We start from the raw sequence: 115,343 nt of genomic DNA, 5'->3' as shown, positions 1-115,343 counted from the left end.
AAGCCGAGGCTGTCGTGATGCATCAGCGTGCCGTCGAACAGGTAGGTGACGGTCGCGAGGCCGATGTGCGGATGCGGCAGCACGTCGATGCCGCTGCCGGCCGGCAGCACGGCCGGCCCCATCTCGTCGAAGAAGATGAACGGGCCGACGAGGCGCGCGGCGCGCGCGGGCAGCACGCGGCGCACGACGAGGTTGCCGATGTCGCTCTCGCGCGGCGTGAGCAGGGTCTTGATCGATGCGGACATGGTGGGTCTCTCGTATCCGGTGGGTCAGGCGATGGCCGTATCGATCGCGATCGGGTGCGTGAGGATCTTGTGCACCGGGCACGCATTCGCGATCTGCAGCAGGCGCTCGCGCTGCTCGTCGGTCAGGTCGCCGTCGAGCGTGATGCGGCGCACGATCGTGCTGCCCGCGCTGCCCGATTCGTGCGCGAGCTTCACGTGCACTTCGGCGAGCGGCCAGCCCTTGCGTTGCGCGTACATCTTCAGCGTGATCGCGGTGCACGCGCCGAGGCTCGACAGCAGCAGCGCGACCGGCGTCGGTGCGGTATCGCCGCCGCCGAGCGACGCCGGTTCGTCGGCGCGCCACTGATGGACGCCGTCGGTGAAATGGACCAGGTAATCGACCGAGCCGATGCTCGCTTCGACGGACAGTTCGCTCATTGCAATTCCATGTGGGGAAGGGGAGACGGGCCGGCCGGGGAGGGCCGGGCAGGCCGGACGTTACGGTTCGAGCAGGCGCTGCAGCCGCAGTTCCTCGAAATCCAGCTCGGATTCTATGCGGTGCAGCACCGCGTCGTCGACCCGGCCGTCGCGATGCAGCTCGAGCAGCGCATCGCGCGACACGCCGACCAGCTCGAGCTCGACGCGCAGCATCCGCGCGCGCACGTCCGCCGGTTCCGCGCCGTCGCGGTGCGCGCGTTCGTTGAACGCGACACGGCTGCGGTATTCGGTCAGCAGCCGGTCGAGCGATGCGCGTTCGAGGTGCGTGCCGCGCTGCTCGCGTGCATCGAGTTCGGCGAGCGCCGCGCCGAACGTGTGGGCGCGCACGGCATGCTCGGACATCGTGTGCCGCGCGGCCGGGCGCAGCTTCAGCACGCGGATCAGCGGCGCGAGCGTGCCGCCTTGCACGACCAGCGTCGCGATGATCAGCAGGAACGTGCTGAACAGGATCAGGTCGCGCCCGGGGAAGTTGCCCGGCAGCGCGATCGCGGCCGCGAGGCTCACGACGCCGCGCATGCCGGACCAGCCGAGCACGACGGCCTCGCGCCACGACCACCGCGCATGGCCCGCGCGCGGCGCGCGCAGGCGGCCCGGCAGCCACATCGCGACGAACACCCACACGACGCGCGCGGCGATCGCGGCGGCGGTGGCCGGCAGCGCGACGCGCAGGCCGGCCATCAGCACCGCGCCTTCGTGGTTCACGCCGGCGAGGATCGCGTGCAGCGCGAGGCCGATCAGGATGAACACGAGCGCGTCGAGCACGAACACGATCGCTTCCCAGGTCGCCTTCGCCTTGATCCGCATGTCGGCGCCGAACACGCGATGCTGGCGCACGCCGAGCACGAGGCCGCAGGTCACGACCGACAGCACGCCCGAACCGTGCACGGCTTCCGCGATGCCGTAGCTGCCCCACGCCATCGCGAAGGTCACGACGATCCCGAGCATCGGCTCGCGCAGGCGCTGCAGCACCCAGCACATCGCATGGCCGCACGCGAGGCCGACCGCGATGCCGATCAGCGTGAGCGAGAAGAACAGGCCGGTGGCGCTCGCGGTCGTGATCGTGACGGCGAGCGCGGCCGAGACGGCCATCTGGTACAGCAGCAGGCCCGATGCATCGTTGACGAGGCTTTCGCCTTCGAGCACCGCGACGAGCCGCGCGGGCAGCGGATGGCGCTGCAGGATCGCCTTCGCGGCGACCGCGTCGGGCGGCGACACGATCGCGCCGAGCGTGAAGCACGCGGCCCACGGCAGCGCCGGATTGGCCGCATGCACGGCGAGCGCGACCGCAACCGTCGTGAACACCACCGCGCCGAGCGCGAGCGACGCGATCGACGCGAGCTCGTGGCGGAATTCCTTCCACGCCGTATAGAAGCCGCTCGACATCAGCAGCGGCGGCAGCACGGCCACGAGCAGCAGCGCCGGATCCATGTCGGGCGTGCGCTTGCCGGCGATGGCCACCACGCAGCCGCCGAGCAGCAGCACGACGGCCGGCGGGATCGACACGCGCTCCGCGAGCCAGGTGAGCGCGCCCGCGCCGCAGATCAACAGCAGCAGGTAGTGGAACAGCTCGACGTTGGTCATGAGTCTTGCATCACGACGGCTTGCGATCGTTCGCGGCGGCGCCCGGCAGCGCGCCGAACATGTGCTGGCTGCATTGTGCATCGCGCCACGCGGTATTCAGCCGATAGCCGGCCAGCATCCGGCGCGCGAGCGGCAGGATCTGTTCGCCGGCCAGCATGCCGAGCAGGCCGACGAGCGCGATGATCGGCGGTGCCGGCGAATTCACGCCGAGCGCACCGTAGATGACGCCGGCGAGGATGCCTGCGAACAGCGACAGAAAATACGGCTTCATGATGAAAACCTCTCGTGATAGGCTGATCGGGGGCGAAGGGCTCGCCTTCAACGTGCTGGAAGCGTATCGGGTTTACGTGTGGAACAAAAGGGCGGACAGCCGTTGGAGAGCCCCCTCTTTCGGAATTCGATCGATTCCATTTCTTGGATGTTCGAGCCGCGGCTTTTCCGATTAAATGGCTGCAACCGGAAGACGCAGATCCGGGGTAACGCACAGTCGGCTCCTCTCGGTTTCCGATCGAGGCAAGCCTTAAACGTTTCCTGTCCAAAGGATGATACGCGCCATGAGCAACCCGAAGCTTGAAGTCCTCACCCCCCAGAACAGCCAGCTGATCTTCATCGACCAGCAGCCGCAGATGGCATTCGGCGTGCAGTCGATCGATCGCCAGACGTTGAAGAACAACGTCGTCGGGCTTGCCAAGGCCGCGAAAGCATTCAACATCCCGACCACGATCACCACGGTCGAAAGCGACAGCTTCTCGGGTTACACCTATCCCGAACTGCTCGACGTGTTCCCGAACCAGAAGACGCTCGAGCGCACGTCGATGAACTCGTGGGACGACCAGAAGGTGCGCGACGCGCTTGCCGCGAACGGCCGCAAGAAGGTGGTCGTCTCCGGCCTGTGGACCGAAGTCTGCAACACGACGTTCGCGCTCTGCGCGATGCTCGAGGGCGACTACGAGATCTACATGGTCGCCGACGCGTCGGGCGGCACGTCGAAGGATGGGCACGATTTCGCGATGCAGCGGATGATCCAGGCCGGCGTCGTGCCCGTCACCTGGCAGCAGGTCGCGCTCGAGTGGCAGCGCGACTGGGCGCGCCGCGATACCTACGACGCCGTGATGGCGATCGCGAAGGAGCATTCGGGCGCGTACGGAATGGGCGTCGACTACGCGTACACGATGGTCCACAAGGCGGCGCAGCGCACCGCGACGCCGCACGAGTCGATCCCGGCCGTGCCGGCGAAGTAACGGGTCGCGGGCCGCCCGCTCAGACGGGCGGCAGTGCCCACGGCGCGTGCGACAGATGTTCGACGAGGAACGCGAGCAGCGCCGTCACGCGCGCGGCACGCAGCATGCCGGGCGGTGTGACGAGGTTGACGTTGAGGTCCGGGATTTTCCAGTCGTGCATCACTTCCTCGAGCGCACCGCTTTGCAGTTCATTCCATACCAGGAACGCCGGCTGCAGTGCGATACCGTGGCCGGCGATCAGCGCGGGACAGAGGACGTCGGCGTTGTTCGCACGGATGCGCCCGCGCACCGGCACGCCGAATTCGTCGCCCGACGTCGTATGGCGAAAGCGCCAGTATTCGGGCGTCGGGATGTTCGTGTAGGTCAGGCACACGTGCTGGTCGAGTTCGCTCGGATGGGTCGGCCGGCCGTGCCGGTCCAGATACGCGGGCGACGCGACGAGCGGCCGGCGTACCGCGCACAGGCGGCGTGCGCGCAGCGACGAATCGCTCAGTTCGGCGATCCGGATCGCGACGTCGAAGCCGCCGGACACGATGTCGACGAAGTTGTCGGTGAGCACGAGGTCGACGTCGACGCGCGGATAGCGTTCGAGAAACGCGGGCAGCAGCGGCGCGAGATTGCACAGGCCGTAGGACATCGGTGCGTTCACGCGCACGAGGCCGTGCGGTTCGAGCGCGTGTGCGGATGCCTCGTCCTCGATCAGTTCGGCGTCGGCGAGCAGCCGGATCGCACGATCGCGCAGCAGTTCGCCGGTTGGTGTGAGCGACAGCTTGCGCGACGTACGGTACAGCAGCATCGCGCCGAGGCGCTTTTCGAGTCGCGCGATCGCCTTCGACACGGTCGGTTGCGTGATGCCGAGCAGGTCGGCGGCCTTGGCGAACGAACCGGTCTCCGCGACCCGCGCGAAGATGGCCCAGGCTTCGAGGTCGGGCAGATGTTGCATGGCTGGAAAGCGTGGCGGCGAAGTGAAGCGGACGGGACGGCAGCGGATCGGGCCGCAGGCGCACGGCGCCCGGCGCCCGGGCGGTAATGCGGCACATTCTAATTCAGTCGGGAGGGACGTATGGAATCGTATCTGGTTTCATTGGGCGCCGGCGTGCTGGTCGGCGTCGTGTACAGCGTGATCAAGGTGCGCTCGCCCGCACCGCCGCTGATTGCGCTGGTCGGGCTGGCCGGCATGCTGATCGGCGTGGCGGCCGTTGCACCGGTCCGTCACTGGCTCGGTTTCTGATTGCATCGAGGACATATTGATGAGCGTACCCGACACTCAACCGGATCTGATCCTCCACAACGGACGATTCACGACCCTCGACCGCGCGAACCCCGTCGCGACCTCCGTCGCGATCAAGGACGGCCGCTTCGTCGTGTTCCAGGTCACGCCGACGCCGAGCCAGACGATGTCGCAGCTCGTGCTGACGCCGGTCGGCACGATCTCGGTGTTCGGCTTCAAGACGCCGATCCCGTATCCGTTCTGCGCGGAGCGCACCGGCTATCTCGTCACCGACATGGACGTCGCGATGAAATCGGCGCGTGCGCACGGCGCGGACGTGGTCGTCGATACGTTCCCCGATCCGATCGGCCGCGACGCGATCATCCGCTGGCCGGGCGGCGTGAACATGCAGCTGTACTGGCACACCCAGGCGCCGCACTACGACCCGCTGCAGACGGTGCCGGAGAACCGCGTGTACGTGTCGCCGGAAAGCGCGAGCAAGCTGGTGCACGACTTCGTCGCGTTCTCGCGCGGCAAGGTCGTGTCCGACGTGCGCAAGGCGCCGGGCATCGAGATCGGCCGGCCGGACGACACGTATCGCCGCATCCGCATCGAGTCGGGCTTCGGCAAGATGACGGTGCTGGCGACCGACGGCCGTTTGCCGTATCCGTTCGGGCGCGAAATGACCGGCTACGAAGTGCCGGACCTCGCCGCCACGCTGGAGAAGGCCAAGGCCGCCGGCGTGACCGTGCTGGTGCCGCCCTTCACGTCGGACGGGCGCGATGCGGCGCTCGTGCAGTTCCCGGGCGGCTACGTCGCCGAGATCCACGCGCGGTCGAAATAATGGCGCATCGGGCGATGAGGCGAGCGTGGCGGGGCGTGCTGCCGGCCGCCGTGCTGGCGGGCGGCGTCGCGACGTACGCCGGGACGGCGGCCGCCGCCGAGGACACCGCGGCGCCGGTGCCGGCGCCGGCCTCGGCCGCCGGCACGACGTGCACCGCGAAGCGGCCCGCGGTGCTGTTCAACCGCTGGCAGGAAGACTGGTCGGTGCTCGCGAATCCGTGCGTGCCGCGCAAGCCGCTCGACGGGCTGAAGTACATCCCGCTCGGCGGCGACCCGTCGACCTACCTGTCGCTCGGCGCGAACCTGCGCGAGCGTTTCGAGCTGAACAACGCGCCGCTGTTCGGGCTCGGCGCCGCGCACGACGACAACTACGTGATCCAGCGCGCGACGGTGCACGCGGACCTGCGCTATGCCGGGCATTTCCAGGCGTTCGTCCAGTTCGTCGATGCGCGGCCGTTCGGCAAGGACACGGTCGGTACGGTGGACAAGGATCAGCTCGACATCGAGCAGGCGTTCGTCGCGTATGTCGACCAATTGGGCGGCGGCACGTTCAAGGCGCGTGTCGGCCGGCAGGAGATGGCGTTCGACCTGCAGCGGTTCGTGTCGGTGCGGGACGGCCCGAACGTGCGCCAGGCATTCGACGCGCTGTGGGCGGATTACGAAATCGGCAAGTGGCGGCTGATCGGCTATGTGACGCGCCCGGTGCAATATCGCAACGACGCGGTGTTCGACGACGTGTCGAACCGTCACCTGAGATTCGACGGCGTGCGCGTCGAGCACAGCGGCGTGGGACCCGGCGAACTGTCGGCCTACTGGTCACGCTATACGCGCGACAACGCGCGCTATCTCGCCGGCGCCGGCACCGAGCGGCGCGATGTGTTCGACATGCGCTACGCGGGCAAGTCTTCCGGGTTCGACTGGGACGCCGAAGCGATGCTGCAGACCGGCCACATCGGCCAGGACACGATCGGCGCATGGGCCTTTGGCGCGCTCGGCGGCTACACGTTCGCGACAGCGCCGGGCACGCCGCGCATCGGCATCCAGGTCGACGGCGCGTCGGGCGACAAGCATCCCGGCGACGGGCGCATGGGCACGTTCAATCCGCTGTTCCCGAACGGCTATTACTTCACGCTCGCCGGCTACACCGGCTACAGCAACCTGATTCACGTGAAGCCGTCGCTGACGTTCAAGCCGGCCGGCAACGTGACCGTGCTGACCGCGGTCGGTTTCCAGTGGCGCCAGACGACCGCCGACGCGATCTACGGGCAGGGGATGCAGGCGGTGCCCGGCACGGCCGGCAAGGGCGGCGCGCGCACGGGCATGTATGCGCAGGCGCGCGTCGACTGGCTCCTCAATGCGAACGTGGCGCTGGCGGTCGAGGCCGTGCATTTCCAGGTCGCCGATTCGATTCGCGCGCTCGGCGCGCGCAATGCCGACTACGTCGGCATGGAGGCGAAGTTCGGCTGGTAACGCGGCAAGCCGCACCGCGTCGCGCGGCTCACGGCTGCGCGCGTGCGAGCGCCTCGACGAAATCGATGAACGCGGTGACGCGCTTCGAGCCGCGCTGATTCGGCAGGTACAGCGCGGTCACGACCGAGCGCGCCGCATCGGGCGTGACGTCGTACGCTTCGAACAGCCTGCGCAGGCGGCCCGACTGGACATCGGCATCGACGAGCCAGTCGGGCAGCAGCGCGATGCCGGCGCCGTCGAGCACGGCCTCGCGCAACACTTCACTGTGATTCGATTTCAGGCGCCCGGCGACCAGCACCCGCGTCGTGCCGTGCGCATCGGCGAACGACCACGCCTGCTGGTCGCCGCCGAAGTGAAAGCGCACGCACGCGTGATCGACCAGTTCGCCCGGCGTTGCCGGCGTGCCGTGCGCGTCGAGATAGTCGTGGCTCGCGACGACATAGCGCTGGAACGTCGCGAGCTGCCGTGCGACGACCTCCGCGGAAGGCGCCGCTTCGCCGAGCCGGATCGCGACGTCGATCCGGCCGGCGACGAGATCGACGCGTTCGTCGGTGAGCTGCAGGTCGAGATCGAGTTTCGGATGGCGCGCGAGGAAGGCCGCGACATGCGGCGCGATGCGTCGCACGCCGTACGCGACCGGCACCGACACGCGTAGCGGCCCGGACGGCTCGTCGCCGCGATCGGAGACGAGCGCGTCCGCTTCCGCGAGTTCCTCGAGCAGCCGCTTCGCGCGCGCGTAGTACATGGAGCCGGCATCGGACAGCGTTACCTGGCGCGTCGTGCGGTTCAGCAGCGCGGTGCCGAGCGATGCCTCGAGCGCATCCACCGCGCGCACGACCGACGAGGCCGCGAGATCGAGACGGCGTCCCGCGCTCGAGAAGCCGCCGGCTTCCGCCACTTCCACGAACGCGCGCAGCGCGGAGAATTTGTCCATGTCGTCGCCTTTGTGCATGCCGCAACGATCCGTTGCGCGCCGTTCGCATTCTATCGCCGGCCGGCAAGCGCTATCGTTGAAACTGCAATCAACAGGAGAGCGCAATGAATTCCGTCGAAGTCACGGTCACCTACGACCTCATCTGCCCGTGGTGCTGGATCGCCGAGCGCAGGCTCGCGGAGGCGATCGACGCAGCGGGGCTGACCGGTGACGTGAAGGTCAGGTTCGTGCCGTTCGAACTGAACCCGGCGATGCCGGCCGCAGGCATCGATCGCAAGGCATACCGCAGCGCGAAATTCGGCAGCTGGGCGCGCTCGCAGGCACTCGACGCGCAGGTGGCCGAGGCCGGCCGCGCGGCGGGCCTGGTGTTCGATCACGCGCGGATCGCGCGTACGCCGAACACCCGGCTCGCGCACCGGCTCGTCTGGTTCGCGCAGCAGCGCGGCAGTGCGGCGGCGCTCGTCGATGCATTGTTCGCCGCATACTTCCGCGACGGCCGCGACATCGGCGATGCGGACGTGCTCGTGGAGATCGCGGCCGGCGCCGGCTTGCCGGGCGATACGGTGCGGGCGTTCCTCGCATCCGGCGAGGGGCTTGACGCGGTGATCGCGCTCGAGACCGATGCGGTGCGCGCAGGCATTGCGTCGGTGCCGTCGACGCGCATCGGATCCACCGTCATCAGCGGCGCGCAACCGGCCGCCGTGTTTCTCGAGGCGTTGCTCGCCGCGCATCACGCGGCCGCCTGACCTGCGGCCGCCGCCGCCGGGGCCGTCGCGCCCCGGTCTTCAGAACGTTTCATGTCCGGCTCAGGATTATTGCGCGGGCGGCCGGTACGCTCGACGTCGTGCGGATGTCGCTTGCCGGACCGGCAGGCGCCGCGCGACGTCGATACGCAACCGGGGAAATCGGACATGAACAGGCTCAACCGGCGCATGCATGCGCTGCGCGCGGGCGCCATGCTGCTCGTCGCATGGTGCGTCGGCCTTCTCGCATCGGCCGCGTTCGCCGCCGAGTCGGGCGGCGGCACTCAGCCGCCGGGCTTCTACCGGCAGAAGCTCGGCGACCTGACGATCGTCGCGCTGTCCGACGGCACGCATCCGTTTCCGGTCGATACGGTTTTTCGCGATGTGTCGAAGGACGAGATCCGGCGCGATCTCGACCGCGCCTTTCTCGAGCCGCCGGTACAAGGGTCGATCAATGCGTTCCTGGTCGACACGGGATCGCGGCGGATTCTGGTCGATACGGGCGCCGGCGTGCTGTACGGCGACTGCTGCGGCAAGCTGCTCGACAACCTGCGCGCGGCAGGCTACGCGCCGGAGCAGATCGACGAGGTGCTGCTCACGCACCTGCACAAGGATCATGTCGGCGGCATCGTGACGGACGGGCGGATGACCTTTCCGAACGCGGTCGTCCGGGTGAACGAGATCGAGGCGGATTACTGGCTCGACCCGGACCACAAGGCGCGGGCGCCGGCGTTCCTCGCGTCGTTTTTCGATGCGGCGGCCGCGTCGGTCGCGCCGTATGTCGCGGCCGGCCGTTTCAGGACGTTTCGTGGCGAAGCGACGCTCGCGCCCGGCGTCCGCGCGGTGCCGATGCCCGGCCATACGCCGGGCCATACGGCCTATCTGATCGAGAGCGGCGATGCGGGACTGCTCGCATGGGGCGACATCGTGCACGTCGCGGCGATCCAGCTGCAGGATCCGGATGCGACCGTCCAGTACGACAGCGATGCCGATGCGGCGCGCCGCACGCGGCACGACGTGCTCGGGCGCGTGGCCGGCCGGCGCTATCTGGTCGGCGCCGCGCACATCGCGTTTCCCGGGCTCGGGCACTTGCGCAGGGACGGGGAGCGGTACGACTGGGTGCCGGTCAACTACGACGCGACGCCGCTGCGCTGACCGGATGACGTGCGCGACGGTGTCAGCGCGTCATGCCGCGCCGCCATGCGCCGGGCGGATGGCCGACGATGCGCGCGAAGATGCGGTTCAGGTGGCTCTGGTCGGCGAAACCGCAGACGGCCGCGATTTCCGCGAGCGTCATGTCGGTCGTCTCGATCAGCTGGCGGGCGCGGATCACGCGCTGCTCGAGCAGCCACTGATGCGGCGTGCGCCCCGTCGTGCGCGAGAACGCGCGGATGAAATAGCCGCGCGACAGATCGCATTCGCTCGCGACTTCCTCGATCGATACGCCGAGGTTCGCCTTTTCCATCAGCAGTTCCTTCGCGAGTGCCGTCTTGGCCGGCGACAGCAGGCCCTTGCGCTGCAGGTCGCGCGCCTGCGCATTGCCGTAGCGGCTGGCGAGATGCGCGCCGATCGCGACTCCCATCTGCTCGACGAACAGCGTGTTCAGCGCGCCCGGCACGTCGAGGCTGTCGGCGACCGCGTGTGCGAGATGGCCGAGCACCGGGTCCTGCACGTCGGGCGCGCAGGTCAGGCCGCCGATCGCCGTGCCGTCGTGTTCGCGGCCGAGGCGGTCGAGATAGCTGTGCGACAGCTCGATCAGCACGAAATCGAACTTGCCGTACAGGTCGGCGCGGAAATTCCGGGAAAAGTCGCGAATGTAGATCGAGTCGTGCTGGAACCGCCGCTCGGATTTGCCGGCGCCGCCATAGATCGTGCGCCGGTGGCCGCCGTTCAGCGACACGCCGATCAGGAAGCCGCGATCGCTGGCGGCCATCTCGATGCGCTCGAAGTGCTCGTCGCGCATGCATTTGCGGTGGAGCGTCAGGCCGCCGACCGACCGGTCGATATCCTTGGACAACAGGCTCGACACGCATCCGAGCGTATCTTTCGGCACCGCCGCGGGCACTGCGGCGAAAGGATCTGACATGACGGAACGTCCTTCAATGGGGTACGGCATACGAGCAGTTTTACGTGCAAGTTTATACGGCACACACATCCGGCTCAGCATAACTTGAATAAATGTCCGCTTGCTGACGAAAAAATCGCCGTCCGGCCGAGCGCCGGCGCCGACGCTCGACCTGCTGGCGGAAGCGACACGTCGAACGATATCGCCCCATTTATATCCGCGCGGCCCGCGTATCCGCCGCGGGCCGAGGCGGCGGGCGCCAGTGCATTTTCGTTCAAGATTTTTATTGATATGGCGTTTAGACTCGGGCCACTTTTTGAGACTTTGCGCCCGCCTGCCGTGCAGCCGGGCGCGGACTCCCGCCCCGGTGAACCGCGTGTTCACATGGCGGTCATCGTGGGGAACCTGGAGGCGGCCATGATCCAGATCGGGAATTTGTCGGTGGATTTCGAGCAGCGCGACATACGCGACCACGGTGCGTCGTTGCGTATTGGCGCGCGTGCGCTCGACATACTGGAAGTATTGCATCGCGCGAACGGCTCCCTCGTATCGAAGGACGACATCATGGACGCGGTGTGGCCGGGCCTGATCGTCGAGGAGAACCGGCTGCAGGTGCACGTCGCGACGTTGCGCAAGGCGCTGGGCCCGAACCGCGACCTGATCAAGACGGTGCCGGGCCGAGGCTACCTGCTGATCGCGCATCCGCCGGTCGCGCACGCGGTGGCACCGCGCGCATCCGAGGTTGCGCCTGAGGTTGGGCCCGAGCCGGCCGCGGCACCCCATCCGGCGCCGCTCGTCGGGCGTCAGACCGAGATCGGGCAGATCGTCGACATGCTCGAGCGGGCATCGGTCGTCACGCTGGTGGGCGCGGGCGGCATCGGCAAGACGAGCCTGGCCGAGCGCGTCGCGCATGAACTGCGCGGCCGCGCCGGCGAGCGCGTGCTGTTCGTGGAACTGGCGCGCGCGGCGACGCGCGACGACGTGCTGCGCGCGATCGGCGCGGAACTCGGGCTCGACGCGGATGGCGTGCCGGCCGTCGAACGGATCGGCGAGGCCTTCGCCGCGTCGCGCGGCCTGCTCGTGCTCGACAATGCCGAGCACGTCGTCGACCTGGCGGCCGACCTCGTCGAAACGCTGACGTCGCACGCCGCGCCGCTGCGCGTGCTCGTGACGAGCCGCGAGCCGCTGCATATCTCGGTCGAGGCCGTGTTTCGCGTGAGTCCGCTGGCGGTGCCGGACGCCGATGCGGGCGTCGACGAGATCGCGCGCCATTCGGCCGTCGAGCTGTTCCTCGCGCGGGTTCGCGCGGCCACGCCCGATTGCGCGGTCGATGCGGCCGGCATGCGGCTGATCGGCGACATCTGCCGGCGCCTCGACGGGCTGCCGCTCGCGATCGAGCTGGCCGCCGCGCGGGTCGCGACGCTCGGGCTCGAGGTCGTCGCGGCGCGTCTCGACGACCGGCTGAACCTGCTGACGGGCGGGCGGCGCTCGGCGTTGCCGCGCCACCAGACGCTGCGCGCCACGTTCGACTGGAGCTACGTGCTGCTGGATGCGGCCGCGCGGTCGCTGTTTCGCCGGATGGCCTGCTTCGTCGGCCCGTTTACGTTCGATGCCGCGCGTGATGTCGCGATGGACCCGGGCATGCCGTCCGCCGAAATGATCGCGCTGCTCGGCGAGCTGGTCGCGAAGTCGCTGGTGACCGTCGAGTTCAACGGCGCGCAGGCGCGCTACCGGCTGACCGAATCGACCCGCGCGTACGCGCTCGAAAAACTGCACAACGAAGGCGAGTTCGACACGGTCGCCGCACGTCATGCGCGCTACGAACGCGAGCAGGCGGATGCCGCGATGGCGGCCCAGGCCCAGGCCGCACATGCGGCCAGCCTGGGTGCCGGCGCGGGCATCGCGCCGCTGCGCGAACTCGCGGTGGCCGGGCCGCCGGCCGCGGAAATCGACGCGCTGGCGCATGCGTTGCTCGAGCCGGCGCGCATGCGCGAAAGTTCGATCCCGGCGAGGCGCGCGCTCGACACGCTCGATGCCGGCGCCCACGGCGCCGTCGACGCGGCACGCGAGATGCGCCTGCGCGCGGCCTACGCGGCGGCGCTGCTGCATACCGACGGCGATACGCACACGGCCGCCGCGACGTGGGACAGGACGCTCGGTCTCGCCGGCCGGATCGGCGACGAGGCGTTCGACGCGCGCGCGCTGGTCGGGCTGTGGAACACGATGCTGACGCGCTCCGACATTCATGAATCGCTGCGCTACGCGACGCGCTTCGAGCGGGCCGCGGAGCGGCGCGGCGACCGGCCGCAGCGGCTGCTGGCGGACGCGATGGTCGCGACCTCGCTGCATTACTTCGGCGAGCATGCGCAGGCGCGCGAGCGGCTGGAGGCGGCGACGGCCGAGCTGGCCGTCGCCGGCGAGCCGCCCTGTGCTCAGGCGGCGCTGGGCATCGACGTCGCGACGCTCGGCCGGACGATGCTGACGCGGCTCGTCTGGCTGCAGGGCGATGCGGAATATGCGATGCGGCTGGCCGCGCAGGCGGTCGAATCCGCGCGCCGCAGCGGCTCGGCGCCGGCATTGTGCGTCGTGCTCGGCGCCGCGGCCGTGCCGATGGCGTTGTCCTACGGCGATCATGACGCGATTTCCGATTATCTGGAGACGCTGCGCTCGACCGCCGATGCGCACGGGTTCGACATCTGGCGCAGCCATGCCGAATGTCTCGCCGGGCAGTTCGACATGCAGGCCGGCCATCCCGGCGCCGGGCTCGCGCGGCTCGAGCCCGCGCTGCGGCGCATCGAAGCGAGCGGCTTCCGGCGCCTGCTCGCGCCGCTGGTCGTCGCCTACGCGGAAGGGTTGACGCGCACGGGCCGCGCGGCCGACGCGTGCACGAAGCTCGACGCGACGCTCGCGCGCTGCCGCGCGCACGGCGAGCATCTGTTCGTGCCGGAACTGCTGCGCGCGAGGGGGCTGGCGATGCTCGAACAGGCCCGCACCGCCGACCCGGATCTCGCGATCGCGTGCGAAGCCGACGGGCACCGTCACCTGCTGATGGCGATTCATGCGGCGAACGGCCAGGGTGCCGCGATGTGGGCGCTGCGCGCGACGCTGGACCTGGCCGATCACCTGATCGAGCGCGGGCGCACCGCGCAGGCGTCGTCGCTGGTGGCCGACCTGTCCGGGCATGTCGACGCGCAATCGCGGGCGTTCGACGTGCGCCGCCTGGCGCGCCTGCAGAACTTCGTTCGCCCGGAGACGGCTGCGTCGACGGGCCTGACGCGCAGGCGACGCGAGGCGGCGGATGCGATGCAGTCGGCGGCGTAACGGCGTGCCGGGCCCGCGCCGGGCGCCGTCGCGTCCGCGCGCCGCGGCGCGGCGGCCTGATCGTGCAATGTTCAAGGGGGAAGGGATGGTCGGTGTATCGTCAAACCGGGTGCATGCCGCGTGCGGCCGCATGCCGGCGTTCGGCGCGAGCAGGGGGGGCTGACGGTGCTCGACACGACGGCATTCGCCGAAGCGGCGGACCTCATCGTCTACAACGGCAAGATCGCGACGCAGGACGCGCGGCAATCGTTCGTGACCGCGCTCGCGGTGAAGGACGGCCGGATCCTCGCGAGCGGCAGCGGCCGCGACGTGCTGCGCCATGCGCGCGACGGCACGCCGCGCATCGACCTGAACGGCCGCACCGTGATCCCGGGCCTGAACGATTCGCACCTGCACATGATCCGCGGCGGCCTGAACTTCAACCTGGAGCTGCGCTGGGACGGCGTGCCGACGTTGGCCGACGCGCTCGGCATGCTGCGCCGCCAGGTGCTGCGCACGCCCGCGCCGCACTGGGTGCGCGTGGTCGGCGGCTGGACCGAATTCCAGTTCGCGGAAAAGCGCGGGCCGACGGTGGCCGAGCTCAACGCGATCGCGCCCGACACGCCGGTCTTCATCCTGCACTTGGGCGACAGCGCGCTGCTGAACGCGGCCGCGCTGCGCGCGATCGGCTACGGCCGCGACACGTCCGATCCGCCCGGCGGCGAGATCCAGCGCGATCGCCTCGGCCGGCCGACCGGCATGCTGATCGCGCGCCCGGACATGGGGATCCTGCATGCGGTGCTCGAGCGCGCCCCGAAGCTCGGCCACGACGACCAGATCAATTCGACGCGGCATTTCATGCGCGAACTGAACCGTTTCGGCGTGACGAGCACGATCGACGCGGGTGGCGATTTCCAGGCCTATCCGGACGACTACGCGGCGGTCATGGCGCTCGCGAAGCGCGGCGAACTGACGGTGCGCATCGCGTACAGCCTGTTCGTGCAGCAGGCGGGGCGCGAGCTCGACGACTACGCGCGGTGGGTGACGCTGGCCAAGCCCGGCGACGGCGACGCGTTCCTGCGGATGAACGGCGCCGGCGAACTGCTGGTGTATTCCGCGGCCGATTTCGGCAATTTTCTCGAACCACGCCCCGACCTGCCCGACGCGCTCGAGGCGGAACTGGCCGCCGTGGTCCGGCTGCTGGTGCGGCACCGCTGGCCGTTCCGGCTGCACGCGACCTACGACGAATCGATCGGCCGCTTCCTGAACGTGCTGGAAGCCGTGAACCGCGAGCTGCCGTTCGACGGGCTGCGCTGGTTCTTCGATCATTGCGAGACGATCTCGGATGCGAACATCGCGCGCATCGCCGCGCTCGGCGGCGGCGTGACGGTCCAGCACCGGATGGCGTTCCAGGGCGAGTACTTCATCGCGCGTTACGGCGCGGAAGCGGCCGCGCGCACGCCGCCGATCCGCGCGATGCTGGCGGCCGGGCTGCCGGTCGGCGCAGGTACCGATGCGACGCGCATCGCGAGCTACAACCCGTTCCTGTCGCTGTACTGGATGGTGTCCGGGCGCACCGTCGGCGGCACGGCGCTTTACCCCGAATGGAACCGGCTCGGCCGGATGGAAGCGCTGCGCCGCTATACGGTCGGCAGCGCGTGGTTTTCGAACGAAGACGATCGCAAGGGCGCGCTGGTGCCCGGCCAGTATGCGGATTTCGCCGTGCTGACGGACGACTACTTCACGATCGACGAGGCGCAGATCAAGACGCTCTCCTCGGTGCTGACGGTCGTCGGCGGCAAGGTCGTGCATGCGGACGACGAGTTCGCGCCGCTGGCGCCGCCGCCGTTGCCGGTCAGCCCCGCGTGGTCGCCGGTGGTCGAATTCGGCGGTTTCGGCCGGCGTCGTCCCGCGGCGGGCGGCGGCGGCGCGGATGCCGGTGCCGTGCGCGGCCCAGCGGCGCGTTTCGCGCGGCGCCTGCAGGTGGCTGCGCGGGAAGTCGTCGAGCAGTGCGAAGCATTCGGTTATCCCGGCGTCGCCTCGTAGGCGGCAGGTCGGCGGGCCGGCGCGTGCGGCCCGATGAACAGACAATTTTCCGCCCCGGCGCGGGGCAGAAGGAGACGAGATGAGTGGAGCGCCGACGTGCGCACCCGCCGATGACGAAGTCGCCGGCGTTCGCATTCCGCGGACGCCGATGGCGATCGAAGCGGCCGAAGCGGCGTGTGCATCGTTGCCGCCGGTGCTGACCGGTCACGCATGCCGGGTGTTCGTCCTGGCGTCGCTTGCCGCGCGCCGTGCCGGCGAGACGCTCGATGCCGATGCGCTGTACGTGGCCGCGATGTACGCGAACATGGGACTGAGCCCCGCCTATTGCCGCTCGAGCGCGCGCTACGAGGTCGACAGCGCCGATGCCGCGCACGCGTTCCTGCTGCGGCATCACACGTCGCAGCGTCAGTGCGACGACGTGTGGCGCGCGATCGCGCTGCATACGACGCCCGGTGTGGCCGCGCGCGTCTCGCCGCTGGCTTGCGCGCTGGCCGAGGCTGTGGCGGCGGACCTGATGGCGAGCGGCTTCAACGCGTATTCGGCGGACGAGCGTCGGGCGCTGCTCGCCGCGTACCCGCGCGACGAAGGGTTCGGCGACGCGTTCCTCGATGCGGTCGCACGTGGCGTCGCGCACCGGCCGGCGTCGACGTTCGGCACGTGGAGCGCCGATGTGCTCGAGCGTGCCGACCCGGATTTTCAGCGGCCGAATTTCTGCGGGCGCGTGCTGGGTGCGCGCTGGAAGGACGTTTGACGGCGTCGTTTCGGGGCCGGTGGCGCGAGCTTGCCGCGGCGGCAGTTTGGCCGCCGCTGCGGTGCTCGGGCGTTCAAACGTTCACGCCCGCCGCGTCATGACGCGCATAGTCGACATAACCCGCGCGGTCGCCGCCATACCAGCCGACCGTCTTCGGTGCGGCGAGCGGCGCCTTCGCCGCGATGCGCTCGACGAGATCGGGGTTCGCGATGTAGGCGCGCGCGAACGCGACGAGATCGGCGTCGCCCGCGTCGATCAGCGCATTCGCGGCCTCCGGCGCGATGCCGCCGTTGACGATCAGCGTGCCGCGATACGCGTTGCGCGTGTTCGCGACGATGCGCGGCAGGTCGGGTTCGCCGCTCCAGCCGTTGGTGTCCGCCGCGTGTACATAGGCGACGCCGGCTTCGTCGAGCATGCGCCCGACGTAGGCGTACGTCGCATCCGGATCCGCGTCGCGCACGTTGTTGTACTTCGCGTACGGCGAGATGCGCACGCCCACGCGATCGAGCGGCAGCACGCCGCCCACCGCGTCGACGATTTCCTCGAGAAAGCGCGCGCGGTTCGCGACCGAGCCGCCGTAGCGGTCGTCGCGGCGGTTCAGCGTCGACGACAGGAACTGGTGCGGCAGGTAGCCGTTGGCCGCGTGAATCTCGACGCCGTCGAAGCCGGCCGCCTTCGCGCGCAGCGTCGCCTGGCGGAATTCCTCGACCGTCGCGGCGACCTCGTCGGTCGTCATCGCGCGCGACGGCGTCGCGTGAATCTTCGTGTAGTAGCCGTTCTGCAACTGCGCCCACACCTGCAGCTGTTCGAGATCGTCGTTGACGCCGGACGGCGACAGCGGCGCTTCGCCGCCGAGCAGCGTCAGCGAGCTGACCCGGCCGCCGTGCCAGAGCTGCGCGAAGATGCGCCCGCCGTTCGCATGAACTGCGTCGGTGACCTGTTTCCAGCCGGCCGCCTGCTCGTCGGTGACGAGCCCGGGCGTCAGTTCGAACGCCGCGGAGGCCGGGCTGACGTTGGTCGCTTCGGTGACGATCAGGCCGGCGGATGCGCGCTGGGCGTAGTACTCGGCCATGAGCGCGGTCGGCTGGCCGCGCGAAGGCGCGCGAGAACGCGTCATCGGCCCCATCACGATACGGTTGGGAAGCGGCAGGCCGCGCAGATCGTAGTTACCGAGCAGGGTAGACATGATGAATTCCTTTTGCGTGGAGCAGGGCGGCGCCGCGGATCGTGCGGCCGTGGCCGGTGTCGCGGCGGGCCCTGCGGAAAGTCGGAGGTGACGTGCCGGCAGCGTTCCAATGGCGCGAGCGACCCGAGCGGCGTTCGCGCGTGAACCGGTGCCGGCGCCGGTTCAAGCCTGGGCGTGGCGTTGCGCGTGCGGCCGCCCGATCACGAGGTAGTGGGCGAGCGCGACGATCGGGAACGCGCCGGCGACGGCCGCGACGAGCGGCCAGCCGCCATGCTCGTACAGCGGGCTCGCGAGCGCGGAGCCGACGGCGCCGCCGACGAAGATGCTGGTCATGTACAGCGCGTTCAGGCGGTTGCGGCTCGCCGCATGCAGCGCGTAGATCTCGCGCTGGCCGAGCACCATGTTCATCTGCACCGCGAAGTCGAGCACGATGCCGGTGACGACGAGGCCGTACAGCCCGGCACCGTGGACCAGTGCGACCGCATACGACAGTGCGCCGGCGACCAGCGCGATCAGCGTCGCCCGCACCGTGTGCCCGGCATCCGCGAGACGGCCGGCGACGGGCGCCGACGTCGCGCCGATCGCGCCGACCAGCGCGAACAGGCCGATGGCCGATTGCGACAGGCCGTAGTGACGCGTGAGCTCGACCGGCACGGCGGTCCAGAACAGGCTGAACGACGCGAACATCAGGCCCTGGTAGAACGCGCGATGGCGCAGCACCGGCATCGTGCGGACCAGATGCAGCAGCGAGCCGATCAGTTCGAAATAGGTCGCGCGGTGATCGGGCTGGCGCGACGGGATCGTCAGCGCGAGCACGGCCGTCACGAGCGTCATCAGCACGGCGGCGGCGGCGAACACGAAGCGCCAGCCGAACGCGTCGGCCACCACGCTCGACAGCGGGCGCGCGAGCAGGATGCCGAGCAGCAGCCCGCTCATGATCGTGCCGACCACGCGGCCGCGGGAATGATCGGGCGCGAGGTGCGCGGCAAGCGGCACCAGGATCTGCACGGCGACCGAGCTGAAGCCGATCAGCAGCGAGATCGCGAGGAACGGCCCGGGCGTATGCACCATCGCCGCCGCCGCAAGGCTCGCGATCGACACGACGGCGGTCGTGATCATCAGCTTGCGGTTTTCGAGCAGGTCGCCGAGCGGCACGATGAAGAATAGGCCGAGCGCGTAGCCGATCTGCGTCAGCGACACGATGAGGCTCGCGGTTTCGCCCGACATGTGCAGGCTGGGTGCGATGAGTTCGGTGATCGGCTGCGCGTAGTACAGGTTCGCGACGATCGCGCCGCAACTGAACGCGAACAGCAGGATGAGGCCCTGCGTGAGCTTGGCCGCGTGCCCCTGGGGCGCGAGCGGGGTGGATTCTGCTGACATGGTCGACTCCTTGAAGAGAGCGGTCGGGCCCGTTTGTCCGTCGGGCGTTTCGGGATGCGTCGCGGCGAACAGGAAGCCGCCGCATTGCCGTCAAGATTATTGATCGATCGATAACAAGGGAATACGCCCGCTGCGCAATCGAGCATTGCGCGGCGCGCAAAGGGGCCGGAGCACGTGCGGGTTCATGCGCGGGCACCGAGGCCGAATTCGGCCGCGCGCCGCATGCCGGCGTCGGCGAGGCCGGCCAGCGCGACGCGGCGCGTGGCCGCCCACGATGCGGTCCGCGCCGAGACGTCGTGCGCGTCGGGCGGCAGCGTCTGCGCGAGCGTGACGGCGTCGGCGAGCGCCTGCGACATGCCGGATGCCGAGTGGGGCCGCAGCGTGCACGCCGCGTCGCCGACCAGCGCGATGCGGCCGCCGGCGAACGCGGGGCTCAGCACGTCGAACACCGCCTGGACGGTCGGTGCGGCGGTCGCGTCGACCAGTTGCGACAGCACCGCCGGCAGTCGCTCGCGTGCCAGCACGCCGAGCGCGGTGTGCGAGCGCGTCGACAACCGCCCCGGTTCGGCCGAGGTGCCGGGCGGGCGCTCGCCGATCCCGGCCAGATGGCCGCGCAACTGTTCGAGATCCGCTTCGCTGCGATACCAGATCCAGTTGAAGCGTCGCGTGCGCGCGCCCGGCCTGCCGTCGGCTGCGGGAATCTGGAATGCCATGAACAGTTCGCCGGGCTGGCGATGGAGCGTCAGGTTCTCGACGAGCAGTTCGATGCCCGGCGCATCGAACGAGGCTTCGTCGACGACGCCGCGCCATGCGAAATAGCCGGCATAGCGCGGCGCGTAGTCGGGAAACAGCGCGGTGCGCACGCGCGAGCCCGTGCCTTCCGCCGCGACCAGCAGGTCCACCCGTTCGCGCGCGTCGCCGATCCGCAAGTCGACGCCGTCCGGGTCGCGGCTTTCCACGGTGACCGGGCTGTCGTGGCGGATCATGTCTTCCGGCAGCATCGCGCACAGTGCCCGGTACACGATGTCCCACGACGAGAACGGCAGCCACTGGCAGGCGTCGTCGACGATCCGGCCGGCACGGTCGATCCAGCGCCGGCGGCGCGTCGGCACCGTCGCGATCGCGAGCCGGTAGCCGCCGCCGTGTGCGTCGAGAAAGGCGGTCATGCGGCGCAGTACCGCGACGCCGCCGCCGTGATCGGGAAACGGCCGGTCGCGTCGCTCGTAGACGCGGACTTCGTGGCCGATGCAATTCAGCGTGACGGCGGCAGCCAGGCCCGCGATGGAGCCGCCGGCGATCGCGATCTTCATGATGGCCTCTCGTCGCGGGCCTCCGGCGCGGATATCGCGGATCGCGAAGCCCATGAAACCAGTCTGGATCGCGCGGGCTGAATTGTCCTAAAACGCCGCCTTAAATCACTTGATTCATGCGCTGCGCGATGCGGGCGGCCTTCAGCCTCGCTGGCCCTGCAGCGTCGGGATCTGCGCGAACAGGCCGGCGAGCCAGTCGACGAAGACCTTGAGCTTGACGGGCGTGTGCCGGTTGGGCGGATACAGGATCGAGATCGGCCGCGGCGGCGTGTTGAAATCGGTCAGCACCTCGCGCAGGCGTCCCGATTTCAGGTACGGCTCGACCAGGTACAGCGAGGTCTTGATCAGGCCGATCCCCGCAACGCCGCATGCGATGTAGGTGTCGGCGTCGTTGACCGCGACCGTGCCGCACATCTGGATGATGCGCGTTTCGCCGTCGACGACGTAGTCCCACGGCCGCGGCCGGCCCGTATCGGCCGACATGTGGCTGACCGCGATGTGCTGCGCGAGGTCGTCCACCGTGTCGGGTGCGCCGCAGCGCTCGAGATACGCGGGGGCCGCGCAGGTGCAGGTGGTGAGGCTGCCGATCCGTTTCGCGACCAGCCCCGAGTCGTCGAGCGCGCCGATGCGCACGACGCAATCGACCCCCTCGCCGACGAGGTCGATCTGCCGGTCCGTCACGCCGAGTTCGACCGAGATGCCCGGGTGGGCGGCGAGGAATTCGGGCAGCGCGGGCACCATGATCTGTTTCGCCATCGCCGGCGGCAGGTTCACCTTCAGGCGGCCGCGCGGCACGTTGCGCGCCTGCGAGACGGCCGCTTCCATGTCGTCGATCTCGCGCAGCACGCCGACGCAGCGTTCGTAATAGGCCTGCCCGTCCTCGGTCAGCGAGATGCGGCGCGTCGTGCGGTTCAGCAGCCGGCAGCCGAGATGCTGTTCGAGCGTGCTCAGCAGCGCGGACACGCGCGGCGTCGTGAGCCCGGTGGTGTCCGACGCGCGCGTGAAACTGCCCGTCTCGACGATGCGCGTGAACACGCGCATCGAAAGCAAGGTATCCATCGTTCAGAAATCTCCAGCCTGTCGGGTTGCCGGCGCCGGTCCGTGCCGGCGCGGTCGGTTGTGAGGTGCGGCTATGCGTCGATCCGTTTCCTGAGCGAATCGCCGGCGAACGGCATTTCGCGCATGCGCTGGCCGGTCGCGTCGAAGATCGCGTTGGCCAGCGCGCCCGCGGTCGGCCCCATCGACGCCTCGGCCGCGCCGAGGAACGGCGCACCGGGGCGATTGATCAGATGCACCTTGATGCTTTGCGGGGCCGAGCCGAACCGCAGGATCGGATAGCTGCTCCAGTCGAAACTGCGAATGCGCTGCGTATCGTATTTCAGCGCCTCGTACAGTGTCCAGCTGGCGGCCTGCACGATGCCGCCCTCGATCTGGTTGCGGATGCCGTCCGGCGACACGACCTGGCCGGCGTCAACCGCGACTTCCGCGCGATCGAGCGTCACGTGGCCCGTCTCCGGCTCGACCGTGATCTCGATCGCGATCGCGACGTAGGCCATCAGGTTCTTGTACTTGCCGAACGCGAAGCCGACGCCGCGATTGCGCGCGCGCGGCGGCCGCGGCCAGCCGAACCGGGCCGCGGCGAGCTGGATCACCTGCCGCGCGCGAGGGTCCTGCATGTGGCGCAGGCGGAATTCGACCGGATCGACGCCGGCCGCGTGCGCGAGCTCGTCCATGAAGCTCTCGATGGCCCACACGTTGGTGTGCGCGCCGAGCGAGCGCATCGCGGAAGTCTGCAGCGGCATCGTCGGCGAGAAGTTGTTGACGATGTGCATGTTGGGCAGCGCGTACAGCGGGATCGCGTTGCGATCGCCGCCGCCCTCGGGCTGCAGCATCGGCGTCGATGGCGCGGACACGAACGGCGGCTCGAGCATCCGCGCGGGCAGCAGCCGGCCGGCGTTGACGATGCGCTCGTTGTGCGAACTGCTCCACAGCGCATAGTTCCAGTCGACGATGCGGCCGCCCGCGTCGAGCGACGCGCTGAGCTCGGTGACCATCGCCGGCGTGAAGTGGTCCCACGTATGTTCCTGCTCGCGCATCCATTGCACGCGGATCGGCTTGCCGGGCATCGCCGCCGCGATCAGCGCCGCATGCGCGGCCGCGTCGTCCGCGCCGTTGTGCCCGTAGCAGCCGGAGCCCTCGGTGTGGATGCAGCGCACGCTCGCCTTCGGCAGCGACAGCATCTCGGCGAGGGCGTCGCGCAGCGGGTAGACGCCCTGCGAGTGGGTCCACACCGTCAGCGTGCCGTTCTCGAGATGCGCGACCGAACACGACGGCCCGATCGAGCCGTGCAGCAGGTAGTTCTTCAGGAACGTGGCGGACAGCGTCTTCGTCGCAGGCGCGGTGGGCGCATGCGTGTTGGCGATTTCGATGCGCTGGGTCGCGATTCGCTTCAGCTCCGTGTGGACCGTCGCGCGATCGGGCAGCGTGCGGCCGCCGGACCAGCGGCAGCTTGCGGCCAGCGCGCGCTGCGCGACGACCGCCTGCCATTCGCCGTGCGCGACGACCGCGAGCATGCTGCCGTTGCGCACGATCCGCACGACGCCCGGCATCTTCAGGATCGCGGCTTCGTCGAACGACTGCAGTGCCGCGTCGTACACCGGCGGCATCACGACGCGCGCGTGCAGCATGCCCGGCAGTTCCATGTCCTGCACGTAGCTGACGCCGCCCGTGACCTTGTTCGGGATGTCGACGCGCGGCAGCGACGTGCCGATCACGGTGAACGTGGCTGGGGGCTTCAGCGGCGAGGTCGGCGTCGCGTTGCGGTGCAGGTCGACGGTGCGCACCGCGTCGCCGTAGCGCATCGTGCGGCCGTCCGGCGCCTTGATGACGGCATCGGCGACGGTGAGCGTGCGCGGATCGACGCCGAACTGCTTCGCCGCGCCGTCGACCAGCAGCCCGCGCACCTGCGCGGCGGCGTTCAGCAGCGCGGAGCCGCTGTCCGCCATCGTGTGGCTGCCGGCCGTCAGGCCCTCGTCCGGCGACGCGCCGGTGTCGGCGGTCAGGAACGTGATCAGCGAGGGCTTCATGTTCAGCTCCTCGGCGGCTACCTGCAGCAACGCGGTGCGCACGCCGGTGCCGAGCTCGACCTTGCCGGTAAACACGGTGACCTTGCCGTCGGGCGCGATCTTGATCCATGCGTCGAGCAGCGGGTTGGTCTTGAGGCTGCCGGCCAGCGTTTCGGTGGCCTTGGCGACGTGGACGGCGGCGCCTTCGTCCGCGATCACGACTTCGGCGGCCGCGCGCGCGGCCGGCGCGAGGCTGAACGCGACGAAGAGCGCGCCGGAGACCATGAAGTGCCGGCGGCCTTCGTCGATGTCGTCGGGTGCGTTCATCAGATTCCCTTGCTGATCATGACCGGCGCGGCGGACGGTTCCGGCTCCGGCAGGCCCGCGACCTGGCGCACGGCGGCCAGGATCCGCATGTGGGTGCCGCAACGGCACAGGTTCGGTTCCATGTGGGTGCGCAGCTCGCGTTCGGTCGGTTTCGGGTTGCGTTCGAGCAGCGCCTGCGCACGCATGATCATGCCCGCGATGCAGTAGCCGCACTGCGCCGCCTGATGGTCGATGAACGCCTGTTGAAGCTTGCCCGGATGGTCGGCCGTGCCGAGGCTTTCGACGGTTCTGACGCGGCGCTCGCCGAGCGCGGCGACCGGAATCAGGCACGAGAACATCGGCTTGTCGTCGACGATCACGGTACATGCGCCGCATTGCCCGAGGCCGCAGCCGAATTTCGCGCCGTGCAGGTGCAGGTCGTTGCGCAGCGCGTACAGCAGCGGCGTCGACGGATCGATGTCGAGCGTGTGCCGCACGCCATTCACGGTGAGGGCGATCATGGTGCGCGGTCCTCCTTTCTGAGCTTCGCGGCTAGGGTGTCGATGCCGCTCCATGCGGGGCGATCGGAATACGTCTCGCGCAGGTAGGCGGCGAGATCCGCGATCTGCGCGTCGTCGTACTGGTCGAGGTAGGACGGCATGTAGTTCAGCGTGTCCTCGCCGTGCCAGCCGATGCCGTTGAACATCATCTGGATCGCGTTGCGCGGCGTGTCGGCATGGATGGCCGTGCTGAACGCGAGCGTCGGCCGCTCGCCGATCGACTGCATCGGCGAGACCGGCCCGTGACACTGCGCGCACGACGCCTGGAACAGTACGGCGCCGCGCTGCGCGGCCGGCGTCGTCGGGCCGTGTTCCGCGGCGGCCGTCGTTGCGGGACGCGCGGCGGCCGGCTTCTGGATGGACAGGATGTACGCGGCGATCGCCTCGACGTCTTCCGCCGGCACCGTCGCGAGATCGCGCGTGACCGGCAGCATCGGTCCGGCAGCCGCGCCGTGCTCGCTCGCGCGGCCGGTGCGCAGGTACGTGACCAGTTGCGCTTGCGTCCACGGCCGGGCCGCGTTGCCGAGCGTGTTGAGCGGCGGCGCGTCCCAGCCGTCGACGATGCCGCCGTCGAACGCCTTGCCGGCCTGTTCGCCGCCGATCGCGTTCAGCGGCGAATGGCAGGACGCGCAGTGCCCGAGGCCGTCGACGAGCATCTTGCCGCGATTCCATTGCGCGGATTGCGACGGATCGGGCTGGTACGCGCCCTCGCGCAGGAACAGCACGTTCCAGAACGCGACCAGCGGCCGGAAGTTGAGCGGGAAGATCAGGTCGTTCGCCGGCGTCTTCGTCTGCACCGGTTCGCGCGTCATCAGGTACGCGTATGCGGCCTCGATGTCCTGGTCGGACATCCGCGTGAAATGGATGTACGGAAACGCCGGGTAGAGCGGATGGCCGTCGCGGGCGATGCCGCTGCGCAGCGCCCGCGCGAACGCGGCCTGCGACCAGCGGCCGATGCCCGTGTCGGCATCCGGCGTGATGTTGGTCGCGTAGATCGTGCCGAACGGTGTCGCGAGCGGCAGGCCACCGGCGAACGGCTTGCCGTCCTTCGCGGTGTGGCACACGACGCAGTCGCCGAGCGCGACGACGCGTGCGCCCGCGCGCACGAGTTGCGGATCGAAAGACGTGCGCGCGGGCGGATCAACCGGCGCGATCGACGGCCGGACCATGATGCCGATCGCGACCGCGAGACCGACGACCGCGACAACCGCCGCGCCGAACCAGAGTCGTTTGTGCTTCATGCGCGCTCCACGCGAACCGGTTCGTCCGGCGTCATGCAATTGGCGTGGCACGGGAACGGACGCCGGCCAGGCCGGTTGCCCGCTGCGGCGCGCACCGGTGTGGCGCGGCGCGCGGGCCGATGTGCGCGGCCTGGACAGCGCGTGCCGGCGGCGGATGTCGCAGCCGGGGCCGCCGGATGGCGATGCGGCATGGCCGATCGATCCGGCCATGCGAGGCCTGTCCGGCCGCAGCGATTCGCGGCGGAAATCATGTCGTCACTCCTGGGGTGGGGGCGCGCGGGCCAGAGGCCGCGCGGCGATTGATGGAGGCAGTCTACGCTGGCGTCGGCGGCAATTCCTGAAGCCGCGCTGAATCGTTCTGAACGGTGACGGGCGGCGCACGCGCACACGCACACGCACACGCCGGCCGTGACTTGCGCGCGAGCGGCGCCGGCACCGGCGCGAGCAGCACGAACGTGAAGTTGCACACGTTCGTCCACCGGTTGGCGGCGATCACTTTCTTGCGGCCGTGCGCGGGTCGAATGATTCGCGTGGCAAAACAGGTCGGCGCAGGAATGGCCGCGCCGTGCGGAGTCGACCGGGCGGGTTCCGTCGAAGAACGTGCCCGCCGATGCGATAAGGTAAGGATAACGAAGCAGAGGGCGAGCGCAGAACATCATGCAATGGCCTCAGCGCGGCGAGCCGAGGCCGAACGATGCGGCGAGTTGCGGCCCTTTCTCGAGCAACGCGGTCACGTCCTCGCGCCGCCGCGCCGACCATTGCGCGAGGCGCGCGACGACATCGGCCGCGTCTGCCGGCAGCGCTTGCGCGAGCGACACGGCATCGGCCGCCGCCTTCGATGTGCCGGACGCCGTATGCGGGCGCACGGTGCAGGCCGCATCGCCGACCAGTGCGACGCGACCGTCGGCGAAGTTGGGGCTCAGCACGTCGAAGATCGCCTGGTTGAACGGCGCGCGTGTCGCGAGCACCAGCTGCGACAGCGATGCCGGCAAGCGTTCTTGCGCCAGTTGCCGCAGCGACGCAACGGTCTCGTCGGCAAGCATGCCGGGGTGCACGGACGCATGATGGACGTTGCCGTTCCGGTCGGTCAGGTGGCGGCGCAGCGCGGCGCGATTGGCTTCGTTGCGATACCAGAGCCAGTTGAAGCGGCGCGTGCCCGGCGCGAGCGAGCCGTCGAGCGCCGGAATCAGGAACGCCATGAACAGTTCGCCCGGCGCCTTGTGTAGCGTCATGTTCTCGACCAGAGGCGCGATCGCGGCGGGCTCGAAGCCGGCTTCGTCGACGATGCCGCGCCACGCGAGGTAGCCGGCGAACGACGGCGCATGGTCGGGAAACAGGCGCGTGCGCAGGCTCGAGCCCGCGCCGTCGGCGGCGATCAGCACGTCCGCGCGGATGCGCTCGTCGCCCAGGTGCACGTCGACCCCGTCGGCATCCTGCTCGAAGCCGCTGACCGCGCGGCCATAACGGATGCGTCCGTGCGGCAGCGTCTCGCACAGCGAGCGGTAGACGGCGTCCCACGACGAGAACGGCAGCATTTCGGGTTCGTCGCGCGTGACGATGCCGGCGCGGTCGATCCAGCGTCGCCGACGGGTCGGCACGCTGAGCGCCTGCCGGCAATGACGGCCATGCTGTTCGAGAAACGCCATCATCCGGCGCAGCACGGCCACGCCGCCGCCCTGGCCACGCAGCGGCGACGGCGAGCGCTCGTAGACCGTCACGTCGTGCCCGATGCAATCGAGCGTCAACGCGGTTGCGAGACCGGCGATCGACCCGCCGGCAATGGCTATCTTCATCCTGCGTGGTTCCTTGTTGGAAAAGCGGCATGGCGGCCCGGCTGCGCGGCGACATGTGCCGGGCCGACGGCTCGCCGGATGATGGCATGTCGGCCGGCGGGCTGCGCCGATCGTGCAAGCGTCGTCGCGCGAGCGCGACATGGCGGCCCGATCGCGCTAGATCCGCAGCAGCTTCCCCGCATTGCCGCCGAGTATCTGCGCGCGCTGGGCCGCGCTCAGGTCGAGCCGGTCGAGAAAGCGGACCGGTTGTTCGTAACCCATGTCGAAGCAGTAGTCGCTGCCGAGCACGAGCCGGTCGATGCCGACGTTCGCGATCAGGAAGTCCAGCACCGGCCCGGAGTGGGACACCGTGTCGTAGCTGAAGCGCCGCAGATAGCTGCTGGGCTTCTGCGCGAGCCGGCGCGTTTCGGGGCGCACGGTCCAGCCCGCGTCGAGGCGCCCCGCGACGATCGGCAACGCGCCGCCGGCATGCGGCAGCGTGAAGTGCAGGTCCGGATGGCGGTCGAGCACGCCACCGAGGATCAGGTGCGCGGCCGCGATCGCCGTGTCGAACGGATTGCCGAGCAGGTTGCTCAGGTAGAAATCGCCGAGCCGTGCGCCGCCGACCGTTTGCTGCGGATGCAGGAACACGGGCAGGTTCAGTTGCTCGATGCGCGCGAAGACCGGTGCGAACGACGGGTCGTCGAGATCGCGATTGTCGATGTTGGTGCCCATGTACACGCCGCGCACGCCCGGCAGCTGCGCGGCGCGCTCGAGTTCGTCGATCGCGTCGGTCGCGTTCAGCATCGGCAGCGTCGCGAGTACGACGAAGCGCGTCGGATGCCGCTCGTAGACGCGCGACGCGGCCGAGTTCCAGTCGCGCGCGAGCTTCGCATTGAACGGCCGGTCGGCCCAGTACGCCATCGGCACGCTGAGCGACAGCGCCTGGACGTCGACACCGGACGCATCCATGTCCCGCAGCCGCGCGTCGACGTCGATGAACTTCATCGGCAGCGGCCCGAGGCCGCCGGCGGGCGTGCGGAACGTGAACGACGCGTCGTCGCACGTGAACGACCCGCCGAAGCGCTTGCCTTCGCCGCCGACCAGATTGCAAAAGCTTTCCGGGTAGTAGTGCGCGTGGATGTCGATCGCGCGCGGCCGCTGCAGCGGCGCGGTGGCCGATGCGGCCGGCGTGCTCGCGGTTGCGGCAGCCGGTGCCGAACGGCCGGCCAAGGCCGTGCCGGCGAGCGCGGCGAACGTGCCGAGCAGGCGTCGCCGGGCCGGCGACGGGCAGCAGGTGCAGGTCAACGTGGGATGTCTCATGAGGATGTCGGCTCTTCGAATCGTGCGGCTCAGCCGCGTTGTGTGGTGCCCGTTGTGGTGCCCATTTCGCACGCGACGAGCTGGGTGTCGAACTGCGCACGCTCGTGTCGCGCGCGGGCCGAGCGATCGGTGACGGAGAACAGGACGACGCCGGCGAACGCCGCCGCCATCGAGAACAGTGCCGGGTATTCGTACGGATAGACCGCATGCGCATGACCGAGCACCGTCACCCACACCGTCGGGCTCAGCACCGTGAGCGTGACGGCGGTGGCGAGCCCGAGCAGGCCGCCGAGCACCGCGCCGCGCGTCGTGAGCCCGCGCCAGTAGATCGAGAGCAGCAGCACCGGAAAGTTCGAGCTCGCCGCGATCGAGAACGTGAGGCTGACGATGAACGCGATGTTCTGCTTCTCGAACGCGATGCCGAGCAGGATCGCGAGCACGCCGAGCACCACGGTCGTCGCGCGCGCCACGCGCATTTCCTCCTGGTCGGATGCGCGTCCGCGGCGCAGCACGTTCGCGTAGAGATCGTGCGAGATCGCCGACGAGCCCGCGAGCGTGAGTCCGGCGACCACGGCGAGGATGGTCGAGAACGCGACCGCGCAGATGAAGCCGAGGAACACGTTGCCGCCGACCGCGTGCGCGAGGTGGATCGCCACCATGTTCGCGCCGCCCGTCACGGCGCCGGACGCGTCGTGGTATTGCGGGTCCGGCGCGACGAGCGCGATGGTGCCGAAGCCGATGATCACGATCAGCACGTAGCCGACGCCGACGATGCCGGTCGCATGGAGGATGCTCTTGCGGGCAGCCTTGACGTCGCCGACCGTGAAGAAGCGCATCAGGATGTGCGGAAGGCCCGCCGTGCCGAAGATCAGCGCGAGGCCGAGCGACACGGCGGAGACCGGATCGGAGACCAGGCCGCCCGGACGCAGGATCGCCGCATGCTTCGGATGCACGCTGACTGCCTGCGCGAACAGTGCGTCGAGGCTGAATCCGAAACGGCCGAGCACCATGAACGCCATGAACGCCGCGCCGGCGAGCAGCAGCACGGCCTTGATGATCTGGATCCAGGTGGTCGCGAGCATCCCGCCGAAGAATACGTAGACGACCATCAGCACGCCGACGACGAGCACCGCGACCGTGTAGTCGAGACCGAACAGCAGTTCGACGAGCTTGCCCGCGCCGACCATCTGCGACACGAGATACAGCAGCACGATGACGATCGAGCTCGACGCCGCGAACGCGCGGATCGGCCGTTGCCGCAGGCGATAGGACACGACGTCGGCGAGCGTGTACTTGCCGAGGTTGCGCAGCGGCTCGGCGATCAGGAACAGGATGATCGGCCAGCTCGCGAGAAAGCCGACCGAATAGATCAGGCCGTCGTAGCCGCTCGTGAACACCAGCGCGGAAATGCCGAGCAGCGATGCCGCGGACATGTAGTCGCCGGCGATCGCCCAGCCGTTCTGGAACGCGGTGATCCGGCCGCCGGCCGCATAGTGGTCGGCCACGCTGTGATTCTTGCGCGCGGCCCAGCGCGTGATGACGAGCGTCGACGCGACGAACAGCAGGAACATGCCGATCGCGACCGGGTTGTGCCCGTGTGCGATCGCCGCGGGGCCGGCCGCGAACGCCGGTGCCGTCCCAGCGGCGGCGATCGCGGCGAGGAGCAGGCGTTTCATGGCGTGTCTCCGTGACGAAGGGACGCGACGAGCGCGTCGTGGACCGAATTGGCCTGGAATACGTACAGCGCGACGAGCGCGAACGTGACGACGAACATGCCGAAGCCGACCGGGATGCCCCATGGCGTCGGCCGGCCCGGCACGATCGGCTGGCCGAGCAGCGCCGGCGAAAACGCGAGCGTCAGGATGAACGCGAAATAGAGGGTGAGCATGACGAGCGTCAGCGACCAGGCGAGCAGCCTTCTGCGCCTGACGAGCGTGCGAAAACGGGCGTCGCGCAGCAGCGGATGCATGGCCTGCGGCGGCGAATCCAGGTCGGGCGCGGTGCCGGCGGTGGCCGGAAGCGGGTGGTTCACGGTGTCTCCTCGATGGATCGAATGTCACGGCCGGGCGTCGGGCGTCGCGCGTCTCGTGCGCGGCGCCCGCCCGTGCCCGGCTCGGAAATGCGGCTCAGAAATGCGGCGGCACCGCGGTTTCCCGCATCACGACTTCCGGCGTGCGATAGCGCTCGGCCATTTCGCGCTCGGTGTCGTTTTTCAGTTGTGCCTGCATGTACGCGCCGAGATGGCGCGCGTGCTGCACGATCGCGACGCCGAAGGCGGTGCGCGTCTCGCTGTATTCGCACAGCGCGTCGAGCGTGTCGGCGCGCGTGGCGAGCGACGCGACGAGCGCGAGCGCATCGCCGGCCGCCTTCGTGACGCCCATTCCGCAATGCGGCCGCGCGACGAATGCGGCGTCGCCGAGCAGCGCGATCCGGCCGAACGCCATGCGCGGCACTTCGAGGTCGTAGATCGGCTGGAACAGCGGCTGCGTCGCGCGTGCGACGACTTCCGCGAACTGCGGCGCGAGCAGCGCGTGGGCCGCGTCCTCGAGATCGGCGAGGACGTCGCGCCGGATCAGCGTCGGCGGAATGCCGCCGGCCCACAGCTTGCCGGTCTCGTCGGTCAGCAGGTTCGGCAGGTCGGTGTCTTCGCGCGTCGCGCGATACCAGACGAAGTTGTAGCGGCGCTCGCCGGGTTGCGTGCTGTTGCCCTGGCCGGCGACCGGGTAGCCGAGGATCTGTTCGTGCGGCGGCAAGCCGAACGCGAACTTGTCGAACAGGCTCGCGTGGGTCGCTTCCGACAGCGCGGCTTCGTCGACCAGCCCGCGCCATGCGACATAGCCCGCGTATTGCAACTGCGCGTCCGGCAGCAGCCGCTCGCGAATCGCGGAACGGAACCCGTCGGCGGCAATGACGAGATCGGCATGCACGACCGAGCCGTCGGACAGCGTGATAGACGCGTGCTCCGGCCCGTCCGCGACGTCGGTCACGACGGCGCCCGCGTGATAGTGCTGATCGGGCAGCGCCGCACGCAGCACGTGGTACATCTTGCTCCACGCGGTGAGCGTCTGCGGCAAGCGCCGTTCCGATTCCACGGCGCCGTCCTGCGACAGCGTGATGCGCGACTCGACCTTGACGCCGATCGACGCGTCGATGCGCACGCCCGCGGCGAGCATCACGTCGAACAGTTCCGGATGCGTGACGATGCCGGCACCACGGCCCGACAGCGCCTCGGGCACCCGCTCGTAGACGTCCACGTCCCAGCCGTTGCGCAGCAGGAGGTTGGCGGCGAACAGGCCGCCCAGCGAGCCGCCGACGATCGCGGCCTTGCGTTTGCTTGCAGTGATGTTGTTCATGTCAGTCTCCGGTGGATGCGCCGGCCGATGCGGCCGCGTCGGGAAGCGCGAGGCCCTCGACCTCGGCGGCAGGGAAGTTGAGTTCGATCGTCACGCCGGACGGATCCTCGATGAAGATCTGATGCAGCCCGAGGCTCGGCACCGTGCGGTCGCGCCACGGCACGTTCTCGGCGCGCAGCGTGCCCCACATGGCTTCGACGCCGGTCGCGAGGAACGCGATGTGGTCGACGGTGCCCGTGCCGGTGGCCGGCAGCGCCTTGTCGCCGAGATAGGCGGCAAGGCCGTCCGGATTGGACGGATCGACGCCGATGATGTGCACGGTGCCGTAATCGGCTTCGTCGCCGCCCTTGTAGAGCCATGCGCCCGGAAAGTCGAACGGCGGACGATAGCCGCGTTTGAAGCCGAGCACGCGTTCATAGAACCGGCACGATTTCTCGAGATCGAGCGTGCGGATCGAGTAGTGCGCAAGTCTGGATACAGGCATGGGACACCTCGTGTTTATCAGTCGATAAGTTATCGTTCGATAAATTCTAGTGGAAAAGATCGGCAGGACAAAGCCGCGATCGAGCGGTGTTTACCCGCAGTGGAAATGGGTGCCGGATGCCGGCGCGCGATGCGCTACGACGCGATTTCGCCGGCCATGACTTCGTCCGCGTAGCACCATACCCAGCGCTCGCCCGGCTCGATCGAACGGGCGAGCGGATGGCCGGTTTCGTGGAAATGCCGGCTCGCGTGGCGATTCGGCGACGAGTCGCAACAACCGACTTGCCCGCAGCTCAGGCACAGGCGCAGATGCACCCACCGGCTGCCGGACTTCACGCACTCCTCGCAGTAGTCCTTGTCGGTATCCAGGACGCGCGCTTCGCCGAGGTGACTGCAGGTGGTAGTCATCTTTCGCTCCGATGCCGGCGCCGCAGGTGCTCGCAGCGCGGCCGGCACGACGCTGCAAGCGGAGGTGAACGGGCTTCATTGTGGACGGCACACGGCGCGCGCCGACCTTAATTCTTGTTAACCGCGGCAGCGCGAAGGCGACGAGGACGTACAGTCGCCAGTGCGGCCGACACGAAACGCGGCAGTGCGCTTACCGGGAGGGATTCATGACGCAGTCTCAGCATGTCAAGGTCATCGGCTTGCCGAACAGCAAGGAAGCCTATGCAATTCGCGATTTCCTGAAGCGCGGCGTGGTCGAGTACGCGTGGTGCGAACTGAGGTCCGACACCGACTGCATGCGCGAACTGGGCATCGCGCCGCTCGCCGACCTCCGGCTGCCGGCCGTGGTCTTCCCGGACGGCACGTGCCTCTACCAGCCGACGCTGCCGGAGATCGCCGCGAAGCTCGGCTGGGTCGCCCGGCCGCGCTTCGTCGAGTACGACGTGTCGATCTACGGCGCCGGTCCGGCCGGCCTGTCGGCGGCCGTCTATGCGGCGTCGGAAGGGCTGCGCGCCGTCGTGATCGAGCGCGACGCGATCGGCGGGCAGGCGGGAACGAGTTCGATGATCGAGAACTACATGGGGTTTCCGGACGGCATTCCGGGGGCCGAGCTGGCCGAGCGGGCGCGCCAGCAGGCCGTGAAATTCGGCGTCGAGCTGCTGATGATGCGCGAGGGCGTGCACGCGACGTTCGTCGACGGCAAGATTCGCGTCGACCTGGCCGACGGATCGATCCTGACCGCGCGCACGAACATCTGCGCGACCGGGATCGAATATCGCAGCCTCGGCCTGCCCGACGAACAGCGGTTTCTCAACGCCGGCCTGTTCTACGGCGCGGGTTCGAGCGAGGCGCCGATGTGCGAAGGCAAGCACGTGTTCATCGTCGGCGGCGGCAACTCGGCGGGCCAGGCCGTGATGAATTTCGCGCGGCACGCACGCGAAGTCACGATGATCGTGCGCGGCGCATCGCTGGCGGCAACGCTGTCGCATTACCTGGTCGACCGGATCGAGCGCACGCCGAACGTGACGGTCCGGTACCGCTCGAATGTCGACGCGCTCCACGGCGACGGCCGCCTCGAAGCGATCGTGCTGCGCTCGGACGACGGCGCGCGCGAGGTGCTGCCGGCCACGCACCTGTTCGTCTGCATCGGCGGTGCGCCGAACACCGAATGGGCGAGGGACACGGACATCATCCGCAACGCGGGCGGCTACCTGGTCACCGGCAGCGACCTGTACGACTGTCCCGGGTTCGAGCGCGTGTGGCCGCTCGAGCGCCGGCCCTACCATCTGGAAACGAGCGTGCCCGGTTCGTTCGCGGCGGGCGACGTCCGGTCGGGGTCGGTCAAGCGGGTGGCGTCGGCGGTCGGCGAAGGCGCGATGGCCGTGACCTTCGTGCACCGGTTCCTCGGCGAGGACGCGCACCGGCCGCGCGCAACCTGAGCCGTGCGATGCCGGCGCAGCCGCTGCCGCTGCCGCAGCCGCAGCCGCTGCCACGCATCGGCCGGTATCAACGGGGCGCCGAAACCGGCAGCCGGAACGTCATCACGGTACCGTGCCCGTCGCGCGGCGCCGCTTCGAGCGTGCCGCCATGCGCCTCGATGATCGAACGGCAGATCGCGAGGCCCATCCCCATGCCGTGCGACTTCGTCGTGAAGAACGGATCGAAGATGCGATTCGCGATGTCCGCATCGATGCCGGCGCCGCGGTCGGCGATGCGGACGACCGCATGGCCGTCCTCGACCTGCGAGGCGATCTCGAGCTCGCGCGGCGCGACGAGTCCGTCCATCGCGTCGAGTGCATTGGTGACGAGGTTGAGGATCACCTGCTGGATCTGGGTGCGGTCGGCCATCGCGCGCACGCCGTCGCAGTGCAGGTCGACGCGCAGCACCACCTGCTTCGCGTCGATTTCCGTTTCGGTGAGACGCAGCATGTCGCGAATCAGGTCGTCGATCGCGACCGGCGCCAGCGCGGGCGGCGTTTGGCGCGCGAGCGATCGCAACGCGCGGACGATGTCGGCCGCGCGCACGCCGGATGCACGGATGTCGTCCAGGCTCGCGAGCGCCTCGCCGAGATCGGGTTGCGGGCCGCGCAACCAGCGCATGCCCGCGCCGGCGCTCGACACGATGCTCGTCAGCGGCTGATTGATCTCGTGCGCGATCGACGCGGCGAGTTCACCCATCACCGTCATGTGCGCGGTGCGCGCGAGCTCGGTGCGCGCGTGCCGCAGCGCGGCCTCGGTCTCGACCCGGCGCGCGTTCTCGTCGATCAGCTCCGCGTAAAGCCGCGCGGATTCGAGCGCGTTGGCCGCCTGCGGCGCGAGCACTTCCAGCATCGCGATGCGCCGCGGCGAGAACACGCCGTTGCTCAGCGCATTCTCGAGATACAGCACGCCGACCAGCGCGCCCTGTTTCAACAGCGGCAGGCAGAACAGCGAGCGCGTCGGGTGCGCGCGCAGGCTGTCGACGTGATCGGGAACGCCGTCGCGCTGCGCATTCTCGAGCACGATCGGCTTGCGCGTGCGCGCGACGGTGTTCAGGATCGACAGCGGCACATCCTGTTCGGTGGGTTCGCTGCGCGCGATGTCGACGATCACGTCGCTGCCCGCGATGCGCGCCACCGCTTCGATGGTCAGCCGGTCGCGCCGGTTGAGCAGCAGCAGGCCATAGCGGGCGCCGGCGTACACGAGCATGTTGCGCATCAGCGTCTGGATCAGGCGCTCGAGCACGATTTCTTCGGACAACGAATGGGCGGCACGCATCGCGAGCGCGAAATCGAGATCCTCGCGCGCGGGCGCGGCCGGGCCGCCCGGCGACGGATCCATCACGAGGAACGGATGCTGCGCTTCCATCGCCCGCGTCTTGCCGGTCGCGCCCCAGCGCCGGTAGCACGCATGGGCGAGCCGCAACTGATGACGGGCCTGGCCGGCGAGCCCGAGCGACGCGGCATGCTGCGCGGCCCGCTCGTGCGCGAGCGCCTGTTCGTGCACAAAGCCGTGTTCCGCCGCGAGGCTGGCCGACGTTTCGTACTGCTGCATCGCGACCACGTGCTCGCCGCGCACGCGCGCGAACTCGGCATCGATCAGCGCGAGCTTGTTGAGAAACGTTCCGGGATTTCGCTCGCTCCACACCGCGAAGCGGGCGCGCTGGGGCGCGAAGCGTTCGAGCATGCGTTCGGGCGGCGTTGCGCCGTCGTCGCACGCGATCCCGGCCAGCACGCTGAACAGGTGGAAATCGGCAAGCATGATGTGCGCGGGCGTCGACCATGCGCTCGACGCGGCCGCATCGAGCGATGCGCGCGCCGTCGCCGCGTCGCCGAAGATGAAGGCCGCCCGGCCGGCGAGCACGTCGGTCCAGAACGCCAGGACCGACATCGGGGTCCGGGTCGAGGCACGCGCACGCCACGTGCCGATCATCCGGTCCTGGCCGAACTGCAGCGCGTCGATGAATTCCGACTGGGTGGAGACGAGATCGACGATGTCGTCGTAGCGTGCGCCGCGCGCGATCTCCAGCAGTGGGTCGATTTCGTCGCGAATCGCGGGCAGCGCCTCGCCCATCGACAACAGATCGCTGACGATGTGGTTGCAGCTGTAGCACATCCAGCGCAGCTCGGCGCTCGCATTGCCCGCCGCTTTCGCCTCGCGCGCGCGTTCGAGTGCATAGGTGAGCGGCTGGGTCCAGACGCTCACCTGGTCGAGCGCGATCAGCGTGGCGGAGCGATAGCGTTCGAAGCCGTGGCGATCGACCAGCGCGAGCGCGACCTTCGCGAATTCGAAGCCGTCTTCATACGCGTCGTGGTGCTCGGCGATGCTGACGCCGTACCACGCGAGCCCCTGTACCGACGCGGCAGTGACACCGTGGCGCAGCGTCAGCCGCACCATCGTCGCGAAATGGAGCAGCATCAGCCCACCGCTCGGATAGAACATCGCGGCCTCGAGCGCGGTCAGCAGCGCCATCGTGGCTTCGACGCGCGTGTCGGTCATCACGGGCAGGTCGACCAGGTCGGCGATGGCGCGGCCATCGAGCGCCGCGCGCACCGCATCGCAGGCCGCCTCGAGATCGGCTTCGGACGGCTCGGCCGGCAGTTCGACGCCGAGCAGCGCCAGCCCGGCCAGCGCGACGTCGATGGCTTGCCGGTAGTGCGCCTCCACCGTGAGCTGCGCGGCCTTCAGCCGATGCGCCTCGGCGCGGTCGGCGGGCGTGCGCGTACGCGCCATGAGCGTGTCGATTGCGTCGGACGCCTGTGCGGTTTCGCCGGTCGCGAGCAGCAGGCCGCTGCGCAGGATGCCGATCCGGCTGGCGAGGCCGTAGTGTTGCGACCACGCATGCGGGCCGAGCAGCGATTGTGCCGACGCAAGAAACGACAACGCACGATCGCGCGCGGCGGCCGTGGCCGCGGCCTCCGCGGCGTCGGCGAGCGCACCCGCGTATGCGAGCGCGAGCGTGTCGTCGAGCGGCACGCCTTGCGCCAGTTCGATCTGGGCGGCGAGCGCCAGCAAGGATTCGGGTGACGGCGGGTTCACGCGCGCGAGCATCGCGGCGGCGATCCGGGCGTGGCGCAGCGCGCGCTCCGGGCGCCCCGTGAGTGCGTAGACGGCCTCGAGGATGCGGTCGTGAGCGAAGCGCCAGCGGTCGCCGGAGAGCGACACGAGACCCATCCGGCGCGCCGGGTCCAGCCAGAAGCGGAGTTCGGCCAGCGTTTTGTCGGCGGCCGCGCGCAACAGCGCTTCGTCGATGTCGATGCCGATACAGGCCATCAGCGCCAGCAGCGTTCGCGTTTCGTGCGGCAAGCGCTGCATCCGGACCGCGAGCAGGCTCACGACGTTCTCGGTCTCGTGGCGCGCCTCGATGTCGTCCGCATTCCATTGCCACGCTTGCCGCACCGGATCGTAGCCGAGCAGCTGCTCGTCGATCAGCGTGCGCAGCAGCTGCTGGATGTAGAACGGATTGCCGCCCGTCCTGCGATGAACGATGTCGCCGAGCCCGGACAAGCGGGCCGGCGCCTCGCCGAGCATGCCGGCGAGCATGCGCGTGACGTCGGGCGTGTCGAGCGGTGCCAGCGTCAGCGACGCGACGCGGGCGCGATCGAGCTGCTCGCGCAGGCGCCGGAACGCCGGCGCGTCGTCATGCGGCGGCCCGCTCCGATAGCTGGCGACGATGCAGACATGGGCCGGCGGATCGAGCGCGATCGATGCGAGGAACGCGAGCGTCGCGTCGTCGGCCCACTGGATGTCGTCCAGAGTCATGACGAGCGGCTCGCCCGGCGCCGCGAACGCGCGGAATGCATTCACGACGATCTGGCACAGATGGAATTCGGGAATCGCATCGGTCGGGTCGAACGCGACGGGCTCGACGTCGAGCAGCCACCCGGTTTCCGGGAAGATCGCCGCAAGAAGACTGGCCTGCCGGCCCACGCAGTCGCGCAGCCGCGCGGCGATCGCCGCGATTTCGTCGTCGCGCCTCGCCAGCGCGCTGCCGAACAGCGTGCGCAGCGCCTGCAGCACGGCCGCATACGGCCGCGCGGGCTGGAACCGGTCGACCGTGGCCGACGCGAACCAGGCGGTGCGCGACGCGGCGCGCGCATGACGCACGAAGTGTTCGGCGAGCGCGGTCTTGCCGACGCCTGCCGGTCCGCCGACCAGCACGACGGCCGACTCGCCGGTGCGCGTGACGGTCTCCAGGATCCCCTCGAGCAGATGAATTTCCGCGTCGCGGCCGACCGGCAGGTCGAGCGTGTGCAGACCGGCGAACGGATCGCGGCCGCCGAGCGCGAAGGGCTCGACGCGCCCCGCGGCGAGCCAGTCGTGCAGGATCCGTTCGAGATCGTGCTGCACCGCTTCACAGGACGGGTAGCGATCGGCGGGTTCCTTGGCGATCAGCTTCAGGATCAGATCGTTCAGGATGGCGGGCACGTCGCCGCGAAACGCCGCGGGCGGCGACGGTTTGATCGCGACGTGCGCGTGGACCCAGTCGGACGTCGACGCGGCCTTGTAAGGCATCGCGCCCGTCAGCAGGCGGAACAGCGTGATGCCGAACGCGTACAGGTCGGCGCGCTCGTCGACACACGTGCCTGCCGAGACTTCCGGCGCGGCGTACGCGGCGAAATCCGTGCGCATCGTGCGGTCCGCCGCCTGTTTCGTCGCGCGCTCCCGGGCATGGGCGAACGAGCGGAGCATGACGGTGCCGTCCGGTGCGATGACGAAACTGGCCGGCTGGAGATCGCCATGCAGCCAGCCGCGCCGATGCAGTTCTCCGAGCGTGCGGGCGGCGCCGATCGCCGTTTCGAGAAAGGCGTCAAGCGGCAGCCGGCCGTCGGTCAGCGTGTCGAACGCACGCACGTCCACGCGCGGATGAACGAGCACCGGGCCGTCGGCCGCGCGGATCAGCGCCACCGGCAAGAGCGCCCAGGCCGGGTCCAGGATCCCGTTCAACGCATGTTCCTGCTCGAACTGCCGGCAGCGCTGGTCGAATTCCCAGCCGGTCTGGCACGCCGGCCACACGCGCCCCGTCGCGCGGTCGGTCAGGTCGAATGTCAGGACGTCGCCCGAACGCACCACGTTCGACAGGCGGGCACGCGCGAGCCATTCGGCATCCATTCGGTTCGTGTCGTCCGGGTTACGCAAGGGCTGATTCACGGTGGGGCGGCGGGCTGGGTGGAGGAGGGTGGAAGCGGCTCGCGATGCGGGATCGGCCGGGCTCGGTCGCGCGCGTTCGGGCCGCGACCCGTGCATTGTCCGACAGCCCGCGGGATTTTGCAGTACCTCTGCGCCCTCGCGCCCCGGCGGAAGTCGGGGCCGGACTTAAACCTATGGATAATATTCGCGGCGCCGGTTGAGACCTACGATACGGTCACGCCTCCCGGCATGCATCGGCATGGCCGGACGGGCAACCCAGGAGCGCGTCGCCTCGCGAGGCGGCGCGAGGTGGCAGGCAGCATAAGCGAGTGCGGATCATGTACACGTTCGGACGGGTGACGGTTTCCCTTGAATGCCGCGAAGTCTGTGTCGACGGGCAGCCCCGGTATATCGGCGCCCGGGCGTTCGAGATCCTCGAACTGCTGGTGAAGGCGGCCGGCCGGCTCGTGTCGAAGGACGAGATCATGCAGGCCGTGTGGCCGAACACGATCGTGGTCGAGAACAACATCCAGGTCCACGTCTCGACGCTGCGCAAGCTGTTCGGCGGCAAGCACGGATGGATCCGGACCGAATCGGGCCGCGGCTACCGGCTCGCGCCGCCGGCCGACCATGCGCACGGCGATCGCCCGCCGCTCGCGTTCGACTCGGCAGGCAGTGTCCGCGCGAGTGCTACGCCGCGCAAATGTCCGATGATTGGCCGGGAGCCGGAAGCGGCCGAGCTGCACGGGCTGCTCGATCGCGAGGCGCTCGTCACGCTGGTCGGCCCCGGCGGCGTCGGCAAGACGCATCTGGCGCTGGAGGTCGCGACGGCCTGGTCGGCGGCGCACGGGATCGAGATGGTCCGGGTCGACCTGGCCGGCCTGCGGGCCGACGCGACCCTGGCGTGCGCGGTGCTGGACGCGTTCGACCTGCCGGGCGGCCCGGGCGCGGGGCCCGCCGACGTCGTCCGGGCGATCGGCGAGCAGCGCGTCGTGCTCGTGTTCGACAACGCCGAGCAGTACGTCGACGAACTGGCCGACCTGAGCGAAGCGATCGCGGACGCGAACCCGGGCGCGATACTCGTCGTGACGAGCCGGGAGCCGTTGCGGGTGGCGGGCGAGCGGGTCTATCGCGTCGGGCCGCTGTCGTTGCCGCCGGCCGGCGCGAACGCCGACGACATCGTCGCGAGCGGCGCGGTCCGGATGTTCCTGGCGCGCGCGCGCGCGATGGGTACGGATCTTCCGGCGGACGCGAAGACGCTCGACGCGATCGCAACCCTCTGCCGCCGCCTGAGCGGCCTGCCGCTCGCGCTCGAGCTCGGCGCGGCCCGTGTCGCGTCGCTCGGCATCCAGGGGCTGGCGGCGGATCTCGACAAGTCGGTGCTGTCGCTGTCCGGCGGCCTGCGCACGGCGCACCCGCGCCAGCAGACGCTCAGGGCCACCATCGAGTGGAGCTATCGGCTGCTCGACGAGATGGAGCGCACCGTGCTGTGCCGTCTCGCGGTGTTTCCGGATGCGTTCCGGCTCGACGCGGCCTGCGCGCTGGCCGCCTGCACCGAACTGGGTGCGGACGAGGTGCTGGACTGTCTCGTCAGCCTGGCGTCGAAATCGCTGCTGGTCGTTCATTCGGTCGGACTGTCGAAGCGCTACTCGCTGCTCGAGGTCGTGCGCGCGTATGCGCTCGAGAAGCTGGCGGAATCGGGCGAAGCCGGGCGTCTCCACGCGCGCCGCGCGTCGTTTGCGGCCGACCCGCACGCGGACGCGCTGCAGCCGGGGCCGGCCGCGCCGGTCGCCGGATCGTGGGCGTGACTGCCGGGCTGCGCGGACCTGGCGCGCAGCGGCGGCGCCTGTCGATGCGGCATGAACCGCACGGCGCTCACCTCGATTGACACCATTTAGGTTTTTATTTCATGGCCCTTGTTTGCATCATCGATGACGATGCGTCGGTCCGAAAGAGTCTTGCCAGCCTGCTGAAATCGGCGGGCCATACCGCATTGCCGTTTGAGTCGGGCGAGGAATTTCTCGCGACCGGCCCGCTGGACGACGCGGCGTGCGTGCTGCTCGACCTGAAGATGAAAGGGATGGGCGGTCTCGACGTCCAGCGCCTGCTGGTGCAGCGCAACGCGGCGCTGCCGGTCATCCTGATGTCGGCGCACGGCGACGACGAGTCGGTCCGCCGGGCGCTCGCGCAAGGCGCGGTCGCGTTCCTGCGCAAGCCGTTTCCATCGGACGACCTGCTCGACCTGATCGATCAGGTCGCATCCGGCACACCGCCCGCGTGAGCGGCGCGTCCGCCGTCATGCCGCGCGCGCCGGCGTGTCCGCCCGGACTTTTCTCGGTTTATCATTCGATAATGAAGCGGATGCCTACACGGGGAATGCGATGGCGAGCACGCCGGATATGACTTCGAACCGTCACCAGGGCGCGGGCGATCCCGCGCCGATCGTCTATGTGGTCGACGACGACGAAACGCTGCGGCGCGCGCTGAGCGCACTGTTGCGTTCGGCCGGGTTTCGCGTCGAGACGTTCGCGTCGTCGCGCGCGTTCCTCGCATTCGAGCGGCCCGACGTGCCGAGCTGCCTGATCCTCGACGTGCGCCTGGCCGACGAGAGCGGACTTGCCGTCCAGGAGGAAGCGGTGCGCGCGGGCCTGAACGTGCCGATCCTGTTCATGACGGGTTACGGCGACGTGGCCACCACCGTCAAGGCCATGAAGGGCGGCGCGCTCGATTTCCTGACCAAGCCGTTCGACGACGACACGATGCTCGATGCCGTCGGCCGCGCGCTGGCCCGCGACGGCGAACGCCTCGCGCGCGAGCGTGCGCTGGATGCGGTGCGGCAGGCCTATGCGTCGTTGACGCCGCGCGAACGCGAAGTGATGAGCCAGGTGATCGCGGGCCTGATGAACAAGCAGATCGCGTCGAATCTCGGGCTGCAGGAAATCACGGTGAAGGTGCATCGTGCGCAGGTGATGAAGAAGATGCAGGTCCGCACGCTGCCGGATCTCGTGCGCCAGGCCGAAGCGCTCGGCGTGCGCCCGGCGGGGGCGGGTGGCAGAGCGGGTGACTGAGCAGGTGACCGTGCAACAACGCAAAAACGTTAGGTAAGCTTAAGAGCGGCATGAAAACGTCTGACGCCGTTCCAGCGAACGCGCGGCGCGCGTTCGTGCAGCGTCACAAGCGTCCGGCGCGACGTGCGTCGCCGGACGACGCCGACACCGGCGCCGACGCCGGCGGCGTCCATCCGCCGCCCAGCGCGCGCACCAGGCCGATCGTCGCGATGGCGAGCGACTGGCGGCTGTGAATCAGCTGGCGTTGCGCGCTCAGTGCATCGCGGTCCGCGTCGATCACCTCGAGATAGCTGACGTAGCCGTGCGCATAACGGCTCAGCGACAACCGCGCGGCTGCCTCGGTCGCGTGCGCCGCGCTGTCGTAGCGCGCGATCCGCTCCTTCTGCGCGGCGATGTCGTTGAGCGCGTCCTGAACCTCGCGCAGCGCGCCGAGCGCGGTCGCGCGATAGTTCGCGTCGGCGAGGTCCGCGCCGGCCGTCGCGGCGGCCACCGCGGCGTCGCGCTTGCCGCCGTCGAACAGCGTTTCGGCGACGCTCGCGCCGAGCCCCCACAGCGAACTGTTGCGATCGAGAAACGTGCCGAGATCGCGGCTCGCGAAACCGCCCTGTGCGGTCAGCGTCAACGTCGGCAGCCACGCGGTGCGGGCGACGCCGATCTCGAGCGACGCCGCGTCGGCACGGCGCGCGGCCGCGTAGACGTCGGGCCGTTGCGCGAGCAGCGCGGACGGCAGCCCGGGCGGCACGTCCGGCACGCGCACGAGCGATGCGGTGGGCGCGACGGCGAATGCGCTCGGCGACACGCCGGTCAGCACGGCGAGCGCGTCGACGAGGTTCTCGCGCAGCCGGCGGCTGTCCGCGAGATCGGCGCGTGCCGTATCGAGATCGGCCGACGCGCGCAGCGCGTCGAGATCGCTCGCCGCGCCGGCCCGCACGCGCGCGGCGATCACGTCGAGCGCGGTGCGGCGCAGCTCGATCGCGCGCGCGAGCGTCGCGAGATCCTGTTCGACGAAATGGAGCGTCAGGTAGTCGGCCGCGACGTCGGTCGCCACGCGCAGGCGCACCGCCGCGCGATCCGCGTCCGCCTGCAGCACGTTCTGCCGGCCAATCTCGGCGTCGCCGCGCAGGCGGCCCCACAGATCGACTTCGTAGCTCGCGGTGAACGGCACCGACCAGTTGTGCATCGTGCGTTTCGGCAATGCGTTGTCGACCGTGCCCGACACGCGCGAGCGGCTGAACGACGGCGCGACACCGACGGTGGGCGCCAGCGCGGCTTCGCGCACGCCGAGCAGCGCCTGCGCCTGGTCGACGCGCGCCGCGGCGGCGCGAAGGTCGGGATTGCCGGCGAGCGCGGCCTCGACGAGCGTGACGAGCGGCGGCGCGCCGAACCATGCGGGCCACTCGGCGAGCGGCGCGGCGGGTGGGTTCGCAGCGTCCGCATGGCGGAACGGGTCCGGTCCGACCGGTACGGGCGCAAGCGGCCGCGGCGCGATCGTGCATGCGCTCAGCAGGCAGGCCGCGAACAGGGCGGCGAACGGGGCGGCGATGCGGATCATGGCTGCGCGCGCTCGGGTTGCAGCGTGACGACGACCGACAGGCCGGGCCGGATGCGCGGCTCGGTCACCGCTTGCCCGTCGAGCAGGATCTTCACGGGCACCCGCTGCGTGACCTTCGTGAAGTTGCCGGTCGCGTTGTCGGGCGGCAGCAGCGAAAACTGCCCGCCGGTCGCGGGCGACAGGCTGTCGACGTGGCCGCTGAAGGTCCGCTCCGGCAGCGCGTCGAAGCGCAATTGCACGGCGTCGCCGGTGCGCACGTGCCGCAGCTGGGTTTCGCGGAAGTTCGCGACCACCCACGGATGCGGCTCGACGAGCGTGAGCAGCGCCTGGCCGGGCGCGACGTGCTCGCCGGTCTCGACGGTCTTCTTGCCGACATAACCGTCGGACGGCGCGACGACGGTCGTGTATTGCAACTGGAGTTCCGCGTCGCGCAATTCGGCGTCGTTCTGGTTCGACACGGCCGCCGCCGCCTGCCACGCGGCCTGCGCGCTGCGCCATTGCGCGTCGGCCGCGTCGATGCGCGCGCCGGCGGACTTGCGGGCCGCGTTGGCCGCATCGAATTCCTGCTGCGACAGCCCGCGCGGCGTTTCGCGGGTCAGCTCGCGGGCCCGCGCGTAATCGAGCTCGGCCTTCTCGGCATCCGCATGCGCCGACACGCGCGTCGCGTCGGCCTGCTCGACCAGCGCCTTCGCGCGGCTCGCATCGGCGTGGGCCTGCGCGACGCGCGCCCGCTGCAGCGCGACGCGCACGTCGAAATCGCGCGGGTCGAGCCGCACGAGGGGCTCGCCCGCATGCACGAACCGGTTGTCGTCCACCAGCACGCGCTCGACCGTGCCGGCCACGCGCGGCGAGATCACGTGCAGATGGCCGGTCACGTACGCGTCGTCGGTGCCGCGCTCGTGCGCATCGTATTCGTAGACCAGCAGCGCGACGAGCAGCAGCGCGCCGGCGGCGATCAGCACGACCGGCCACTTGCGCGAACGCGCGGCGGGAACGGACGGCGAGTCCGGCGGGTTCGGGGTCATGGTCGGGATACTCCATCGTACGGACGACTTTCTTCGTATCGCGCTATGCTTGCGCGAGCCTCATATGCGGGAGCCGCTCGACGATGAACACCACGTTCGCCCCCGGTGGCGCGACACCGGGGCCGGCCGCCGCGCCGGCCGCCGACATACCGACGTTTCGCTCGATCGCCGCGATCGCGTCCGTGCTGCTCGGCGCGATCATCGCGACGCTGACGTCGCGCATCACGTCGCTCGGGCTCGCCGACGTGCGCGGCGCGCTCGGCGTCGGGTTCGACGAAGGCGCGTGGATCAACACGGCGTTCACCGCGTCGCAGATGTTCGTCGGCCCGCTCGCGATCGCGGCGGCCTTCGTGTTCGGCACGCGCCGCGTGCTGCTGGCGGGCGCCTCGGTGTTTCTCGTCGTCGAAACCGTGCTGCCGCTGTGCACGAACTTCGGCACCTTCATCGCGTTCCAGAGCCTCGCCGGCTTCGCGTCCGGCGTGTTCGTGCCGCTGACCGTCGGGTTCGTCGTGCGTACGCTGCCGCCGCGGCTGATCCCGTTCGGCATCGCCGCGTATGCGATGAACCTCGAGATGTCGCTGAACCTGTCCGCGACGCTCGAAGGCTGGTACAGCGAACACCTGAGCTGGCGCTGGCTGTTCTGGCAGAACGCGCTGCTGACGGTGCCGTTCATCGTCTGCCTGTTGCTGTCGCTGTCGAACGAGCCGGTCAAGCGTTTCGTGTCCGGCATCGATACGCGCGGCATGCTGCTCGGCGCCGGCGGGTTCGCGTGCCTGTGCATCGCGCTCGACCAGGGCGAACGGCTGTTCTGGTTCCAGTCGCCGCTGATCGTCGCGCTGCTGTGCATCGGCATCCTGATGATTGCCGCGTTCCTGATCCACGAACTCACGTCCCGGCAGGCCGGGCTCGATCTCGGCTACCTCGCGCTGCCCAACGTCGCGCTGCTGATCCTGCTCGTCGGTCTCGTGCGCTTTACCGTGCTCAACACGAGCTTCATTCCGTCGGTGTTTCTCGCGAGCACTTACGGGCTTCGCCCGCTGCAGATCGGCGATACGCTGCGCTGGATCGCGATTCCGCAATTGCTGTTCGCGCCGTGCGTCGCGTGGCTGCTGCAGCGCGTCGATCCGCGCCGGCTGATCGTGGCCGGTTTCCTGATGGTGGCGGTCGCGTTCGCGCTCGGCGCGCGTCTCACGCCCGCGTGGGCCGAGCCCGACTTCATCCCGTCGCAACTGCTCCAGGCGCTGGGCCAGACGATGGCGCTCACGTCGGTCATCTTCTTCTTCGGCAAGCATGTGACGGCCGAGCACGCGCTGACGTTCGGCGCCGTCGTGCAGACGACGCGCCTGCTGAGCGGGCAGCTCGGCACGACGTCGATCGCGGTGATCCAGCGCATCATGGAGGCTACCCATTCGAATCTCGTCGGTCTGCATGTCACGCTGTCTGATCCGCAAACGCTCGCGCGGCTGCGGGCTGGCGCGGCGTCGCTCGTGTCGCACGGCGCCACCTTCGCCACGGGCGACCAGGCGACCTATGCGCTGCTCGACCGGGCGGTCCGGGTCCAGGCGACCACGCTCGCGCTCGCGGACAATTTCCGGGTCGCGATGGCGTTCGCCGTCGCGGGAGTGTTGATCGGCATCCTGCTCAGGCCGGCGCGCGCGCCGTCGCCATGAGCCCCCGGCATCGCGCAGCGACGATCTTAGCGATCGCGCTCGCCGCGACGGAATGGCGCCGGCCTGAAAATTCCTGAATCTTCCTGAACGGCGCGCCGGCGCCAGGGCCGCGCGCGCCGTGCCGCAGCGCTTACGCCTTCAGGAACGCGAGCAGTTCGGCATTGATCAGGTCGGCGTTGACGACGCACATCCCGTGCGCGCCGCCGGGGATCACCTTCAGCTGCGCATGCTTCACGATCTTCGCGGACAGGCGCGCCGAATCGTCGATCGGCACGATCTGGTCGTCGTCGCCGTGCAGGATCAGCGTCGGCACGTCGATCTTCTTCAGGTCCTCTGTGTAGTCGACCTCGGAGAATTCCCTGACGCACTGATACTGGCCGTACACGCCGCCCATCATGCCCTGCGCCCAGAACGCGTCGATCGTGCCCTGCGACACCTTGACGTTCGGCCGGTTGAAGCCGAAGAACGGCACCGCGAGATCCTTGTAGAACTGCGAACGGTTCTCGGCGACGTTCTTGCGGATGCCGTCGAACACGTCCATCGGCAGGCCGCCCGGATTCGACGCCGATTTCACCATCTGCGGCGGCACCGCGCCGATCAGCACGGCCTTCGCCACGCGCTTCGTGCCGTGCCGGCCGATGTAGTGCGCGACTTCGCCGCCGCCGGTGGAATGGCCGATGAGCGTGGCCTCGCGCAGGTCGAGCGCATTCATCAGCGCCGCCAGGTCGTCGGCGTACGTGTCCATGTCGTTGCCTTGCGACGGCTGGCTCGAGCGGCCGTGACCGCGCCGGTCGTGCGCGATCACGCGGTAGCCGTGCTGCACGAGGAACAGCATCTGCGCGTCCCACGCATCGGCGCACAGCGGCCAGCCGTGCGAGAACACGACCGGACGGCCGCTGCCCCAGTCCTTGAAGTAAATCTGCGTACCGTCTTTGGTGGTGATCGTGTTCATCGCATGGGCTCCTTGATGGGCGGAAGCGGCGTGTTTGGGGGCGGCGGCGGCAGCGGCCGGCAGCGCGGCGGCGGCAACGGCGGTCGCGCCGGCCAGCAGCATGTCTCGGCGGCGCGCCGAGGGAATGGCGTCGTGATCTGCGGGACGCATGAGGACTCCTTGAACGTGCGGTGCAATGGTGCCGCGTTGGATTTGAAGGGTTTCGGATCCGCCCGCGAGCGGCGCTCGCGCGGGCGGCCGGCGTGTTCGCGTTCGCGCGCCGGCAGGCACGCAAGGGCACGAACGAACGCCGACAGGAGGCTATCCCGCGACCGCGCGGCGCGTACTGAAATCGTGCTGAATTGTCGTGAACGCGGCCGCGGCGCGCCGCGCGAGCGCGCCCGCCAGAAAAATTAAGCCCGCCGTAAAGACTCTTCAGCGGCGGCCCGCTATCGTCGGCATCAGGTCATCCCGTCGCGGATCTTGCCGGTTCGCGGCGGCGGATGACGCATCGCGATGCGTGCGGGTGCGAGACATCCGGCCCGTCGCCACTTGCCCGGATACGCCGCCATGGACGCCTTCAATCGCTGGGAACACGTGATGACGCTGCTCGACCCGTCGGCCGCGGCGCGTCACCACGCGCCGCCGCCACTTCGCGACCCGGACGCCGCGTGCCGTCGCCACCGCGACGAAGTGCCGGCCGCGTCGAGCGACGGCATGCGCCGCCGGTGCGCGATCGTCGCGGCCGAGCGGCAGACCGATTCGTCGGTCCTGATATCGTGGAGCGATCCCACGCGCTTTCGCTACGACGAGCAGCGCTGGATCAGCGCCAAGTCGCGCGGTCTCGGGCGCTGCGCGCTGACCGGCATCACGATCCGTGCCGGCGATGCGATCTACAAGCCGCAATGGCGCGGCGCGAAGCGCCCGGCGAACTATCGGGACGTGATCCTCACGTCCGAGCTGAACCGCTTCATCGCCAGGCTGTCGCGGTCATGACGCGGCACCCCGCGCGCCGTCCGTCGGCACCGGCCGGCGGCCGCCTGATCACCACCGAGGAATCCGCATGAGCACGTTCACGACACGCGACGGCGTTTCGATTCACTACAAGGACTGGGGCGCCGGCCGCCCGGTCGTGTTCATCCACGGCTGGCCGCTGAATGCGGACATGTGGGACGTCCAGATGCATCATCTCGCGTCGCACGGCATGCGCTGCATCGCCTACGACCGGCGCGGCTTCGGCCGCTCCGGCCAGCCGTGGACGGGTTACGACTACGACACGCTGGCCGACGATCTCGCGACGCTGATCGAGACGCTCGGGCTGCGCGACGTGACGCTCGTCGGCTTTTCGATGGGCGGCGGCGAGGTGGCGCGCTACATCGGCCGGCACGGTACGCGGCACATCGCGAAAGCCGTGCTGATCGGCGCGGTGACGCCGCTGGTCGCACGCCGCGACGATCATCCCGACGGTGTCGACGTTGCCGTGTTCGACGGCATTCGCTCGGGCATCGTCGCGGATCGCGCGGCGTTCTTCGAGAACTTCTGGCCGCTGTTCACCGGTTCGAACCGGCCCGCGTCGACGATCTCGCGCGCGGCGCTCGACTGGACCACGTTCATGGCGTTGCAGGCCGGGTTGAAGGGCACGCTCGATTGCGTCGGGGCGTTTTCCGAAACCGATTTCAGGGCGGATCTCGACCGGTTCGACGTGCCGACGCTCGTGATTCACGGCGACGACGACCAGACGGCGCCGCTCGCGCTGACGGGCGCCGCGACCGCGAAGCGCGTGCCGCGAGCGACGCTGAGCGTCTACGAGGGCGGGCCGCACGCGCTGTATCTGACGCACGCGCAACGCCTGAACGACGAACTGCTGGCGTTCGTCCGCGCGTGATGCGGCGGCGGAGCGACGCGGCGCGGCGAACACGGCCGGCCGCTCGCGCTCACTCCGCCCATTTCGACCCGAGCACCAGGCCGCAGAAATTCGTCCGACGATAGTCCGGGTCGCAGCGCTCGAGCACGTCGGCGACGACGTTGCCGAACGCGGTTTCGGGGCGATGCGCGGTGCCCGCGGCGAGCGCCTCGAGGAACAGCTCCTTGAAGCACGGGCCGCGCGGCCACGCGTGCACGATCTCGTCGCGTTCGGCGCGATTGACTTCGTCGAAATGCAGCGCGAAGAGATCCGTCTCGATGCCCGCGCCGAGCAACGCGGTCAGGGGCGTCATGCAAGGATGGACGCCGAAGCTCGTGTGCAGCGCGATCGCGCGCCAAACCTCGGCCGCGTCTTCCGCGGCGACGCCGTATCCGCCGAGGAACGCGTGCGCGACGTTCGCGCCGTCGACTTCGTAGCGCCGGCGCGAGTGCCGGTGGCGTTCCGTCAGTCCGATGTCGTGGAACAGCGCGGCGACGTACAGGAGTTCGGCCTCGAAGGCGATGCCGCGACGCGTGCCGATGACCGATGCAAACGCGAACACGCGCATCGCATGCCGGAACAGGAGTTCAGGCCCGCTGGCGCGCACGGTCGCGGCCGCTGCCCGTGCGAGCGCGCTGTCGGGAATCGGGATGCCGGCGATACGGTGCCCCATGGTCGTCCTCCTCGCGGCGTGACGGCGCTCGCCCGGTGCCCACATCGTCTCGCGCCGCGCGGCTGAATGTCTTGAGCGTGGCCTGAATCGTTCTGAACGGAAAAATCGACCGTTCGGCACATCTGGAATCGGTTCTGCCGAAATGTCGCGAGTCATTTTTCCCGAAGTGGAAATGCAATTCATTCAAATCGCCACGGCAAATGATCGGGTTGCAGAAACGAATCCGGAATGGCGAAGTTCTGTCACATGAAACGGGTTCATCGGTGAATCACTATTTCGCGCATCGACGGTGTGCCTCGGCCGCTCGTGGTTTTCATCGATTCAAAAAATTTGTCCATTGGGTTCTGATAATTTGAATCATCGATCGGAGCGAATGCCGTAGCATTGGCAACGCGGCGGTGTCATTCCTGACAGGGCATCAACGAATGGAAACGATTAGAAATTCACATGATCCGGATTGGAACGCTTCACGTCTTTCTCGACAGACGTGAAATTCGCTCGAACGGCAAACTGCTGAGAATCGGCAGTCGCGCATTCGAAATTCTCGAACTCCTGATTCGGGCGAACGGCGCATTGGTATCGAAAGACGAGATCATGCAGCGCGTGTGGCCGCACACGGTCGTGGAGGAAAACAACCTGCAGGTGCACGTCGCCGCATTGCGCAAGGCACTCGCGGACGACCGGAACCTGATCGTCACGGTGCCGGGGCGCGGCTACCGGCTGGTTGGCGGACAAGCCGAGCGCGCGGCGCCCGTGCGTCGCGCGACGTCGCGGCTGGCGCTTGCCCCGACGGAACTCATCGGCCGGGAACAGACGGTCGCCGAGGTCCTGGCCGCGCTCGACACCGCACGCGTCGTGACGCTGGTCGGTGCCGGCGGCATCGGCAAGACGCGGGTTGCGCTCGAAGCGGCGATGCGCGCCGAAGCGAGCTTTCCGGATGGCGCCGCGTTCGTATCGCTCGCCACGGTGGCGTGTCCGCAATTCGTGCCCGACGCGCTGGCCGGCGCCTTTGAACTCGTGCAGCCGGCGGGATCGCTGACGCTCGAAGCGGTGCTCGCCAGCGTCGCGCATCGGCGCATGCTGCTGGTGCTCGACAATTGCGAGCATCTGCTCGACGCTGCGGCGCGGATCGCGACCGCGCTGACCGAGGCGGATGCCGGCCTGTGCGTCCTCGCGACGAGCCGCGAGGCGCTGCGCATCCAGGGCGAACGACTGTGTCCGGTCCCGCCGCTCGAGGTGCCCGGCGAGGGCGCGGACGAACGCGAGACCGCGGGCGCGAGCGCGGTGCAGCTGTTCTCGGCGCGTGCCCGCGCCGCCGACCCGCGCTTTCCGCTCGACGAACGCAGCCTGTCACTGATGGCGTCGGTCTGCCGGCGTCTCGACGGCCTGCCGCTCGCGATCGAACTGGCCGCGGCGCGCGCGGCCGTGCTCGGCATCGACGTGCTCGCCGCGCATCTCGACGACCATTTCCGGTTGCTGACCGGTGGTTTTCGCACGGCGTTGCCGCGTCATCAGACGCTGCAGGCGATGTACGACTGGAGCTACCGCCTGCTCGGCGACACGGAACGTTTGCTGTTGCGCTGGCTCGGCGTGTTCCGGGACGGCTTCTCGATCGACGCGGTGCGGGAGATCGTCGGCACGAAGGGACTGACCGACGCGGATCTGCTCGACACGATCGCCGGCCTCGTGTCGAAATCGCTGCTGAGCCTGGAGAGCACGCACGGCGCGCCGCGCTACCGGCTGCTGACCACGACGCGCGCCTATGCGCTGCAGCAACTCGAGAACAACGGCGAATGCGCGGCCGCCGCGCGCGCGCATGCGAACTACTTCCACACGCTGTTCAGGCTGGCGCCCGGCGACACCGGCGGGCGGCTCGTCGAATCGCGGCTCGACGTGATCCGGCGCGAACTCGGCAACCTGCGCGCGGCGCTAGACTGGGCGTTTTCGCCGAACGGCGACGCGCAGGTCGGCATCGCGCTGGCGGCGGTCGCGGTGCCGTGCCTGTTCGACCTGTCGCTCGTGGACGAGTGTCGCGAACGGGCGCGCGCGGCGCTCGACGCGATGCGCGATCTCGACGATACGCCTGAGCGTGCGGATGCACGCGTGCGGCTGCTGGCCGCGTATGCGGCCGCGCTCGCGCATACGTCGGGGCCGACGCAGATCGCGCACGACGCCTGGTCGGAAGTGCATGCGCTCGGGTTCGAGGCGGGCGAGGCCGAACTGCCGCCGCGCGACGCGTAGCGCGGCGCGCCGACCGCGCATTCAGAACGTTTCAGGCCGAACACAGGACCCGGTTGGCCGGCGCGTCTACATTGCATGCGCGGGGACTGTCCGCTCATCGCTGTCGCGACGCCATCGACTGCCGGCGCAGGGTCCCCCCCGTCGCGAAGCACGCTCTCAGCCCATTCCAGCATGCCGAACCTGTCCGTCACGGTCGCTTACGGCGCGCCGATCGTTCTTGCCGACCTGATCGCCTGGCGGCTGCTCGGGCGCGGCCGTTCGACGACGAAAGCCGTGTGGCGCTGCGCATCGTTCGCAGCGTTGACCTACGTGCTGTTCTCGACCGGCGTGAGCCCGCTCGCGGTGCCGGCATCGCCCGACAGGTTCGACCGGCTCGCGATCCAGGTGATCGGCGTCGCATGGTGGCTGCAGTGCGCGCTGGTGTTCAGCCTGATGCTCGATCATCTGCTGCTGCCGCGCGCATGGCGCAACCAGCGGCTGTTCCACGATATCGCCGCGGGCGCCGTGTTCGGTGCGGCCGCCGTCGCCGCACTGGGCTACGTGCTGGGGCTGCCGCTCAGCGGCGTGGTCGCGACGTCGGGGGCGGTCGCCGTCATCCTCGGGCTCGCGGTCCAGAACACGCTGAACGACGTGTTCTCGGGCCTGGTGCTGAATACCACGCAGCCGTTTCGTCTCGGCGACACGGTGGCGATCGGCGCGCTGGAAGGGCGCGTCGTCGAAAGCAACTGGCGCGCGACCAAGCTGATCGACAGCCTCGGCAACCTGGTCGTCGTGCCGAACAGCGTCGCGGCCAAGGCGGCGATCGTCAACCTGAGCGAACCGGCGAACGTGTACGGCGTGACGCTGACGATCGAGCTCGACCCGCAAGCGCGGCCCGCCGTCGTCGTCGATGCGCTCGCGCATGCCGCGGCCAGTTCGCTGGACGTGCTCGCCAGTCCGGCGCCGATCCCGGTCGTCAAGGCGTTCAGGACCAACTCGATCGAATACGAACTCGTCTGTTACGTCGACTCGCTGCAGAAAAAGATCGACGTCCGCAACCGGCTCTACGATCTGGCCCACCGGCATCTGGCTGCCGCGGACGTCGCGCTGCGCCCGCTGACGGGCGCGCCGGCGGCACCCGGTCCGGCGTCGCGCGGGCAACGCCTGCTGCGCGCGGTCGAGCTGTTCAGGCAGCTCGACGACGCGGACCTGGCGATACTGGCCGATGCGCTCGCGTCACGCGTGTTCAACAAGGGCGAGGTGATCTACGCGTCGAACTCCGACGCGCGCCTGCTGACGATCGTCGCGGCCGGCGTCGCGGCGGTGTTCGTGCCCGGCGCGACGGGCGACACGGAAGTCAGGCGGATGGCGCCCGGCGACGCGATCGGCCAGTCCGTCGTGCTCGCCGGTACGCAGCTGCATGCGAGCGTCTACGCGGTGACGGCCGTGACGGCCTATCAGCTGAGCAGTCGCGACCTGTCGCCGCTGATCGCGAGGAAGCCCGAACTGGGGCGGCTGATGTGCGAATCGCTCACCGAGCACATCGCGACCGAGGAGAAGATGCGGATGCCGCCGGCCGCGAGCGCGCATGCGTCGTTCAACCTGATCGAGTGGCTCGAGAAGGAGATGAAGCGCCTGCACGATTCGTTCGGCTGACGCGGCAGGCGGCGGGCAATGGCGGTCGCGGCCGCGAAGAGAGCGCGGTCAGGCGAGCGCGGTGAACCGGTCGACGAGATCCGGGCGGTCGAGTTGTTCGACCCACCAGTGCAGCGCGCGTCCGGCCTCGTCGCCACGCCACGCGAGGTAGCACTGGGTCGTGTCGCGCATGCCGGTCACCTGGCGTGCGACCAGCTTGCCTTGCGCGATCGCGCGTGCCGCGATGCACTCGGGGAGCGTGCCCACCGCGAGTCCTTCGCACTGAGCGGCCAGTTTGGCGGCGAGGGTAGGGACGGCGAGATACGGCTGCCCCGCGTCGACGGCGATCGAACGCGGCGGCAGCTCGCGGGACGTATCGGAGATCGCCGCGCCGCGATGGGCGACGACCGATGCCAGCGACAGCGGTTCCGGCAGCGCCGCGAGCGGGTGGGTGGGGGCGACGGCGAACACGTGCCTGAGCGTGCCGATCGGCCGTGCCACGATGTCCGGCAGCTCGGGCGGCTCGCCCGTGGCGCCGACGACGAGATCCGCGCGGCGCGAAATCAGCGCATCCCAGGTGCCGCCGAGCACTTCGGTGGACAGTCGCAGCCGTGTGTCCATCTCGAGACCGTAGAACGTGTGCACGTACGGCCACATCGCCTCGAACGGCAGGATCTCGTCGACACAGATCCGGACCTCGGTTTCCCAGCCCTGCTGCGCACGCTGCGCCTTGCGTTCGAGCTGTTCGGCGGCATGCAGCAGCCGGCGGCCCTCTTCGACGACCACGCGCCCCGCGTGCGTGAGTTTTGCGCGGCGTCCGCTACGGTCGAACAGCGCGACGTCGAGGTCGCTTTCGAGCTTTTGTACGAGGTAAGTCAGCGCGGACGGCACGCGGTGCAGCAGTTCGGCGGCTTCGGCGAACGTGCCGGTGCGGTCGATCGCGTCCAGTGCTTCGAGCGCTTCGAATGACAGCTTCATGGCGAATTCCACGGAGAGGCGTCGGGCTGCCATGTTAACGTCAAGCGCCGCTCGATCCAATACCGTTCAGGACGATCCATCGCGCGGCCGGGCGACGGGACTCAACGGCATGGCGCGGGCCAGGCCGCGTGGCACCACCGTGATCGAAGGAACACGACGGCGTGGCGATGCCCGCGGACGGGCATGGCTGCATCCGGTCAACGGGCGTGCGTCACGTCGGCGTCACGTCGGCGTCGAATCGCGGCGCGTCGCGGCGGTGTCGGGTGCGTGGGCACCGGGCAGCGCACCGAACATGTGCTGGCTGCACTTCGCATCGCGCCACGCGGTGCCGAGCCGGATACCGCTGAACATCCGCCGCGCGACCGGCAGGATCTGTTCGCCGGCCAGGATGCCCAGCAGGCCGACGAGCGCGACGATCGGCGGCGCCGGCGACGGCACGCCGATCAGCGCATAGACGATACCGGCGAGGAGGCCGGCGAACAGCGAGGCGGTGTACGGTTTCATGGGATCCGGGTGAAATGGCGGCCGTGTAAAAAATACGGATAACTACCGATCCGGCGTCGCTTCGGCAGTCCGCGACCAGCCTATCAGGTCTTCGCGTTCACCATGGTTCGGTTCAACGAAATTCAGATCTTTTAAGCCTGAGCGTCGCGGCCCGCGCGAATCAGAATGATTAATTGGCGTGATCGGGAATTTGCGTATTGAATGATGCCGGCTGGCTGTCGAATCTCCCGGCACAGCGTATTGGCTGCCTCCCGCATGGGTCGGCGAGGCAGGCCGCATTTTTCTCCGCGTCAAAGGACATCACCGCCATGAGCAACCCGAAGCTTGAAGTACTCACTCCGCACAACAGCCAGCTGATCTTCATCGACCAGCAGCCGCAGATGGCGTTCGGCGTGCAGTCGATCGATCGCCAGACGCTGAAGAACAACGTCGTCGGCCTCGCGAAGGCCGCGAAGGTATTCAACATCCCGACCACGATCACGACCGTCGAAAGCGACAGCTTCTCGGGCCACACGTATCCCGAGCTGCTCGACGTGTTCCCGAACCAGAAGACGCTCGAGCGCACGTCGATGAACTCGTGGGACGACCAGAAGGTGCGCGACGCGCTCGCCGCGAACGGCCGCAAGAAGGTGGTCGTCTCCGGCCTGTGGACCGAAGTCTGCAACACGACGTTCGCGCTGTGCGCGATGCTCGAAGGCGACTACGAGATCTACATGGTCGCCGACGCATCGGGCGGCACGACGCAGGCCGCGCATGATTTCGCGATGCAGCGCATGGTGCAGGCCGGCGTGGTGCCCGTCACGTGGCAGCAGGTCCTGCTCGAATGGCAGCGCGACTGGGCGCACCGCGAGACGTACGACGCCGTGATGGCGATCGCAAAGGAGCATTCGGGCGCGTACGGCATGGGCGTCGACTACGCGTACACGATGGTCCACAAGGCACCGCAGCGCACCGCGACGCCGCACGAGTCGATCCCGGCCGTTCCGGCGAAGTAAGCGCGGACGGTCTGCGACCGTCGATGCCGGTGCGGCGGGTTCGATGCGAACGCGCCGCACCGGCGCCGTTGCCGCGGGCGGCGGACCGTGAACGAATCACGGATGCCGTCCGCGGCATGTTGGCCGGGACGTCAGGACCTGCTCTCCAACCAGTCCGAGAAATTGATCGTATGGAACCCTATCTGGTTTCCCTTGGTGCGGGCTTGCTGATCGGTGTCATTTACAGCGCCATCAAGGTGCGCTCCCCGGCACCGCCACTGATTGCCCTTGTCGGGTTGCTCGGCATGGTGATCGGCGTGCAGGCCATCCCCACCCTCAAACAGCTCTTTGGCTTCTGATCGAAGCGAGGTGATGCATATGACCGCAACCGGGACTCAACCGGATCTGATCCTCCACAACGGACGATTCACGACCCTCGACCGCGCGAACCCCGTCGCGACCTCCGTCGCGATCAAGGACGGCCGCTTCGTCGCGGTCGGCAGCGACGCGGAAGTCATGCCGCTCGCGGGCCGCGCGACGAAGATCGTCGATCTCGGCGGCCGCAGCGCGCTGCCCGGCCTGATCGACAACCACTGCCACGTGATTCGTGGTGGCCTGAACTACAACATGGAGCTGCGCTGGGACGGCGTGCCGTCGCTCGCGGTTGCAATGGACATGCTGAAGCGGCAGGTGGCGATCACGCCCGCGCCGCAATGGGTGCGCGTGGTCGGTGGCTTTACCGAACACCAGTTCGCCGAGAAGCGCCTGCCGACGATCGAGGAACTCAACGCGGCCGCGCCCGATACGCCGGTGTTCATCCTGCATCTTTACGATCGCGCGCTGCTGAACGCGGCCGCGCTGCGCGTGGTCGGCTACACGAAGGACACACCGGAGCCGCCGGGCGGCACGATCCTGCGCGATGCCGCGGGCAACCCGACCGGCCTGCTGCTCGCGAACCCGAACGCGACGATTCTCTACGCGACGCTCGCGAAGGGACCGAAGCTGCCGTTCGAATACCAGTACAACTCGACGCGCCACTTCATGCGCGAACTGAACCGTCTCGGCGTGACGGGTGTGATCGATGCAGGCGGCGGTTCGCAGAACTATCCCGACGATTACGAAGTGATCCGCAAGCTGCACGATGCCGGCGAGATGACGATCCGGATCGCGTACAACCTGTTCACGCAGAAGCCGAATGCCGAGAAGGAAGACTTCGTGAACTGGACGAAGAGCACGAAGTATCACGACGGCACCGACTATTTCCGCAACAACGGCGCGGGCGAGATGCTGGTGTTCTCGGCGGCCGATTTCGAGGATTTCCGCGTCGCGCGCCCGGACCTGCCGGCGCAGATGGAAGACGATCTCGAGGGCGTCGTGCGCGTGCTCGCGCAGAACCGCTGGCCGTGGCGCATGCACGCGACCTACGACGAAACGATCAGCCGCGCACTCGACGTGTTCGAGAAGGTGAACAAGGACATCCCGCTCGATGGGCTGAACTGGTTCTTCGATCACGCGGAAACCATTACCGAAAAATCGATGGACCGCATCGCCGCGCTGGGTGGTGGTATCGCGGTGCAGCACCGGATGGCGTACCAGGGCGAATACTTCGTCGAGCGCTACGGTGCGCAGGCGGCCGAAGCGACGCCGCCCGTCGCGAAGATGCTGTCGAAGGGCCTCAAGGTGTCGGCCGGCACCGACGCGACACGCGTGGCGTCGTACAACCCGTGGGTGTCGTTGTCCTGGCTCGTGACAGGCAAGACGATCGGCGGCCTGCGCATGTACCCGCAGCGCAACCTGCTCGATCGCGAGACCGCGCTGCGCATGTGGACCGAGTACGTGACGTGGTTCTCGAACGAGGTGGGCAGGAAAGGGCGCATCGCGGTCGGGCAACTCGCCGACGTGGTCGTCCCGGATCGCGATTTCTTCGCGTGCGCCGAGGACGACATCGCGGGCACGACCGCACTGCTGACCGTGGTGGGCGGCAAGATCGTGTGGGGCGCGGGCCCGTTCGCGTCGCACGACGCGCCGATTCCGCCCGCGATGCCGGACTGGTCGCCAGTGCGTGAGTATGGCGGCTACGGCGGCTGGGGTGCGACGCAGCGCAGCGGCGCACCGCTGCAACGCGCGGCGGCCGCCGCGATGTGCGGCTGCGCGAATGCATGCAACGTGCACCAGCATGCGCACGCGAGTGCGTGGGGCAGCACGCTGCCGACCTCGGACGCGAAGGGCTTCTGGGGCGCGTTCGGCTGTTCGTGCTGGGCAGTCTGACATGACGACGCGTACCATCTACGGCAGCCCGGCGTGGATCCGCGCGCTGCTGTCGCAGCCGTGGGTCCTGCCGCTCGCGCGTCTCGCGCTGGTGTCCGCCTATCTGCTCGGCGGCGTCGCGAAGGCGCTCGACTTCGACGGCGCGGTCGCGGAGCAGGCGCATTTCGGCCTGCACCCGCCCGCGCTATGGGCTGCGCTGGCGGTTGTCGTCGAGATCGGCGGCTCGCTGTGCGTGGTGTTCCGCCGCTTCACGTGGCTCGGCGCCGGCAGCCTCGGCATGCTGACGCTCGTCGCGATGGTCGTGGCGAACGATTTCTGGAACCGCACGGGCGCCGAACATTTCATGGCGCTCAACAGCTTTTTCGAGCATCTTGGGCTGATCGCGGCACTCGTGCTCGCGACCGTGCTCGACGATGCGCGGCAACCGGCCGGCGACGGAAGCAGTTGACCGGGATTCCCCCGACCGGTGCATCATTTGAAGAAACAACAAGGACATCCGTTATGAAAACCCTTCGTTCCGCGTTGCTGGCGCTTGCGATTGCCAGTGGTCTCGTCGCCGCGCCTGCCGCGTTCGCGAAACCGCCGGTGCCGCCCGCGGTCGCGCCGACGGTGGCGGTCGGTCCGCAGTACGACACCACGCACGTGTGCGTCGCGCCGGAAGACTTCGACCGCTTCACCGACAGTTTCGTCGCGACGTTCGGCGGCAAGAAATCGAAGCAGGGCGTGTTCCAGGTCACGCCGACGCCGAGCCAGACGATGTCGCAGCTCGTGCTGACGCCGGTCGGCACGATCTCGGTGTTCGGCTTCAAGACGCCGGTCCCGTATCCGTTCTGCGCGGAGCGCACCGGCTATCTCGTCACCGACATGGACGTCGCGGTGAAGTCGGCGCGCGAGCACGGCGCCGACGTGATCGTCGACACGTTCCCCGATCCGATCGGCCGCGATGCGGTCGTTGCGTGGACGGGCGGCGTGAACATGCAACTCTACTGGCACACCCAGGCGCCGAACTACGACGCGTTGCAGACCATCCCCGAGAACCGGGTCTACGTGTCGCCGCAAAGCGTGCGCAAGTTCGTGCACGATTTCGTCAAGTTCTCGAAAGGCAAGGTGGTGTCCGACAACCTGAAGGCGCCGGGCATCGAGATCGGCCGGCCGAACGACACGTATCGCCGGATTCGCATCGAATCGGGCTTCGGCAAGATGACCGTGCTCGTGACGGACGGCCATCTGCCTTACCCGTACGGGCGCGAGATGACGGGCTACGACGTGCCGGACCTGGCCGCCACGCTGGAGAAGGCCAAGGCGGCGGGTGTGACCGTGCTCGTGCCGCCGTACACCGCGGACGGCCGCGACGCGGCACTCGTGCAGTTCCCGGGCGGCTACGTCGCCGAAATCCACGCGAGCGCAGCGCGATGAAGCACGAAGACACGATCCTTGCCGCGGTGGCCGGCTTCGTCGATACGCTGAGCTTCGTCGCGCTGTTCGGGCTGTTCACCGCACACGTGACGGGCAACTTCGTGCTGATCGGCGCGGGCATCGCGGGCTTCGGCCAGGGTGTCGTGCTGAAGCTCAGCGTGTTTCCCGCGTTCGTGTGCGGCGTGATCGCGGCGAGCTTGATCGCGCGGTCGATGTCCGGGCGGCCCGCCTGGCAGGGCACGCGCGCGCTGCATGCGGTGCAGGCCGTGCTGCTGCTCGGCTTCTGCGCGGCCGGCGTGTGGGCGACGCCCGTCACGCAGCCCGACAGCTTGCCGGCGCTCGTGGCCGGCATCGTCGGCACGTTCGCGATGGGCGTGCAGAACGCGCATCCGCGCGTGATTTCGCGCGCGGGCGGCGTGCCGAACACGGTGATGACGGGCAACGTGACGCAGGCGATCCTCGACGTCGTCGACCTGCTGTCGGCCGGCACGGCCGACGCCGCGCGCGCAGCGGCGCGGGCGCGCTTCGGCAAGATGCTGCCGGCGATCGTCGCGTTCGCGCTCGGCGCGGCGTGCGGTGCGCTGGGGTTCCGCTACGTCGGATTCCTGGCGCTGCTCGCGCCGGTCGGCGCGCTCGCGACGCTTGCACTGTGTGCGGCGCAAGCGGCCGCACCCGCCGCGCAGGAGCGCGCATGACCGCGCGGGGGCAGCGCAGACGCGACGCCCGCGGCTTCGAACGGGCCGCGCGCCTGTCGGTCGTCGCGGCGCTGTTGTGCGCGGGCGCCGACGCGGCGGTCGCGGAAACGGCGGCTGAAACGACTTCGACTTCGACTTCGACTTCAACTTCGACTTCGACTTCGACACCGACACCGACACCGACACCGACACCGACACCGACACCGACATCGACGCTAGGACCGGCGCAGCCTTCGGCTGCGTCATCGGTTTCGACCTCGACGCCGGCAGCGACCCAGACGGCCACCGCCGCATCGACGTGCACGGCCAAGCGCCCGACGGTGCTGTTCAATCGCTGGCAGGAGGACTGGTCGGTGCTCGCGAATCCGTGCGTGCCGCGTGCGCCGCTCGACGGACTGAAATACATTCCGCTCGGCAACGATCCGGCGTCCTATCTATCGCTCGGCGTGAACCTGCGCGAGCGGCTGGAGACCAACGACGCGCCGCTGTTCGGGATCGGCTCCGCGCAATCGGACACGTACCTGATCCAGCGCGTCGAAGTGCATGCCGATGCGCATCTCGGCCAGCACTGGCAGTTCTTCGCGCAGTTGCAGGATGCGCGCGCGTTCGGCAAGAACACGGTGTCGCCCGTCGACAAGAACCCGCTCGATCTCGAACAGGCGTTCGCGACCTACACGGGCGCGCTCGGCGGCGGCACGTTCAAGTTCCGCGTCGGCCGGCAGGAGATGGCGTTCGACCTGCAGCGCTTCATCGCCACGCGCGACGGCCCGAACGTGCGGCAGGCGTTCGATGCGGTCTGGGCCGATTACGAATACGGGAAATGGCGCTTCATCGGCTACGCGACGCAACCGGTGCAGAACCGCAACGCGTCCGATTTCGACGACGTGTCCAATCGCGGTCTCACCTTCAGCGGCGTGCGCGTCGAGCGGCAGTCGGTCGGGCCGGGCGACCTGTCCGGCTACTGGTCGCGCTACAACCGCCGCAACGCGCGTTTCCTCGATGCGAGCGGCGCCGAGCATCGCGACGTGTGGGACGTTCGCTACACGGGCACGCAGGGCCGTTTCGACTGGGATCTCGAGACGATGCTGCAGACCGGGACGGTCGGCAACGACACGATCGGTGCGTGGGCAGTCGGCTCGATCGCGGGCTACAAGCTCGATGCGCCGTGGTCGCCGCGCGTCGCGTTGCAGATCGATGCGGCCTCGGGCGACCGGCATCCGCACGACGGCCGCGTCGGCACCTTCAATCCGCTGTTTCCGAACGGCTATTACTTCACGCTGGCCGGCTACACGAGCTATGCGAACCTGATCCACGTGAAGCCGTCCGTGACGCTGAAGCCGTCGGCGAACCTGTCGCTGCTCGGCGCGCTGGGTTTCCAGTGGCGCGAGACGACCGGCGACGCCGTCTATCAGCAGCCGAACATTCCGGTGCCGGGCACGGCGGGCAAGGGCGGCCTGTGGACAGGGATGTACGTGCAGCTGCGCGCGGACTGGACGATTGCCGCGAACCTGATCGGCGCGGTCGAGGCCGTGCACTTCCAGGTCGGCGACGCGATCCGGCAGGCGGGCGGGCACAACGCGGACTACGTCGGCGTCGAGCTGAAGTACGGCTGGTGACGCGGCCGCGCGGCACCGCGCGCGCATGAAAAACACCCCAAAGGCGGGATTCGCATCCGGCTTTGGGGTGCAGGTCGCAGCGGGTCGCCCTTCGTTCGTCCGGGCCGGCCGCGCGGCCGGCCCGTTCGCGGGTGATGCCGTTACAGGTTCGGCGACAGCGTGAGCGCGTTCGTCAGGTCGCCCATCGGCTGCGCGCCGTTCGCCTTCAGCGCGTCGTCGCGCTGCTGCAGGCCCGGCAGGCGCGGCAGCGAGAAGCGGCGCGTGATGAGACGCAGGATCGAACCCGTGTCGTACTGCGTGTGGTCCACGAAACCCTTCTTCGCGTACGGCGACACGATCAGCGCCGGAATCCGCGTGCCCGGACCCCAGCGATCGGCGGTCGGCGGCGCGGCGTGATCCCAGAAGCCGCCGTTCTCGTCGTACGTGACGACGACGACCATGTTCTTCCACTGCGGGCTTGCCTGCAGGTGCGCGATCACGTCGGCGATGTGCTGGTCGCCGGAGGTGACGTCCGTGTAGCCCGGGTGCTCGTTCAGGTTGCCTTGCGGCTTGTAGAACGTGACCTGCGGCAGCGTGCCCGCGTCGATCGCCTTGATGAACTCGGCGCCGTTCGCGCCGCCGTCGAGCAGGTGCTGCGCGCGGCTCGCGGTGCCCGGTGCCTGGTTCGCGAAGTAGTTGAACGGCTGGTGGTGCGGCTGGAAGTTCGGCGTCGACAGGTCGGCGCCGTAGATCACGTTCGACGTGCCGTTCTGGCTCGCCTGCAGCGCCTGGCCCCACGCGCCGCCGTACCATGCCCACGACACGCCCGCGTTGGTCATCAGGTCGCCGATGTTGGTCGCCGTCTGCGGCGGCATCGTCGACGGATTGGCCGGATCGGCGAGCAGCGGATCGCCGCCCGTGGCTGCCTTGTTGCCGCTCGGCTGATACGGCGGCTGCATCGTGTTGACCGCGAAGAAGTCGGGCGTGATCGCGCCGTCGTTGACGAACTTCGGCGGGCCGCTGAGCGCGGACGCGGGCGAGTTCGTCGCAACCTTCAGCGACTTGCCGTCCGCGTTCAACACGGCGATCTTGCCGGCCGCGGGGCTCGTGTTCGCGTTCGCGTAGAACGGCGCGCACGCGCAGATCAGGTACTGGTGGTTCAGGAACGAGCCGCCGAACGCGCCCATGAAGAAGTTGTCGGCGAGCACGTACTGCTGCGCGATCTTCCACAGCGGCAGCTTCGACGGGTCCGGCGTGTAGTGGCCCATCGTCAGGCCGCCCGCATCGGTCCATGCGGCGTACATGTCGTTCTTGCCGCCGTTGATCTGCATCTGGTCCTGGTAGAAGCGGTGCACGATGTCGCGCGTCGCGATGCTCATCGACTGGTTGAAGCCCTTCGGATCGTCGATCGCGAACGGCGCGTTCGGCAGGTTCGCCGTCATTGCTTCGGTGACCGCCGGCGTGATGCCGGTCGCGGTCAGGCCGCCCCAGATCTTCGGCAGCGTCGCCATCGTCGAGCCGTCGCGATCCTTCTGCACCGAGTTCGCCGCCGTCGCGTTCTGCAGGCCGTTCGCGCCGGGGAAGTTGCCGTACAGGTTGTCGAAGCTGCGGTTTTCCGCGTAGATCACGACGACGTTCTTGACGGCCGACAGGCCTTGCTGCGTGACATCGTCGCCGCCGCAGGCGGTCAGGCTGAGCGCGGCCGCGAGGGCGATCGGCGTGTAACGAATCCAGGCGTGCTTCTTCATGCGATGTTCTCTCTTTCGTCGTGTGTCGCGTGTGGGAATCGCGGTGGTGTCGGGCCGGCGCGGGAACCTTCGGACACCTGCCGGCTGCGCGCATTATCTGGAACCGATTTGACAGCCGGGTGTAGGGGCGCTTTCAAATGACTGTCGGTCGAACGTCATGCGGCGGTCACGGAACTGACATAAGCTCCGGCCGATTGCCCACCGCTACAAGAAGAACGACGATGCACAGCCTTCTGAAATCCTTCGCGTCCGCGCGATCGCTGATCCCTGCCGCGGCGGCGCTGGCGCTGGTCGGCGGGCTCGCGGCGCTCGCCGGTTGCGATGCGCGCCCCGGTGCCGATGCATCGGCCGCCGCCATCGTGCCGGCGGCACAGGCCGCACCGGCCGCTCCGGCGGTCGCGCCGGCCAGCCAGCCGCAGACGCGCGCACAGGTATTCGAGGGCGTGAAGCAGATGACGGCGCTCGGCAAGCAGTTGTTCTTCGATCCGTCGCTGTCGGGGTCCGGCAAGCTCGCGTGCGCGTCGTGCCATAGCGCCGAGCATGCGTTCGGGCCGCCGAACGCGCTGTCGGCACAACTCGGCGGCGACGACATGCACAGCACGGGCTTTCGTGCGGTGCCGTCGCTGAAGTACCTGCGCGGCATTCCGCCGTTCAGCGAGCACTTCCACGATTCGCCGGACGAAGGTGACGAAAGCATCGATGCGGGCCCGACCGGCGGGCTGACCTGGGATGGCCGCGTCGATACGCGCGATGCGCAGGCGCGCATTCCGCTCACGTCGCCCTTCGAGATGAGCAGTTCGCCGGCGCGGGTTGCGAAGGCGGTGCGCGCCGCGCCGTATGCCGACGCGTTCCGCAAGGCGTTCGGCGACCAGGTTCTCGGCGACGACCAGGCGACGTTCGGTGCGGTGCTGCGCGCGCTCGACGCATTCCAGCAGCAGCCGGCGCTGTTCGATCCGTACACGAGCAAGTACGACGCCTATCTGGCCGGCCACGCGCAGCTCACGCCCGCGGAGCTGCGCGGGCTGCAGCTGTTCAACGACGAGAAGAAGGGCAACTGCGCGAGCTGCCACGTGAGCCAGCGCACGCTCGAAGGCGGGCCGCCGCAGTTCAGCGATTTCGGCCTGATCGCGATCGCGGTGCCGCGCAACCGCGCGCTGCCGGTCAATCGCGATCCGCGCTTTTACGACCTCGGCGCGTGCGGCCCCGAGCGCACCGACCTGAAGGGCCGCGACGAATTCTGCGGGCTGTTCCGCACGCCGTCGCTGCGCAACGTCGCGCTGCGCAAGACGTTCTTCCACAACGGCGTGTACCACTCGCTCGAGGACGTGATGCGCTTCTACGTCGAGCGTGACATCCATCCGGAGAAGTTCTATCCGGTCGTGCACGGCAAGGTGCAGGTCTACGACGACCTGCCGAAGCGCTACTGGCCGAACATCAACCGCGAGCCGCCGTTCGACCGCAAGCGCGGCGACGCGCCCGCGCTGAACGCGGCCGAGATCAAGGACGTGATCGCGTTCCTGAACACGCTGACCGACGGATATCAACCGGCAGCCGCGTCGGCGGCCCGCTAGACGACGTTCCTGGCGGCACGCATGCTATGCTCGCTGGCTGACGGGCATGGCGCGTGCCGGTTCGCCGGCCGCCGGAGTGCCGGCCGCGCGCCATGCCGTTCGATCGAACATCCAAGGAGAACAACACATGTCGATGCGTGCATCCCTTTCCGTCGTCACGCGCGTGCTGGCCGGCGCCGCGTGCGCAGCCGCGATGCTGCCTGCCTACGCACAGAGCAACCTGGGCTTCCTGAACGACACGCCGCTCGCCTACTTCAGCAAGACCGACCGTGCGTCGCTGGCCAAGGCCGTGGCGCAGGTGCGCGACGAAGGCAAGGACGGCGAGACCACGACCTGGCAGAGCAGCGGCCGCGGCACGCAGATCGATGCGAAGCTCACGCCGTCGACGTCCGAGAACGACGGCAAGACCTGCCGCGAGATCGCCACCGACATTTCCGCGAAGGGACAGACGCTGACGCTCAAGCCCGTCTATTGCAAGACCGCCACGGGCAAGTGGCAGCTGCAGAAGCGCTGAGCGCGCGTGCAATGAAGCGCAGCGGTGCGTCGCGCACGGTGTCGTGCGGCGTCGTGATTCTCGACGGGGCCGGCCGCGTATTCCTCGCGCACGCGACGGACACCACGCACTGGGACATCCCGAAGGGGCAGGGCGAGCCCGGCGAATCGCCGGTCGACGCGGCGCTGCGGGAGCTGCGCGAGGAAACCGGCATCGAGTTCGCGCCGGCGCGGCTGCTCGATCTCGGCCGCTTCGCCTACCGTCACGACAAGGACCTGCACCTGTTCGCGGTGCAGGTCGCGGACGACGAGATCGATCCCGCGCGCTGCACGTGCACGTCGCTGTTCCCGAGCCGTCGCGACGGCTCGCTGATTCCCGAGATGGACGCGTATCGCTGGACCGCGCCCGGCGACGTCGACGCGTATGCAAGCCGCAGCCTCGCGCGGCTGTTTCGCACGACGCTGTCGCTCGCGGATCTGCATCGGCGGTTGGCGAGCGCGTAAGCGCGGCGGCCGGCGCAGCCGCGCTTGCGCGCACGCAATAAAAAACGGCCCGAAGGCCGTTTTTTTTCATCCTGCGGCGGGCGGTTCGAGGCCGCCGCGCCGCGCGCGGAGCAGGCCGTCAGGCCGGCTTGCCCCAGCTGTCGCGCAGCCCGACGATCCGGTTGAACACCGGCTTGCCCGGCTTCGAATCGACGCGGTCGGCGACGAAATAGCCGTGACGCTCGAACTGCAGGCGCGTTTCCGGCGCGACGTCGCCGGCGCCCGGCTCGACGTAGGCCTGCGTGACCTTCTTCGAGTCCGGGTTCAGTGCCTCGAGGAAGTTCGCGCCGCCCGCGTCCGGGTGCGGCGCCTTGAACAGCCGGTCGTAGATCCGCACTTCGGCCGCCTGCGCGTGCTTCGCGCTGACCCAGTGGATGTTGCCCTTGACCTTGTAGTTGTTCGCGCCTTCGGTGCCCGACTTGCTGTCCGGGAAGTAGTTGCAGTGCACGGCCGTCACGTTGCCGTCGGCGTCCTTGTCGAAGCCCGTGCATTCGATCACGTAGCCGTAGCGCAGGCGCACCTTGTTGCCCGGGAACAGGCGGAAATAGCCCTTCGGCGGATTCTCGACGAAGTCCTCGCGCTCGATCCACAGCTCGCGCGAGATCGGGAAGGTGCGCACGCCGCGGTCGGGATGGTGCGGGTGCACGGGCGCCGTGCACGCTTCTTCCTGGCCTTCCGGATAGTTGTCGATCACGAGCTTCAGCGGATCGAGCACGGCGACCGAGCGCGGCGCCTTGTCGTCGAGGTCGTCGCGCAGCGCGCCTTCGAACACGCTCATGTCGATCCACGAATCGACCTTCGTCACGCCGATCCGCTCGCAGAACAGGTGAATGCTCTCCGGCGTGAAGCCGCGGCGGCGGATGCCGACGATCGTCGGCATGCGCGGGTCGTCCCAGCCTTCGACATGACCTTCGGTGACGAGCTGCAGCAGCTTGCGCTTGCTGGTGATCGCGTACGTGAGGTTCAGGCGCGAGAATTCGATCTGTTGCGGCAGCGGGCGCGTGAATACGCCGGCTTCCGCGAGTTCGTTCAGCACCCAGTCGTACAGCGGGCGGTGATCCTCGAATTCGAGCGTGCACAGCGAATGCGTGATGCCTTCGAGCGCATCCGAGATGCAGTGCGTGTAGTCGTACATCGGATACACGCACCATGCGTCGCCGGTACGGTAGTGGTGCGCGTAGCGGATCCGGTAGATCACCGGGTCGCGCATGTTCATGTTCGGCGACGCCATGTCGATCTTCGCGCGCAGCACGTGCTCGCCTTCCTTGAACTCGCCGGCCTTCATCCGGCGGAACAGGTCGAGGTTTTCCTCGGGCGAGCGGTCGCGGAACGGCGACGGCTTGCCGCCTTCGGTCAGCGAGCCGCGGTTCGCGCGCATTTCCTCGGCGCTCTGGCTGTCGACGTACGCCTTGCCGCGCTGGATCAGCAGCTCGGCGAATTCGTACAGCTTGTCGTAGTAGTCGCTCGCGAAATACTGGTGATCGACCGCGTCCTTGCGCCAGTCGAAGCCGAGCCAGCGCACGGCGTCGACGATCGAGTCGACGTATTCGACGCTTTCCTTTTCCGGGTTCGTGTCGTCGAAGCGCAGGTGGCACACGCCGCCGTAGTCGCGCGCGACGCTGAAGTTCAGGCAGATGCTCTTGGCATGGCCGATGTGCAGATAGCCGTTCGGCTCGGGCGGAAAGCGCGTCTCGACGCGGCCGCTCCATTTGCCGGTGCGGTTGTCGTCGTCGATGATGTTGCGGATGAAATTGGAAGCCGCGGGGGCGTCGTTGCGTTCGGTGCTCATGCGGTTGGCGTCAGGTTGTGTCGGCGCGTCGCGCCGGTTTAATCCCGTAATTCTACCTGACCGGGGTCCGTCCCGCGCGGGTTGCGGCGTCGGCAGGGCGGTTCGCGCTGCCGATCGCAATATCTCGATAGTGTGTCGGCTGTAACACGACGTAAATCGGATTGCCCCCCGCATTCGGCTTTTCCTATGATGGCTTCACCGAATCAATGCCGCCATTCGCAGTTTTTGCGGGGCGGGAGGAAGCCAACAATCATGATGAAGAAGACCACTTTTCTCGTTCGTACCGCGGTAATCGTCGCGGCCCTGTCGCAACTCGGCGCATGCGCGATGACGCATACGCAGCGTAACGCCGGGATCGGCGCGGCAGCGGGCGGCGCGCTCGGCTACCTGATCACGGGCGGCCCGGTCGGCACGGTCGCCGGCGCCGCGGCAGGCGGCCTCGTCGGCGCCGGCGTGCGCTGACCGAAGCCGGCGCGCGTGAGCGCCGGCCGGTCGCGTACGCAGCGCGACCGATTCATGCACCGCACATCCATTCCGCGATTCGACAGGCAACATCAGGGAGGAGCGGGTGTGCGACACTTCGTCGACGTTACATAACGACTTCATGCGTCGACGAACCTTCCATGAGCGATTCTCTCGTTTTCGTGCTGCCGGGCTACGGCAACTCCGGCCCGTTCCACTGGCAAAGCCGCTGGGAGCGCGCCGACGCGCGTTTCGTGCGCATCGCGATGCCCGACTGGGACCGTGCGTTCCGCAACGGCTGGTGTCTCGCGCTCGATCGTGCGGTCGAAGCCGCGCCGGGCCCCGTGACGATCGCCGCGCACAGCCTCGGCACGCTGACCACCGCGTGGTGGGCGACCCGTTACGCGCGGCCGGCCGCGCTCGAGAAAGTGCGCGGCGCGCTGCTCGTCGCATTGCCCGATCCGGCCGGGCCGGCGTTTCCGGCCGACGCGCACGGTTTCGGGCCGGTGCCGCACGAGCGGCTGCCGTTTCCGACCTGCGTGGTTGCGAGCAGCGACGATCCGTACGGCTCGCTCGCGTTCGCGCGCAGCTGCGCGCACGCGTGGGGCAGCGCGTTTCATGACCTCGGCCCGCGCGGCCACATCAACGCGGACAGCGGGCTCGGCGACTGGCCGCAGGGGCGCGGCTGGCTCGACGCGCTGGCGGTCGCAGGTTGACCGTGTCGCGCAGGGCGGATCGCAGGACCTTCAGATCGTTTGCTTCGCCTTCAACGCCGCGATCCGTTCGTTGTCGTGGCCGAGCAACGGCGGAGCCACGCGCGTCGACAGTCCCCCGTAGCGTGTCGCGCCATCCGGGCTCATCGTGGTAGGTGTGCGCGGCAGCGGACTCCTGCCGTTGGACAGCGCTCCGAATTTCTGACGTGTCCCATATCGCTTGAAGTCGGTAGTGGGTAGTCTGGCGGGCCATTCGACCAGACGGAAAGCCTCCATGCCAGTCCAGCCCGCACGATCCGACCGAACCAAAGAAAACAACGGCGCCGCGACGAAACGGATTCAGGTTGATCTGTCACGGCAATGCGTGGAAGCATACGAGGGGCGCGTTTGCGTGTTCCGCTTCGACTGCGTGACAGGCGACCGCGAGCACCCGACCGATCGGGGCACGTTCAGAATCCTCCGCAAGCACCACCCCTATCGCAGTCGCATGTATAACGCGCAGATGGATCATGCAATGTTCTTCACCGCGGATGGCAAGGCGTTTCATCAATACCACGGACCGATGCCGCTCGGCGTCGTGCGGCTGGCTCGCAATTCACTGAGTGACCGGTTCGGCTCGCGCGGATGTGTGCGGCTGAACGAGGCCGATGCGCGGCAGTTGTACGAATGGACACCGGTCGGAACCATGGTGCAGGTGTCATGACGCCCGCGGCAACAGGCCGGCTCGCTCGCGCGGCCGGCGCGGTGTTCGTCGCCGTGCTCGTCGTATTGGCTTGGCGAAGCATGGTCGGGGGCGCCGGCAGTCCCGTGCCGATCGCGCCGGGTACCGAACTACTCAGTGTGCAGCCGGATGAGGTGATGTCGTTCGTCTACTCCGCCGGTACGCTGAACGTGAACGCGCATCGCGTGCAGTCGGCGGCGCCGTTCTCCGTGCGCGTCACGTTCGACGGCCGTGTTTCCCGGCAGTGTGTCGCGCCCCCTGGGCTGGCCGACCGGCTCGCGCCGCTCACCACGCTGATCGTGCGCGGCAGTGTGCCCGTCGCCGAGCTTGCGACGGCGTTCCCGACGCCGCTCGGCACGTTGGAAATGCGCGATCGCATCGCCTCCGAACCGCTTCCGACATTGGTATTCCGGGGGGCGGCCGACACGGACCCGGTGGCAGTCACCGGCCTCCCGGGCGCGGGCGGTCGTGCGATCGTCGTCGATCCGGCCGCGCGTGCCGCGCTCGCACTGCTCGCTGGCGGGTGCGATACGCTTGCGCAGCGCTGACCCCCGATATACCCGGCCGACACTGCTTGCGTGGGCGGTCGGCCGGGTATCACACGCGCTCAAATCGCCTGCTTCGCCTTCAACGCGGCGATCCGCACATCGTCGTAGCCGAGCATGTCGCGCAGCACGTCTTCCGTCTGCGCGCCCAGCAGCGGCGGGGCGGTGCGCGCATCGGGCGGCGTCGCGCTCATCCGGATCGGATTGCGCACGAGCTTCACGTCCGCGCCGCACGGGTGCGGCAGCGACACCTGCATTCCGCGCGCGACCACCTGTTCGTTGTCGAACACCTCGTCGAGTTCGTTGATCGGCCCGCACGGCACGCCGGCCGCTTCGAGCACGGCGATCCAGTCGGCCTTGCCGCGCGCCTTCACCATCTCCGCGAGGATCGGCACCAGCGTTTCGCGGTGGCGCACGCGCGACGGATTCGTCGCGAACCGTTCGTCGTCGGCCAGCTCGGGCCGCCCGCCGGCCTCGACGAACTTGCGGAACTGCCCGTCGTTGCCGACCGCGACGATGATCCAGCCGTCGCTCGTCTGGAACGTCTGGTAAGGCACGATGTTCGGGTGCGCGTTGCCCCAGCGCACCGGCGGCTTGCCGCTCGCGAGGAAGTTGGTGTTCATGTTCGCGAGCAGCGCGACCTGCACGTCGAGCAGCGCCATGTCGATGTACTGGCCTTCGCCCGTGCGATCGCGGTGCGCGAGCGCGGCGAGCACCGCGATCGTCGAATAGAGGCCCGTCGCGAGATCGGCGATCGCCACGCCGGCTTTCTGCGGCCCGCCGCCCGGCTCGCTGTCGCGCTCGCCGGTGATGCTCATGAAGCCGCCGATCCCCTGGACGATGAAGTCGTAGCCCGCGCGGTGCGCGTACGGGCCCGTCTGGCCGAATCCGGTGACCGAGCAGTAGACGAGATCGGGCTTCACCGCACGCAGCGATTCGTAATCGAGCCCGTATTTCTTCAGCTGGCCGACCTTGTAGTTCTCGAGCACGACGTCGCTCTGCGCGGCGAGCTCGCGCACGATCTGCTGGCCTTCCGGCGTCGCGATGTCGACCGTCACCGAGCGCTTGTTGCGGTTCGCCGCGAGGTAGTACGCGGCCTCGGCCGTATCGGCGCCGGTCGCGTCCTTCAGGTACGGCGGCCCCCAGTGGCGCGTGTCGTCGCCGGCGCCGGGGCGCTCGACCTTGATCACGTCCGCGCCGAAGTCGGCAAGCGTCTGCGCGCACCACGGGCCCGCGAGCACGCGGGTGAGGTCCAGCACGCGGATATGGCTCAGGGCACCCATCGTCGAATCGTCTCCTTTCATGGCTCGCCCGGCCCGAGGCAAGGCGGATTGGCATGCCGAGCATCTTAAGGCGAATCGGCCGCGCCGGTGGCCCAGGCCGCTCGTCCGGCGCGGCGGGCCGCTGGCGTGGGAGCCGCCGATCTGTATCGTATAATCGCTCGTTTACGATATCTGCCCGCCGTGCGTCCGCGAGGACGGCCGGCGTTTGAAGCCGTCTCAGCCAGACATTCCCCGCACGCCATGAAAGCTGCCGAAATCCGCGAGAAATTCCTCAAATTCTTCGAATCGAAGGGCCACACGATCGTCCGCTCGTCGAGCCTCGTGCCCGGTAACGACCCCACGCTGATGTTCACGAACTCGGGCATGGTCCAGTTCAAGGACGTGTTCCTCGGCACGGATCCGCGTCCGTACACGCGCGCCACGACCGCGCAGCGCAGCGTGCGCGCGGGCGGCAAGCACAACGACCTCGAGAACGTCGGCTACACGGCGCGCCACCACACGTTCTTCGAGATGCTCGGCAATTTCTCGTTCGGCGACTACTTCAAGCACGACGCGATCCGCTTCGCGTGGGAACTGCTGACCACGGTCTACCAGCTGCCGAAGGAAAAGCTGTGGGTTACCGTCTACCAGGAAGACGACGAAGCGTACGACATCTGGGCGAAGGAAGTCGGCGTGCCGACCGAGCGGATCATCCGCATCGGCGACAACAAGGGCGCGCGCTACGCGTCGGACAACTTCTGGACGATGGGCGACACCGGCCCGTGCGGCCCGTGTACCGAAATCTTCTACGACCACGGCCCGGACGTGTGGGGCGGCCCGCCGGGATCGCCTGAAGAAGACGGCGACCGCTACATCGAGATCTGGAACCTCGTGTTCATGCAGTTCAACCGCGACGCGCAGGGCAACATGACGCGCCTGCCGAAGCAGTCGGTCGACACCGGCATGGGCCTCGAGCGCCTCGCCGCGGTGCTGCAGCACGTGCACAGCAACTACGAGATCGACCTGTTCCAGAACCTGATCAAGGCCGCCGCGCGCGTGACCGAGATCAGCGACCTCACGAACAACTCGCTGAAGGTGATCGCCGATCACATCCGCGCGTGCTCGTTCCTGATCGTCGACGGCGTGATCCCCGGCAACGAAGGCCGCGGCTACGTGCTGCGCCGCATCGTGCGCCGCGCGATCCGCCACGGCTACAAGCTCGGCCGCAAGGGCTCGTTCTTCCACAAGCTGGTGGCCGACCTCGTCGCCGAGATGGGCGCAGCCTATCCGGAACTGAAGGAAGCCGAACAGCGCGTGACCGACGTGCTGCGCCAGGAAGAAGAGCGCTTCTTCGAGACGATCGAGCACGGGATGTCGATCCTCGAAGCGGCGCTGGCGGATGTCGACGCGAAGGGCGGCAAGGTGCTCGACGGCGAACTCGCGTTCAAGCTGCACGACACGTACGGCTTCCCGCTCGACCTCACGGCCGACGTGTGCCGCGAGCGCGGGATGACGGTCGACGAGCCGGCGTTCGACGACGCGATGGCGCGTCAGCGCGAGCAGGCGCGCGCGGCCGGCAAGTTCAAGGCCACGCAGGGCCTCGAATACTCGGGCGCGAAGACCACGTTCCACGGTTATGAAGAGATCGCGTTCGACGACGCGAAGGTCGTCGCGCTGTACGTCGACGGTTCGGCCGTCAACGAAGTGAAGCATGGCCAGGATGCGGTCGTCGTGCTCGACCACACGCCGTTCTACGCGGAATCGGGCGGCCAGGTCGGCGACCAGGGCGTGCTCGCGAATGCAGCGACGCGCTTCGCCGTGGCCGACACGCTGAAGGTGCAGGCCGACGTGATCGGCCACCACGGCACGCTCGAACAGGGCACGCTGAAGGTCGGCGACGTGCTGCGCGCGGAAATCGACGCGCATCGTCGCGCCCGCACGCAGCGCAACCACTCGGCGACCCACCTGATGCACAAGGCGCTGCGTGAAGTGCTCGGCGCACACGTGCAGCAGAAGGGCTCGCTCGTCGACGCGGAGAAAACCCGCTTCGACTTCGCGCACAACGCGCCGCTGACCGACGACGAAATCCGTCGCGTCGAGCAGATCGTCAACAACGAGATTCTGGCCAACGCGCCGGGCATCGTGCGCGTGATGCCGTACGACGAAGCGGTGAAGGGCGGCGCGATGGCGCTGTTCGGCGAGAAGTACGGCGACGAAGTGCGCGTGCTCGATCTCGGCTTCTCGCGCGAACTGTGCGGCGGCACGCACGTGCACCGCACCGGCGACATCGGCTTCTTCAAGATCGTCGTCGAAGGCGGCGTCGCGGCCGGCATCCGCCGGGTCGAGGCGATCACCGGCGACAACGCGGTGCGCTACGTGCAGGAGCTCGATGCGCGCGTGAACGAAGCGGCCGCCGCGCTGAAGGCGCAGCCGTCGGAACTCACGCAACGCATCGCGCAGGTGCAGGACCAGGTGAAGTCGCTCGAGAAGGAACTGGGCGCGCTGAAGTCGAAGCTCGCGTCGAGCCAGGGCGACGAGCTCGCGCAGCAGGCGATCGAAGTCGGCGGCGTGTTCGTGCTGGCCGCGACGCTCGACGGCGCGGACGCGAAGACGCTGCGCGAGACGGTCGACAAGCTGAAGGACAAGCTGAAGAGCGCGGCGATCGTGCTGGCGGCCGTCGAAGGCGGCAAGGTCAGCCTGATCGCGGGCGTCACGCCGGACGCAAGCAAGAAGGTCAAGGCCGGCGAGCTCGTGAACTTCGTCGCGCAGCAGGTCGGCGGCAAGGGCGGCGGCCGTCCGGACATGGCGCAGGCAGGCGGCACGGAACCGGCGAACCTGCCGGGCGCGCTGGCAGGCGTCAAGGGCTGGGTCGAAGAGCGTCTTTGATCGGCATGGCTGGTGACGCGGTGTGGTCGGGCTGACCGCGTCGCGTCACATCGCTTCGCATCAAAAAAACGACCCGATCGGCACGTGTGCCGGTCGGGTCGTTTTGTTTTTGTCGGTGTGAAGAATTAGCGCGCTCGCCGGCGCTCGCCTGCGTTCCCGGCTCGGGCAGACGCCGACGCGGCCACCACCGCCCTGGCCGCATCGCCCGTGTCGGAATGAAGATCGAGCACGCGCACCAGCGGCTGCCGGCGATCCCGACTCAGGCCGACACCGATGCGGCCACCGCCGCCTTGGTCGCATCACCCGGCTCCCGCGCAGCCTCGCCCAGCGCATCACGCAACGCGGCGAGCGCCGCCGATGCGTAACCATGCCGCCACGCGAGCAGCGTGTCGATCCCTTCGAGTTCGGGGATCGTGTGGGCGGCGACGTTGCCGGTCTCGGGCTGCAACTCGAGCACCGAGCGCGGCGCGACCGCGATGCCGGCGCCGGCCGCGACGCACGCGACGATCGCGTGATACGAACCGAGTTCGAGCACGCGCGCGGGCTTCATCCCGTGCGCCGCATACCATTGCTCGACATATTTCCGGTACGTGCAGCCGCGCTCGAACGCGACCAGCGTCGGCAGGATCACGTCGCGCGGCGTGCGCACCGGCGGATGGCCGCGCGGCGTCAGCAGCACGAGATCCTCGCGGAAGATCGGCACCGTCTCGAACGTGTCGGGCAGCGTGTCCGGCTCGGGCGGCCGCGCAAACAGCGCCGCGTCGATCTCGAAATCACGCACCTTGTCGATCAGCCAGCCGGTCGTGCCGGTCACGAGCTCCAGCGACACGTCGGGCCACGCATGGTGATAACGCGCGAGCACGGTCGGCAGCCGGCTCGCGGCCGTGCTTTCCATCGTGCCGAGCCGCAGCCGCCCGCGCGGCGTGTCCTCGCGCACCGCGTCGCGCGCCTCGTCGGCAAGCGCGAGCAGCCGCTCCGCGTACGGCAGCAGCGTGTGCCCGGCCGGCGTCAGCACGAGCCGGCGGCCGTCGCGCACGAACAGCGCCGCGCCGAGTTCCTCCTCGAGCTGCTTGATGCGCGTCGTCACGTTCGATTGCACGCGATTGAGCTTCGCCGCTGCGCGCGTCACACCGTTCTCGCGCACGACAGCCCGGAAAATCGCCAGCGCCGCCAGGTCCATGATTCTCTCCTGGAGATATGTGGATTCTTGATTATTCATTTATCGAGAACGTTCGGTCAAGCTACGATACAAGCGTTCCGATTTCCGTTCCGGCCGGCGCGCGCCGCGCGCGGCCCATGCCGCCATGTCCCGTTCCGATGCCCCGAGCGCCGTCGCCGGCGTACACCTGCCCGATGACGCCGACCGCCGCGCCCGCGCGGCCGCGCTCGCCTGCATGATCGGGCTGGCGGTCGCGCTCGGCGTCGGCCGCTTCGCGTTCACGCCGCTGCTGCCGCTGATGCTCGCCGACGGCTCGATCGGCCTGAAGGCCGGCAGCTGGCTCGCGTCGGCGAACTACGCGGGTTATTTCGTCGGCGCGGTCAGTTGCGCGGCCGTGCGGGTCGCGCCCGCGCGGATGGTGCGCTTCGGGCTGGCCGCCACCGTGCTGTTGACTGCGGCGATGGGCGTCGGCCATCTGCTCTCCGTGTGGCTCGTGGTGCGCTTCGTCGCGGGCGTCGTCAGCGCATGGACGTTCGTGTTCGTGTCGCAATGGGGGCTGCGGCGGCTCACCGAACTGCATGCGCCCGAGTGGAGCGGGGTGATCTACGCGGGGCCGGGCGTCGGGATCGTGCTGACCGGGCTGATTGGCAGCGCGCTCGCCGGCCATCGCGCGGCGCCCGGCTGGCTCGGCTTCGCGGCGTTGTCGGCGCTGCTGTCGGTCGCGATCTGGCGCACGTTCGGCAGCGCGCCGGGGCCGGCCACCTCGACAACCGCCGCGCGGGGCGCCGCGGCGCCGGCCGTGCGCGAGCGACCGGCCGCGCCGGCCGCGGCACCGCACGACGCACGGCGCCATCGCGCCGACGCCGCGTGGCTCGTCGTGCTGTACGGGATGCCGGGCTTCGGCTACATCATCACCGCGACGTTCCTGCCGGTGATCGCGCGTGCCGCGCTGCCGGCAGGGTCGCCGTGGCCCGACCTGTTCTGGCCGATGTTCGGCGCGGCGCTGATCGTCGGCGTGATCGCCGCGTCGCGATTGCCCGGCCACTGGGACAACCGGCTGCTGCTCGCCGCCGGCTGCGCGACGCAGGCGCTCGGGATCGCGGCGGGGATCGTCTGGCCGAACGCAGGCGGCTTCTCGGCCGGCAGCGCGCTGCTTGGCCTGCCGTTCACCGCGATCACGCTGTTCGCGATGCGCGAGGCGCGGCGGCTGCATGGCGAGCGAGCGGCCGGGCTGATGGGCTATGCGACCGCGTCGTACGGGGTCGGGCAGATTCTCGGCCCGCTCGTCGCCGCGCCGCTGACCGCGCGCTTCGGGTCGTTCTCGCCGGCGCTGTGGGTCGCGGCTGGCGCGTTGCTCGCCGGTGCCGCCGGCTTCGCGGCAACCGCCGCACGCGGGCGCGCGCAACCCCGCATGCAACCCTGACTTCATCGGGGCCGGATCGTCTGCGGCGCGGGCAAACTCGCTAGAATGAGGCCTTTCCCGCGCCGAGCGGGCGCGCGACGCGGCCCGCAGGCCGCCGCCGGGCGTTCGCCAGATCCCCATCGATGACCACCGCCGACTACCGTTTTTGCCCGCGCTGCGCGCGTCCGCTGACCGAGCGCGCCGATCCCGACCACGAAGGCGGCCGCATCCGCCGGGCCTGCCCGGACGACACGTGCGGCTACGTGCACTGGAACAACCCGCTGCCGGTGGTGGCGGCGATCGTCGAGCTCGACGGCAAGATCCTGCTCGCGCGCAACGCGGCCTGGCCGGAAGGGATGTTCGCGCTGATCACCGGCTTCCTCGAGAACGGCGAGACGCCCGAGGACGGCATCGCGCGCGAGGTGTTCGAGGAAACCGCGCTGAAGGCCGAGCAGGTCACGCTGGTCGGCGTCTATGAATTCATCCGCAAGAACGAGCTGATCATCGCGTACCACGTGCGCGCGTCGGGCACCGTCGCGCTGTCGCCGGAACTGCTCGAATACCGGCTCGTCGATCCGCCGCTGCTGCGCCCGTGGCGCGCCGGCACCGGCTACGCGCTCGCCGACTGGATGCGCGCGCGCGGCCTCGATTTCGAATTCGTCGACCGAGCGGGGCAGTGACGGGCCGCGCCGCCGCCATGTCGTCCGTCGCGCCGGGCACGATCGCGGCGCGGCATCTCGCCATTCGCCGGCGGGCCGTTCCGCACGGCCGCCGCGCGACGTGCGCTTCATCTTCCTCGTCCTGACCGCCCACCGCCATCGCCACCGCCATGTCCGACAAGCCGCAGCCGCGTCCGCGCGACGCCTACCGCCACTTCCTGCCGATCACGACCCGCTGGATGGACAACGACGTCTACGGGCACGTGAACAACGTCGTCTACTACAGCTACTTCGACACCGTCGTGAACGAATACCTGATCCGCGCGGGCGTACTCGACGTCGAGCACGGGCAGACGATCGGGCTCGTGGTCGAGACGCAGTGCAACTACTTCGCGCCGCTCGTCTTTCCGCAGTCGGTTGACGCGGGGCTGCGCGTCGCGAAGCTCGGCACGTCGAGCGTGCGCTACGAGATCGGGCTGTTCGCGGCGGGCGAAGCCGCGCCGGCCGCGCAGGGACACTTCGTGCACGTGTACGTCGATCGCGGCACGCGCCGCCCGGTGCCGCTGCCGGACGCGCTGCGCGCGGCGCTCGAACCGCTCGCCGGCTGACGGGCGCGCGGCGGTGCACGCGTTCGCGCTCCAGGCGTTCAACGGCCTCAGCTACGGGTTGCTGCTGTTCATGCTGTCGGCCGGCCTCACGCTGATCTTCAGCGTGCAGGGCGTGCTCAACTTCGCGCATGCGAGCTTCTACATGCTGGGCGCGTACGTCGGTTACAGCATCGCGGCCCGCGCGGGTTTCTGGCCCGCGCTCGGGCTCGCGCCGCTCGCGGTCGGGCTGCTCGGCGCCGGCTGCGAGCGCGCCCTGCTGCGCCGCGTGCAGGCGCACGGGCACACGAGCGAACTGCTGCTGACCTTCGGGCTCGCGTACCTGATCGGCGAGGGCGCGAAACTGCTGTGGGGCCTCGCACCGCTGCCGGCCCCGGTGCCGCCGCTGTTCGACGGCGCGCCCGTGACCGTGTTCGGCCTCGCGCTGCCGCGCTACCGGCTCTTCATGATGGCGATGTCCGCGGCGATGCTGGCCGCGCTCGGCGCGCTGCTGCGCGCGTCGCGCCTCGGCCTCGTCGTGCGCGCCGCGCTCACGCACCGCGCGGCCGTCGAGGCGCTCGGCTACGACGTGCCGCGCGTGATGACGGGACTGTTCGGCGCGGGCACCGCGCTCGCGGCGCTGGCCGGCGTGATCGGCGCGCCGCTCGCGGTGATCGAGCCGGCGCTGGCCGAGACCGTCGGGTCGGTGGTGTTCGCGATCGTCGTGATCGGCGGTCTCGGCTCGCTCGGCGGCGCGTTCGCCGCGTCGCTCGCGGTCGGCTTCGCGCAGACCTTCGCGGCGTCCAGCGACACGTCGCTGCGCGACCTCGCGCGATGGGCGGGCCTCGCGCTGCCCGACGGCGTCGCGGCCGTGTCGATCGCGCAGCTCGCCCCGCTGGTCCCGTACCTGCTGCTCGTCGCGGTGCTGGTCGCCCGGCCGCGCGGGCTGTTCGGCGAGCGTGTCGATGGCTAGCCGCGCGCGGGCCGGCGCGCTGCGCTGGGTGCTGTTCGCCGCGTGCGTGGCCGTGCCCGCGTGGCTGTGGCCGCATGGCGCGATGCTCGGCTATCTCGCGCAGACGGCCGCGCTCGTCGTGCTCGCGCTGTCGTACAACCTGCAGCTCGGCACGACCGGGCTGCTGTCGTTCGGCCATGCCGCCGTCGCGGGGCTCGGCGCGTTCGCCGCCGCGCATTGGTTCAATCATGTCGGCGCGCCGCTGCCGCTGTTGCCGCTCGTCGGCGGCGCGGCCGGCGCGGGCTTCGGGTTCCTGGCCGGCCTGCTCGCGACACGCCGCGCGGGCACCGTGTTCGCGATGATCACGCTCGGCCTCGGCGAATGCGTCGCGGCGGCCGCGTGGAGCGTGCCTGCGTGGTTCGGCGGCGTCGGCGGCGTGCCGATCGACCGCGCGAGCGGCGCGCCCTGGGGCGGCTGGCATTTCGGTGCGCAAACGCACGCCTACGCGGTGATCGCCGCATGGTGCATCGTGTCGGCGCTGGCGATGCACGCGCTGACGCGCACGCCGCTCGCCCGGCTCGCGAACGCGGTGCGCGACAACCCCGCGCGCGTCGCCGCACTCGGCACCGAGCCGCGCCGCGTACGGCTCGCGATGGTCACCTGCGCGTCGTTCTTCGCGGGCATCGCGGGCACGCTGACGCTGATCGACGTCGAGATCGCGACGCCCGACAGCGTGTCGATGGCGCGTTCGGCGACCGTGCTGATCGCCGCGGTGATCGGCGGCACCGGCACGTTCTTCGGGCCGGCGGCCGGCGCGGTGGTGCTGACCGCGCTGAGCGTCGTCGTCGCGGGCGTGTCGCGCGCATGGGCGCTGTATCTCGGCGTGCTGTTCGTCGCGGTCGTCGTCGCCGCGCCGCGCGGGATCGCGGGCATCGCGCAAGCGTTCGCGCATGCATTGCGGCGCGGCGCGCCGGCGGCCGAGCGGTGGCGCCTGTTGTGCGGCGTCGGCGCGTGCGTGTTCTGGGGCGTCGCGATCGTCTGCGCGGCCGAGCTCGGCTATGCGTGGCGTTTCGCGCAGGACGACGGCACCGGCATCGCGTTCGGCGCGTGGGGCATCGATGCCGATTCGCCGGCGGGCTGGGCCGTCGCGGCCTCGGCGGCCGGCATCGGCACGCTGCTGTGGGGCTGGCGCGCGCGGTTGCTGAACCACCGGCACGGCACGCGGGAGGACGGACTATGAACGGCAACGCGATCGCGCTCCACGGGATCGTGCAGCGTTTCGGTGCGCAGACCGTGCTCGACGGCATCGAATTGAGCATCGCGGCCGGCGAGCGTCATGCGCTGATCGGGCCGAACGGCGCGGGCAAGTCGACGCTGTTCGGCGTGATCGCCGGCGCGACGCGGCCGACGCGCGGGCGCGTCGTGCTGCACGGTGTCGAGTTGCGCGGGCGCGGGCCGGTCGTCGCGAGCCGGCTCGGCATCGGCCGCAGTTTCCAGCAGACGAGCGCGTTCGCGCGGCTGAGCGTGTTCGACAACCTGCGCTGCGCGGCGCTGCATGCGCCGGCCGAGCGGCGGCGCTGGTGGAACCGGCTGCGCGAATCGGCCTCGGTCGATCGCGCGGCCGCGCGCGTGCTGCACGACATCGGCCTCGATGCGCGGCGCGACGCGCCGGCCGGCGCGCTCGGCTATGCGGAACAGCGCGCGCTCGATCTGGGCATCGCGCTCGCGAGCGGCGCGCGCACGCTGCTGCTCGACGAGCCGACCGCCGGCATGAACCGCGACCAGGCGGCGCGGATGATCGCGCTGATCCGCGCGACGACGCAGGGCCGCACGGTGCTGATGATCGAGCACGACATGGATGCGGTGTTCGGCTTCGCCGAGCGCATCACGGTGCTCGTGCGCGGCACGGTGGTCGCGACCGGTGCGCCCGACGCGATCCGCGCGGACCCGGCCGTGCGCGCCGCCTATCTCGGCGAGGGTGCATGAGCGCGCTGCTCGACATCCGCGGCCTGCGTGCATGGTACGGAAGCCAGCCCGTGCTCGACGGCGTCGATCTCGCGCTCGCGCCGGGCGAGACGCTCGCGCTGCTCGGCCGCAACGGCGCGGGCCGCTCGACGCTCGCGAAGGCCGTGATGGGGCTCGTGCGCACCGCGGGCTCGGTGCGCATCGCCGGCGCCGAATGCGCGGGCGCGCGCACGTTCGAGATCGCGCGGCGCGGCGTCGCGTACGTCGCCGAAAGCCGCGACGTATTTCCGCTGCTGAGCGTGCGCGACAACTTGCGGCTCGGGCTGCGCGGCCTGAGCGGCGCGGCCGAACGTGCCGCGCTCGACCGGCTGCTCGCGCGCTTTGCGCTGCTGGGCGCGCGGGCCGACGTGAAGGCCGGGCGGCTCTCGGGCGGCGAGCAGCAGGTGCTCGCGCTGGTGCGCGCGCTCGCGGGCCGCCCGCGCGTGCTGATCGTCGACGAACCGGCCGAAGGGCTCGCGCCGCTCGCGGTCGACGCAGTCGGCGCCTGCCTTGCCGCGCTGCAGGACGACGGCGTCGCGATCCTGCTGATCGAGCAGCGGCTGCAGCTCGCGCCGCGGCTCGCGCAGCGCGTCGCGATAATGGGGCGCGGGCGGATCGTCTACGACGGCGCGCTCGACGGGCTCGCCGGCGACGTCGTCGGCACGTGGCTGAGCGCCGGCTGACCGTCCGTCGACCGATTGTTCGGCAAACCTCGCCAGTCAATTCGTGTCGAGCCGCTTTATCGCGGCCGCCGGAACCGCGAAGATTGCCAGCAAGGCCGGTGCGCCGCGACAGGCGCGACCGGTACCCATCCATCGAAGTCTTCCGACTGGGGAATGAAATCATGAGCAAGCTGGCAGGCAAGGTCGCGATCGTCACGGGCGCTTCCAAGGGGATCGGCGCCGCAATCGCGAAGGCGCTGGGCGCCGAAGGCGCGTCGGTCGTCGTCAACTACGCGAGCAGCAAGGCCGGTGCCGACGCGGTCGTGAGCGCGATCGTCGAAGCGGGCGGCCGCGCGGTCGCGGTCGGCGGCGACGTGTCGAAGGCCGCGGACGCGCAGCGCATCGTCGATACGGCGATCGACACGTACGGCCGTCTCGACGTGCTGGTCAACAATTCCGGCGTGTACGAATTCGCGCCGATCGAGGCGATCACCGAAGAGCACTACCGCCGGCAGTTCGACACGAACGTGCTCGGCGTGCTGCTGACGACGCAGGCCGCCGTCAAGCATCTGGGCGAAGGCGCGAGCATCATCAACATCAGTTCCGTGGTGACGAGCATCACGCCGCCCGCAAGCGCCGTGTACAGCGGCACCAAGGGCGCCGTCGACGCGATCACCGGCGTGCTCGCGCTCGAACTCGGCCCGCGCAAGATTCGCGTGAACGCGATCAACCCGGGCATGATCGTGACCGAAGGCACGCACAGCGCGGGCATCATCGGTTCGGACCTCGACCGGCAGGTGCAAAGCCAGACGCCGCTCGGCCGCCTCGGCGAGCCGGACGACATCGCGTCGGTCGCGGTGTTCCTCGCATCGGACGATGCGCGCTGGCTGACCGGCGAGCGCCTCGTCGCGAGCGGCGGGCTGCACTGATCGCGCGAGCCGGCGCGCGCCCGCTACGCGATCATCGCGAGCGCGTTCGCGCCGACATGCCAGCGCAGGCTCTCGACGACGAGCGCATGATCGCGTTCGTCGTCGAGCCCGGCGATCGCCATCGCGCCGACGATGCCGCCGTCGGCCAGCCGCAGCGGCACGCCGCCGCCGTCGAGCGCATAGTCGGCATCCGACAATCCCTGCGACTGCAACGACCAGCCGGCGCGGCGAAAGCGCGCGCCGACCTCGAGCGAACTGGCGCCGAAGCGCAACACCGTGTTCTGCCGGCGGCGGATCGCGTCGCTGTCGCGGGCGCGGCTGCCGTCGAGCGCGCAATAGAACAGCGGTGCGGCTTCGCCGACGATGCCGACCGCGATCGGCAGCCCGCGGCGCGACGCGAGATTGACCGCGATGTCGCCGAGCCGGCGCGCGACGTCGGCATCGAAGTGCGCCAGCATCGGCGTTGAGGCCGTGTCGCCGAAGGGCGTGGGCGCGCAGCGCGGGAAAGGGATCGGCATGGCAGCTCCGTGTCGTCGCAAGTCCGGCTCGTGCGCGCGTCCTGCATCGCGCGCCGGCCGTCGATCGTTCAGCGCGTCAATGCTTCAGCGCCCGGGCGCCGCGTCGAGCATCCACTCGTGCGCGGGGTCGTTCTTGAACGCCCACGCGCGGCTCGGCCCGGCCATCACGTTCAGGTAGTACAGGTTGTAGCCGTGCGGCGCGACCACCGGGTGATAGCCGCGCGGCACCATCACGACGTCGTGGTTCTCGACCGCGCATGCCTCGTCGAGGCTGCGGTCGTCCGTGTACACGCGCTGGAACGCGAAACCCTGCGGCGGATCGATCCGGTGGTAATAGGTTTCCTCGAGCGACGTTTCGTCGGGCGCCGCGTCGCGATCGTGCTTGTGCGGCGGATAGCTGCTCGAGTGGCTCGCGGGCGTGATCACTTCGACGACCAGCAGCCGGTCCGCGGCCGGGTTGTCGCCCATCAGGATGTCGCATACGTAGCGCGTGTTGGTGCCTTGCCCGCGCACCGCACGCCGCATCCGTTCGCCGTCGAGGCGCTGCACGCGCTTGTCGCCGCTCGCGTAAGGCGCGGTGCACAGCGCGACTTCCGCGTCGCGCGTCGCCACCAGCGTGACGGTCTTGCCGCCCGGCACGTACAGTGCGTCCGGCGACACTTCCTCGAACACGCTGTCGCGCTTGCCAAGCGCGTCGTAGGTCTCGCCGTCGACTTGCGCGCGCAGCGTGCCCGTGAGCACGACGACGCACAGTTCGCGCGTGCCCGTGTCGAGCGTTTCGGTGTCGCCGGCCTTCAGGCGCAGCGCGCGAAAGCCGACGTGTTTCCAGCCGGCCGACTCGGGCGTCACGTTGCAGATTTCGCGGTCGGCGGATGCCTTGACCAGCAGGGGAGAAATCGTCATGGCGTGAGGTTCCTCGATGAGATGACGGGGCTTACGCGCTCAACCGGTCGACGATCGCGCGCAGCGATTCGTAGCCCTTCTTCGCATACTGATAGCTCGGCGCGACGGCCGGGTCCTGCTCGGCCTCGACCACGAGCCAGCCTTCGTAGCCGGCGTCCTTCAGCGTGCGCAGCGTCGCTTCGTAATCGAGCGCGCCGTCGCCCGGCACCGTGAAGGTGCCGTTGATCACGCCGTTCAGGAAGCTCCAGCCGCCGTTGCGCGCCTGCGTGACGACCTGCGGCCGCACGTCCTTGCAGTGCACGTGCACGACGCGCGCCACGTGCTTCCTCAGCAGCGCGACCGGATCGGCCGCGCCGCCGAAATACGCGTGGCCCGTGTCGAACAGCAGGAACACCTTCGCCGGATCGGTCAGCGCCATCAGCCGGTCGACGTCGTCCGGCGATTCGACGTACGCGCCCATGTGGTGATGGTAGGCGAGCTTGATCCCGTAGGTCTCGAGCAGGTGCGCGCCGAATGCGTCGAGGCGCGCCGCATAGCGCCGCCAGGTTTCATCGTTGACGAAACGCGGGCGCTTGGCGACCGGCGTGTCGATGCTGCCCTGGATCGTGCCCGCGCATTCGCCGTACACCACGACCTTCACGTCGTTGAACTGCAGCTTCGTCATGTGTGCGCGGCAGCGCTCGATTTCGGCCTCGACGGCATCGGCGTCGCTCATGCCCGGCGCGACTTCCGCCAGAAATCCCGAATACCAGCCCGACACGCACACGAGCCCGAACTCGGCGAGCTTCGCCTTCAGCTCGGGGCCCGTCTTCGGAAACTTGTTGCCGAGCTCGAAGCCCGCGTAGCCGATTTCGGCGCCTTCCTTCAGTGCCGTCTCGAGCGGCGTCTCGCCGCCGAGCGACGGCAGGTCGTCGTTCATCCACGACAGGGGATTGATACCGATGCGAACGTTCCAGCTCATGACGTGCTTCCTTGGTTCGAATGTTGTTTTCGCGGAGCGGCGGATTGAATGGGGAAACGGATCAGCGCCGCTGCCGGGTTTTCTCGTCGAGATACGTCCGGTGCGCGCGTTCGACACCGGCGCGCGCGGATACCTGCGGCACCGCGACTTCCCACCACGCGCCGCCGTCCGCGGTCGTGCGCTCGTGCGTCGTGTCGATCACGATGACCTGGCTCGTCTTCGCCGCGCGCGCACGCTTCATTTCGCTGCGCAGCTCGCCGACGTCGCGCACGTGCACGGCTTCGGCGCCCATCGAGCGCGCATGCATCGCGAAGTCGATCGTCGAGCGTTCGCCGCCTTCCGGCACGCAGTCGTCGAGCATGTTGTTGAAGCTCGCGCCGCCGCAATTGATCTGCAGCCGCTCGATGCAGCCGTAGCCGCGGTTGTCGAGGATCACGACGATGAGCTTGCGGCCGAGCATCACGGACGTCGCGAGTTCGGCGTTGAGCATCATGTACGAGCCGTCGCCGACGATCACGATCACTTCGCGCTCGGGCCGCGCGAGCTTCGCGCCGAGGCCGCCTGCGACCTCGTAGCCCATGCACGAGTACGCGTAGTCCATGTGGTAGTTGCCCGGCACGCCGCTGCGCCACAGCTTGTGCAGTTCGGCCGGCAGCGTGCCGGCCGCGCACACGACGAGATCGTCGCGCGCGCTGTCGCGTCCCGCGTCGGCCGCCGAGTCGCGCACCGCGCCGATCACTTCCGCGTCGTACGGCAGGGTGTCCTTCGGCACGCGCGTGGTCAGCTCGGTCACGCGCGCGTTCCACGCGGCGGCCTGATCCTGGTTCGCGGCCGTCCACGCCGCATCCGCGCGCCAGCCGGCGAGCGCGGCCGACAGCTGGCCGAGGCCCGTGCGCGCATCGGCGATCAATTGCCGGCCGCGTTTCTTGCCCGCGTCGAACGGCTGCACGTTCAGGCTCAGCAGCGTCGCATTGCCGAACAGCGCGTGCGAGCCGGTCGTGAAGTCCTGCAGGCGCGTGCCGACCGCGAACACCACGTCGGCCTGCGCGGCCGCGCGGTTCGCGGCGGGTGAGCCCGTCACGCCGATCGAGCCGAGGTTCAGCGGGTCGTCCCACGCGAGGCTGCCCTTGCCGGCCTGCGATTCGGCGACCGGCACGCCGTGCGTGTCGGCGAACGTGCGCAGCGCGTCCCATGCCTGGCTGTACAGCACGCCGCCGCCGGCGACGATCAGCGGTTTCTTCGCCGCTTTCAACACGTCGAGCGCATCCGCGAGTTCGAGCGTGTCGGCAGGCGGGCGGCGCATCCGGATCACCGGCGGCGCGAAGAAATCCTCCGGCCAGTCGTACGCGAAGGTCTGCACGTCCTGCGGCAGCGCGAGGCACACGGGGCCGCATTGCGCGGGGTCGGTCATCACCTGGATCGCGCGCGGCAGTGCGACCAGCAGCTGCTCGGGCGACGTGATCCGGTCGAAGTAGCGCGTCACCGGCCGGAAGCAGTCGTTCGCGCTGACGTCGCCCTGTTCGAAGTCCTCGACCTGCTGCAGCACCGGGTCGGGCAGCCGCGACACGAACACGTCGCCGGGCAGCAGCAACAGCGGCAGCCGGCCGACGTGCGCGAGCGCCGCGGAGGTCAGCATGTTGGTCGCGCCGGGGCCGATGCTCGACGTCGCGGCCATCATTCGCTGGCGGAAGTTCGCTTTCGCGAACGCGACGGCCGCATTCGCCATTCCTTGCTCGTTGTGCGCGCGGAACGTCGGCAGCCGTTCTTTTTCGGCATGCAGCGCTTCGCCGAGCCCGGCCACGTTGCCGTGGCCGAAGATCGCGAACACGCCGCCGCAATACGGCAGGATCTCGGTGCGGCCGTCCGGCTGGACGACTTCGGCGCGCAGGGCGGCCAGGTAGCGCACGAGCGCCTGGCTGACGGTCAGTCTCACGGTGGTGGTCATCGTCTGTCGATCAGGAGGAATCGGGGGGTCATCACGGACATCTGCATCAGGCGGCTGCGGCGGCGCGCGCGGCGGCACGGCGACCGAGCCACGCGTCGACCAGCTGCGCGAAATTGCCGGCCACTTCGTCGATCAGCGCCTGGTCGTCGATCCGGCCGGCGAGCCAGTGCAGCGACGCGTCGGCCCAAAGCGTGCGCCCGACCATGAAGCCCTTGACGATCGGGTTGGTCGCCGAGCGGAAGCTGTCGACCAGATATTGCAGCGGCTGGTTCAGCCCGAGGATCACCGCGCCGCGGCAGTGCGGGTCGCGCTCGGCCACCAGCGTCTCGAGCCGCGCCCAGCCGTCGGCGCTCATCGGTGCGAGCTTCCACCACTCCGGCATCACGCCGAGGTTGTAGAAGCGCGCGACCGTGCGCAGCACCGCGTCGTCCTCGGTGCCGGGCGGCGTGACCGCGCGCGGCGGAATGATTTCCAGCAGCAGCTCGTTGCCGCTCGCGCGCGTGGCTTCCCACAGCTCCAGCACGCGCTGCTCCTGCGCGACGCGCAGGTCGACGTCGTCGTCGGGGTGGTAGTGGACCAGGCACTTCACGACCTGTTCGGTCGGCCAGTGCGTGAGCGACGAGCCGACCGAGCGCGTGTCGTCGAAGCACAGCGGCCGCGAGCCGGGCAGCTCGACCGGGCGACCGACCCACCAGCCGCGGCCGGTGGCCGACGCGAGCGCGTCGCGGCCGTACGCGCCGCCGTCGATCAGCACGCCGACGTGGCCTTCGATCCGGCGATCGCGCTCGACCTGTTCGGCCGCGCGCACGAGCAGGCGCTTGAGCGTCTTGATCCGCGCCTCGTCCGCGCCGGCCTGCACCGCGAGTTCGTAGAACTGGCTGCGATGGTCGAACGCCATCACGCACAGGTCGTCCCATGCGCGGCGCGGCACCGTCACGCGATGGAGGTGCGCGAGCGAGCGATCGGCGTCCACCTGCGGATTGCGGCTGCCGCCGAACCAGTGCGCGAGCTCGGCCGGCGTCGGCATCGCGGCCGAGCATGCGTGGCGCGACACGACGATCGCACCGCACGCATTCGCGATGCGCGTCGCTTGCGCCCAGCCGTGCCCGCGCAGCAGCCCGGACAGCAGGCCCGACAGGAACGCGTCGCCCGCGCCCAGCACGTTCAGGACTTCGACGCGTTCGCCGTGGAAGGTCGGCGCATCGTCGATGCGCGCGGGGATGTCGCCCTCGATCACGCAGCAGCCGAGCGCGCCGCGCTTGACCACCAGCACCGCGCCGCTCGCGCGGCGCACGGCCTGCAGCGACGCGATCAGGTCGTGCGGCACGCCGCCCGCGATCAGGAATTCCTCCTCGGTGCCGACCAGCAGGTCGAACTCGCCGAGCACCTGCTGCAGCTGCCGCGTGACCTGCGCGTCGGGCACGTAGCGGTTCTCGCCCGCGCCGCGCGCGGTCAGCCCCCACAGCACCGGCCGGTAGTCGATGTCGAGGATCCGCACGACGCCGTGGCGGCGCGCGTAGCCGAGCGCGGTCAGCGACGCCTCGCGGGTGCCCGGCGTCGAAAGATGGGTGCCGGTGATCGCGAGCGCGCGGCAGCCGGCGATGAAGTCCTCGCGGATCTCGTCGGCGCGCACGGCCATGTCCGCGCAGTTCTCGCGCACGAACAGCAGCGGGAACGTGTCGCGATCCTTCAGCCCGAGCAGCACGAGCGCGGTCAGGCGTTCCGGATCGGTCTGCAGCTGGCTCGTGTCGCAGCCTTCGCGCTCGAGCGTCTCGCGCACGAAGCGGCCCATCTGCTCGTCGCCGACGCGCGAGATCATCGCGGTCTTCAGCCCGAGCCGGGCGACGCCGAACGCGACGTTGCCCGACGAGCCGCCGAGATACATCTGGAAGCTGCGCGCATCCTCCAGGCGGCTGCCGTACTGTTGCGCGTAAAGGTCCACGGCGACGCGGCCGAGGCAGGCGAGATCGATGGGGCGGTCAGTCGGAAAGTTCAACGGGCTCATATCACGTGTCACGCTCGCGGCCGGCGTTCGACCCTGCCGGCGGATTGAGGGACCGATCCTGCGACGGTGGTGCGTCACGTGCGCGGCACGACACGGGAATGCCTGCCGCAAGGAATCGGGCTACGGAACGGAGTCTAGACTTTTTGGAAATCCAGTTCCCTAGGTGAAATCACGTAGAAATAAATTTCCAAATTTTCGAAGAAGTGATCTACAGTTTCATCCGGATGCTTCAGTCCGAATCGGATCCGATCGGACTCGGCCCGGCGGCGCGCAACGCGCCGTTTTTCCGCCCCCGGAGATGAGGAGACAGAGTGATCATGAAGACCAAGCTGATGGCCGCCGCGGCCGCCGCAATCCTGGCCATGCCGCTCGCGCATGCCGAGAAGATCGGCGTGACGATGGCATCGTTCGACGACACGTTCCTGACGATCCTGCGCAACAGCATCGGCGATGCGGCGAAGAAGGACGGCGCGACCGTGCAGATCGAGGACGGCGGCAACGACGTCGGCAAGCAGTTGAGCCAGGTCCAGAACATGATCGCGCAGAAGGTCGACGCGATCATCGTGAATGCGGTCGACACCGACGCGACGCCGAAGATCACCAAGATGGTGACCGCCGCGAAGATCCCGCTCGTCTACGTGAACCGCAAGCCGGTCGATTTCGACAAGCTGCCGGCCGGCGTCGCCGTGGTCGCGTCCGACGAGAAACAGTCGGGCACGCTGCAGGCGCGCCAGGTGTGCAAGCTGCTCGGCGGCAAGGGCGACATTCTGGTGCTGATGGGCGAGCTGTCCAACGAGTCGGCGCGCGCGCGCACCAAGGACATCGAGGACGTGATCGCGACCAAGGACTGTGCCGGCATGAAGATCGTCGACAAGCGCGAAGGCAAGTGGAGCCGCACGCAGGGCCAGGACATCACGATGAACTGGCTGAGCTCCGGGACGAAGTTCGACGCGATCGTGTCGAACAACGACGAAATGGCGATCGGCGCGATCAACGCGCTGAAGGCCGCGCGCAAGCTGACGCCGAAGACGGTCGTCGCGGGCATCGACGCGACGCCGGACGGGCTCGCGGCGATGAAGAGCGGCGAGCTGAAGGTGTCGGTGTACCAGAACGCGGCCGGGCAGGGCGCGCAGGCCGTCGCGGCCGCGCTCAAGCTGGCGAAGAAGCAGCCCGTCGAGCGCTTCGTGAACGTGCCGTTCGAACTCGTCACGCCGGAGAACATGAACCAGTACGCGAAGCACTGACCGGTTTTTCCGCTGAACTGCGCGGGCCCGGCGTGTCCGGGTTCGCGTGTGACTTTCGAGGAACGTCCATGTTTACAGCCAGGATGGCGCGCTCGATGGCGAGCGAAAGCGCGCCGGCCGCCTCGTCCGCCGCACCGGGTTCGTCCGGTGTGCCCGCCGCCGACTGCGTGCTCGAGGTGCGCGGCGTCGGCAAGTCGTTTCCCGGCGTCGTCGCGCTCGACGGCGTGCAGTTCCGCGTGCGGCGCGGCACCGTGCATGCGCTGATGGGCGAGAACGGCGCCGGCAAGTCGACGCTGATGAAGATCATCGCCGGCGTCTACACGCCCGACCAGGGCGAGATCCTGATCAACGGCGAGCCCGTCGTGCTGAACGGCCCGCTCGACGCGCTCGATCGCGGGATCGCGATGATCCACCAGGAACTCAACCTGATGCCGTACATGACGGTCGCGGAGAACATCTGGATCCGCCGCGAACCGAAGAACCGCTTCGGCCTGATCGATCATGCCGAGCTGCGCCGCCGCACCGCCGCGCTGTTCGAGCGGCTGTCGATCGACATCGACCCGGAAGCCGACGTGCGCACGCTGACGGTCGCGAGCCGCCAGATGGTCGAGATCGCGAAGGCCGTGTCGTTCGACTCCGACGTGCTGATCATGGACGAGCCGACTTCCGCGCTGACCGACAAGGAGGTCACGCACCTGTTCCGCATCATTCGCCAGCTGCGCGAGCAGGGCAAGGGCATCGTCTACATCACGCACAAGATGAACGAGCTGTTCGAGATCGCCGACGAGTTCTCGGTGTTCCGCGACGGCAAGTACATCGGCACGCACGCGTCGAGCGACGTCACGCGCGACGACATCATCCGCATGATGGTCGGCCGCGAGATCACGCAGATGTTCCCGAAGGAGGAGGTGCCGATCGGCGACGTCGTGCTGGCCGTGAAGAACCTCGGCGTCGACGGCGTGTTCCGCGACGTCAGCTTCGAGCTGCGCGCGGGCGAGATCCTCGGCGTCGCGGGCCTCGTCGGCTCGGGGCGCTCGAACGTCGCGGAGGCGCTGTTCGGCGTCGTGCCGGCCACCTCCGGCGAGATCCTGATCGACGGCAAGCCGGTGCGCATCGCCACGCCCGCGCAGGCGATGAAGCACGGGATGGCGTTCCTCACCGAGGACCGCAAGGACACCGGCTGCTTCCTGAATCTCGACCTGCTCGCGAACATGGAAGCGGCGGTGCTCAGCAACCGCTACGTGAAGTTCAATTTCGTGCGGCAGGCGCAGTTGAAACGCGACTGCGAGGAAATGAGCCGGATGCTGCGCGTGAAGACGCCCGGGCTGCACGAGGAAATCCAGAACCTGTCGGGCGGCAACCAGCAGAAGGTGCTGATCGGCAGATGGTTGCTCACGCAACCGCGCATCCTGATCCTCGACGAGCCGACCCGCGGGATCGACGTCGGCGCGAAGGCCGAGATCCACCGGCTCGTCAGCGCGCTCGCCGGCAAGGGCGTCGCGGTGCTGATGATCTCGTCGGAGATGCCGGAGGTGCTCGGCATGAGCGATCGCGTGATGGTGATGCACGAAGGCCGGATGACCGGCATCGTCGAACGCAAGGACGCCGACCAGGTCCGCATCATGGACCTGGCCTCGCGCTGAGCCGCAACAAGCATGGAGACAACTGAAATGGGCAACCTGAATCCGGTCGCGGACGCGCAGTCCATGACGATCAAGACGCGGCACGCGAAGTGGCCGCCCGAACTGAGCATCTTCCTGGTGCTGGTGGGCATCAGCCTGTTCTTCGAGGTGATCGGCTGGCTCGTCGTCGGGCAGAGCTTCCTGTTCAACGCGGAGCGGCTCGAGATCATCGTGCTGCAGATGGCCGTGATCGGCATCATCGCGGTCGGCGTGAACCTCGTGATCATCACGAGCGGGATCGACCTGTCGTCGGGGTCCGTCGTCGCGGCGGCGGCGGTCGTGTCGGCCAGCCTCGCGCAGGTGTCCGATTTTCCGCGCGCGGTGTTCCCGCACCTGACCGACCTGCCGATCATCTGGCCGGTGCTGGCCGGCGTGTGCGTCGGGCTGCTGGTCGGCCTGCTCAACGGCTCGCTGATCGCGCTGACGGGCATCCCGCCGTTCATCGCGACGCTCGGCACGATGGTGGCCGCGCGCGGCTTCGCGAAGTGGTTCACCAACGGGATGCCGGTATCGATGCTGACCGACCAGTTCGCGGCGATCGGCGCGGGCGCGAACCCGGTGATCATCTTCGTCGTGGTGGCCGCGATCTTCCACGTCGTGCTGCGCTACACGCGCTTCGGCAAGTACACGTATGCGATCGGCGCGAACCGCCACGCGGCCGTCGTATCGGGCATCAACGTGACGCGCCATCTGGTGTTCGTCTATGCGATCGCGGGCCTCCTGAGCGGGATCGCCGGCACCGTGACGGCCGCGCGCGCGATCTCAGGCCAGTCGGGCATGGGCGTGATGTACGAGCTCGACGCGATCGCGGCCGTCGTGATCGGCGGCACGTCGCTGTCGGGCGGCCTCGGGCGCGTGACGGGCACCGTGATCGGCGTGCTGATCCTCGGCGTGATGACGTCGGGCTTCACGTTCATCCGGATCGACGCGTACTACCAGGAGATGGTCAAGGGCGCGATCATCGTCGCGGCCGTGATCGCCGACCAGTATCGCAACAAGAAATCGCGCCGCTGACCGGCCGAGATCGAACACACAACCGATCGGGAATAAAATGAAGATCGCTTTGGATCCCTACATGATTCGCCACCTGCCGCTCGACCGGCTGCCGCATGCGGTGGCCGAGCTCGGCTACGACCAGATCGAGCTGTCGCCGCGCAGCGACTTTCTCGACTGGTGGGTGATGCCGCGCGCGACGCGCGAGCGCATGGCCGCGTTCCGGCAAGCGTTGCGCGCGAGCGGCGTGGGCCTTGCGTCGCTGCAGCCGATGTACCGCTGGGCCAGCCCGTTCGATGACGAGCGGCAGTGGGCGGTGCGCTGCTGGAAGAAGGCGATCGAGGCCGCGCTCGAGATGGAATGCCCGCTGATGGTGTCCGAATTCGGGCGCGGCGCGTCGCCGGAGCGCTCGGTCGGCGAACGGCCGGGCGCGAATCCGAAGGAGCTGTGCGAAGCCGCGTGGTTCCGTTCGATGGACGAGCTGCTGCCGATCCTCGAGCGCGAACGCATCGTGCTGTCGGTCGAGCCGCATCCGGAAGACTGGATCGAGCAGCTGCAGCCGGCGATCGACATCGTCACGAACATCGGTTCGCCGTCGCTGAAGCTGTCGTACATCGCGCCGCACACGTTCTATTACGGCGACGACATGGCCGCGATGATCGCGGCCGCCGCACCGATCCTCGCGCACGTGCGCGTGGCCGACACGTTCGACCACCGCAAGAGCAGCCAGCTGCGCTACATCGTGAACCCGCCGGGCTCGAACCAGATCCGCGTGCACCAGCATCTCGACATCGGGCAGGGCGAGATCGACTGGGACGTGTTTTTCCGCGCACTCGGCAGCGCCGGCTTCGACGGTGTGATGTCGTCGTGCGTGTTCGCGTGGGAGGACCGCGCGGAAGCGTCGTCGCGCTACATGCGCGACACGATCCAGCGCTACGTCGAACGCCATTTCGAACGGGCGGCCGCGCGCTGACCCGTTTTGGAACCATTGCCGACCGGCGCGGCACGGGCCGCGCCGTCGTTGAACCAGAGACTGGAGATATCCGGATGACCTTGCAAATCGGCGTGATCGGCTGCGGCGCGATCGGCCAGGACCATATCCGCAGGCTCACGCGCACGCTGTCCGGCGCGCGCGTGGTGGCCGTCAATGACATCGATCCGCAGCAGGCGCGCGATGCGGTGACGAAGTACGGGCTCGACGCGGAAATCTACGGCGACGGCCACGAAGTGGTCGCGGCTGCCGACGTACAGGCCGTGCTCGTCACGTCGTGGGGACCGACGCACGAAGCGTTCGTGCTCGACGCGATCGCGCACGGCAAGCCGGTGTTCTGCGAGAAACCGCTGGCCGTCACGGCCGACGGCTGCATGCGCATCGTCGAAGCCGAGGTCGCGCACGGCCGCCGGCTCGTGCAGGTCGGCTTCATGCGTCCGTACGACGAAGGCTATCGCGCGCTCAAGCGCGTGATCGACGGCGGCGAGATCGGCGCGCCGCTGATGCTGCATTGCGCGCACCGCAACCAGTCGGTCGGCGAGCGCTATACGACCGACATGGCGATCACCGACACGCTGATCCACGAGCTCGACGTGCTGCGCTGGCTGCTCGGCGAGGACTATGCGAGCGCGCAGGTCGTCTATCCGAAGAAGACGCGCCATGCGTCCGCGCATCTCGCCGATCCGCAGATCGTGCTGCTCGAAACCGCGAGCGGCGTGCGCATCGACGTCGAGATCTTCGTGAACTGCCAATACGGCTACGACATCCAGTGCGAGGTGGTCGGCGAGAACGGCATCGCGAAGCTGCCCGATCCGCCCGCGGTCGGGCTCAAGCACGCGGCGCGGCAGTCGGTCGAGATCATGACCGACTGGAAGGAGCGCTTCATCGCGTCGTACGACGTCGAGCTGCAGGCGTTCATCGACGGCGTGCGGCAGGGTGCGCTGACCGGGCCGTCCGCGTGGGACGGCTATGCGGCGGCGGTCGCGGCCGATGCGTGCGTGCGCGCGCAGCAGAGCGGGGCGGTCGAGCCGATCGCGATGGCCGAACGCCCGGCGTTCTATCGCGGCTGAACCGGCTGAACACGCCGACACCGGGCCGCGTGTCCACGCGGCCATGCTCGCGGCCGCGCGCCGCTTTCCTGCGGGACTGACCGACATGACGATGAAGATTGGCTGCGCGCCCTGCTGCTGGGGCGTCGACGACGTGAAGAACCCGCACCTGCCGCCGTGGCGGCAGGTGCTCGCCGAGGCCGCACAGGCCGGCTATTCGGGCATCGAGCTCGGCCCGTACGGCTACATCCCGCTCGAGCTCGACGTGGTGAGCGCCGAGCTCGAGCGGCAGCGTTTGAGCATCACCGCCGGCACGATCTTCGACGACCTGGTGTCGCCGGAGAATCTGCCGAACCTGCTGCGCCAGACGCGCGAGATCTGCGCGCTGATCACGCGCTTGCCGAAGCTGCCGACGCAGCCGGGCCAGCGTCATGCGGCGCCGTATCTGGTCGTGATGGACTGGGGGCACGACGAACGCGACTACGCGGCCGGCCACGCCGATCGCGCGCCGCGCCTGTCCGCCGAACGCTGGGCGCGCATGGTCGACCACATTCGCGAAATCGCGACGATCGCGCGCGACGAATTCGGCGTGCGCGCGGTGATCCATCCGCATGCAGGCGGCTACATCGAGTTCGCGGACGAGATCGACCGGATCGTCGCCGACGTCGCGGCCGATACGGCGGGCCTCTGTCTCGACACCGGCCACCTTTACTACTCGGGGATGGATCCCGAGACGTGGCTGCGCCGTCACGCGGCGCGGCTCGACTACGTGCATTTCAAGGATATCGACGCGGCCGTGTACGACGCGGTGATGGGCGAACACATCGCCTTCTTCGCGGCGTGCGCGCGTGGCGTGATGTGCCCGATCGGCACCGGCGTGCTCGACTACCGCGCGATCCGTCGCGCGCTCGACGACATCGGCTATGCGGGAACCATCACGATCGAACAGGAGCGCGATCCGCGCAATGCCGGCACGAGCCTGCGCGACGTCGCGGCGAGCCGCGAGTTTCTCGCATCGGCCGGGTTCGCGTAATCGGCCGTCGGCCCGACCCTCTGCACACACTTTGAACACCTGAACACGGACAGGAACACGACAATCATGATCGACGGACAGATTCTGCTCGGACACTCGATTCCCTGGGGCATGGTCGGCGGCGGGCTCGGCAGCCAGATCGGCTACAGCCACCGGTCGGCCGCATTGCGAGACGGCAGCTTCCAGCTCGTTGCCGGCGCATTCGACATCGATGCCGAACGCGGGCGGCAATTCGGCGTGAAGCTCGGCGTCGACGCCGGGCGCTGCTATCCCGACTACCGGACCATGTTCGACGCCGAGGCGAAGCGTGCCGACGGCATCCGCGCGGTGTCGATCGCGACGCCGAACAACACGCACTTCGAAATTTGCCGCGCGGCGCTGAACGCGGGGCTGCACGTCGTGTGCGAAAAGCCGCTGTGCTTCACGACCGAGGAGGCCGAGGCGCTGCAGCGGCTGTCGGTCGAGAAGAACCGTATCGTCGGCGTCGCGTACGGCTATTCCGGACACCAGATGATCGAGCAGGCGCGCGAAATGATCGCGCGCGGCGATCTCGGCGAGATCCGCATCGTGCAGATGCAGTTCGCGCACGGCTTTCACAGCGAGGGCGTCGAAGCCGCGAGCGCCGCCGCGCGCTGGCGCGTCGACCCGAAGTTCGCGGGGCCGAGCTACGTGCTCGGCGACATCGGCACGCATCCGCTGTACATCTCCGAAGTGATGGCGCCGGAACTGCGGATCAAACGGCTGATGTGCTCGCGGCAGAGCTTCGTGAAGAGTCGCGCGCCGCTCGAGGACAACGCGTTCACGATCATGGAGTACGACACGGGCGCGATCGGCTACGTGTGGTCGAGTGCGGTGAACGCGGGCTCGATGCACGGGCAGAAGGTGCGCGTGATCGGGTCGAAGGCGAGCGTCGAATGGTGGGACGAACATCCGAACCAGTTGCGCTACGAGATCCAGGGGCAGCCCGCGCAGGTGCTCGATCGCGGAATGGGCTATCTGCATCCGCACGCATTGCGCGAGGACCGCATCGGCGCCGGGCATCCGGAAGGGCTGTTCGAAGCGTGGTCGAATCTGTACGCACGCTTCGCGCTCGCGATGGACGCGGCCGATCGCGGCGACGCGCAGGCGTTGAAGAACATCCGCTTTCCGGATGTCCATGCGGGCGTCGAAGGCGTGCGGTGGGTCGAGAACTGCGTGCGGTCCGCCGATGCGGGCGGCGTATGGGTCGACTATCGGTGAGCAAGCGGTGAGCCAGCGGCGGCCGATGCGCGGCGTCGGCCGGCGGCCCAGGGCGGTTGCCGGCGACCCTCGGCGTCGCCGTTCGCATCGGCGTCGGTAGACGCCCTAATCTTTACGGCTCGGCGACGGCGTTGGAAAATCGTTTCCATTCCGGCCGTGGAGCGTGTGCAGGTGATGATCGAGCGCGTGGGAGCGAGCGTGCGGCGCGGGCCGTGCCGCAAACGTGATTAAATTCGCCCTTCATGCATGTCCATAGGTGAGTCCCGGGCGCACGCGCAGGCGGCGCGCGGATCGGGGCCGTCAACTTCGCGCTATCCGATGAGTTCATCCGAGAAACCACCCGCCACCGTCGAGGCGTTCCTGCAGCATCTGACGCAGGAGTACGACGGCCTCAGCAATCGCCTGAAGGTGATTGCGCGTCACGTGGAAACGCATCGGGACCAGCTGGGCCTGGAAGGCATCCAGTCGCTCGCGGAGGCGTGCGGCGTGCAGCCGTCGGCCGTCGTCCGGTTCGCGAAGCATTTCGGCTTTTCGGGTTTCTCCGAGATGCAGCGGCTGTTCCGCGAGGGGCTGGCCCAGCAGATCGCGCCGGGCCGCGCGTACAACCTGCGGCTGCGCGACGTGATCGAATCGGGCGAGTCGAGCCTGCAGCCCGAGCAGATCGCCGACGAATTCATCAAGGGCAGCATTGCCGGCATGCAGCAGCTGCGGCAGACGCTCGACCCGCACGCGCTCGCACGGGCCGTCGACCTGCTCGCCGACACGCAGGCGATCTGGATCGCCGGCTCGCGCCGCGCGTTTCCGATCGCCGTGTATCTCGACTATGCGCTGCAGCACACCGACAAGCGCATCGGCCTGTTCAGCGCGCTCGGCAGCATGCATCTCGGCCAGATCCGCTCGGTGCGCGAGGGCGACGTGATGATCGTGATCTCGTTCATGCCGTACGCGGAAGAGACGGTGCAGGTCGCGCAGCAGGCCGTGCAGCGCGGCGCGCGCCTGATCGCGATCACTGACAGCCGGATGAGCCCGCTCGCGCGCGAGGCCGAGGTGACGCTGATGGTGCAGGACAGCGAGACGTTCGGGTTCCGTGCGCTGACCGCGACGATGGGCCTCGCGCAGAGCCTGTTCGTCGCGCTCGCGTATCGGCTCGAGCTGTCGTACCTGCCGACCGCCGACGGCGCCCACGGCACGCAGGCCGGCTGACGCCGGCCTGCGATTCGCCGGCCGCCCGCGCATTCCATCGGCGGCCGGCGCGTCGCCCTCATTTACTTCGCGGTCGGCATCGCGAATTCGGCGCCCTTGCCGATGCTCGACGCCCAGCGCTGCATCACCGACTTCTGGCGCGTGTAGAAGCGCACGCCTTCCTCGCCGTACGCGTGCATGTCGCCGAACAGGCTCTTCTTCCAGCCGCCGAAGCCGTGCCAGGCCATCGGCACCGGGATCGGCACGTTGATGCCGACCATGCCGACCTGGATGCGCCGCGCGAATTCGCGCGCGATGCCGCCGTCGCTCGTGAAGCATGCGACGCCGTTGCCGAATTCGTGTGCGTTGATCAGGTCGACCGCTTCGCCGAAGTCCTTCACGCGCACGCAGCCGAGCACCGGCCCGAAGATCTCTTCCTTGTAGATGCGCATGTCGGGGCTCACGTGATCGAACAGCGTGCCGCCGGTGAAGAAGCCTTCCTCGCGGCCCGGCACGCGCAGCCCGCGGCCGTCGACCACCAGTTGCGCGCCTTCGCTGACGCCTTGCCCGATATAACCTTCGATACGCTTGAGCGCGTCGCCGGTGACGATCGGTCCCATCTCGACTTCCGGCGACATCCCGTCGCCGATCACCAGCTTGCGCGCGCGCTCGGCCACCAACGGCACGATCTTGTCGGCCACGTCGCCGACCAGCACCGCGATGCTGATCGCCATGCAGCGCTCGCCGGCCGAGCCGTATGCGGCGCCGATCAGCGCGTCGACCGCCTGCTCGATGTTCGCGTCCGGCATCACGACGAGGTGGTTCTTCGCGCCGCCGAGCGCCTGCACGCGCTTGCCCGACTGCACCGCGCGCTGCTGCACGTAGGCCGCGATCGGCGTCGAGCCGACGAAGCTGACGGCCTGCACGTCCGGGTGGTCGAGGAGCGCGTCGACCGCGCCCTTGTCGCCCTGCACGACGTTGAACACGCCGGCGGGCAGGCCCGCCTGCGTGAGCAGGTCGGCGATGAACAGCGCCGCCGACGGGTCGCGTTCGCTCGGCTTCAGCACGAACGTGTTGCCCGTCGCGAGCGCGACCGGGAACATCCAGCACGGCACCATGCACGGGAAGTTGAACGGCGTGATACCCGCGACGACGCCGAGCGGCTGGCGCATCGTCCAGTTGTCGATGCCGGTGCTGACCTGGTCGGTGAAGTCGCCCTTCAGCAGTTGCGGCACGCCGCATGCGAATTCGATGATGTCGATGCCGCGCGCGACTTCGCCCTGCGCATCCGAGAACACCTTGCCGTGCTCGGCCGTGATGATGGCGGCCAGCGTGTCGCGGTGTTCGTTCATCAACTGCAGGAAGCGGTGCAGCACGCGGGCGCGGCGGATCGGCGGCGTGTCGGCCCAGGCCGGGAACGCCGCACGGGCGGACGCGACGGCGCGCTGCACTTCGTCGTCGCCGGCGAGCGCGACGCGGCGCACCGCGCGGCCGAGCGCCGGATTGAAGACGTCCTGGAAGCGGCCGCTGCGGCCGGCGACGGGTGCGCCGTCGATGTAGTGGCCGACGTCGGCGTCGGACGTATAGGCGGGAACCGTGGTCATGCGTGTCTCCTGGGCATGGGAATGGGGGTGGACGGAACCTAGTCTAGGCAAAGCGGCGGGGCGGGAGAAGGCCGCGCAGCTTGATTCACTGTTCAGAATTCTGAATAATCGGCGGATGAATCAGCAAAATGTCCAGGCGCTCTGGCCGCATATCCACTCGCTGACGGTCCTCGCCGCGGCCGGCAGTTTCACGGCCGCCGCGCAGCGGCTCGGCATCAGCAAGGCCGCGATGAGCCAGCGCATCGCCGATCTCGAGAAGGCGGCCGGCGTGCCGCTCGTGCGGCGCACGACGCGCAGCGTGCGGCTCACCGACGCCGGGCAGACGCTGGTCGACAGCACGCGCGACGCGTTCGAATCGATCGGCCAGCACTTCGCGCGCGTGAAGGAACTCGCCGGCGAGCCGCGCGGGCTGCTGCGCGTGACGGCGCCGGTCGCGCTCGGGCGTCAGCAGGTCGTGCCGCACCTGCCCGATTTCCTGCGGCAGCACCCGGGCGTGCATATCGAACTCGACCTGTCCGACCGGCTGCATTCGCTGACGCAGGAGGGCTTCGACCTCGCGATCCGCCATACAACGACCGCGCCGCAAACCCACGTCGCGTGGAAGCTGTGCGACACGCGTTCGCTGCTGGTCGCGAGCCGCGACTACCTCGACGTGCGCGGTGCGCCGCGCCACCCGAGCGAACTCGTCGACCACAGCTGCCTGTGCTACCTGCGCGACAACGAACCGGCCGCCTGGAGCTTCGAGCCGGACGGCCGGCGGCGCCAGCGCGTGAGCGTGCCGGTGCGCGGCAGCTTCGCGGCCAACAACAGCGAGGCGATGCGCGAGGCCGCGCTCGGCGGGCTCGGCATCGCGCTGCTGCCGGATTTCAGCGCGCAGCGCGATCTCGACGCCGGCCGGCTCGTCGCGCTGCTGGACGGCTGGCGGCCGTCGGGCGCGTTCGGCGACCACATCTTCGCGCTCCGGCCGTACAGCCCGGTCGTGCCGAGCGCGGTGCGTGCGCTCGTGCGGCACCTGCGCGAGCGGCTCGCGGGCGGGTTCACGGGCGCCTGACGGGCGCTCGGCGGGCGCTTGGCATGACGAGCGCGTGCCGAGCGCGGGCGCGCCGCGTCGCGCGGCCGGGCCCGGGCCGCGCGGGCAGGGGCGGCCGCGCTGCGGTAAAATCGCCGCTTCCTCCCGCGCCCGTGTGGCGCGTCATTCGAAGGTCGACAGCCGATGCAGATTCACAAGGAAGTGGACGCGCGCGGGCTCAATTGCCCGTTGCCGATCCTGCGCGCCAAGAAAGCGCTCGCCGATATGGAGAGCGGGCAGATCCTCAAGGTGCTCGCGACCGATCCGGGTTCGCAGCGCGATTTCGCCGCGTTCGCGAAGCAGACGGGCAACGAGATCGTCGAAGTGACGACGCAGGACAAGACCTTCGTGTTCCTGATGCGCCGCCGCTGACGGCCCGCATCACGCGCCCCTTGCGGCGCCCGCTCGCGCACCGCCCGCTGCGGTCCGCCGCGCCAACGGCGCGACACGAGCGCCAGCACAGACCCTCGCCCAGGCGCCTGTTCCATGGGAAACGCTCGTCTGACGCCTCTGACAATTCTTAAACCTCGCCGCACGACCGGCTGCGTATACTGACCCGGCCGGTCGTCCGTCTCGGATGGATGCGCCGGCCGCGGTACGTCATACGAGGCGGGCACGGGGGCCATGCCTGACGCTGCCGTCGTACAAACGGGGAGAGGACATGTCCTTCAGACCAGGGACCATTCGAAGTCCGTCCGCAGCGGAATGCATCGCGCCCGCACGTGCGGCGGGGTTGAGCCGGATCGAGCTCGACCCGCAACGGGATCGCCACGCGCGTGCCGCGCTCGAGGCGTATGCCGATTCGGCGGCGGCCGAGATGCCGTGGCTGGCCGAATCGCTCGACGAACGGCTGCGCGGCGCCGCGCGGGACGACGGCGCGGGCTTCACGTATTGCGGCGCGACGATCGGGCGCGTGTTCGATCTCGCGCAGGCGTGGGCGGCGAGCCAGCCCGACTATGCGGCGCCGGCGTGGGAGCGCGTGCGTAGCCAGCTGGAGCGGATGCTGGGGCAGCCCACGCTGGGGCAGCCCATGCTGGGCCAGCCGGAAGCGCCGCCAGTTGCGCGACGGGAAGGATTATTCGAATAAAGGACCGTAGTCCGCGCAATTTCTTGGCGAATTTCATACTACTATGATGAAATCGCCGGTTCGTCCGTGCCCCGTTTTTGAGATGGGTGGCCGGGGCGCCGTGTCGCGCAGGTTGCGTGCTCGGCAAACGACGGCTCGCCGGCCGGTGTCGGGCGCCGCGCGCATGCTGCGCGGCGGGATGAGTGCGGGGAGCTGAACTGGACGAATCGATTTCGATTTGCGGGGTGCTATGAGAATTGCTGTACTGGATGATGATCCGGCCCAGACGGATTTCGTCAGTCAAACGCTGACGGCCGTCGGCCACACGTGCTATGCGTTCAAGGAAGGCAAGGCCCTGAAGAAGCGTCTGCAGCGCGAGACGTTCGATCTGCTCGTGCTCGACTGGAACGTGCCCGACATGTCCGGCGAGGAAGTGCTCAAGTGGGTGCGTGCGAACCAGACCGAGCACAGCCTGCCGATCATCTTCATGACGAGCCGCGACGACGAGGCGGGGATCACGCAGATCCTCAACGCCGGCGCGGACGATTACGTGGTCAAGCCCGTGTCGGGCCCGATCCTGCGCGCGCGCATCGGCTCGCTGCTGCGCCGCGCGTATCCGGTCAACGCGGAGGCGACCGTTCGCGAGTTCGACCAGTTCCGCTTCGACGTGAACCTGAAGCAGGCGTATGTCGGCGACAAGGCCGTGAGCCTCACGCAGAAGGAATTCGAGCTCGCGCTGCTGCTGTTCCAGCACCTCGACCGGCCGCTGTCGCGCGCGCACATTCTCGATCTCGTGTGGAAGCAGGCGACCGACATCCCGTCGCGCACGATGGACACGCACATCTCGATGCTGCGCACGAAGCTCGGCCTGCGGCCGGAAAACGGCTATCGCCTCGCGCCGATCTACGGCTACGGCTACCGGCTCGAGCGGGTCGGTCAGGGAGAGCCGGAGTGACCCGGCGCATCACGCAGCGCACGGCGAACCTGCGCACGGCGGCACTGCATGCGGCGTGCGCGGTCGCGTTTGCGTTCGCGGCGCAGCAGGCCGTCGCGCAGCCGAGCGCTGCCGCGGGCAAGATGGTCGTCTACCGCACGCATGCCGGCGACACGCTGTACGACGTCGCCGCGCGCTACCTGCAGGGCCCGGACGACTGGCAGCTGCTGCAACGGATCAACGGCGTGCCCGCGCCGAAACACCTGCAGCCCGACATCGCGCTGAAGCTGCCGGTCGCGCGGCTGCGCAAGGAAAAGCTGACCGCGCGCGTCGTCGCGGTGCAGGGCACGGCCGAGCGCGCGTCCGGCGGCGCGTACGCGCCGCTCGCGAACGAAGCGACGCTGACCGAGGGCGACCGCGTGCGCACGGGCGCGAACGGCTTCCTGACGCTCGAACTGGCCGACGGCACGCACATGAGCCTGCCGCCCGACAGCCAGCTCGACCTGAAGACCTTGCGCCGCACCGTGCTGACCGGCACGCTCGATCGCGAGTTCGAGCTCACGCGCGGCTCGGTCGACAGCGAGGTCACGCATCTGAAGAAGCGCGACGACCGCTTCCAGATCCGCTCGCCGTCGGTCGTGGCCGGCGTGCGCGGCACGCGGTTCCGCGTGAACTACGACGCCGCCGGCAATGCTGCGACGCGTGTCGAGGTGCTCGACGGCACCGTCGGTGTCGCGGGCAAGCAGCAGCCGGCCGACCCGACGCTCGTGCATGCGAACTTCGGCAGCGTCACGACGTCGTCCGGCGCGGTCGGCGCACCCGTGCAGCTGCTGCCGGCGCCCGCGCTCACGCATCCGGACAAGGTGCAGGACGAGCCCGACCTCACGTTCGACGTCGCGCCGCTCGAGCATGCGCATGCCTATCACCTGCAACTCGCGCGCGACGCGGGCATGCTCGCACTGTTCAGCGAAACGCGCACGGTCTCGTCGCGCGCGGTGTTCCGCGAGGTGCCGAACGGCACGTACTTCGTCCGGATTTCCGCGATCGACGACAACGGCCTCGAAGGCATGCCGCACATTTACGCGTTCGAGCGGCGCCTGATGGGGCTCGATGCGAGCGCGTCGCCCGGCCCGGACGGCTACGAGTTCCGCTGGGCGCCGAACGACGCGGCCAAGGACGCGCGTTATCGGTTCGTGCTGTCGCACTCGAAGGACCTGAGCGCGCCGGTCGTCGACCAGATGGGCCTGCAGGCGCGCCGGATCACGGTCTCCCACCTGCCGCCCGGCGACTACTACTGGGCGGTGACGGTCGAGGAGTTCGAGGGCGGCAAGTTCTATCAGAAGACGAGTCCGGTCAACGCGTTCACGTTGTCGCGCTGACCCGCGGCGCATGAAAACCGACTCCGTTTCCCCGCGGCGGCGCCTCGGCCGCCGCTTCCTGATCGAGTGGATCGCGATCGGCTGCCTCGGAATCGCGGTGATACTCGCGTGCGCGCTCGGCCGGTTGTCGTCGAGCGTCGACGGGCTGATCTACGACCGGCTGCTGATGCTGCGCAGCCTGCCGCTGTCGCCCGACGTCGTCGTCGTCGACATCGACAACCAGAGCGTGTCCGCACTCGGCCGCTGGCCGTGGTCGCGCAGCGTGCACGCGCGGCTGCTCGACACGCTGGCGCGTGCGCAGCCGGCCGCGGTCGTCTACGACGTGCTGTTTACCGAGCAGTCGCCGGAGGATCGCGCGTTCGCCGACGCGATGGCCCGTGTGCCGACTTTCCTGCCCGTCTTGCTGAGCCCCGAACAGGCGGACGGCACGCGCACCGTCGATCCGCCGGTGGCGGAGCTGTCGGCACGCACGATGGGACTCGGCCACATCAATCTCGAAGTCGATCCCGACGGCATCGTGCGTAGCGTCGCGCTGTTCGAAAGCGACGGACGCGTGCGCTGGCCGCAGCTGATGGTGCCCGTCTACCGTGCGATCCAGGCCGGCCGGCTGCATCCGGTCGGCGGCACGCCCGGCGCGCAAGCGCACGACCTGTCGCGCGACGCGACCGGCGACGGCCGCTACCTGATCCCGTTCAGCCGCAACACGCCCGCGTATCCGACGCTGTCGTTCGACGACGTGCTCGAAGGGCGCGTGAAACCCGACGCACTGCGCGGCAAGATCGTCGTCGTCGGCGTGACGGCGTCGGGCCTCTACGACCGCTTCGCGACGCCGGTGTCGGGCGACTTCGGTCCGCTCGCCGGCGTGTACATCCACGCGAACGTGCTCGACATGCTGACGACCGGCAGCGCGATCCTGCCTGCATCGCGGGCCGGACTCTTCGCCGCCTCGCTGCTGCCGCTCGCCGTGCTGCTGGGCGGCTTCCTGATGCTGTCGCCATGGCGCGCGCTGCTGCTGACGCTGAGCCTGGCCGCGCTGGCCGTCGTCGCGAGCCTGGCGCTGCTGTTCGAGGCGCGCGTGTGGCTGTCGCCCGCGCCGGCCATCTTCGGGCTGGTCGCCGTCTACCCGATCTGGAACTGGCGGCGCCTGGAAATGACGATGTCGTACCTGCGCCGCGAGCTGCAGCGGCTCGCCGATGAGCCGCACCTGCTGCCCGAGGCGCCGCGCACGCGCAGCGTCGGCGGCGACGTGCTCGAACGGCAGATGGCGCTGATGGCGCAGGCCGCGCAGCGCGTGCAGGACATGAAGCGCTTCGTGTGGGACAGCCTCGACAGCATGCCGGAGCCGATCTTCGTCACCGACCTGGCCGGCACCGTGCTGATCGCGAACCATGCGGCGAAGCGCTACGGTTCGCGGCTCGCGCTGCCGGTGCCGGAAGGGCGGCCGCTGCGCGCCGCGCTCGGCGAGCTGACCTTCATGAAGACCGTCGACGGCAACGCCGAACACGACGTCACGATCCGCGCACACTGGCCGGACGCGCTCGACCCGACGCTCGGGGCCGAAGACGAAGCGATGGCGCGCGGCATCGAGGTGCGCGATCGCGACGGGCTCGACCATCTGTTACGCTACGCCCCGTGTACGAACGCGCAGGGCCACGTGACGGGCTGGATCGCCGGTCTGGTCGACGTGACCGAGCTGCACGCGGCCGAGCGGCAGCGCGAGGAGGCGCTGCACCTGCTGTCGCACGACATGCGCTCGCCGCAGTCGTCGATCCTCGCGCTCGTCGAGATCGAGCGCGATCGCGTCGAAACCGACGCGATGCGCGGGCTACTCGCGCGGATCGAGCGCTATGCGCACCGTGCGCTGTCGCTCGCCGACGAGTTCGTGCAGCTGGCGCGCGCGGAGTCGCAGGCGTACCAGCTCGAACCGACGAGCCTGGTCGACGTGCTGATCGACGCGAGCGACGAAGTCTGGCCGCAGGCGCAGGCAAAGCGCATCCGCATCGAGACCGACGCCGGGGCCGACATGTGCTGGACGCGCGCCGACCGCTCGCTGATCACGCGTGCGTTCGTCAACCTGCTGAACAACGCAGTCAAATACAGTCCGTCCGACACGGTGATCGCGTGTACGCTGTCGGTCGAGCATGCATCGAAGCGGATCTTCTGTACGATTCGCGATCAGGGGTACGGCATCGCGCCGGAAGATCTGCAGCATCTGTTCGAGCGTTTCAAGCGGTTCCATGCCGGCGAGCGGCCCGAAATCTCGGGCTCCGGGCTCGGCATGGCATTCGTGAAGACGGTCGTCACGCGCCACGGCGGCAGCGTGACGGTCGACAGCGAAGTGGGTGTCGGCACCGCGGTGACGGTGTCGCTGCCCGCGATCGACGAGCCGTCCGCCTGACAGGGCCGGGCACGACGGCAGGCATTTGGGGGAAGTCATGAGAAAGGAATGGGCAGCGGCCGCGCTGGCGGCGTCGCTGTTGACGGGTTGCGCCGGCGTCACGACCGGCGTGAGCGCGCTCGGGCAGCCGAATGCGTTCGCATCCGGTGCGCACGGCTACGATTTCGTTCGCACGGCCGCTCAGGCCGACGATGCCGAATACCGGCAGATCGAGACGCTCGTGCACGACGAGCTCGCGCAGCGCGGCTTCGACGCGCAGCCTGGCCAGGCCGCGCGCTACCGGCTGTCGATCGCGTATGCGACGCAGCCGGCGTCGGTCGCGGCGACGGCCGACCAGTGCGGCGCGGCAAGCAGCGCGTGCGTGACCGTCGACGGACCGGCGCCGTTCGCGCTGCCGTTCGCGGGCAAGGTGTACCGCCACGTGCTGACGCTGCGTTTCGTCGATGCGAAGACGGGCGTCGACGTCTATCGCGTGTCGGCGTCGCTGCGCGATCGCGATGCGCTCACGCAGCAGGCCGCGCCGACGCTCGTGAAGAGCGCGCTCGCGAAGCTGCCGTTCGAGCAGGGTGACGGCTGGCTCGTGAAGACGAAAAAAGACGACGCGGGCGCAATGCCGGGCGTCGTCTCGGTGAAGCCGGCCGTCACGCGCTGACGCGCCGGCCGTGACGCGAGGGCGGCCCGCCGGGGAGGCGAGGCCGGCCCGTGCCGCGTTCAGGCAGCCGGTTGCCCGTTGCCGCGCGCGCGCAGGTACGCGTCGAAGTCGGTGCCGACTTCCGGGTGGCGCAGCGCGAACTCGACCGTTGCCTTCAGGTAGCCGAGCTTGCTGCCGCAGTCATAGCGCGTGCCCTGGTACTTGTAGGCCAGCACCTGTTCGTCGGCGAGCAGCGCCTGGATCGCGTCGGTGAGCTGCAGCTCGCCGCCCGCGCCCGGCTTCAGCGCACGCAGGTGTTCGAAGATCCGCGGCTTCAGGATGTAGCGGCCGACCACGCCGAGGTTCGACGGCGCGACTTCCGGCTCCGGTTTCTCGACGATCGCCGACATCTTGACGATCGACTCTTCCCACTCCTTGCCGTCGACGATGCCGTACGACTTCGTCTCCGACGGCGGGATCTCTTCCACGCCGATCACCGAGCTGTGATAGTGGTCGAACACGTCGACCATCTGCTTCATCACGGGCGGGTTGCCGTCGAGCAGGTCGTCGGCGAGGATCACCGCGAACGGGTTGTCGGCGACGAGCTTCTCCGCGCACAGCACCGCATGGCCGAGGCCGAGCGCTTCCGGCTGGCGCACGTAGAAGCAGTCGACATGGCTCGGCTTGATGCTGCGCACGAGCTCGAGCAGCTTCTCCTTGCCGCGCGCCTCGAGTTCGGCCTCGACTTCGTACGACTTGTCGAAGTGATCCTCGATCGCGCGCTTGCTGCGCCCGGTCACGAAGATCATCTCGGTGATGCCCGCGGCGATCGCTTCCTCGACTGCGTACTGGATCAGCGGCTTGTCGACGACGGGCAGCATTTCCTTCGGGCTCGCCTTCGTTGCCGGGAGGAACCGCGTGCCGAGACCGGCAACGGGGAATACCGCCTTGGTGACTTTCAACATGATCGAACCTTTATTCCTGTAATCGACTTGTCAGACAGCCTATGTTCACGTTCCGATTATAGTGAACGCAAACGACCTTACCGTTTGTTACGCAGGCAACCGATCGAGCTGAGCGCGCAGTTTTTCGAGCGTGCTCTGGAATTCGGCGACGCGCTTCTGCTCCTGCTCGACCACGGCCGGCGGGGCTTTCGCGACGAACGCCTCGTTGCCGAGCTTCGCATTGCACTTCGCGATCTCGCCCGTCAGGCGCGCGATTTCCTTCGACAGGCGCTCGCGTTCGGCCGCGACGTCGATTTCCACCTTCAGCACCAGCTTGTTCGGGCCCACGATCGCGATCGGCGCGCCGTGCGCTTCCTTGTCGAGGGTCGCTTCGTCGGCCAGGATCTGCACTTCCGACAGGCGCGCGAGGGCTTGCACGTACGGCGCGAACGAGCGCAGGCGCTCGGCATCGCCGGCCGCGAGCAGCGGCACCTTGGTCGCCGGCGACAGGTTCATCTCGCCGCGCAGGTTGCGGCACGCGTCGACGATCGCCTTCAGGTCGGCCGCCCATTGTTCGGACGCCTCGTCGATCTTCTGCAGGTTCGCGACCGGATACGCCTGCGTCATCAGCGACGCTTCGCCCTCCGCCTTGCCTTGCGGATAACGGCCGGCGAGCGGCGCGACCTTCTGCCAGAGCGCTTCGGTGATGAACGGGATGATCGGGTGCGCGAGGCGCAGCACCGTTTCCAGCACACGCAGCAGCGTGCGGCGCGTCGCGCGCTGCTGTTCCGGCGTGCCGTTCTGGATCTGCACCTTCGCGAGTTCGAGGTACCAGTCGCAGTACTCGTCCCACACGAACTTGTAGATGCTGGTCGCGATGTTGTCGAAGCGGTAATCGGCGAAGCCCTTCGCGATGTCGGCCTCGGTGCGCTGCAGGAGCGACACGATCCAGCGGTCGGCCGCCGAGAAGTCGAGGTAGCCGCCGGGGCCGCAGTCGCCCGCGCCGCACACTTCCGGCTTGTCGGCGCCGCAGTCGTGGCCTTCGCAGTTCATCAGCACGAAGCGCGTCGCGTTCCACAGCTTGTTGCAGAAGTTGCGATAGCCTTCGCAGCGCGCGAGGTCGAAGTTCACGTTGCGGCCGAGCGTCGCCATCGACGCCATCGTGAAGCGCAGCGCGTCGGTGCCGAACGCGGCGATGCCGTCCGGGAATTCCTTGCGCGTCTTCTTCTCGATGGTCGCGGCCTGCTTCGGGTTCATCAGGCCGGTCGTACGCTTTGCGACCAGCGTTTCGAGGTCGATGCCGTCGACGATGTCGATCGGGTCGAGCGTGTTGCCCTTGCTCTTCGACATCTTCTGGCCTTCCGCGTCGCGCACGAGACCGTGCACGTAGACGGTGTGGAACGGCACCTTGCCGGTGAAGTGCGTCGTCATCATCACCATCCGGGCGACCCAGAAGAAGATGATGTCGAAGCCGGTGACGAGCACCGACGACGGCAGGAAGTGCTGCAGTTCAGGCGTTTCGTTCGGCCAGCCGAGCGACGAGAACGGCACGAGCGCCGACGAGAACCACGTGTCGAGCACGTCCTCGTCGCGCTTCAGCGCGCCGGTGTAGCCCTTGGCGGCAGCCTGCGCGCGCGCTTCTTCCTCGTTGCGTGCGACGAACACCTCGCCGTTCTCGCCGTACCACGCGGGAATCTGGTGGCCCCACCACAGCTGGCGCGAGATGCACCAGTCCTGGATGTTCTCGAGCCACTGGTAGTAGGTGGTCGTCCAGTTTTCCGGCACGAACTTGATCTGGCCGCTGCGCACGACGTCGAGCGACGTTTCGGTGATCGACTTGCCCGGGTTGAACGTGCCTTCCGGCGCCGGCTTCGTCATCGCGACGAACCACTGGTCGGTCAGCATCGGCTCGATCACGACGCCCGTGCGGTCGCCGCGCGGCACCATCAGCTTGTGCGGCTTCACGGAGTCGAGGAAGCCCTCCGCATCGAGGTCGGCGACGATCGCCTTGCGCGCGTCGAAGCGGTCGAGGCCGCGATACTGCTCGGGGCCGTTGTCGTTGATCTTCGCGTCGAGCGTGAGGATCTCGATCGGCGCGAGGTTGTGGCGCAGGCCGACCTGGTAGTCGTTGAAGTCGTGCGCGGGCGTGACCTTCACGACGCCCGTGCCGAACTCGCGGTCGACGTAGTCGTCGGCGATCACCGGGATCTCGCGGCCCGTCAGCGGCAGCGTGACGAGCTTGCCGATCAGGTGCGCGTAGCGCTCGTCTTCCGGGTGGACCATCAGCGCGACGTCGCCGAGCATCGTTTCCGGACGCGTGGTCGCGACGGTCAGCGAGCCCGAACCGTCGACGAGCGGGTAGCGGATGTGCCACAGGTGGCCGTTTTCCTCCTCGCTCGCGACTTCGAGGTCGGACACCGCGGTGAGCAGCACCGGATCCCAGTTCACGAGGCGCTTGCCGCGGTAGATCAGGCCCTGTTCGTACAGCGTGACGAACACGTCGCGCACGGCGGCCGACATCTTGTCGTCCATCGTGAAATATTCGCGCGACCAGTCGGTCGACGCGCCGAGGCGGCGCACCTGGCCCGTGATCGTCGAGCCGGACTGCTGCTTCCACTCCCACACGCGCTCGACGAACTTCTCGCGGCCGAGGTCATGGCGCGATACGCCCTGCGCGTCGAGCTGGCGCTCGACGACGATCTGGGTCGCGATCCCCGCGTGGTCGGTGCCGGGCACCCACAGCGTGTTCTCGCCGAGCATCCGGTGGTAGCGGGCGAGGCCGTCCATGATCGTCTGGTTGAACGCGTGGCCCATGTGCAGCGTGCCGGTGACGTTCGGCGGCGGCAGCTGGATCGCGAAATCGGGACGCGCCGGGTCGAATGCCGGGGCGGCATAGCCGCGTTTTTCCCACTCCGGCCCCCATTGGGACTCGATGGTGTGGGGCTCGAAACTCTTCGCAAGCGTGCTGTCGCTCATGGTTGGAAATCTGCCGAAAAATGCGTGAATTGGATGCCGAATCTGACAATTATAAATGGATGCACATCGGCCAGCCATCGCTTGCCCGCGCGGGCGGGTCGCAAGGGGCGCGCAGCGCGGGCGACGGCCCGCGGCACAACGGATCGGAAACGGCATCGCGCGGCCGACTTATAATGGCGGGTCCGCATTTTTCTCGCACGTCCGCTGCCGCTCCATGCCCGATCTGCTCGCCAATCTGAACCCTGAACAATACGCCGCCGTCACGCTGCCGAACGAACCGGCGCTGATCCTCGCGGGGGCGGGCAGCGGCAAGACCCGCGTGCTGATCACGCGTATCGCGTGGCTGATCCAGCAGGGCTACGCATCGCCGGCCACCGTGCTCGCCGTCACCTTCACGAACAAGGCCGCGCGCGAGATGATGGCGCGGCTGTCGGCGATGATGCCGATCGACACGCGCGGGATGTGGATCGGCACGTTCCACGGGCTGTGCAACCGGATGCTGCGCACGCACTGGCGCGACGCCGGCCTGCCGCAGACCTTCCAGATCCTCGACACGGCCGACCAGCTGTCGGCGATCAAGCGGCTGATGAAGGCGGCGAACGTCGACGACGAGAAATACCCGCCGAAGAACGTCCAGTACTTCATCAACAACGCGAAGGAGCAGGGGCTGCGACCCGACAAGGTCGACGCGTCCGACAACTTCAACCGCAAGTTCGTCGAGCTGTACCAGGCGTACGACCAGCAGTGCCAGCGCGAGGGCGTCGTCGATTTCCCCGAGCTGCTGCTGCGCTGCTACGAGCTGCTCGCGTACAACGCGCCGCTGCGCGCGCACTACCAGGCGCGTTTCAGGCACATCCTCGTCGACGAGTTCCAGGACACCAACAAGCTGCAGTACGCGTGGCTCAAGATGCTCGCGGGCGGCGAGAACGCGATCTTCGCGGTCGGCGACGACGACCAGTCGATCTACGCGTTCCGCGGCGCGAACGTCGGCAACATGCGCGACTTCGAAGACGAATTCCGCGTGCGCAACCTGATCAAGCTCGAGCAGAACTACCGGTCGCACGGCAACATCCTCGATGCGGCGAACCAGCTGATCTCGAACAACGCGCATCGCCTCGGCAAGAACCTGCGCACCGACGCCGGCCATGGCGAGCCCGTGCGCGTGTACGAGGCGAGCACCGATGCGCAGGAGGCCGGCTGGATCGTCGAGGAGATCCGCTCGCTGATCAACACCGGGATGTCGCGCAGCGAGGTGGCCGTCCTGTATCGCAGCAACGCGCAGTCGCGCGCGATCGAGCACACGCTGATGACGTCGGGCATCCCGTATCGCGTGTACGGCGGCCTGCGCTTCTTCGAGCGCCAGGAAGTGAAGCACGCGCTCGCGTACCTGCGGCTGATCGACAACCCGAACGACGACACCGCGTTCGTGCGTGTCGTGAATTTCCCGACGCGCGGGATCGGCGCGCGCTCGATCGAGCAGCTCGCGGACGCCGCGCGCCTGTACGACTGCTCGATGGCCGCCGCGATTCCGTACGTGACAGGCAAGGCCGGCACGAGCCTCGGCGCGTTCGCAACGCTGATCGCGAAGATGCGCGCCGAGACGCAGCAGATGAGCCTGCCTGAGACGGTCGAATACGTCGTGCGCGCGAGCGGCCTCGCCGATTTCTACCAGGGCGAGCGCGAAGGCCAGGACCGCCTCGAGAACCTGCAGGAACTCGTGAACGCGGCCACCGCGTTCGTCAGCGAGGAAGGCTACGGGCTCGACGCACCGGCCCGCTCGATTCCGCTGCGCGCGGGCGCGATCGCGGCGCCGGAGCTCGGCATGGACGCAGGCGATCCGTCGGTCGACGTGCTCGACCCGGCGCCGCTCGGCGACCCCGCGCAGAACCCCGACACGATGACGCCGCTCGCGGGCTTCCTGTCGCACGCGTCGCTCGAAGCCGGCGACAACCAGGCGCAGGCCGGCCAGGACGCGGTGCAGCTGATGACGGTGCACGCGGCGAAGGGCCTCGAATTCTCGGCCGTGTTCATCACCGGCCTCGAGGAAGGGCTGTTCCCGCACGAGAACAGCGTGCTCGAATCGGACGGCCTCGAGGAAGAGCGCCGGCTGATGTACGTCGCGATCACGCGCGCGAAGGAGCGGCTCTACCTGTCGTTCGCGCAGAGCCGGATGCTGCACGGCCAGACGCGCTACAACGTGCGCTCGCGCTTCTTCGACGAACTGCCGGAGCACGTGCTGAAGTGGCTCACGCCGAAGGTAGAGGCCGGCTCGCGCTGGGGCGGCCGCTCGGACAACGCCGGCTGGGGGCGCGACTGGTTCGCGCGGCCGGGCGGCGGCAGCCGCGAGCAGGTCGTCGACGCGGCGGTCACCGCGCCGCTGCCGGCCTTCGCGAACAAGCAGCGCGCGGCCGACACCGGTTTCCGCGTCGGCCAGCCGGTCTTCCATACCAAGTTCGGCGAGGGCAC

At 69.0% G+C, this 115,343-nt stretch carries 96 protein-coding genes and 1 pseudogene (2 of these 97 running past the window's edge); 57 read left to right on the top strand and 40 right to left on the bottom strand.

All coding sequences use genetic code 11. The features are described from left to right. The 4 genes in view from PL79_RS23265 to PL79_RS23250 are tightly spaced (at most 60 nt apart) and all read right to left on the bottom strand, a layout consistent with a single transcriptional unit that may run on beyond the window. Positions 1–245, bottom strand: partial view of a pirin family protein gene (locus tag PL79_RS23265; RefSeq protein ID WP_044846128.1) — the 5' portion only. The gene continues 640 nt to the left of window position 1, outside the view; the window shows 245 of its 885 coding nt (coding positions 1–245); the start codon lies at positions 243–245; the stop codon falls past the left edge of the window. A 24-nt stretch (positions 246–269) separates the two neighbouring features. Beyond that, positions 270–662: an OsmC family protein gene (locus PL79_RS23260; protein ID WP_044846127.1), complete on the bottom strand. Its 393-nt coding sequence runs from the start codon at positions 660–662 to the stop codon at positions 270–272. A 60-nt stretch (positions 663–722) separates the two neighbouring features. Further along, a complete protein-coding gene (locus PL79_RS23255) occupies positions 723–2,303 on the bottom strand; it encodes a cation:proton antiporter (RefSeq protein ID WP_044846126.1) in 1,581 nt (526 codons plus the stop codon). A 10-nt stretch (positions 2,304–2,313) separates the two neighbouring features. Beyond that, positions 2,314–2,574 (bottom strand): XapX domain-containing protein, encoded by a 261-nt coding sequence (locus PL79_RS23250; protein ID WP_044846125.1) that lies wholly within the window; start codon positions 2,572–2,574, stop codon positions 2,314–2,316. A gap of 283 nt (positions 2,575–2,857) precedes the next feature. On the opposite strand from PL79_RS23250, the gene PL79_RS23245 reads away from it, so the two are divergent. Then, complete coding sequence (locus PL79_RS23245) at positions 2,858–3,544, top strand: hydrolase (protein WP_044846124.1); 687 nt, start codon at positions 2,858–2,860, stop codon at positions 3,542–3,544. Between the two features lie 19 nt (positions 3,545–3,563). On the opposite strand, the gene PL79_RS23240 is transcribed toward PL79_RS23245, so the two are convergent. Then, complete coding sequence (locus tag PL79_RS23240; protein ID WP_044846123.1) at positions 3,564–4,487, bottom strand: LysR family transcriptional regulator; 924 nt, start codon at positions 4,485–4,487, stop codon at positions 3,564–3,566. Between the two features lie 120 nt (positions 4,488–4,607). Here PL79_RS23240 and PL79_RS23235 point away from each other — a divergent pair, with 120 nt between their 5' ends. From PL79_RS23235 to PL79_RS23225, 3 genes and pseudogenes are all read left to right on the top strand, one after another. Next, positions 4,608–4,775, top strand: a complete 168-nt coding sequence (locus PL79_RS23235; protein WP_044846122.1) for a DUF1427 family protein — start codon at positions 4,608–4,610, stop codon at positions 4,773–4,775. 133 nt (positions 4,776–4,908) lie between these two features. Continuing rightward, a pseudogene (locus PL79_RS23230) lies at positions 4,909–5,598 on the top strand (VOC family protein); the annotation flags it as partial. Positions 5,599–5,612: 14 nt separating this feature from the next. After that, a complete protein-coding gene (locus PL79_RS23225) occupies positions 5,613–7,067 on the top strand; it encodes an alginate export family protein (protein WP_044847187.1) in 1,455 nt (484 codons plus the stop codon). Between the two features lie 28 nt (positions 7,068–7,095). Here PL79_RS23225 and PL79_RS23220 read toward each other — a convergent pair whose 3' ends face one another. Continuing rightward, on the bottom strand, positions 7,096–8,001 hold the full coding sequence (locus PL79_RS23220) for a LysR family transcriptional regulator (protein WP_044847188.1): 906 nt from the start codon (positions 7,999–8,001) through the stop codon (positions 7,096–7,098). A gap of 104 nt (positions 8,002–8,105) precedes the next feature. Here PL79_RS23220 and PL79_RS23215 point away from each other — a divergent pair, with 104 nt between their 5' ends. Then, complete coding sequence (locus PL79_RS23215) at positions 8,106–8,747, top strand: DsbA family oxidoreductase (protein WP_044847098.1); 642 nt, start codon at positions 8,106–8,108, stop codon at positions 8,745–8,747. A 210-nt stretch (positions 8,748–8,957) separates the two neighbouring features. Further along, complete coding sequence (locus tag PL79_RS23210) at positions 8,958–9,899, top strand: MBL fold metallo-hydrolase (RefSeq protein ID WP_135801134.1); 942 nt, start codon at positions 8,958–8,960, stop codon at positions 9,897–9,899. A gap of 22 nt (positions 9,900–9,921) precedes the next feature. On the opposite strand, the gene PL79_RS23205 is transcribed toward PL79_RS23210, so the two are convergent. Further along, complete coding sequence (locus PL79_RS23205) at positions 9,922–10,830, bottom strand: helix-turn-helix domain-containing protein (RefSeq protein WP_044847099.1); 909 nt, start codon at positions 10,828–10,830, stop codon at positions 9,922–9,924. A gap of 396 nt (positions 10,831–11,226) precedes the next feature. On the opposite strand from PL79_RS23205, the gene PL79_RS23200 reads away from it, so the two are divergent. From PL79_RS23200 to PL79_RS23190, 3 genes are all read left to right on the top strand, one after another. Next, positions 11,227–14,130, top strand: coding sequence for an ATP-binding protein (locus PL79_RS23200; protein WP_044847190.1), 2,904 nt, complete (start codon positions 11,227–11,229; stop codon positions 14,128–14,130). Positions 14,131–14,295: 165 nt separating this feature from the next. After that, positions 14,296–16,155 carry an amidohydrolase gene (locus PL79_RS23195; RefSeq protein ID WP_044847191.1) on the top strand — a complete coding sequence of 620 codons (1,860 nt, stop codon included), beginning with the start codon at positions 14,296–14,298 and terminating at the stop codon, positions 16,153–16,155. Between the two features lie 79 nt (positions 16,156–16,234). Then, a complete protein-coding gene (locus tag PL79_RS23190) occupies positions 16,235–16,906 on the top strand; it encodes a hypothetical protein (RefSeq protein ID WP_044847100.1) in 672 nt (223 codons plus the stop codon). 73 nt (positions 16,907–16,979) lie between these two features. Here PL79_RS23190 and PL79_RS23185 read toward each other — a convergent pair whose 3' ends face one another. The 14 genes from PL79_RS23185 to PL79_RS23120 all read right to left on the bottom strand — a co-directional run bounded on the left by PL79_RS23185 (position 16,980) and on the right by PL79_RS23120 (position 33,293). Beyond that, positions 16,980–18,092 (bottom strand): alkene reductase, encoded by a 1,113-nt coding sequence (locus PL79_RS23185; RefSeq protein ID WP_044847101.1) that lies wholly within the window; start codon positions 18,090–18,092, stop codon positions 16,980–16,982. 162 nt (positions 18,093–18,254) lie between these two features. After that, positions 18,255–19,472, bottom strand: a complete 1,218-nt coding sequence (locus PL79_RS23180) for an MFS transporter (RefSeq protein WP_044847102.1) — start codon at positions 19,470–19,472, stop codon at positions 18,255–18,257. Between the two features lie 182 nt (positions 19,473–19,654). Next, positions 19,655–20,782 (bottom strand): FAD binding domain-containing protein, encoded by a 1,128-nt coding sequence (locus PL79_RS23175; RefSeq protein ID WP_044847192.1) that lies wholly within the window; start codon positions 20,780–20,782, stop codon positions 19,655–19,657. A gap of 141 nt (positions 20,783–20,923) precedes the next feature. Next, positions 20,924–21,841, bottom strand: a complete 918-nt coding sequence (locus tag PL79_RS23170) for a LysR family transcriptional regulator (protein WP_044847103.1) — start codon at positions 21,839–21,841, stop codon at positions 20,924–20,926. A 71-nt stretch (positions 21,842–21,912) separates the two neighbouring features. After that, positions 21,913–24,174: a xanthine dehydrogenase family protein molybdopterin-binding subunit gene (locus PL79_RS23165; protein WP_044847104.1), complete on the bottom strand. Its 2,262-nt coding sequence runs from the start codon at positions 24,172–24,174 to the stop codon at positions 21,913–21,915. Further along, positions 24,174–24,674: a (2Fe-2S)-binding protein gene (locus PL79_RS23160; protein WP_044847105.1), complete on the bottom strand. Its 501-nt coding sequence runs from the start codon at positions 24,672–24,674 to the stop codon at positions 24,174–24,176. The genes PL79_RS23165 and PL79_RS23160 overlap by 1 nt, the downstream gene beginning before the upstream one ends. Then, positions 24,671–25,954 carry a c-type cytochrome gene (locus PL79_RS23155; RefSeq protein WP_044847106.1) on the bottom strand — a complete coding sequence of 428 codons (1,284 nt, stop codon included), beginning with the start codon at positions 25,952–25,954 and terminating at the stop codon, positions 24,671–24,673. Before PL79_RS23155 ends, PL79_RS23160 begins: the two co-directional genes overlap by 4 nt. 668 nt (positions 25,955–26,622) lie before the next feature. After that, positions 26,623–27,747, bottom strand: coding sequence for an FAD binding domain-containing protein (locus PL79_RS23150; RefSeq protein WP_044847108.1), 1,125 nt, complete (start codon positions 27,745–27,747; stop codon positions 26,623–26,625). Positions 27,748–27,903: 156 nt separating this feature from the next. Further along, complete coding sequence (locus tag PL79_RS23145) at positions 27,904–29,049, bottom strand: amidohydrolase family protein (RefSeq protein WP_082088670.1); 1,146 nt, start codon at positions 29,047–29,049, stop codon at positions 27,904–27,906. A 29-nt stretch (positions 29,050–29,078) separates the two neighbouring features. Further along, positions 29,079–30,725: a cation/acetate symporter ActP gene (gene actP, locus PL79_RS23140; protein WP_044847110.1), complete on the bottom strand. Its 1,647-nt coding sequence runs from the start codon at positions 30,723–30,725 to the stop codon at positions 29,079–29,081. Continuing rightward, complete coding sequence (locus tag PL79_RS23135; RefSeq protein ID WP_044847111.1) at positions 30,722–31,081, bottom strand: DUF485 domain-containing protein; 360 nt, start codon at positions 31,079–31,081, stop codon at positions 30,722–30,724. Before PL79_RS23135 ends, actP begins: the two co-directional genes overlap by 4 nt. Before the next feature lie 94 nt (positions 31,082–31,175). Further along, positions 31,176–32,402: an FAD binding domain-containing protein gene (locus PL79_RS23130; protein ID WP_044847112.1), complete on the bottom strand. Its 1,227-nt coding sequence runs from the start codon at positions 32,400–32,402 to the stop codon at positions 31,176–31,178. A 1-nt stretch (position 32,403) separates the two neighbouring features. After that, entirely contained in the window at positions 32,404–32,886 is a 483-nt protein-coding gene (locus PL79_RS23125) for a VOC family protein (protein ID WP_044847113.1), read from the bottom strand. A 134-nt stretch (positions 32,887–33,020) separates the two neighbouring features. After that, positions 33,021–33,293, bottom strand: coding sequence for a ubiquitin carboxyl-terminal hydrolase 14 (locus tag PL79_RS23120; RefSeq protein ID WP_044847114.1), 273 nt, complete (start codon positions 33,291–33,293; stop codon positions 33,021–33,023). A 206-nt stretch (positions 33,294–33,499) separates the two neighbouring features. Here PL79_RS23120 and PL79_RS23115 point away from each other — a divergent pair, with 206 nt between their 5' ends. Next, a complete protein-coding gene (locus PL79_RS23115; protein WP_044847115.1) occupies positions 33,500–34,771 on the top strand; it encodes an NAD(P)/FAD-dependent oxidoreductase in 1,272 nt (423 codons plus the stop codon). Between the two features lie 67 nt (positions 34,772–34,838). On the opposite strand, the gene PL79_RS23110 is transcribed toward PL79_RS23115, so the two are convergent. After that, positions 34,839–39,923: a trifunctional serine/threonine-protein kinase/ATP-binding protein/sensor histidine kinase gene (locus PL79_RS23110; RefSeq protein WP_052664762.1), complete on the bottom strand. Its 5,085-nt coding sequence runs from the start codon at positions 39,921–39,923 to the stop codon at positions 34,839–34,841. A 356-nt stretch (positions 39,924–40,279) separates the two neighbouring features. Here PL79_RS23110 and PL79_RS23105 point away from each other — a divergent pair, with 356 nt between their 5' ends. The 3 genes from PL79_RS23105 (at position 40,280) to PL79_RS23095 (ending at position 43,009) form a co-directional block, all read left to right on the top strand. Continuing rightward, positions 40,280–41,749: a winged helix-turn-helix domain-containing protein gene (locus PL79_RS23105; RefSeq protein ID WP_044847193.1), complete on the top strand. Its 1,470-nt coding sequence runs from the start codon at positions 40,280–40,282 to the stop codon at positions 41,747–41,749. A gap of 101 nt (positions 41,750–41,850) precedes the next feature. Beyond that, positions 41,851–42,222: a response regulator transcription factor gene (locus PL79_RS23100; RefSeq protein WP_044847117.1), complete on the top strand. Its 372-nt coding sequence runs from the start codon at positions 41,851–41,853 to the stop codon at positions 42,220–42,222. A gap of 118 nt (positions 42,223–42,340) precedes the next feature. Further along, positions 42,341–43,009 carry a response regulator transcription factor gene (locus PL79_RS23095; RefSeq protein ID WP_235879315.1) on the top strand — a complete coding sequence of 223 codons (669 nt, stop codon included), beginning with the start codon at positions 42,341–42,343 and terminating at the stop codon, positions 43,007–43,009. Positions 43,010–43,112: 103 nt separating this feature from the next. Here PL79_RS23095 and PL79_RS23090 read toward each other — a convergent pair whose 3' ends face one another. Together PL79_RS23090 and PL79_RS23085 are read right to left on the bottom strand one after the other, a co-directional pair. Next, entirely contained in the window at positions 43,113–44,561 is a 1,449-nt protein-coding gene (locus PL79_RS23090; RefSeq protein ID WP_044847119.1) for an efflux transporter outer membrane subunit, read from the bottom strand. Further along, entirely contained in the window at positions 44,558–45,586 is a 1,029-nt protein-coding gene (locus PL79_RS23085) for an HlyD family secretion protein (protein ID WP_044847120.1), read from the bottom strand. Before PL79_RS23085 ends, PL79_RS23090 begins: the two co-directional genes overlap by 4 nt. Before the next feature lie 83 nt (positions 45,587–45,669). Here PL79_RS23085 and PL79_RS23080 point away from each other — a divergent pair, with 83 nt between their 5' ends. Further along, a complete protein-coding gene (locus tag PL79_RS23080; protein ID WP_044847121.1) occupies positions 45,670–47,256 on the top strand; it encodes an MFS transporter in 1,587 nt (528 codons plus the stop codon). 130 nt (positions 47,257–47,386) lie between these two features. Here the strand turns inward: PL79_RS23080 and PL79_RS23075 are convergent, their stop codons facing one another. Beyond that, positions 47,387–48,208, bottom strand: a complete 822-nt coding sequence (locus PL79_RS23075; RefSeq protein ID WP_193759869.1) for an alpha/beta fold hydrolase — start codon at positions 48,206–48,208, stop codon at positions 47,387–47,389. 549 nt (positions 48,209–48,757) lie between these two features. Here PL79_RS23075 and PL79_RS23070 point away from each other — a divergent pair. After that, entirely contained in the window at positions 48,758–49,183 is a 426-nt protein-coding gene (locus PL79_RS23070) for a DUF3331 domain-containing protein (protein WP_044847123.1), read from the top strand. Between the two features lie 67 nt (positions 49,184–49,250). Further along, positions 49,251–50,072: an alpha/beta fold hydrolase gene (locus tag PL79_RS23065; RefSeq protein ID WP_044847124.1), complete on the top strand. Its 822-nt coding sequence runs from the start codon at positions 49,251–49,253 to the stop codon at positions 50,070–50,072. Positions 50,073–50,121: 49 nt separating this feature from the next. Here PL79_RS23065 and PL79_RS23060 read toward each other — a convergent pair whose 3' ends face one another. Then, entirely contained in the window at positions 50,122–50,946 is an 825-nt protein-coding gene (locus PL79_RS23060; protein ID WP_328592071.1) for an HD domain-containing protein, read from the bottom strand. A 264-nt stretch (positions 50,947–51,210) separates the two neighbouring features. On the opposite strand from PL79_RS23060, the gene PL79_RS23055 reads away from it, so the two are divergent. Continuing rightward, positions 51,211–53,004, top strand: coding sequence for an ATP-binding protein (locus PL79_RS23055; RefSeq protein WP_044847126.1), 1,794 nt, complete (start codon positions 51,211–51,213; stop codon positions 53,002–53,004). A 171-nt stretch (positions 53,005–53,175) separates the two neighbouring features. Then, positions 53,176–54,639 (top strand): mechanosensitive ion channel family protein, encoded by a 1,464-nt coding sequence (locus tag PL79_RS23050; RefSeq protein WP_044847127.1) that lies wholly within the window; start codon positions 53,176–53,178, stop codon positions 54,637–54,639. A 48-nt stretch (positions 54,640–54,687) separates the two neighbouring features. Here the strand turns inward: PL79_RS23050 and PL79_RS23045 are convergent, their stop codons facing one another. Further along, on the bottom strand, positions 54,688–55,596 hold the full coding sequence (locus tag PL79_RS23045; RefSeq protein ID WP_044847128.1) for a LysR family transcriptional regulator: 909 nt from the start codon (positions 55,594–55,596) through the stop codon (positions 54,688–54,690). A gap of 222 nt (positions 55,597–55,818) precedes the next feature. Continuing rightward, a complete protein-coding gene (locus tag PL79_RS23040; RefSeq protein ID WP_044847129.1) occupies positions 55,819–56,100 on the bottom strand; it encodes a XapX domain-containing protein in 282 nt (93 codons plus the stop codon). Between the two features lie 308 nt (positions 56,101–56,408). Between PL79_RS23040 and PL79_RS23035 the strand changes: the two genes are divergently transcribed. The 7 genes from PL79_RS23035 to PL79_RS23005 all read left to right on the top strand — a co-directional run bounded on the left by PL79_RS23035 (position 56,409) and on the right by PL79_RS23005 (position 63,069). Next, positions 56,409–57,095, top strand: coding sequence for a hydrolase (locus PL79_RS23035; protein WP_044847130.1), 687 nt, complete (start codon positions 56,409–56,411; stop codon positions 57,093–57,095). Between the two features lie 170 nt (positions 57,096–57,265). Next, positions 57,266–57,433, top strand: a complete 168-nt coding sequence (locus PL79_RS23030; protein ID WP_044847131.1) for a DUF1427 family protein — start codon at positions 57,266–57,268, stop codon at positions 57,431–57,433. 19 nt (positions 57,434–57,452) lie between these two features. Continuing rightward, positions 57,453–59,342: an amidohydrolase gene (locus tag PL79_RS23025; protein ID WP_135801125.1), complete on the top strand. Its 1,890-nt coding sequence runs from the start codon at positions 57,453–57,455 to the stop codon at positions 59,340–59,342. A 1-nt stretch (position 59,343) separates the two neighbouring features. Beyond that, positions 59,344–59,790, top strand: coding sequence for a DoxX family protein (locus tag PL79_RS23020; RefSeq protein WP_044846120.1), 447 nt, complete (start codon positions 59,344–59,346; stop codon positions 59,788–59,790). Positions 59,791–59,843: 53 nt separating this feature from the next. After that, on the top strand, positions 59,844–60,758 hold the full coding sequence (locus PL79_RS23015; RefSeq protein ID WP_044846119.1) for a VOC family protein: 915 nt from the start codon (positions 59,844–59,846) through the stop codon (positions 60,756–60,758). After that, the gene (locus PL79_RS23010) at positions 60,755–61,453 is read left to right on the top strand and encodes a YoaK family protein (RefSeq protein ID WP_044846118.1); all 699 of its coding nucleotides are present in this window, start codon (positions 60,755–60,757) and stop codon (positions 61,451–61,453) included. Before PL79_RS23015 ends, PL79_RS23010 begins: the two co-directional genes overlap by 4 nt. Further along, positions 61,450–63,069: an alginate export family protein gene (locus PL79_RS23005; RefSeq protein ID WP_044846140.1), complete on the top strand. Its 1,620-nt coding sequence runs from the start codon at positions 61,450–61,452 to the stop codon at positions 63,067–63,069. Before PL79_RS23010 ends, PL79_RS23005 begins: the two co-directional genes overlap by 4 nt. 140 nt (positions 63,070–63,209) lie before the next feature. On the opposite strand, the gene PL79_RS23000 is transcribed toward PL79_RS23005, so the two are convergent. Further along, on the bottom strand, positions 63,210–64,796 hold the full coding sequence (locus tag PL79_RS23000) for an acid phosphatase (protein ID WP_044846117.1): 1,587 nt from the start codon (positions 64,794–64,796) through the stop codon (positions 63,210–63,212). Between the two features lie 221 nt (positions 64,797–65,017). On the opposite strand from PL79_RS23000, the gene PL79_RS22995 reads away from it, so the two are divergent. From PL79_RS22995 to PL79_RS22985, 3 genes are all read left to right on the top strand, one after another. After that, positions 65,018–66,367 (top strand): cytochrome-c peroxidase, encoded by a 1,350-nt coding sequence (locus tag PL79_RS22995; protein ID WP_044846116.1) that lies wholly within the window; start codon positions 65,018–65,020, stop codon positions 66,365–66,367. Between the two features lie 127 nt (positions 66,368–66,494). Then, a complete protein-coding gene (locus PL79_RS22990; RefSeq protein WP_044846115.1) occupies positions 66,495–66,881 on the top strand; it encodes a hypothetical protein in 387 nt (128 codons plus the stop codon). Positions 66,882–66,892: 11 nt separating this feature from the next. After that, entirely contained in the window at positions 66,893–67,363 is a 471-nt protein-coding gene (locus tag PL79_RS22985; RefSeq protein ID WP_044846139.1) for an NUDIX hydrolase, read from the top strand. A gap of 118 nt (positions 67,364–67,481) precedes the next feature. Here the strand turns inward: PL79_RS22985 and PL79_RS22980 are convergent, their stop codons facing one another. Further along, on the bottom strand, positions 67,482–69,191 hold the full coding sequence (locus PL79_RS22980; RefSeq protein ID WP_044846114.1) for a glutamine--tRNA ligase/YqeY domain fusion protein: 1,710 nt from the start codon (positions 69,189–69,191) through the stop codon (positions 67,482–67,484). 252 nt (positions 69,192–69,443) lie between these two features. On the opposite strand from PL79_RS22980, the gene PL79_RS22975 reads away from it, so the two are divergent. The 4 genes from PL79_RS22975 (at position 69,444) to PL79_RS22960 (ending at position 71,635) form a co-directional block, all read left to right on the top strand. Further along, entirely contained in the window at positions 69,444–69,653 is a 210-nt protein-coding gene (locus tag PL79_RS22975; protein WP_006497729.1) for an ornithine acetyltransferase, read from the top strand. 161 nt (positions 69,654–69,814) lie between these two features. Beyond that, positions 69,815–70,369: an RBBP9/YdeN family alpha/beta hydrolase gene (locus PL79_RS22970; RefSeq protein WP_044846113.1), complete on the top strand. Its 555-nt coding sequence runs from the start codon at positions 69,815–69,817 to the stop codon at positions 70,367–70,369. 271 nt (positions 70,370–70,640) lie between these two features. Continuing rightward, complete coding sequence (locus PL79_RS22965; RefSeq protein WP_044846112.1) at positions 70,641–71,069, top strand: L,D-transpeptidase; 429 nt, start codon at positions 70,641–70,643, stop codon at positions 71,067–71,069. Next, the gene (locus tag PL79_RS22960; RefSeq protein ID WP_063927846.1) at positions 71,066–71,635 is read left to right on the top strand and encodes a hypothetical protein; all 570 of its coding nucleotides are present in this window, start codon (positions 71,066–71,068) and stop codon (positions 71,633–71,635) included. The genes PL79_RS22965 and PL79_RS22960 overlap by 4 nt, the downstream gene beginning before the upstream one ends. Positions 71,636–71,694: 59 nt before the next feature. Here the strand turns inward: PL79_RS22960 and PL79_RS22955 are convergent, their stop codons facing one another. Further along, positions 71,695–72,915, bottom strand: a complete 1,221-nt coding sequence (locus PL79_RS22955) for a CaiB/BaiF CoA transferase family protein (RefSeq protein ID WP_044846111.1) — start codon at positions 72,913–72,915, stop codon at positions 71,695–71,697. A 240-nt stretch (positions 72,916–73,155) separates the two neighbouring features. Between PL79_RS22955 and alaS the strand changes: the two genes are divergently transcribed. After that, a complete protein-coding gene (gene alaS, locus PL79_RS22950; RefSeq protein WP_044846110.1) occupies positions 73,156–75,780 on the top strand; it encodes an alanine--tRNA ligase in 2,625 nt (874 codons plus the stop codon). Between the two features lie 259 nt (positions 75,781–76,039). Here alaS and PL79_RS22945 read toward each other — a convergent pair whose 3' ends face one another. Beyond that, the gene (locus PL79_RS22945) at positions 76,040–76,960 is read right to left on the bottom strand and encodes a LysR family transcriptional regulator (RefSeq protein WP_044846109.1); all 921 of its coding nucleotides are present in this window, start codon (positions 76,958–76,960) and stop codon (positions 76,040–76,042) included. A 124-nt stretch (positions 76,961–77,084) separates the two neighbouring features. On the opposite strand from PL79_RS22945, the gene PL79_RS22940 reads away from it, so the two are divergent. From PL79_RS22940 to PL79_RS22900, 8 genes are all read left to right on the top strand, one after another. Then, positions 77,085–78,362, top strand: coding sequence for a YbfB/YjiJ family MFS transporter (locus tag PL79_RS22940; RefSeq protein WP_044846108.1), 1,278 nt, complete (start codon positions 77,085–77,087; stop codon positions 78,360–78,362). A 122-nt stretch (positions 78,363–78,484) separates the two neighbouring features. Further along, complete coding sequence (locus PL79_RS22935; protein ID WP_044846107.1) at positions 78,485–79,021, top strand: NUDIX domain-containing protein; 537 nt, start codon at positions 78,485–78,487, stop codon at positions 79,019–79,021. Between the two features lie 149 nt (positions 79,022–79,170). Beyond that, complete coding sequence (locus PL79_RS22925; RefSeq protein WP_044846106.1) at positions 79,171–79,608, top strand: acyl-CoA thioesterase; 438 nt, start codon at positions 79,171–79,173, stop codon at positions 79,606–79,608. A 13-nt stretch (positions 79,609–79,621) separates the two neighbouring features. Further along, a complete protein-coding gene (locus PL79_RS22920) occupies positions 79,622–80,557 on the top strand; it encodes a branched-chain amino acid ABC transporter permease (protein WP_044846105.1) in 936 nt (311 codons plus the stop codon). After that, positions 80,550–81,776: a branched-chain amino acid ABC transporter permease gene (locus PL79_RS22915; protein WP_044846104.1), complete on the top strand. Its 1,227-nt coding sequence runs from the start codon at positions 80,550–80,552 to the stop codon at positions 81,774–81,776. Before PL79_RS22920 ends, PL79_RS22915 begins: the two co-directional genes overlap by 8 nt. Continuing rightward, complete coding sequence (locus tag PL79_RS22910; protein WP_044846103.1) at positions 81,773–82,522, top strand: ABC transporter ATP-binding protein; 750 nt, start codon at positions 81,773–81,775, stop codon at positions 82,520–82,522. Before PL79_RS22915 ends, PL79_RS22910 begins: the two co-directional genes overlap by 4 nt. Next, positions 82,519–83,223, top strand: a complete 705-nt coding sequence (locus PL79_RS22905; protein WP_044846102.1) for an ABC transporter ATP-binding protein — start codon at positions 82,519–82,521, stop codon at positions 83,221–83,223. The genes PL79_RS22910 and PL79_RS22905 overlap by 4 nt, the downstream gene beginning before the upstream one ends. Before the next feature lie 161 nt (positions 83,224–83,384). Continuing rightward, positions 83,385–84,131 carry a glucose 1-dehydrogenase gene (locus PL79_RS22900; protein WP_044846101.1) on the top strand — a complete coding sequence of 249 codons (747 nt, stop codon included), beginning with the start codon at positions 83,385–83,387 and terminating at the stop codon, positions 84,129–84,131. A 23-nt stretch (positions 84,132–84,154) separates the two neighbouring features. Here PL79_RS22900 and PL79_RS22895 read toward each other — a convergent pair whose 3' ends face one another. From PL79_RS22895 to PL79_RS22875, 5 genes are all read right to left on the bottom strand, one after another. Next, positions 84,155–84,649, bottom strand: a complete 495-nt coding sequence (locus tag PL79_RS22895) for a heme-degrading domain-containing protein (RefSeq protein ID WP_044846100.1) — start codon at positions 84,647–84,649, stop codon at positions 84,155–84,157. An 84-nt stretch (positions 84,650–84,733) separates the two neighbouring features. After that, positions 84,734–85,552 (bottom strand): 5-deoxy-glucuronate isomerase, encoded by an 819-nt coding sequence (iolB, locus tag PL79_RS22890; protein ID WP_044846099.1) that lies wholly within the window; start codon positions 85,550–85,552, stop codon positions 84,734–84,736. A 31-nt stretch (positions 85,553–85,583) separates the two neighbouring features. Further along, positions 85,584–86,513: a myo-inosose-2 dehydratase gene (gene iolE, locus PL79_RS22885; protein WP_044846098.1), complete on the bottom strand. Its 930-nt coding sequence runs from the start codon at positions 86,511–86,513 to the stop codon at positions 85,584–85,586. 61 nt (positions 86,514–86,574) lie between these two features. Continuing rightward, a complete protein-coding gene (gene iolD, locus PL79_RS22880; protein WP_044846097.1) occupies positions 86,575–88,458 on the bottom strand; it encodes a 3D-(3,5/4)-trihydroxycyclohexane-1,2-dione acylhydrolase (decyclizing) in 1,884 nt (627 codons plus the stop codon). Positions 88,459–88,504: 46 nt separating this feature from the next. Continuing rightward, complete coding sequence (locus PL79_RS22875) at positions 88,505–90,463, bottom strand: bifunctional 5-dehydro-2-deoxygluconokinase/5-dehydro-2-deoxyphosphogluconate aldolase (protein ID WP_044846096.1); 1,959 nt, start codon at positions 90,461–90,463, stop codon at positions 88,505–88,507. A 317-nt stretch (positions 90,464–90,780) separates the two neighbouring features. Between PL79_RS22875 and PL79_RS22870 the strand changes: the two genes are divergently transcribed. The 8 genes from PL79_RS22870 (at position 90,781) to PL79_RS22835 (ending at position 99,897) form a co-directional block, all read left to right on the top strand. Continuing rightward, positions 90,781–91,707: a sugar ABC transporter substrate-binding protein gene (locus tag PL79_RS22870; RefSeq protein WP_044846095.1), complete on the top strand. Its 927-nt coding sequence runs from the start codon at positions 90,781–90,783 to the stop codon at positions 91,705–91,707. Between the two features lie 68 nt (positions 91,708–91,775). Beyond that, positions 91,776–93,350 carry a sugar ABC transporter ATP-binding protein gene (locus tag PL79_RS22865; RefSeq protein ID WP_044846094.1) on the top strand — a complete coding sequence of 525 codons (1,575 nt, stop codon included), beginning with the start codon at positions 91,776–91,778 and terminating at the stop codon, positions 93,348–93,350. Positions 93,351–93,377: 27 nt separating this feature from the next. Further along, a complete protein-coding gene (locus PL79_RS22860) occupies positions 93,378–94,403 on the top strand; it encodes an ABC transporter permease (protein WP_014722872.1) in 1,026 nt (341 codons plus the stop codon). Positions 94,404–94,440: 37 nt separating this feature from the next. Continuing rightward, the gene (locus PL79_RS22855; RefSeq protein ID WP_044846093.1) at positions 94,441–95,355 is read left to right on the top strand and encodes a sugar phosphate isomerase/epimerase family protein; all 915 of its coding nucleotides are present in this window, start codon (positions 94,441–94,443) and stop codon (positions 95,353–95,355) included. A 74-nt stretch (positions 95,356–95,429) separates the two neighbouring features. Continuing rightward, positions 95,430–96,443: a Gfo/Idh/MocA family protein gene (locus PL79_RS22850; protein WP_044846092.1), complete on the top strand. Its 1,014-nt coding sequence runs from the start codon at positions 95,430–95,432 to the stop codon at positions 96,441–96,443. An 85-nt stretch (positions 96,444–96,528) separates the two neighbouring features. Next, complete coding sequence (locus PL79_RS22845) at positions 96,529–97,455, top strand: TIM barrel protein (RefSeq protein ID WP_044846137.1); 927 nt, start codon at positions 96,529–96,531, stop codon at positions 97,453–97,455. Positions 97,456–97,521: 66 nt separating this feature from the next. Then, entirely contained in the window at positions 97,522–98,694 is a 1,173-nt protein-coding gene (locus PL79_RS22840; RefSeq protein ID WP_044846091.1) for a Gfo/Idh/MocA family protein, read from the top strand. Between the two features lie 318 nt (positions 98,695–99,012). After that, positions 99,013–99,897, top strand: a complete 885-nt coding sequence (locus PL79_RS22835; RefSeq protein ID WP_044846090.1) for a MurR/RpiR family transcriptional regulator — start codon at positions 99,013–99,015, stop codon at positions 99,895–99,897. A 62-nt stretch (positions 99,898–99,959) separates the two neighbouring features. Here the strand turns inward: PL79_RS22835 and PL79_RS22830 are convergent, their stop codons facing one another. Further along, on the bottom strand, positions 99,960–101,480 hold the full coding sequence (locus tag PL79_RS22830) for a CoA-acylating methylmalonate-semialdehyde dehydrogenase (protein ID WP_044846089.1): 1,521 nt from the start codon (positions 101,478–101,480) through the stop codon (positions 99,960–99,962). A gap of 115 nt (positions 101,481–101,595) precedes the next feature. Between PL79_RS22830 and PL79_RS22825 the strand changes: the two genes are divergently transcribed. From PL79_RS22825 to PL79_RS22795, 7 genes are all read left to right on the top strand, one after another. Beyond that, positions 101,596–102,531 carry a LysR family transcriptional regulator gene (locus PL79_RS22825; protein WP_044846088.1) on the top strand — a complete coding sequence of 312 codons (936 nt, stop codon included), beginning with the start codon at positions 101,596–101,598 and terminating at the stop codon, positions 102,529–102,531. Positions 102,532–102,693: 162 nt separating this feature from the next. Further along, positions 102,694–102,921 carry a sulfurtransferase TusA family protein gene (locus PL79_RS22820; RefSeq protein WP_006753156.1) on the top strand — a complete coding sequence of 76 codons (228 nt, stop codon included), beginning with the start codon at positions 102,694–102,696 and terminating at the stop codon, positions 102,919–102,921. A gap of 289 nt (positions 102,922–103,210) precedes the next feature. Beyond that, complete coding sequence (locus PL79_RS22815) at positions 103,211–103,636, top strand: hypothetical protein (RefSeq protein WP_044846087.1); 426 nt, start codon at positions 103,211–103,213, stop codon at positions 103,634–103,636. Between the two features lie 229 nt (positions 103,637–103,865). Next, the gene (locus PL79_RS22810; RefSeq protein ID WP_006490421.1) at positions 103,866–104,570 is read left to right on the top strand and encodes a response regulator transcription factor; all 705 of its coding nucleotides are present in this window, start codon (positions 103,866–103,868) and stop codon (positions 104,568–104,570) included. Next, a complete protein-coding gene (locus PL79_RS22805) occupies positions 104,567–105,928 on the top strand; it encodes a FecR family protein (RefSeq protein WP_044846086.1) in 1,362 nt (453 codons plus the stop codon). The genes PL79_RS22810 and PL79_RS22805 overlap by 4 nt, the downstream gene beginning before the upstream one ends. Before the next feature lie 10 nt (positions 105,929–105,938). Then, positions 105,939–108,326 carry a CHASE2 domain-containing protein gene (locus PL79_RS22800; RefSeq protein WP_044846085.1) on the top strand — a complete coding sequence of 796 codons (2,388 nt, stop codon included), beginning with the start codon at positions 105,939–105,941 and terminating at the stop codon, positions 108,324–108,326. 37 nt (positions 108,327–108,363) lie between these two features. Next, positions 108,364–108,978, top strand: coding sequence for a DUF4136 domain-containing protein (locus PL79_RS22795; protein WP_044846084.1), 615 nt, complete (start codon positions 108,364–108,366; stop codon positions 108,976–108,978). Between the two features lie 59 nt (positions 108,979–109,037). On the opposite strand, the gene galU is transcribed toward PL79_RS22795, so the two are convergent. Continuing rightward, positions 109,038–109,922: a UTP--glucose-1-phosphate uridylyltransferase GalU gene (gene galU, locus PL79_RS22790; protein WP_044846083.1), complete on the bottom strand. Its 885-nt coding sequence runs from the start codon at positions 109,920–109,922 to the stop codon at positions 109,038–109,040. A gap of 87 nt (positions 109,923–110,009) precedes the next feature. Beyond that, positions 110,010–112,877, bottom strand: a complete 2,868-nt coding sequence (locus PL79_RS22785; RefSeq protein ID WP_044846082.1) for a valine--tRNA ligase — start codon at positions 112,875–112,877, stop codon at positions 110,010–110,012. Positions 112,878–113,091: 214 nt separating this feature from the next. Here PL79_RS22785 and PL79_RS22775 point away from each other — a divergent pair, with 214 nt between their 5' ends. Then, positions 113,092–115,343, top strand: partial view of a UvrD-helicase domain-containing protein gene (locus tag PL79_RS22775; protein WP_044846081.1) — the 5' portion only. 112 nt of this gene lie beyond the right edge of the window; the window shows 2,252 of its 2,364 coding nt (coding positions 1–2,252); the start codon lies at positions 113,092–113,094; its stop codon lies off the right edge, out of view.

The organism is Burkholderia sp. USMB20 (genome assembly GCF_000949135.2).
Lineage (GTDB): Bacteria > Pseudomonadota > Gammaproteobacteria > Burkholderiales > Burkholderiaceae > Burkholderia.
The sequence above is the reverse complement of the archived record's forward strand: the minus strand, read 5'-3'. Positions and strand labels throughout refer to the sequence as shown.

What these genes read in the sequence shown, in the direction of transcription:
- PL79_RS23260 (WP_044846127.1), bottom strand. Translation starts at nt 662, where the DNA reads ATGAGCGAACTGTCCGTCGAAGCGAGCATCGGCTCGGTCGATTACCTG.
- PL79_RS23255 (WP_044846126.1), bottom strand. Translation starts at nt 2,303, where the DNA reads ATGACCAACGTCGAGCTGTTCCACTACCTGCTGCTGTTGATCTGCGGC.
- PL79_RS23250 (WP_044846125.1), bottom strand. Translation starts at nt 2,574, where the DNA reads ATGAAGCCGTATTTTCTGTCGCTGTTCGCAGGCATCCTCGCCGGCGTC.
- PL79_RS23245 (WP_044846124.1), top strand. Translation starts at nt 2,858, where the DNA reads ATGAGCAACCCGAAGCTTGAAGTCCTCACCCCCCAGAACAGCCAGCTG.
- PL79_RS23240 (WP_044846123.1), bottom strand. Translation starts at nt 4,487, where the DNA reads ATGCAACATCTGCCCGACCTCGAAGCCTGGGCCATCTTCGCGCGGGTC.
- PL79_RS23235 (WP_044846122.1), top strand. Translation starts at nt 4,608, where the DNA reads ATGGAATCGTATCTGGTTTCATTGGGCGCCGGCGTGCTGGTCGGCGTC.
- PL79_RS23225 (WP_044847187.1), top strand. Translation starts at nt 5,613, where the DNA reads ATGAGGCGAGCGTGGCGGGGCGTGCTGCCGGCCGCCGTGCTGGCGGGC.
- PL79_RS23220 (WP_044847188.1), bottom strand. Translation starts at nt 8,001, where the DNA reads ATGGACAAATTCTCCGCGCTGCGCGCGTTCGTGGAAGTGGCGGAAGCC.
- PL79_RS23215 (WP_044847098.1), top strand. Translation starts at nt 8,106, where the DNA reads ATGAATTCCGTCGAAGTCACGGTCACCTACGACCTCATCTGCCCGTGG.
- PL79_RS23210 (WP_135801134.1), top strand. Translation starts at nt 8,958, where the DNA reads ATGCTGCTCGTCGCATGGTGCGTCGGCCTTCTCGCATCGGCCGCGTTC.
- PL79_RS23205 (WP_044847099.1), bottom strand. Translation starts at nt 10,830, where the DNA reads ATGTCAGATCCTTTCGCCGCAGTGCCCGCGGCGGTGCCGAAAGATACG.
- PL79_RS23200 (WP_044847190.1), top strand. Translation starts at nt 11,227, where the DNA reads ATGATCCAGATCGGGAATTTGTCGGTGGATTTCGAGCAGCGCGACATA.
- PL79_RS23190 (WP_044847100.1), top strand. Translation starts at nt 16,235, where the DNA reads ATGAGTGGAGCGCCGACGTGCGCACCCGCCGATGACGAAGTCGCCGGC.
- PL79_RS23185 (WP_044847101.1), bottom strand. Translation starts at nt 18,092, where the DNA reads ATGTCTACCCTGCTCGGTAACTACGATCTGCGCGGCCTGCCGCTTCCC.
- PL79_RS23180 (WP_044847102.1), bottom strand. Translation starts at nt 19,472, where the DNA reads ATGTCAGCAGAATCCACCCCGCTCGCGCCCCAGGGGCACGCGGCCAAG.
- PL79_RS23175 (WP_044847192.1), bottom strand. Translation starts at nt 20,782, where the DNA reads ATGAAGATCGCGATCGCCGGCGGCTCCATCGCGGGCCTGGCTGCCGCC.
- PL79_RS23170 (WP_044847103.1), bottom strand. Translation starts at nt 21,841, where the DNA reads ATGGATACCTTGCTTTCGATGCGCGTGTTCACGCGCATCGTCGAGACG.
- PL79_RS23165 (WP_044847104.1), bottom strand. Translation starts at nt 24,174, where the DNA reads ATGAACGCACCCGACGACATCGACGAAGGCCGCCGGCACTTCATGGTC.
- PL79_RS23160 (WP_044847105.1), bottom strand. Translation starts at nt 24,674, where the DNA reads ATGATCGCCCTCACCGTGAATGGCGTGCGGCACACGCTCGACATCGAT.
- PL79_RS23155 (WP_044847106.1), bottom strand. Translation starts at nt 25,954, where the DNA reads ATGAAGCACAAACGACTCTGGTTCGGCGCGGCGGTTGTCGCGGTCGTC.
- PL79_RS23150 (WP_044847108.1), bottom strand. Translation starts at nt 27,747, where the DNA reads ATGAAGATAGCCATTGCCGGCGGGTCGATCGCCGGTCTCGCAACCGCG.
- PL79_RS23145 (WP_082088670.1), bottom strand. Translation starts at nt 29,049, where the DNA reads ATGAGACATCCCACGTTGACCTGCACCTGCTGCCCGTCGCCGGCCCGG.
- actP (WP_044847110.1), bottom strand. Translation starts at nt 30,725, where the DNA reads ATGAAACGCCTGCTCCTCGCCGCGATCGCCGCCGCTGGGACGGCACCG.
- PL79_RS23130 (WP_044847112.1), bottom strand. Translation starts at nt 32,402, where the DNA reads ATGAACAACATCACTGCAAGCAAACGCAAGGCCGCGATCGTCGGCGGC.
- PL79_RS23125 (WP_044847113.1), bottom strand. Translation starts at nt 32,886, where the DNA reads ATGCCTGTATCCAGACTTGCGCACTACTCGATCCGCACGCTCGATCTC.
- PL79_RS23120 (WP_044847114.1), bottom strand. Translation starts at nt 33,293, where the DNA reads ATGACTACCACCTGCAGTCACCTCGGCGAAGCGCGCGTCCTGGATACC.
- PL79_RS23115 (WP_044847115.1), top strand. Translation starts at nt 33,500, where the DNA reads ATGACGCAGTCTCAGCATGTCAAGGTCATCGGCTTGCCGAACAGCAAG.
- PL79_RS23110 (WP_052664762.1), bottom strand. Translation starts at nt 39,923, where the DNA reads ATGGATGCCGAATGGCTCGCGCGTGCCCGCCTGTCGAACGTGGTGCGT.
- PL79_RS23105 (WP_044847193.1), top strand. Translation starts at nt 40,280, where the DNA reads ATGTACACGTTCGGACGGGTGACGGTTTCCCTTGAATGCCGCGAAGTC.
- PL79_RS23100 (WP_044847117.1), top strand. Translation starts at nt 41,851, where the DNA reads ATGGCCCTTGTTTGCATCATCGATGACGATGCGTCGGTCCGAAAGAGT.
- PL79_RS23095 (WP_235879315.1), top strand. Translation starts at nt 42,341, where the DNA reads ATGACTTCGAACCGTCACCAGGGCGCGGGCGATCCCGCGCCGATCGTC.
- PL79_RS23090 (WP_044847119.1), bottom strand. Translation starts at nt 44,561, where the DNA reads ATGATCCGCATCGCCGCCCCGTTCGCCGCCCTGTTCGCGGCCTGCCTG.
- PL79_RS23085 (WP_044847120.1), bottom strand. Translation starts at nt 45,586, where the DNA reads ATGACCCCGAACCCGCCGGACTCGCCGTCCGTTCCCGCCGCGCGTTCG.
- PL79_RS23080 (WP_044847121.1), top strand. Translation starts at nt 45,670, where the DNA reads ATGAACACCACGTTCGCCCCCGGTGGCGCGACACCGGGGCCGGCCGCC.
- PL79_RS23075 (WP_193759869.1), bottom strand. Translation starts at nt 48,208, where the DNA reads ATGAACACGATCACCACCAAAGACGGTACGCAGATTTACTTCAAGGAC.
- PL79_RS23070 (WP_044847123.1), top strand. Translation starts at nt 48,758, where the DNA reads ATGGACGCCTTCAATCGCTGGGAACACGTGATGACGCTGCTCGACCCG.
- PL79_RS23065 (WP_044847124.1), top strand. Translation starts at nt 49,251, where the DNA reads ATGAGCACGTTCACGACACGCGACGGCGTTTCGATTCACTACAAGGAC.
- PL79_RS23060 (WP_328592071.1), bottom strand. Translation starts at nt 50,946, where the DNA reads ATGAATTGCATTTCCACTTCGGGAAAAATGACTCGCGACATTTCGGCA.
- PL79_RS23055 (WP_044847126.1), top strand. Translation starts at nt 51,211, where the DNA reads ATGATCCGGATTGGAACGCTTCACGTCTTTCTCGACAGACGTGAAATT.
- PL79_RS23050 (WP_044847127.1), top strand. Translation starts at nt 53,176, where the DNA reads ATGCCGAACCTGTCCGTCACGGTCGCTTACGGCGCGCCGATCGTTCTT.
- PL79_RS23045 (WP_044847128.1), bottom strand. Translation starts at nt 55,596, where the DNA reads ATGAAGCTGTCATTCGAAGCGCTCGAAGCACTGGACGCGATCGACCGC.
- PL79_RS23040 (WP_044847129.1), bottom strand. Translation starts at nt 56,100, where the DNA reads ATGAAACCGTACACCGCCTCGCTGTTCGCCGGCCTCCTCGCCGGTATC.
- PL79_RS23035 (WP_044847130.1), top strand. Translation starts at nt 56,409, where the DNA reads ATGAGCAACCCGAAGCTTGAAGTACTCACTCCGCACAACAGCCAGCTG.
- PL79_RS23030 (WP_044847131.1), top strand. Translation starts at nt 57,266, where the DNA reads ATGGAACCCTATCTGGTTTCCCTTGGTGCGGGCTTGCTGATCGGTGTC.
- PL79_RS23025 (WP_135801125.1), top strand. Translation starts at nt 57,453, where the DNA reads ATGACCGCAACCGGGACTCAACCGGATCTGATCCTCCACAACGGACGA.
- PL79_RS23020 (WP_044846120.1), top strand. Translation starts at nt 59,344, where the DNA reads ATGACGACGCGTACCATCTACGGCAGCCCGGCGTGGATCCGCGCGCTG.
- PL79_RS23015 (WP_044846119.1), top strand. Translation starts at nt 59,844, where the DNA reads ATGAAAACCCTTCGTTCCGCGTTGCTGGCGCTTGCGATTGCCAGTGGT.
- PL79_RS23010 (WP_044846118.1), top strand. Translation starts at nt 60,755, where the DNA reads ATGAAGCACGAAGACACGATCCTTGCCGCGGTGGCCGGCTTCGTCGAT.
- PL79_RS23005 (WP_044846140.1), top strand. Translation starts at nt 61,450, where the DNA reads ATGACCGCGCGGGGGCAGCGCAGACGCGACGCCCGCGGCTTCGAACGG.
- PL79_RS23000 (WP_044846117.1), bottom strand. Translation starts at nt 64,796, where the DNA reads ATGAAGAAGCACGCCTGGATTCGTTACACGCCGATCGCCCTCGCGGCC.
- PL79_RS22995 (WP_044846116.1), top strand. Translation starts at nt 65,018, where the DNA reads ATGCACAGCCTTCTGAAATCCTTCGCGTCCGCGCGATCGCTGATCCCT.
- PL79_RS22990 (WP_044846115.1), top strand. Translation starts at nt 66,495, where the DNA reads ATGTCGATGCGTGCATCCCTTTCCGTCGTCACGCGCGTGCTGGCCGGC.
- PL79_RS22985 (WP_044846139.1), top strand. Translation starts at nt 66,893, where the DNA reads ATGAAGCGCAGCGGTGCGTCGCGCACGGTGTCGTGCGGCGTCGTGATT.
- PL79_RS22980 (WP_044846114.1), bottom strand. Translation starts at nt 69,191, where the DNA reads ATGAGCACCGAACGCAACGACGCCCCCGCGGCTTCCAATTTCATCCGC.
- PL79_RS22975 (WP_006497729.1), top strand. Translation starts at nt 69,444, where the DNA reads ATGATGAAGAAGACCACTTTTCTCGTTCGTACCGCGGTAATCGTCGCG.
- PL79_RS22970 (WP_044846113.1), top strand. Translation starts at nt 69,815, where the DNA reads ATGAGCGATTCTCTCGTTTTCGTGCTGCCGGGCTACGGCAACTCCGGC.
- PL79_RS22965 (WP_044846112.1), top strand. Translation starts at nt 70,641, where the DNA reads ATGCCAGTCCAGCCCGCACGATCCGACCGAACCAAAGAAAACAACGGC.
- PL79_RS22960 (WP_063927846.1), top strand. Translation starts at nt 71,066, where the DNA reads ATGACGCCCGCGGCAACAGGCCGGCTCGCTCGCGCGGCCGGCGCGGTG.
- PL79_RS22955 (WP_044846111.1), bottom strand. Translation starts at nt 72,915, where the DNA reads ATGGGTGCCCTGAGCCATATCCGCGTGCTGGACCTCACCCGCGTGCTC.
- alaS (WP_044846110.1), top strand. Translation starts at nt 73,156, where the DNA reads ATGAAAGCTGCCGAAATCCGCGAGAAATTCCTCAAATTCTTCGAATCG.
- PL79_RS22945 (WP_044846109.1), bottom strand. Translation starts at nt 76,960, where the DNA reads ATGGACCTGGCGGCGCTGGCGATTTTCCGGGCTGTCGTGCGCGAGAAC.
- PL79_RS22940 (WP_044846108.1), top strand. Translation starts at nt 77,085, where the DNA reads ATGTCCCGTTCCGATGCCCCGAGCGCCGTCGCCGGCGTACACCTGCCC.
- PL79_RS22935 (WP_044846107.1), top strand. Translation starts at nt 78,485, where the DNA reads ATGACCACCGCCGACTACCGTTTTTGCCCGCGCTGCGCGCGTCCGCTG.
- PL79_RS22925 (WP_044846106.1), top strand. Translation starts at nt 79,171, where the DNA reads ATGTCCGACAAGCCGCAGCCGCGTCCGCGCGACGCCTACCGCCACTTC.
- PL79_RS22915 (WP_044846104.1), top strand. Translation starts at nt 80,550, where the DNA reads ATGGCTAGCCGCGCGCGGGCCGGCGCGCTGCGCTGGGTGCTGTTCGCC.
- PL79_RS22910 (WP_044846103.1), top strand. Translation starts at nt 81,773, where the DNA reads ATGAACGGCAACGCGATCGCGCTCCACGGGATCGTGCAGCGTTTCGGT.
- PL79_RS22905 (WP_044846102.1), top strand. Translation starts at nt 82,519, where the DNA reads ATGAGCGCGCTGCTCGACATCCGCGGCCTGCGTGCATGGTACGGAAGC.
- PL79_RS22900 (WP_044846101.1), top strand. Translation starts at nt 83,385, where the DNA reads ATGAGCAAGCTGGCAGGCAAGGTCGCGATCGTCACGGGCGCTTCCAAG.
- PL79_RS22895 (WP_044846100.1), bottom strand. Translation starts at nt 84,649, where the DNA reads ATGCCGATCCCTTTCCCGCGCTGCGCGCCCACGCCCTTCGGCGACACG.
- iolB (WP_044846099.1), bottom strand. Translation starts at nt 85,552, where the DNA reads ATGACGATTTCTCCCCTGCTGGTCAAGGCATCCGCCGACCGCGAAATC.
- iolE (WP_044846098.1), bottom strand. Translation starts at nt 86,513, where the DNA reads ATGAGCTGGAACGTTCGCATCGGTATCAATCCCCTGTCGTGGATGAAC.
- iolD (WP_044846097.1), bottom strand. Translation starts at nt 88,458, where the DNA reads ATGACCACCACCGTGAGACTGACCGTCAGCCAGGCGCTCGTGCGCTAC.
- PL79_RS22875 (WP_044846096.1), bottom strand. Translation starts at nt 90,463, where the DNA reads ATGAGCCCGTTGAACTTTCCGACTGACCGCCCCATCGATCTCGCCTGC.
- PL79_RS22870 (WP_044846095.1), top strand. Translation starts at nt 90,781, where the DNA reads ATGAAGACCAAGCTGATGGCCGCCGCGGCCGCCGCAATCCTGGCCATG.
- PL79_RS22865 (WP_044846094.1), top strand. Translation starts at nt 91,776, where the DNA reads ATGTTTACAGCCAGGATGGCGCGCTCGATGGCGAGCGAAAGCGCGCCG.
- PL79_RS22860 (WP_014722872.1), top strand. Translation starts at nt 93,378, where the DNA reads ATGGGCAACCTGAATCCGGTCGCGGACGCGCAGTCCATGACGATCAAG.
- PL79_RS22855 (WP_044846093.1), top strand. Translation starts at nt 94,441, where the DNA reads ATGAAGATCGCTTTGGATCCCTACATGATTCGCCACCTGCCGCTCGAC.
- PL79_RS22850 (WP_044846092.1), top strand. Translation starts at nt 95,430, where the DNA reads ATGACCTTGCAAATCGGCGTGATCGGCTGCGGCGCGATCGGCCAGGAC.
- PL79_RS22845 (WP_044846137.1), top strand. Translation starts at nt 96,529, where the DNA reads ATGACGATGAAGATTGGCTGCGCGCCCTGCTGCTGGGGCGTCGACGAC.
- PL79_RS22840 (WP_044846091.1), top strand. Translation starts at nt 97,522, where the DNA reads ATGATCGACGGACAGATTCTGCTCGGACACTCGATTCCCTGGGGCATG.
- PL79_RS22835 (WP_044846090.1), top strand. Translation starts at nt 99,013, where the DNA reads ATGAGTTCATCCGAGAAACCACCCGCCACCGTCGAGGCGTTCCTGCAG.
- PL79_RS22830 (WP_044846089.1), bottom strand. Translation starts at nt 101,480, where the DNA reads ATGACCACGGTTCCCGCCTATACGTCCGACGCCGACGTCGGCCACTAC.
- PL79_RS22825 (WP_044846088.1), top strand. Translation starts at nt 101,596, where the DNA reads ATGAATCAGCAAAATGTCCAGGCGCTCTGGCCGCATATCCACTCGCTG.
- PL79_RS22820 (WP_006753156.1), top strand. Translation starts at nt 102,694, where the DNA reads ATGCAGATTCACAAGGAAGTGGACGCGCGCGGGCTCAATTGCCCGTTG.
- PL79_RS22815 (WP_044846087.1), top strand. Translation starts at nt 103,211, where the DNA reads ATGTCCTTCAGACCAGGGACCATTCGAAGTCCGTCCGCAGCGGAATGC.
- PL79_RS22810 (WP_006490421.1), top strand. Translation starts at nt 103,866, where the DNA reads ATGAGAATTGCTGTACTGGATGATGATCCGGCCCAGACGGATTTCGTC.
- PL79_RS22800 (WP_044846085.1), top strand. Translation starts at nt 105,939, where the DNA reads ATGAAAACCGACTCCGTTTCCCCGCGGCGGCGCCTCGGCCGCCGCTTC.
- PL79_RS22795 (WP_044846084.1), top strand. Translation starts at nt 108,364, where the DNA reads ATGAGAAAGGAATGGGCAGCGGCCGCGCTGGCGGCGTCGCTGTTGACG.
- galU (WP_044846083.1), bottom strand. Translation starts at nt 109,922, where the DNA reads ATGTTGAAAGTCACCAAGGCGGTATTCCCCGTTGCCGGTCTCGGCACG.
- PL79_RS22785 (WP_044846082.1), bottom strand. Translation starts at nt 112,877, where the DNA reads ATGAGCGACAGCACGCTTGCGAAGAGTTTCGAGCCCCACACCATCGAG.